This is a genomic window from Rhodoferax sp., assembly GCF_018780565.1.
Lineage (GTDB): Bacteria > Pseudomonadota > Gammaproteobacteria > Burkholderiales > Burkholderiaceae_C > Rhodoferax.
This window is the reverse complement of the sequence record NZ_JADMJN010000015.1, coordinates 56,021-140,930: the sequence shown is the minus strand read 5'-3', so window position 1 is coordinate 140,930 and position 84,910 is coordinate 56,021. Positions and strand designations below refer to the sequence as shown.

Sequence of the window (84,910 nt, the reverse complement as noted above, 5' to 3'; positions counted from 1 at the left end):
CCGCCTTCTTCTGCTCCTGGTACTTGAACTTGCCGTAGTCCATCAAGCGACACACCGGCGGAACCGCCGTGGCCGAAATCTCGACAAGATCCACGTCCAAATCACCGGCCATGCGCAGGGCCTCCATCAGGCTCACGACACCCAAGGGCTCGTTTTCAACTCCGGAGAGTCGGACTTCCGGAGCCATGATTTCCCGGTTTAGACGATGTTTGCGTTCTTCGCGGTGACGGCGGTCACGAAATTCAGTAGCGATGGCTCAATCCTTCATAAATCTCGCTACGAAAATCGTAGCTAAAACCGCCCTGCACACGCAGACAAACTGCAATCTGGCTTGATATCAGCTTAGACAACAGACTTGTGCGTAAGGTCGCTTGCAATTTTTTGCACGAATGCATCAAGGGACATTACACCGAGGTCTTGACCACCCCGGGCGCGCACTGCAACGGTACCAGCAGCTTTCTCCTTATCGCCTACGACAAGGATATAAGGCAGCTTCTGCATTGAATGCTCCCGTATTTTATACGTTATTTTCTCATTGCGCAGATCCGTGATCACCCTAAGCTCTTGATTTGGCACAGATTTCTTCAATTTTTCGACTATTTCACGACAATAATCGGCCTGCGCATCGGTGATATTGAGCACCGCCACCTGCACCGGCGCGAGCCATGCGGGCAAGGCGCCGGCGCTTTCCTCGATCAAAATACCAATGAAACGCTCCAGACTGCCTACGATCGCCCGGTGCAGCATCACCGGACGATGACGGGCGCCATCCTCACCCACATACTCGGCATCCAGTCGTTCAGGCATTGAGAAGTCGACCTGAATGGTGCCGCACTGCCATTGCCGGCCAATGGCGTCCTTCAGCGTGTATTCGATCTTGGGGCCATAAAACGCGCCTTCGCCCGGGGAAATTTCGAACTCGCAGCCAGAAGCTTTCAGGCTTTCCACCAGCGCAGCCTCGGCCTTGTCCCAGATTTCATCCGAGCCAATGCGCTGCGCCGGGCGGGTCGCGATCTTGTAGATGATGTTCTTGAAACCAAAGTCGGTATAGACCTTCTGCAGCAGGGCCGTGTAATCGACACATTCCTGCAAAATCTGATCTTCGGTGCAGAAAATGTGCCCATCGTCCTGCGTGAAGCCGCGCACGCGCATGATGCCGTGCAAGCCACCCGAAGGCTCGTTGCGGTGGCATTGACCAAACTCACCGTAGCGCAAGGGCAAATCACGGTAACTCTTGATACCCTGCTTGAAAATCAGGATATGGCCCGGACAGTTCATCGGTTTCAAGGCATATTCGCGCTTCTCCGACTCGGTCGTGAACATGTTCTCGCGGTACTTGTCCCAGTGACCGGTTTTCTCCCACAAGGTTTTGTCGATGACCTGAGGGCCTTTGACCTCTTGATAACCGTTGTCACGGTAGACCTGGCGCATGTATTGCTCAACGCCCTGCCAAAGAGTCCAACCCTTGGGATGCCAGAACACCAGACCAGGCGCATGGTCGTCAATGTGGAACAGGTCGAGTTCGCGGCCGAGCTTGCGGTGGTCGCGCTTCTCGGCTTCTTCAAGCATCGTCAGGTGCTGCTGCAATTCGTCCTTGGTGGCCCAAGCCGTGCCGTAGATACGCTGCAGCATTTCATTCTTGTGATCGCCGCGCCAGTAGGCCCCGGCCAGTTTCATCAGCTTGAAGTGTTTAAGCTTGCCGGTGCTCGGCACGTGGGGGCCGCGGCACAAATCTTCGAACTTGCCTTCGCGGTACAACGAAACGTCTTCGTTGGCCGGAATACTGGCTATGATCTCCGCCTTGTAGTGCTCGCCCAGGCTTTTGAAATACGTTACAGCTTCGTCACGAGGCAATACCCGGCGCACGACAGGCTCGTCAAGCGCAGCGAGCGCACTCATCTTCTTCTCGATGGCGATCAAATCTTCCAGCGTGAAGGGGCGCTTGTACGAGAAGTCGTAAAAGAACCCGTGCTCAATCACCGGCCCGATGGTGACCTGGGCATCAGGGAACAACTCTTTCACCGCATACGCCAACAAATGAGCCGTAGAGTGACGAATGACTTCCAGGCCATCGGCATCCTTGGCGGTGATGATGGACAACGCGCTGTCGGCTGTCATCTGAAAGCTGGTGTCCACGACTTTGCCGTCCACTTTGCCCGCCAATGCCGCCTTGGCCAGACCCGCGCCTATCGAAGCAGCCACATCGGCCACGGTGACCGGGCCAGGAAATTCGCGTTGAGAACCATCGGGAAGCGTAATGTGGATCATGGTGTGTACCGGAAAAGAGAAATGTGGAAAAGCAAAAAGCGCGGAGAAGTCCGCGCTTTACTATTAATTTGGTAGCTGACTGCGCACAAGGCGCGCGGACTTGCGGCCTATTCGCCTGTAAATGTCGCCCGTGTAGTTCGCGGTGTCATAACCAGATTGCCTTTCTCGCTCTTGTTGCAGGGTTGAGCCCTGAGTTTAACAAAAAAAGGGCCTGTGCCACCCATTGCTGGATGTCACAGGCCCTTTTGAATCAGCAGCGCTGATTAGTGGAACTGCTCTTCTTCAGTGGAGCCGGTCAGCGCGGTCACGCTGGACTTGCCGCCTTGAATCACAGTGGTCACTTCGTCGAAGTAACCGGTGCCGACTTCCTGCTGGTGCGACACGAAGGTGTAGCCACGGTCGCGGGCCGCGAATTCAGGTTCTTGCACCTTCTCAACGTAGGCAGACATGCCGCGCTTGACGTAGTCTTGCGCCAAGTCGAACATGTGGTACCACATGTTGTGGATACCAGCCAGCGTGATGAACTGGTACTTGTAACCCATGGCGCCGAGTTCTTTCTGGAACTTGGCAATGGTGGCATCGTCCAGGTTCTTCTTCCAGTTGAAGGAAGGCGAGCAGTTGTAGGCCAACATCTTGCCGGGGTGCTTGGCGTGAACTGCGTCAGCAAACTTCTTGGCAAATTCCAGATCAGGCGTACCGGTTTCGCACCACACCAGGTCAGCATACTCAGCGTAGGCCACGGCGCGGGAGATGGCTTGGTCCATGCCCTTCTTGGTTTTGTAGAAACCTTCAGCGGTGCGCTCACCGGTCAGGAATGGCTTGTCGTTTTCGTCGTAGTCGCTGGTCAACAGGTCAGCGGCTTCCGCATCAGTGCGGGCGATCACCAGGGTAGGCACGCCGTACACGTCGGCAGCCATACGGGCAGCGATCAGCTTCTGGCAAGCTTCGGTGGTGGGAACCAGCACCTTGCCACCCATGTGGCCGCATTTCTTCACGGAAGCCAACTGGTCTTCAAAGTGAACACCACCAGCACCCGCGCGGATCATGGCCTTCATCAGTTCGTAGGCGTTCAAAACACCACCGAAACCGGCTTCAGCATCGGCCACGATAGGCGCGTGGTAGTCCACATAGCCCTTGTCGCCAGGGCCAACGCCTTTGGACCACTGGATTTCGTCTGCACGTGTGAAGGCATTGTTGATGCGCTCAACGACCTTTGGCACCGAGTCCACTGGGTACAGGGACTGGTCAGGGTACATGGCGGAATATTCGTTGTTGTCGGCAGCGACTTGCCAGCCGGACAGGTAGATGGCCTTGATGCCAGCCTTGACTTGCTGCATGGCCTGACCACCGGTCAATGCGCCCAGGCAGTTGACGTAGGGCTCGTTGTTCACCAGTTCCCACAGCTTCTCGGCACCGCGGCGGGCCAGAGTGTGCTCGACCTGGAAAGAACCACGCAAACGAACGACGTCAGCGGCGGTGTAACCGCGCTTGATGCCCTTCCAGCGAGGGTTGGTCGCCCAGTCTTTTTCGAGAGCGGCGATTTGTTGCTCGCGGCTCAGTTGTTCGGTGATGGTTTTCGGCATGAGATCACTCCTTGGGTTGAATAGAAAGTCTGCACAGGTCACACATAAAGTCCGGTGCCTGGGGTTAATTCTAAGTCTTCTATAAGAGTTATTTTCAATCTTATGTCTTATAGAAGACTTAATTTAATTTCATATAAATCAAGGAGTTACATCCAATAATTCACAATATAAAATTAAATTCCCCACAATGAGAAAAAATGATGCGATGCGGCAAATCAATTTTTCATATTGTGAATAAATAATTTCGCAATATGACAGCACAACAGTGGCTAGGCGTCATGCTCGCGGAACGCGCGCGCCATCTCTTGCGTGCGCCTGCGTTGCGCCCGCGCCATCCAGACGCTGGCAACGATCACCCCCAGGCTGACAACGGCTACCGTCAATGTCGCAACGGTGTTGACACTGGGGCTCAAGCCCAGGCGCGCACGACTGAAAATCACAATCGGCATGGTGGTGGAGCCTGGTCCCGAGAGAAATGCTGAGAGCACCACATCGTCCAGCGACAGGGTGAAGGTCAAGAGGAACGCCGATCCGATGGCCTGCGCGATCAAGGGCAGGGTCACCAGAAAGAACACCTGCCAGGGACGACAGCCCAAATCCTGCGCCGCCTCTTCAAGCTGTGGATTCATCTCCTGAAGACGCGATTGCACCACCACCGTGGCATAAGCCATGCCGAGCAAGGCATGGCCAAACAGAATCGTCATCAGCCCCCGGTCCGGGAAACCCAGCGTTCGCTGCACAGACACCAGCATCAGCAACAAAGACAGGCCAATGATGACCTCTGGCATGACCAGCGGCGAACTGAGCATGCCAACGAAGAAGGTACGACCGTGGAAACGTTTGAAGCGCGTCAGCGCCAGCGCAGCCAGCGTACCGAGAATCACCGAGGCACATGCCGTCAAAAACGCAATCTGCAGGGACAACTTGAAGCCATTGATGATCTCGACGTCTTCGGCCAGTCCTTCATACCAGCGCAGGGACCACCCTCCCCAGCTTGTAACCATGGCACTGTCGTTGAAACTCAGCACGATCAGGGTCAGGATGGGCAGGTAGAGAAACGCAAACACAGCACCCAACCACACGCGCGAAGTCATTCGACCGGCGTTGAATTTCATGCGCGTGCTCCCGCCGCGCTGTCGGCATGGTGCTTGTTGAAAAGCGCCAGTGGAACAATGATCAGCAGCACCATCACCACCGCGACCGTGGCCGCCATGGGCCAGTCGTTGTTGCTGAAAAACTCGTCCCACAGAACGCGGCCAATCATCAGGGTCTGAGGGCCGCCCAGCAATTCAGGAATGACAAACTCGCCAACGCAGGGAATAAACACCAGCATCGATCCGGCGATGATGCCGCGCCTGGACAGTGGCACCGTGATGCGCCAGAACGCCTGCCACGGTGTGGCGCCAAGATCTTGCGCGGCCTCCAGCAAGCGCAAATCCATCTTTTCGAGATTGGCGTAAAGGGGAAGAATCATGAACGGCAGGTAGGTGTACACCATGCCCAACACCAGGGAGAAAGGTGTGTTCATCATCTTGATCGGCTCTGAAATCATCCCCGCCCAGATGGCCAGGTTGTTGAACACGCCGTTGTCGGCCAACAGCATCTTCCATGCATACACCCGCAGCAAAAACGATGTCCAGAACGGCAGCATGACCAGCATCAGCAAGGCGGGTCGTCTATCTGCCGCACTGCGAGCCATGAAGTAAGCAAAGGGGTACGCGATGAGCAGGCAGATCACCGTCGTCAGCCCCGCGAACTTCAGTGAACTGAGGTAGGTCTCAAGGTAGAGATCATCTTTCGCAATCAAAAGATAGTTGCCGAGATTGATGTTGAGGTGGAAAACACCATCAATCCAGACAAAGAGGTCCTTGAAAACCACGTTGTCCATTTCAGACACGCTGATTTTGAAAACGACCAGAAATGGCACCAGAAAGAAGACCAGCAAAAACGCCATGGGCAAGCCAATCAAAGCCCAACGCCCCCAGAATGCGGCGAACCGGTGGTTCTGCGCAGGAGCGGACGAAGCAGACACAGTCATGGGGCGCCTCTACCTTGTCAGAACAACGACATCACTGCCATACCACCACACGTGGACGTGATCGCCCCATGTCAGCTGAACATCATCGTGGCGGGCGTCATTGGTGTGCGTCACCTTGACGATGGTGTTCCCACCATCCACCTGTACGTGGTACATGGTCAGACTGCCCAGATAGGCAAGATCCTTGATGACGCCACGCACGAAGTTGAATCCGACTTGCTGCTGCGACTCCAGCTGCTCAGCGCGTGGTGCCTCGTGCTGGATGCACATCTTCTCCGGACGCACCGCAACGTGCACCGCCATGCCCCGGGTCCCGGTGATGCCGTGGCTGACGTAATGCCGGCATTCGGACGACACAATCACAACATGATCGGGTTCATCGACAGAAACCGTGCCAGCGAAGAGGTTGACGTTTCCAATGAAGTCCGCCACGAACAGACAGTTCGGGGTCTCATAAATTTCGGGCGGCTTTCCAACCTGCAAAATCTTTCCGTCGTTCATCACGCCGATGCGCGTGGCCATGGTCATGGCCTCTTCCTGATCGTGGGTGACCATGACGCAGGTCACGCCGACCTGTTCGATGATGTCCACCAACTCCAGCTGGGTCCGCTTGCGCAGCTTGGCATCCAACGCAGCCAGCGGTTCATCCAGCAAAAGCAGTTGAGGGCGTTTGGCAAGACTGCGCGCCAGCGCGACCCGTTGTTGTTGCCCGCCCGACAGCTGGTGCGGCTTGCGTTTGGCATACGGTTTGAGCTGAACCAGTTCAAGCATCTGATCCACGCGCGCCTCAATCTCGACTTTGGGCAGATGATCCCGGCGCAGACCAAACGCAATGTTGTCCCAGACGCTCAGGTGGGGAAACAGCGCATAGCTCTGGAACATCATGTTGATGGGCCGCGCATAGGGCGCAAGCCCCGCAATATCACGCCCGCCAAGCATGATTTGCCCGGAGGTTGGCACCTCAAACCCGGCCAGCATGCGCAGCAGCGTGGACTTGCCACACCCCGAGGAACCGAGCAGTGCAAAGATCTCGCCCTGCTCAATGTCCAGGGAAAGATCGTTCACGGCCATCACGCCATCGAACTGCTTCACCACATGCCGGATCTGCAAAAACGGTTCGACACGCAGATGCCCCCCCTCTTCCTGCGGCTTGTCCCCGACCCGTTCTTCTAACGCATTGCCCAATTCACTCTCCTGAAATTCGATCGCGTTCAGTTCAGGCCTTGCGCGCTCAGCACAATGCCGTCCTCGTCCGCATACAGCCAATCGCCGGGGCGAACCCAGACACCCTGTATCTGGACTGGAACATCTTTTTGACCTTCGTTGCGCTTTTCCGTGGGCAGCGGCATGCTGGCCAGTGCACGGATGCCGACGTCCAGCAGCGCCAGTTCGGCGACATCGCGCACGCAGCCATCAATGACGAGGCCAGCCCAGCCGTTGCGGGCGGCTGCTGCGCCCAGATTGCCCCCCAGCAGGGCTCGACGCAACGAGGCGCCGCCATCGACCACCAGCACTTTGCCCACACGACCCGATGGCGTCTCTTCAAAGCCTACGGAATCCACCGCAGCTTTGACCAGTGAATTGTCTTCAAAACATTTGACAGTCACGACTGGACCGGCAAATTTGCGTGCGGCACCATAGTCACGAAATACAGGTGGTAAAACTCTGAAGTTGCCTGAGGAATCGTTTTTGTGGGCATCGCACAAGTCACAGGTGGCAAATGATGGGTTCATGGTCCAGTATTCCTTTTGAATCCAAAATTGTAGAGCCTTGCGCGTGGGGCACCCGAGGGAAAACTCACGAAATAGCGTGTGCTGGCGCGGTGTTAATACCCGCACCTGCTGCACTGCGTGAACACTTTGGGAGCACTCGAACCGGCCAGGTTCGGTTTTCAGAGGAGAAAGCCAGCAATTTTCCCAATGAAAAAACAACACGCCCCAATGAAAAAAACACTTTTTCCCTTGGAAACACACAAATTCTCCAGTAGCATCCGCTTTGCCAGTGAAGAAGCAGTTTTTTGCTGGTGATTAATCAACTTCTAGAAGGACAATAAATCATGGCAACTGCAAAGAAAGCACCGGCAAAGAAAGCTGCACCCGCAAAAAAAGCAGCACCGGCAAAGAAGGCGGCTCCTGCAAAGAAGGCAGCGCCAGCCAAGAAAGTAGCAGCAAAAGCACCGGCCAAGAAGGCAGCACCAGCTAAAAAAGCTGCGCCCGCCAAGAAAGCCGCTCCAGCGAAAAAAGTAGCTGCAAAGAAAGCGCCCGCCAAAAAGCGGACCGCCAACGCTGCGTTCATGAAGGCCTTGACGCCTAGCGCCGCTCTGGCCGCGGTTGTGGGTGCAACCCCCCTGCCACGCACTGAAGTGGTGAGCAAGCTGTGGGCTTACATCAAGAAGAACAAGCTGCAAGACGCAGTCAACAAGCGCATGATCAACGCCGACGCCAAGCTGAAGGAAATCTTCGGCAAGATGCAGGTGTCCATGTTCGAGATGGCTGGCCTGATCGGCAAGCACCTCAAGTAATCAGCACCTGCTGAATACTAAAAAGGCCGACTGACGTCGGCCTTTTTTTGGTTTATCGGTGCTTATCGTGATCGCGGCGATTGCCCTCGTCACGACGATCATCCCGTTCACGCCCATGTCCGCGTTCCTCATGGCGTCCCCCCCGGCCACCGCGCCAGCCTGGATGCTCATGCGCATAGCGCTCTTTCACCCATTGTTCCTGCACAAAATAGACCGGCTGTCCGCACGCGTTGTAACGCGCACAATGCTTGCTCCACTTCTTCTGATGGCCCGGTGGCACATAGAGGTAAATGGGCTGGCGATATACGGCAACGGGCGCCGGTGCAATGATCACCGGTTGCGGATACACGAGTACGGGTTGCGGATAGTTACCAATGTCGATGCGCCCATAGACTCCGGGCTGATTGATGCCAATCGAGACACCCACATTGGTTTGCGCATAGACAGAACCCGTTGAGCAAACAACAGCGAGCAGAGCCAGGCTGGCAAGTTTCTTCATCAATATCTTTCAAAGTAGATCAGTCTTCACAACGCTCAAAGCGCGCCTGCGATGACTTCTAAAAAGTAAAGATTTGTGAGGACAGGTCAAGCAGGCGCGTCCAACGGCATTTTTTCATGCCTTGTTGAGCGCGGTCTGTGTGATGGCAGACAGAGTGCCGCGTGTAGAAATCACCTCGGGGTCCAGAATGACTTCTATCAGCGTTCCCTCGGGTCGAGCCAGTGCAGCCAGCAACTCCGCTTCAAACTGCGCGGTTGCCGTGATGCGCACACCGGCAAAGCCGTAGGCACGCGCCAGCGCTGCAAAGTCGGGGTTTTTCAGCTGCGTGCCGGTGACATGTTGTGGATACTCGCGCTCCTGGTGCATGCGGATGGTGCCGTACATGCCGTTATTCAACAGCAGAACAATGGTCTTGGCGCCATATTGCACGGCGGTGGCAAGCTCTTGTCCATTCATCAAAAAGTCGCCGTCACCAGCAATCGTGAACACCGTGCGCCCGGTGGCGATGGCAGCTGCAATGCCTGCAGGCACACCATAGCCCATGGCGCCATTGGTGGGCGCAAGTTGCGTCTTGAAGCCCTTGACCAGGCCATGGTGCTTGTAGAACCGGTGCATCCAGCTGGCGAAGTTGCCCGCTCCATTGGTGAGCACTGCATCATCGGGCAAATACTTTTGCAGCGTCGCCACAATTGCGGGCATGTCAATGTCACCGGGTAGCTTCTGCGGCTCCAGGTTGGACAGGTAGTCCGCGTGGCATTCCTGCGCCCAGGCTTCCCAGGCAACCGACACCGGCGCCGACAACACCTCCAGCGAACGGGCCGCCGCGTTCATCGTGGCGTTGATGGCCAGGTCCGCCTGGTAAACCCGATTGAGTTCCTCCGCGCTGGCGTGGATGTGCACCAGCTTTTGCTTCGGCTTGGGCGCATCGAGCAACGTGTAGCCCCCGGTGGTCATCTCGCCCAGCCGCGGGCCAATGGCAAGAATCAGATCGCTACGCCTGATGCGAGCTGCCAGCCTGGGGTTGATGCCAATGCCCACGTCGCCGGCATACAGCGGGTGATGATTGTCAAAGATGTCCTGAAAGCGAAACGCGTTGCCCACCGGCAACTTCCAGTTTTCGGCAAAACGCTGCAGGGCCTGAGCCGCCTGCACGGTCCATCCGCCGCCGCCTGCAATGACCAGCGGACGCTCTGATTTCAATAGCATCTCGCGCAGATCGCGCAAAGACCCGGGATCACTCCAGGCCTCAACCGCAGCAACGCGTGCGAGTGCTTGCGGCACCACGCCCGTCGCGTCCGCCACCACCGCCTGGGTCAACATGTCTTCGGGCAAAACCAGCACGACGGGACCTGGTCGGCCATTCATGGCTGTGGCAAAAGCACGTGCCACATACTCGGGAATACGGCGCGCATCGTCAATGCGCTCCACTCGTTTCGCAAAGCCTTTGGTGCTGGGTCCGAAAAAGCTCTGGAAGTCCACTTCCTGGAAAGCTTCGCGGTCGCGCGTGTCGCTGGCCACATCACCCACGAACAGCACCATGGGAGTAGAGTCCTGAAACGCCGTGTGCACCCCAATGGAAGCATTGGTGGCACCGGGCCCACGGGTCACAAAACATACACCCGGGCGCCCGGTGAGCTTGCCGTGCGCTTCGGCCATGAAGGCCGCACCGCCCTCCTGGCGGTTGATGATGAACTGAATCTGGTCCTGATGCAGGTGAAAGCCGTCCAGCACTGCCAGATAGCTCTCTCCTGGCACACCAAACGCGTGGGTTACGCCTTGGGCCACAAGGCATTCAACGAGAAGATGTCCTGCAATTTTTGTAGTCATGATGTCTTTGTTTGTACTTCCAGTGTCATACCCGCGTTGCGCAATCGTTGAACCAACACCTCGCCCAAGCCACTGGCCGGGGTCAGCACGCCGCCCCAACCTTTGCCACCTGGCAATTCATTTTGATTCAAGGCCAGGCAGAGCGCCGATTCACAAACCATCTTGGTCGTTGCGCGGTTGCCGGGATCGCCCTTATCGGCGATCCGGGCAAACACCTTATGCCCCTGGGCACTTTTCCCGATCAACTCGCAACGAAACGAGCCATTGTCCATGCTGCGCTCGGAGGGCCCTTCGCCGGGGCTGGGCGCCATTCGCTTGGCCATGGCACGAACAGGTCCCAGTGTCAGCGCCCACTGAGAGCTGGCCATGCCCATGCTCAAACTGGTCGCGGCCGCACCCGCCAGCAGGCCGGAGCCAATGCGCAGGTATTCCTGGTACTCAAAATCGTCGCCATACGCCAGCAAGGCAGCACTGCGGCGCACCACCCGCGTATTGATCGGCCCCATGAAGAACGGCGCCAGCCAGGCGCGGAAATCCCGGTCGTTGTGGGGGACTATCGGGTCCTTGTGCCTGGACGGATTCGCTGGACGCACACCCTGCGGGTTCAATAGAAATGGATCGGCAAAGGCCTTCGCCTGTCCTGTGCCCAGGATGTTGAGCACCGACGCCAGGGTGCCGCCATTCAATCCACCGCGCACGGAGAAACTGGCTTTCACGCTCTGGCAGGGCTCACCAAACTGCTGCTGCATGGCCTGTGTCAGCAACCAGGTTCCGATATCGGAGGGGATCGAGTCAAAGCCGCAGAAGGGAATGATGCGTGTGCCATCCCGGGCGGCTTGCGCGTGATGGCGTTGAATCATCTCGTGCACCCAGGGCGTCTCGCCGGTGATGTCCACGTAGTGGGTGCCATGCCTGACGCATGCCGCCACCAACTCGCTACCGTACAGGGCAAAGGGGCCGGCGGTGCTCAGCACCACGGCCGCGTCACGCGCCAGTGCATCCAGCGCCGAGATGTCCTGGGCATCGGCCACCACAATGCCGGCATTGCTGGCACCACCACCGCATGACGCCTTGATCGCAGCAAGCTTGTCGGCGCTGCGCCCGGCCAGCGCCCAACGCACGGGGCGGCCCTGTGTCAATGCGTGCTGGGCAAAATAGGCCGCTGTCTGGCGCCCGACAAAACCGGTGGCGCCGTACAACACCACATCGTACTTTTTTTGAACTTTTCTGGAAGACATGCGGGTATCCGTCTCTGATTGTTTGGCGAGGGCCATGGTCCAAAATTTTTCTTAAAGTGCCCTGCGCGCAAACAAACCACCAATGCGGCGCACCAGCCACTTCGGTGTACTGCGCGAGGCAATCATCGCGGCCTGGTTGAAGACACCGGGAACGCAAATTGCATCACCTTTCATGCAGGCCTCAAAGCCCTGACGGGCCACATCGGCAACCTCTGCAATCAGAAACCCGGGGATTTGCGACAACTGGGCATTGGCATCCTTCGCAGCGGACAGCATGTGCGTGGCGGTGATGCCGGGGCATAGCGCCGTCACCGTCACGCCGCTGTCCTTGGTTTCTTCTGCCAGCGATTCGCTCAAGGAGAGCACATAGGCCTTGCTGGCGGCATAGGTGGCCAGCAAGGGAATGGGTTGGAAGGCGGCGATCGACGCCACATTGAGAATGCGCCCGGCCCCCCGCGTCAGCATGGGAGGTAAAAAATGCGCCAGCATCGCGGTCAGGCCAGAGATATTGAGGTCAATGATTTGCTGATGCTGCGCCGGCGTCATGCGGCTGAATGCATTTTGCTCCAGCACCCCCGCGCAGTTGACCAGTACATCAACCTGGCATTGCTTGCGCTTGAGCGATGCAAACAGCTTGGCCGCAGCATGGCTGGCCGCCAGGTCAGTCGGTTCGACCCAGACATGAATATCATGCGATTGCTTGAGCGTGGAGGCCAGCGCCTTCAGCTTGTCGGCGCTGCGCGCCACCAGGACCAGATCATGGCCTGCATCGGCAAAGCAATGGGCCAAAGCTTCACCAATGCCTGACGAGGCACCGGTGATCAAGGCAACAGGGCGGGCATACGACTGTTTCGCGGGCATACGGGGCTCCTCGGGATAGCCCTTATTCAAGCATAGAAGCGGTGCTTTGGGTAGCGCCTGGGCGCCAGCTCGGGTCAGGCGTGAGACAAGCGCCCCGCAGTACGGTGTCCCACGCCCAATGCAGCAACCACACTGAGCAAGAGCACCGCCGCCGCGCCCAGCAATGTGGCACCGTACCAGCCCCGGTCCATGAAGGCCCCAAACAAAATAGGCGATATGGCAAAGCCCACATCCAGCCCCGAATAGACCATGCCGTACACCCGACCCGTCGCGCCCTTGGGTGTGGCCTTCTTGATCATCATGTCGCGCGAGGGTCCGCCAATGCCTACCGCGAAGCCCGTACCCGCCAGCACAACCATGGTGCCCAGCGCGCCAAAAATCCCCGTGCCGCACAAAGCCAGCAACACCGCCGCCACCCCCATCGAAATGGCCACCACACGGTCACTGCTGCCTGTACGGGCTGCAATGAAGCCACCCACGAACATGCCCACCGCGCCACACAGCATATAAGCGGTCAGTGTCAGCGTAGCGGCTTCAAAGCTCACGCCATGCATGGCCTTGAGAATCGAGACAGAAAAACTTTGCACCACGGCCAGGGTCATGGTGGAGAGCAGAAAAAAGCCAAAACACCACCACACCACCGGCTTCTTCATGAACGCCATATCGTGCTCCGCATGGACATCGGCATCACGCACCACCACCTGGGTGCTGAGGTGAGCGCGCTGCACAATCATCAGCAACAAGATGCCCAGGTACATCGCCGCTGCTGCCAGATACGCGGTGCGCCAGTTGTACAGGCTGCTGATCGACGCGAAAAAAACCGGTGCCACGGCCCAGCCCAGGTTGCCGGTCAAACCATGGGCGCTGAAGGCGTAGCCCAGGCGCGGTGACGACACACGCTGATTCAAAATGGTGAAGTCCACCGGGTGAAACGTGGCATTGCCCAAACCCGCCAGCGCGGCCACCAGCAACAAACCGGTGTACCCCGTCACCGTGGACGCCGCCGCACAAGCCACGACAAAAATTCCCAGGGCCACAAACAACAAAGGCCGAGCACCCAGGCGGTCCACCACAAAACCGGCCGATGCCTGCCCGATGCCCGACACGACAAAGAAGACTGTCATCAGCAAGCCCAACTGCGAGTAGCTCAGGCCAAACTCCTTCATGAACACCGGGAACATCAAGGGCAGCAACAGGTGTGCGAAGTGCGAACTGGCGTGGGCTAGGCCCACCAGGCCAATGATGGTGGCATCCTGTTTGAGGGGGGCCGATAAAGGCGGATGGTATGTGGTGGCGGTCATGGCCAGATGGTACGGGCATCCGTCTCTGCTGAAATGCGACGAATAGACAATAATCATCGAATATCTGCCAACCCTTCCTGCCCAACGTGAAACGTCAAAACACGCTCAAACCGGTTCGTTTCGATGACACCGCTGATCGCGCGCCCAGCGTCGCCCGGCCGGTGCGCAGCCGGGCCCGCTCGCTGGGGATGGACGCGCAGGTGGAGCCCCACCGGCATCCCTGGACCCAGTTGACCTACTGCGCCCGCGGACTCATGCAGGTCACGGTCGCACAAAGCAGTCTGCAAACCACCTTCATCATTCCCCCCTCGCGTGCCGTATGGATACCACCCGGCGTGCAGCACACGGTGACGGTGCTGGAGGCCGCCGAACTGCGCACGGTAGACGTGCATGCCAGCATGACGCCACTGGGTTGGGACGCCTGCCGGGTACTCGTGGTGTCGCGGCTGATGCGCGAATTGATTCACGCGCTGGAGGTGTCGCAGCCCGGCGCACGGGACGATGCGCTCATGGCACTGACCATGGACGAAATCCGTCATGCCGACATTCAGGCGCTGGGTGTACCGCTGCCCCGCGACAAACGGCTGCGCGCCCTCTGCGAGGCCGTGCTGCGCGCGCCCGGCGAGCGCGCCACGCTGTCCGAATGGGCGGTGGACATCGGCGCCAGCGAACGCACCGTGGCACGGCTGTTTCGCACCGAACTGGCCACCAGCTACCAGCAGTGGCGCCAGCAAGCGATCCTGGCCCACGCCCTGCCGATGCTGGCACGGGGCACCCCCATCAGCGAGGTGGCCGCTGCCAGCGGCTACAACAGCGACAGCGCTTTCTCTGCCATGTTCAAATCGGCCATGGGCCAGTCACCCAGCCATTTTCAATACAAAATGGGCTCTAGCCCCTGAAAATAAAGAGCAATATGCTACTTTTTCAGTAGCATAAAACAAGCAGCAGCGTTTATTTCAATCCCAGGGGATCGGAGCCGGTGCCGTCGCCAATGAGTTGGCCCATCTTGAAAATGCCGCTCACCCGCATGACCGGCTGACCGTCCGACGTCACCACGCCCTGACCAAACAGCATGTTGCGCGTGGTGCGCAACACATCGGCCTCGCCCTGTACCCAGGAGCCCAGGGGCGAGGCGCCCATGTAGTCCACCTGCAGGCTGATCGTGGGCAGGAAGCGACGCTCGATCTCGGCCTGGTACATCGACGCGCACGGAATCAGCATGTCAGCGAAGGTGGCCAACATGCCGCCATGGCAAATCTTGAGCGGGTTGGTGTGCCGGTCTTCCACACGAAAGCCCAGCAGCAAACGTTCGCCGGTCCATTTGCCATAGAGCGGTCCATTGTGTCCGATGAAGGCGCCGCCGACCTTGACCGGACGAAAGCCTTCGGGAATGTTGTCAACCGCCGCAGGGGAAATGTCATCGAAACTGGCGTTGAGGAGATGTTGTGTCATAGGCTTGGAGGACTCGGCGTCGAAGGAGCCGATTAAAACCACCCACTATAGAGACTTTGCGTGATGCCGAGGTGCCGCATGTCCACACCGCGACACGCCGGGGTACCCCCCGGGTCTCATCGCCCCAGCAGCGCGCCATAAGCCTGGCGGGTAGCCGGTGCCACAGATTGCAGCACCTGCTCATACGATGTCTGGTGACGCGCCAGCAGCCGTGCCGAGGCGACGGCTTTGGATCGACAAAACCAGTGGCAGGTGTGTTGCATCAGGAACAGTTCGGCGCACACCGTGTAGGCCTTGTCTTTCGCACTGCGATGCTCCGCATTTTGAACAGCATGGTTGATGCCCTGCGCGTGAATACTCAGAACTTTGCGCAGGTCAAACGTAGCGCCTGGGAACAATCTATCGGCATAGGGAACGGCCATGGCGAGTTTGCTCACGCGCGTATCGGCCTCATTGGCGCCGGAGAACTCGGCAACAAAGCGCTTGAACTGCTCACACAAAGCCGCTTCCGCCGTGACCAGGAGATTCCAGATTTGGGCCTGTCGTTGTGGATCAGCCTCGCCCAAAGCGCGCAGGTAGCCCTCGGTCAGATTTTCCATCAGCTTTTCAATCTGATGTTTTCCCAGATGCCTGCCCAACAAGGCGATGCGCCGGTTCTGGTATCTGGATTTGAGCGTGTAAAAGCCAACGGAGATCAACATTGACAGGACAAAAATTTCCATGGCTGGCGACTAAATTTCGATAGCGAAGATACTAGTGTAGTGGCCCCATCAACGGCGCCGGAACAACTTGATCGGCAGGTTCTGACGCCATGGGTCGCAGGCCATTGGCCAGCGCATGCGCCCACTGAATGATGACGAGGTCGCCCGGCACACGCTGCACCGGCAGCAGCCAGCTGGCTGCAACCGTCCAGTCCAGCCCATAGCGGACGTAGTGCACCTCGTAACTTGCTGCAGGCAGCTTGGCGCTGGCGGCTTGCGCAGCCAGCAGCGCAGGCCGCAAGTGCGTCGAAGTCAGGGCGGCAGCCGGGTCCACGATGCGCACCGTCAGGCACTCGGGCCGGTCCAGCGGGCTGCGAAAGCGCTCTATGTACAAAGCACCGTCCTCGTCACAAGGCTTGTCCACCACCCACCAGGACGCACCAAAGGATTGCTTCGGATTGGCTGAAAAGACCACTGCCGCAGCAAGCCGCCCTTCCTTGTCCATCGAGAAAGCCGGCGCCGTGATGATCGTTGTATCGGTCACCATGGATGTCGCCCAACGGATCTGGCTGCCCCGCACCGTATGCTGCGAGCTTGGTACCTGAAACCAGTTCCCGGGAGGCAAAACAAGAATGCGGTTGCCAATAACCAGCCGCGTATCGCCCATCGGACGAAGTGTTGAATCCGCGGGCGGCGTCACCGTGGCCACATCAGTTTGCAGTGTCCGAATCACGCCCAGGTTGTAGTCAGGCTCCCAGCGCTCTGGCGCAAGCACTTTCAGCCGGGACATCGTCATCGTTGCCGAAGGAAAGTCCCATAAGGCCATCTCACACAGGCCCAATACCAGGCCAAGATCGAAGGAGGACTGTTTAGGGACCTCGGGCTGTGCCAGCAGGGTATCGAAGACCAGGCGCAGATCGGGGATCGCATCCGCGCAACGACCCTGCCTTTGCAAAGCCCGTCCACGGATTTCATGCCACCGCAACGATCCCGGGTGTTCGGACAGGCGCCGGGAGGCCAGCGCCACGACCCCGCCCCAATCGCCGCGCGCTTCAAAGTCACGAATCCGTGTCACATCAGTTTTGGATAACTCCAGGCCAAGCGGGATCAGGAGCAGCAGCAAGGGAACCGTCAAGATAGAGGGCGGCACCGGGATGGGAAACCCGCTTGCCTGCGCTTTCGCAGGCATGGGCACCACCAAGGCAAAAACCAGACTCGCGAGGACACACTGACGGATGAAAAAAAGGCGTGGCATCGCGTCCTCCGCAAGAGCCCGATCACTCGGCCTTCATGAAGTTAACGCTAAGCCCGGCCTCAGCGCCAAACGATCAGTGCACCACCCGCTCGAAGCTGAACTGCCCGGGCGAGCGGATCGGGTCCACATCGACCGGAATGATGTCCTTCGGCAGAAACTTGCCCTCCAACAGCAGCTTGGACAGCGGATTTTCAATGCGCTGCTGAATGGCACGCTTGAGCGGCCGCGCGCCGAACACCGGGTCGAAACCCACCTTGGCCAATTCGGCCAAAGCTGCCGGCGACACTTCGAGCGTCAATTCCATCTTGGCCAACCGCTCCTGCAGCACCTGGATCTGGATGCCGGCAATCTCGGCGATGTGGGTCGCGTCCAGCGCATGGAACACCACAGTCTCGTCAATGCGGTTCAAAAACTCGGGGCGGAAGTGGTTCTTCAGCTCACCGGTCACCGCGTCCTTGATGTCTTCGCTGTCCTGGCCCACCATGCTCTGGATCAGGTGCGAGCCAATGTTGCTGGTCATCACAATCACGGTGTTCTTGAAGTCCACGGTGCGGCCCTGGCCGTCGGTCAGACGGCCATCGTCCAGCACCTGCAGCAGCACGTTAAAGACATCCGGGTGGGCTTTTTCCACCTCGTCCAGCAGCAGCACGCTGTAGGGTTTGCGGCGCACGGCTTCGGTCAGATAACCGCCTTCCTCGTAACCCACATAACCCGGAGGCGCGCCAATCAGGCGGGCCACGGAATGTTTCTCCATAAACTCGCTCATGTCGATGCGGATCAGGTGATCCTCGCTGTCAAACAGGAAACCGGCCAGAGCCTTGCACAACTCGGTTTTGCCCACGCCCGTGGGGCCAAGGAACAGAAAGGAGCCGGTGGGGCGGTTCGGGTCACTCAGGCCCGAACGCGAGCGGCGAATGGCGTTGGACACCGCAGCAATGGCTTCGTTTTGCCCCACCACACGCTGGTGCAATTTCACTTCCATCTGCAGCAGCTTGTCGCGCTCGCCCTGCATCATTTTGCTGACCGGAATACCGGTGGCACGGCTCACCACTTCGGCGATTTCTTCGGCGCCCACTTGCGTGCGCAGCAGACGCGGTGCAGCGCCCTCGCCGCGCGTGGCCTCTTTGGCCTGCGCCTCTTTCATGCGTTTTTCCAACTCGGGCAGCTTGCCGTATTGCAACTCGGCCACTTTGTTGAAATCGCCCTTGCGGGTCAGCTCTTCAATTCGGAATTTGAGCTGGTCGATCTCTTCACGCACCTGGCCGCTGCCCAAGGCGCTGGCTTTTTCGGCCTTCCAGATTTCGTCCAGATCGGCAATCTCTTTTTGCAGCGCGGTGATTTCGTCGTTGATCAGTTCCAGGCGCTTTTGCGAGGCCTCGTCCTTCTCTTTTTTCACCGCTTCACGCTCAATCTGCAGCTGGATCAGGCGCCGGTCCTTCTTGTCCATGACCTCGGGCTTGGAATCCATCTCGATCTTGACCTTGGACGCCGCTTCGTCGATCAGGTCAATCGCCTTGTCGGGCAAAAAGCGGTCTGTGATGTAACGGTGGCTCAGCTCGGCCGCGGCCACGATGGCGGGGTCGGTGATGTCCACGTTGTGGTGTTTCTCGTAGCGCTCTTTCAGGCCACGCAAAATCGCAATGGTGGCCTCTACCGTGGGCTCGCCCACCAGAATTTTCTGGAAACGGCGCTCCAGTGCGGCGTCTTTTTCAATGTACTTGCGGTATTCGTCCAGCGTGGTGGCGCCCACGCAATGCAGCTCGCCGCGGGCCAAGGCGGGCTTGAGCATATTGCCGGCATCCATCGCGCCTTCGGCCTTGCCGGCACCCACCATGGTGTGCAACTCGTCGATGAACACAATGGTCTGGCCTTCGTCCTTGGCCAAATCTTTGAGCACGTTTTTCAGGCGCTCTTCAAACTCACCGCGGAACTTGGCGCCGGCCAACAGCGAGGCCATGTCCAGCGACAAGACGCGTTTGCCCTTGAGCGAATCCGGCACTTCACCGGCGACGATGCGCTGGGCCAAGCCTTCCACAATGGCGGTCTTGCCGACGCCAGGCTCGCCAATCAGCACCGGGTTGTTTTTGGTGCGGCGTTGCAGCACCTGGATGGCACGGCGGATTTCGTCGTCGCGGCCAATCACCGGGTCGAGCTTGCCCATGCGGGCGCGCTCGGTCAGGTCAATGCAGTATTTCTTGAGTGACTCGCGCTGATCTTCAGCATCGGCGCTGTCCACGTTCTGACCACCGCGCACGGCGTCAATGGCGGCTTCCAGGCTCTTGCGGGTCAGGCCGTTTTCCTTGACGATACGCCCGATGTCCTGTTTGCTGTCAGTCAGCGCCAGCAAAAACAGCTCGCCAGCCACAAACTGGTCACCACGCTTGATCGATTCTTTTTCGGCCGCCTGCAGCAAGGTCACCATGTCGCGCCCCACCTGCACCTGCTCATGGCCCTGCACTTGCGGCAGCTTCTTCATGGCGGCCTCGGCTGCCGCCAGCAAGCCGGGCACATTCACACCGGCGCGTTGCAGCAAGGCCTTCGGGCCGTCATCCTGGCGCAGCATGGCCACCAGCACGTGGGTCGGTTCGATGTACTGGTTGTCGTTGCCCAAGGCCAGAGTTTGAGCTTCGCCAAGGGCTTCTTGAAATTTGGTCGTGAGTTTTTCGATTCGCATGACAGTCCTTTAAATTCCCTCGCAGCTTGATGCTGATTCAGGATTTTCAAGGGCTTACCCCTGCTGGCGAGTTGACATTCGTCAAGATAAGCGCAGTATGAGCTCCCAGCTCGGGGATGTTCATGGGCACCAAGGTCGTAAACAACTTCAATTTGTGCGCCGGCAATTGGATGTCAATACCCATTCCACCAGCCGCTTCAAACCTTGGATCCAACCAGTCGATACCCAAGCGGACGCCCCCTCAATTCAAAGGACGTCCGGTTTGCCGAAACATGGTGCGGCTGTCACACCCGCATCACCTCGCGCCGCATCGACCACAGCACGGCCAGCACCTCGTTGCGCGTGGCTTCGTCGATGCCGTTCTTCTGCAGCGCGTCCATCGCATCGTCAATGACGGTCATGAACTCCTGCTCGTTGATGTTCATGCCCTTGTGCGTGGCCACCATGTCCTTGCCGGTGTAGACCTCGGGCCCGCCGGTGCCGGCGCAGAAGAACTCGACCGCGCGGCGTTCAACACGTGCCAGGTCTTCGCTGTTCATGTAACGGGCATTCACCAGCGGGTTGGCCAGGTGGTTCTTCATTAGGTCCGCAGTGATACGGGTGATGCCCTCGCGGCGACCCAGGCGCTCGTACAGGGTGGTGGTGGTTTGGTTCATATCGACTCTCTCCTTGGGGTAGGCAGATCCACCATTGGACCTGCTGGGTTGAAGGCTATGCAGCCCGCGTTCTTGACAGAGGCCCGCATGTGGGCGGCCCACGAAGCAACCTCGATGGCACCGGGATCGGGCATCCAAGAGGTGTATTCGATTTCTCCGGCGTCAGGCCGGCTCACGGCGTACTCGGCGGCCGTCTCAACGCCAGCGCCGAACAGGTCGCGACGCAACATTGCCAGCGTGCCGGTGACCGCGTGCTCGAGTTCGAGCAAAGTCTGCGCTGTCAGAGGTTGCGCAAGCGTCAGCACGGCCGGTACTGTGCCCGACGCGGGAAGGATGAGATTTAGACAGGTCATGGGTGCTCCTCGTGGTTCACGCCGGCGGGTAGTCGCTCAGCGTGGCCGTAGATTGCCGGGCCGGCGTTCCTGAATCGTTCCTGATGCCTGCAGGGCTTGTGGAGGTCACATCGCTGTATTATTCTTGTTGGCATGGACATCAACCCGCCCAACGTGCCTCCAGGGGCCTTTACCCGCCTTGACGCCTTTCTGCTTGGCCGCTTTGCAGTCGCCATCGACGGTGTCCAACTTGCCGGCGACCGCTGGCCCAGCCTGCGCGCCGCGCAGCTGGTGCAACTACTGTGCTTGCAGCCGCGCCAGCGTTTGACGCGCGACGAAGTGATCGATGCACTATGGCCGCAACTCGAACCCGAGGCCGGCGCCGCCAACCTGAGAAAGGCCGCTCACCACGCGCGCCAGGCACTGGGGCGTCACGACGGTATCGTGCTGCAGGCCGGCGAGGTGCTGCTATGGCCCGAGCGCCCGGTGGGGGTGGATGCGCTGCGCTTCGAGCAGCGTGCCGATGCCGCCCTGGCGCAGCGCGACCCCGCGGACTGTGCCGATACTGCCGCCACCTACGCGGGCGACCTGCTGCCCGGTGCACGTTTTGAGCCCTGGGCCGAAGCGACCCGCGAACGTCTGCGCGAGCGCCAGCTGCAACTGTTGCGCGCCAGCGGCCAGTGGGAGCGGCTGGCGCAGATGGACCCTGAAGACGAAGCGGCGCACCGCGCGCTGATGCAACGCGAACTGGCTGCTGGCAACCGAGCCGCCGCATTACGCTGGTATGCCCATCTGCGCGAGGCGCTGCAGCGGGGCCTGGGCGTATCACCGGACGCGCAGACGCAGGCGTTGTACGAGCGCTGCATCGCCGGCCTGCAGGCGGCCGCGCCCGCCTTCGTCGGCCGCGCCCAGGCAAGTGCCCAGGCCGACGCCTGGCTGGGCATGGCGGCCATCCAGCGGCCCGGTGGGATCGTGTTGCGGGGGCCACCCGGTATCGGCAAGAGTGCACTCGGCCGCGAGATCGCCGCGCAGGCTCAGACCCGCGGCTGGGCGGTGTATCGCGTCGAGGCCCCGCAGACCGGCCGCACCTATGCGGTGATGTGCGACATCACCGAACGGCTGATCGTCGAGAACCGCAGCGTGCTCGACCGTATCAGTGCGCAGGCGCGCGCGGTGCTGTCCCTGCTAAGCCCGCATGCGGCGCCGGCCGACACCCTGCCCGGCCCGCTGGGCAGGCATCAGGTGGTGGGTGCCATCCGCCACTTGCTGGTGGCCGCCGCACCGGGCAAAGAAGTTCTCCTGCAGGTCGACGATGCGCACCTTGCTGACGATGCCGATGTCGACGTGATTACGCAGCTTGCGGCCACCGGCGCCGGCTTGTGCGTGCTGCTCGCAGCACGCCCGCCTGTAGCAGGCACCGCACTGGCGCGCGCCCTGGGCCGGCTGCAACGCTCGGGCGTGCTTCAAGTGCTCGATTTAGAGCCGCTGCCCGACGACGAGAGCCGCAGGTTGGTGGCACGTGCTGCGCCAGTCGGCGTGTCAGACGACGTGGTGGCGAGCATCGTGCGCGCTGCAGGAGGCAACCCTTTTGCGGCCATCGAGCTGGCGCGCTGTGCCGGAGCCAACCCCGATGGGCGCTTGCCTGGCGGCGTAGCCGAAGCCATTACCGAGCGGCTTTGCGACGTGCCCGACAGCGCACTGAGTCTGCTCAAGTGGATGGCCCTGAGCGGCGACGAATTGGATGTCGCCACAGTCGAGGCGCTGGCGGCCGAAGCACAGGTCCCCAGCCTGGAGTCATTGGACGCCGCTTTGGCGGCTGGCGTGCTGCTGCCGCTTGCCAACCGCTACCGCTTCCGCCACCACTTGGTGCAACAGGCGCTGATCGATCAGGTGCCGTCCCACCGCCGCCTGAAGATGCACCGCCGGATCGCCGCCCGCCTGGCCGAGCTCGACAGCCCGCCGGCCGGCATTGCCCGCCACTGGCTGGAAGCTGGCCACCGGCGCGAAGCGATGCCCTGGCTGCTGGCCGCCACCCGGGAGGCCGTGCGCCTTGCTGCCTTCAGCGATGCGCTGCGCCACCTCGAGCCGCTGCTTGCGTTTCAACCCGATCATGCCGAGGGCCTGCGACTGCGCGCCGAGTCGTTGGACGCCATGGGAGAACCCGCCGCGCTGGCCGCGTACCATGCAGCCGCCGACGTCGCGGGTGAACCCGAGAGCCACAACCTGCGTGCCAAGGCCGCGCTGGCCCAGGTGAAGCTGGGCGACCCGAAAGGTGCGCTCGTCGTGCTGGCCGGCCTGACGCCCACCAGCGTCGAGGGCCGACTGTGCGAAGCACTGGCATACAGCGGCGCGGCCGCGCTCGGCGCGGGCGACCCCGCCGTTGGCACGGCCAAAGCGGCGGTGGCCCGGCAGCTGGCTCTGCAGTCCGGTGACACCACCTCGCTGGTCATCGCCTCATGGGCGCAGGCCGCTGCAGCGCATGCGCGGGGCGACCTGCACCGCAGCGTCTGGGCCGATCTGCACGAGACCAGCCAAGTGCCGCACCTGGCGCTGCGCGTGTTCGACGGCCACCTGTGCATCACCCAGCGCTTCCTGTACGGCGCGCGGCCCTACGCGGACGTCATCAACTTCGCCCAGACCCTTTCAACCGAGGCACAGCGGCTGGGCGCCGCTCGCGGCCATGCTTTCGGTGTGACGCTGCGCGGCGAGGCCGAGTGGCTGGCCGGCAACTTGACCGAAGCACGCGAGCACCTGCGCGAAGGCGCCCGACTGCACCGCGCCATTGGCGGGCCAGTGGGCGAGGCGCTGTCGCTGCAGCGCCTGGCCGAATTGGCGTTGCATGAGGGCAAGCGAGACGAGGCCCGCGCCCTCGTCGACGAGGCCTTGGACGTGGCGCGCCAGACCGACATCGGCTTTCACCTGCTCGATCGCATCTACGGCACGCGTATCAACCTGCATGCCGACGACCCGGGCGCCGCACTGCACGTGATGGAGGATGCCAGTGTCTCGGTGCGCGGGCCACTGGAAACCTGCCCGGGCTGCCGCATCACTTTCGCCGTGCCTGCGGCCATTGCCGCCGCGCGCGCCGGTGAACTGGAACTGGCCGAAAGACACGAGGAGCAGTGTGCTTACCTGGCAAACGTGGTGATGCGCCTGCCGGCGTGGTATGCCGCGCACGACGAGGTGCGCGGGCACATCGCTGCAACTCGCGGCGGCGCCGAAGAGGCTCTGGCACGCTTTGCCGCCGCCGCGGCACGCTTTAGGCAGGCGGGACACCCGATCGACGCCGAGCGCTGCGACGGGTGGGCTAGGCGGTCAAAATAGCAGACGGTCGCCGGAGCAGGACATCACCACGCACCTGGTAATGTCGCCGCTTGGGTTCATGCAGCGGCCGGCAGCCTTCCGATGCCTTCTGGTGCATCCACAAAGGACTGCTTCGCGACCGTTCCATTGCTGCAGCCGGATACACGGTTTGAGCCTGAAGGAGCCGGTGACCTTGGAAATTTGCATTTTTCCTCAGCACCCGCATCAGGTCCAGACCCGGCGCCCGCAGCGCCTAGTAGCCTATCAGCCTTGCCATCTCGTAGCCTGCAGGGTTGGAACAGATCTTTACAACTTTGATAGCTAGAAATAGGAGATCAGCCGTTGCGAGCCTCAATGCCCCATTTGGCCAAGGCCGCATCATCCGCCACTCGCGCATCGACCCAGCGCGCGCCATCGGGCGTCTGCTCTTTTTTCCAGAACGGGGCCTGGGTCTTGAGGTAATCCATCAAAAATTCGCAGGCCTGAAAACTCTCGCCACGGTGGGCCGAGGTCACGGCCACCATCACGATCTGATCGAGCGGCTGCAACAGACCGATGCGGTGAATGACGCGGGCACCGAAGATGTCAAAGCGCCGGTGCGCCTCGTCGATCATGGCTTCAATCGACTTCTCGGTCATGCCGGGGTAGTGCTCCAGCTCCATGCTGCTGATGCTGCCCGGTGTGCCTGCCGTGCGGTCGCGCACCGTGCCGACAAAGCTGCACACGGCACCGACGCGGGCATCCTGTGCACGCAAGGCACTGATCTCGGCACCCAGATCGAAATCATGGGTCTGAATCACAACGCGGGGGGATGGAATCTGCATCTCAGTCATGCCCGCCTCAACCACCCGTTACCGGGGGAAAGAACGCCACTTCAGCGCCTTGCACGAGTGCGACGGATTCGTCGCTCATCACCTGGTTCTGCGCCATGCGCACAGCCCGGCCACGCGCCAGGCTCTCGGCATGGGCGCCGCCGCGGGCAATCAGTTCGTCGCGCAGGGCTGCCAGTGTGGCGGCAGAGGTGTCAAGCGATTCACTCGACGCGCCAATGGCCTCGCGGATGGAGGCAAAATATTTGACAGTAACTTTCATCCCAGAACCTCAGCGAAGGGAATAAACCGGACTGTATCGCCATGCGCGATGGTGCGACCCGGCGGATTGTCCACCAGGCCATCACCCCAGACTGCCGATGTCAAGACACCGGAGCTTTGATTGGCAAACAACTCCAGCCCACCTGCCGCGTTGCGCCTGACGCGCAAAAACTCACGGCGTTTGTCGGCCCTGGCCCAGGTGAAATGAGCGGGAACTGCTATTGAATGAGTAGCAAGCTGGGTCACCCCCTGCAATTTCAGCAAAAACGGTCGCACCAGTACCAGGAAGGTGACGAAGCTGGAAACGGGATTGCCGGGCAGCCCAATGAAGTGGGCGTTCTGCACCCGTCCGTGGGCAAACGGCTTGCCGGGCTTGATGGCGATCTGCCACAGGTCCAGGGAACCCAGCGATTGCACGGCTGGCTTGATATGGTCTTCTTCACCCACCGAAACACCGCCGCTGGTCAAAATCAGATCATGATTTTCGGCCGCGCTACGCAAGGCCTGCACCGTGGCGTCCAGGCGATCGGGCACGATACCCAGGTCACTCACCTCGCAGCCCAAGCGCAGCAGCAAGGCGCGCAGAAAGAAACGGTTGGAGTTGTAGATGGAGCCGGGCTTCATTTGCTCGGGAGCCACGTCACCAGGCATTACCAGTTCGTCGCCGGTTGAAAACAGGGCCACACGGGGCCGGCGCACCACGGGCAGCAGGTTCATGCCGATACTGGCTGCAAGCCCCAGGGATGCAGGCGTTAGCCGCTCCCCTCTGGAGAGCACCACAGCACCCAGCGCCACATCCTCTCCGGCGCGGCGAATCCACTGGCCGGGCACGGGCACCGCCTTGATGCGCACTGCGCCGTCCGCCAGCACTTCACAGTCTTCCTGCATCACCACCGCATCGGCGCCTGGCGGAATCGGTGCGCCGGTAAAAATGCGCGCAAGGCTCATCGGCGCCAGCGGCGCGCCCGACGACCCGGCGGCAATACGCTGACTGACCGGCAAACCCGTATGAGAACGACCCTGTACCAAATCAGCACAGCGCACGGCATAGCCATCCATGGAACTGTTGTCCTGCGGCGGCACGTGCAGGGCCGACACCAGTTCTTGCGCCAGCACCCGACCGTCGGCATCAAAAGTCGAGACCGACTCCACACCGGCCAAGGCTTCGGCATGTCCCAGCAATTCGGCCAGCGCGTCATCGAGCGGCTTCAGGCCAGGGCGAGGTGCATTCATACAAAATTCTCCAGCTGGTATTCAAACCGGGCTTGATTGGTGGTCAACCAGCTCACCACGGCATCTGGGTCATTGAGATCCAGCACCGGTCGCTGGGTACCTTGAGGCAAGGCATCCGCGGAATCCGTGGCGATAGCGACAATGAAATCATCATCCATATAGCGCACCGGTTGGTTGGACGTGCTCCGCCACACCTCGATCTTGAGCAAATCCGAATCCTTGAAGCCCTCCACCAGAACCCAGTCAACGCCCTCGTACAGCTCTGCGATCAGCTGATGCACCGAGAGGTTCGCAGGTTGCTCAAATTCGCGCATCAGGGCCAGACGCCGGTCGGAGGCCACCACGACTTCGAACGCGCCAGCCTCGCGGTGCCGGTAAGTGTCTTTGCCCACATGGTCAATGTCAAAGCGGTGATGCGCATGCTTGACGACCGATACCCGCAAACCCTGCAGGCGAAAAACCGGTATCAAACGCTCCACCAAAGTGGTCTTGCCCGAGCCGGAATAGCCCGCAAAGCCGATCACCTTCATGCGCAGTGCTGCGCGATGTACGCTTTGATGGCATCCGCATCCGCTGCCATGCGGGTGACGCGCTTGGGCAGATCCTCGATACCCAGGAATTTGGCAGGCCGATCCGGCTCGCGCCCCAGCGCCTCCACAATGGTGGCAGCAAACTTGATGGGCAAGGCCGTTTCCAGGACGATCATGGTCATGCCGGGTTTCAGATACTCGCGTGCCACCTTGACTGCATCGGCAGTGTGCGTGTCAATCATCACACCAAACTTCTCAAAGGTGTTTTTGATGGTGCCCAATCGATCAGTGTGCGTGCTTTTCCCGCTGACGAAACCGTAACGCGTGGCGGCCTGCATGAATGCAGGGTCCGCGCTCAGGTCAAAGCGACCCTCCTTGCCCAGCGCGTCGCCGAAAAGAGCCTTCACGCGCGCACCGTCACGACCCAGCAGGTCGAACACGAAACGCTCAAAATTGGATGCCTTCGAAATGTCCATGGACGGGCTCGATGTCTCGTGCGTATCGGCACTGCCGCGCACCCGGTACACGCCGGTGCGGAAGAACTCGTCGAGCACATCGTTTTCGTTGGTAGCCACCACCAGCCGGTCAATCGGCAAGCCCATCATGCGGGCCACATGGCCTGCGCACACGTTGCCAAAATTACCGCTTGGCACGGTGAAGCTGACCTTCTCGGTGTTGGCCTGCGTCGCCTGAAAATAGCCGGCAAAGTAGTAAACCACCTGGGCCATCAAACGCGCCCAGTTGATGGAATTGACGGTGCCAATTTTGTACTTGCGTTTGAAGTCAAGATCGTTGGACACGGCCTTGACCATGTCCTGGCAATCGTCAAACACACCGTCCACAGCGATGTTGTGAATGTTCTCGTCCATCAGGCTGAACATCTGCGCCTGCTGAAACGGGCTCATGCGGCCATAAGGACTGGTCATGAAGACGCGCACGCCTTTTTTGCCGCGCATGGCGTACTCGGCCGCACTGCCGGTGTCGCCACTGGTGGCGCCCAGGATGTTGAGCTCTTCGCCACGACGTGCCAGTTCGTATTCAAACAGGTTGCCCAGCAACTGCATCGCCATGTCCTTGAAGGCCAGGGTTGGGCCATTGGACAGAGCTTCAAGCAGCAGACCGTCTTGCAGCTTCTTCAGCGGAACGATTTCCCTGGTACCAAAAACTGCTTCGGTGTAGGTCTTGGCACAAATAGCCTTCAGGTCGACGGCTGGAATGTCGTCGATGTAGAGCGACAGCACCTCGAACGCGAGCGCTGCATAGCCCTGCTTGTTGTAAACATCGCGCCATTTCGCCAGCATCGCGTCATCCACCCGGGGGTAGCTTTCCGGCAGGTAGAGTCCGCCATCGGGCGCCAGGCCTTCGAGCAGAATTTCGCAAAAGCTTTTGCGCTCGGCAGAAGCACCAGAGGCCGCGCGGGTGGAGATGTACTTCATCACGCCAGTTCCTCTTTGCGAATGCGGGTGATGGGCTCCAGCACCGTCGGCAAGGCCTGCATTTGTGCAATCGCTGCGTTCATCGTGGCCTCGACACAGTCGTGGGTCAGAATGATCAGGTCGGTTTGCGTAGATCCTTCGCCACCCACCTCGTCGGCCTCGCGCTGCAGCACGGCATCAATGCTGATGCCGGCATTGGCCACGATGCCCGTCACCTTGGCCAGCACACCGGCCTCATCGGCCACGCGCAGACGCAGGTAATAGCTGGTCACCACCTCACCCATGGGCAACACCGGCAGGTCGCTCATGGCCTGGTCCAGCGTGTTGGCCTGGAAGGCCAGGTGGGGCACGCGGTTCAGCGGGTCCACCGTGTGCAGACGGGTAATGTCCACCAGATCCGCAATCACCGCGCTGGCGGTCGGCTCGGAACCGGCACCCTTGCCGTAGTACAACGTGGTGCCCACGGCATCGCCCTGCACCATCACCGCATTCATCGCACCTTCCACATTGGCGATCAGGCGTTTGGTGGGCACCAGACTGGGGTGCACACGCAGCTCCACCCCGTTGGCAGTGCGCTTGGTGATGCCCAGCAGCTTGATGCGGTAACCCAGTTGCTCGGCGTATTTGATGTCAGCCGCGCCGAGCTTGGTGATGCCTTCCACATAGGCTTTGTCGAACTGCACCGGAATGCCGAATGCGATCGCCGACATGATGGTGACCTTGTGCGCCGCGTCCACGCCTTCGATGTCGAAGGTCGGGTCGGCTTCGGCGTAGCCCAGGCGCTGGGCTTCCTTGAGCACCACGCCAAAGTCCAGGCCCTTGTCGCGCATCTCGGACAGGATGAAGTTGGTGGTGCCATTGATGATGCCGGCAATCCACTGAATGCTGTTGGCGGTGAGGCCTTCACGCAGCGCCTTGATGATCGGAATGCCGCCCGCAACCGCAGCCTCGAAGGCCACCATCACGCCTTTGGCGGACGCAGCGGCAAAAATCTCGGTGCCATGCACAGCCAGCAGGGCTTTGTTGGCGGTAACCACATGCTTGCCCGCCGCAATGGCTTCCATCACCAGTTGTTTGGCAATGCCGTAGCCGCCAATGAGTTCAATGACGATGTCAATGTCCGGGTTGGCGATGATCGCCCGCGCATCGCTCACGACCTGGACACCGGGGCCTACCAGGCTTTGGGCGCGCGCCACATCCAGATCGGCCACCATGGTGATTTCGATGCCACGACCGGCGCGGCGTTTGATTTCCGCCTGGTTGCGCTGCAAAACGTTGAACGTGCCGCTGCCGACGGTGCCGATGCCCAGAAGGCCTACTTGAATGGGTTTCATGAATATTTAAAGTAAATCAGGGCTCTAGCCCACGTAAATTATGCGCAGTTAGCTATGTATTGAATAGCAATCAGGTGCCAACTGCGATGTGGCTTTTGCGGTAACTCTCAAGAAATTTGGCGATGCGCCCAATGGCCTCGCGCAAATCATCTTCATGCGGCAAAAACACGATGCGGAAATGGTCCGGCTCTGGCCAGTTGAAGCCTGTGCCCTGCACCAGCATCACGCGTGTTTCCTTCAACAGCTCCAGGAAAAACTGGCGGTCATCCTTGATCGGGTAGATCTTCGGATCAAGACGAGGAAACATGTACAGCGCTGCCGTAGGCTTGACACAGGTAACGCCCGGAATGGCCGTGATCAGCTCATAAGCCAGGTCACGCTGACGGCGCAAGCGCCCGCCTTCACCGACCAGATCATTGATGCTCTGGTAGCCTCCCAGCGCAGTCTGGATCGCCCACTGGCCCGGAACATTGGCACACAGTTTCATGTTCGAGAGCATGTTGAGGCCCTCGATGTAATCACTGGCCGACCGCTTGTCACCGGAGACCACCAGCCAGCCAGCGCGGTAGCCGCACGACCGGTAACTTTTGCTCAGGGAGTTGAAAGTGAGCGTCAGAATGTCGGTTGACAAGCTGGCCAGCGCCGTGTGCTTCACGCCGTCGTACAGGACCTTGTCGTACACCTCGTCAGCCAGAATCACCAGGCCATGCTCGCGTGCAATCTCAATGATGCCCAGCAGCAACTCATTCGAATACAACACACCCGTCGGATTGTTGGGGTTGATGACGACGATGCCCTTGGTGCGCGGGGTGATCTTGGCTCGGATGTCATCCAGATTGGGCATCCAGCCATTGGCCTCGTCACACAGGTAGTGCACCGGCTTGCCGCCCGAGAGGCTGGTCGCGGCCGTCCACAGAGGGTAGTCCGGCATGGGCAGCAGCAACTCGTCGCCGTTGTCCAGCAAGGCATTGGTGGCCATTGCGATCAGTTCACTGGCACCGTTGCCCAGGTAGATGTCATCCAGAGTGACGCCGACCACGCCCTGCTTCTGGGTCTCGTGCATCACCGCCTTGCGCGCGCCGAAGATGCCTTTGCTGTCGGAGTAACCTGCCGAATTGGGCAGGTTGCGAATCATGTCCTGCTGTATCTCTTCTGGCGCATCGAAGCCGAACACGGCAAGATTGCCGAGGTTGAGCTTGATGATCTTCTGGCCTTCGTCCTCCATCTGCCGGGCGGCGTCCATGATGGGGCCACGGATGTCGTAGAGCACATTGGCCAGTTTGGCAGATTTCAGAATGGTTCTCAAAGTCCCTCCAGAAGGTGATAGCACTGGGCGAAACCTATAATTTGACCACAATTCCCCGTCGATCACCGGCCTATTGACGCACTGCAGCATCCAGTCTGCCTCTTTTCCGACATGAAATTTCAACCTGACACCATCAGCGTGCCATCCATCAGCGGCTACGGCCCTGGCTGGATCGGCATCGGAAACGAAAAAATCACCCGCAGCGTGGTCATCGGATCAGGCGGAGAGCGCTTCGACTGGCTGTGCAGCCATTTTTCCGACCTGAATGTCTCCCATTTCGCCCAACTGGCAGACCTGAACGCCGAACTGATCATCTTTGGCAGCGGCGAACGCATTCGCTTTCCCCGGCCAGCCTGGATCAAACCGCTGATCGACAAACAGACCGGCATTGAGACCATGGATACCCAGGCAGCCTGCCGTACTTACAACATCCTTGCGGGCGAAGGGCGCCGCGTTGTCGTTGCGCTGCTACTTGAAGACTCCCCGGGATAACACGGGGGGCAAGTCACCAGCTTTGACGGTGGTTTTCAGGGTAAAATCAGCGGTTGCGATCGGGGGCCTCGAATGCTGTCACAAGAGAGAGCCTACGATTTGAGCGAATGACGCATCCTGTCACACGAGATTAAAGAACTATGGCGATTGTTGTCAATAAACCTATCCCTGAATTTGAAGCAAATGCCACCGGCGGCATCAAGGTCTCCAACACATCACACCTCGGAAAAGTCGTCATTCTGTATTTTTATCCGAAGGACAACACCCCCGGCTGCACTACAGAAGCCATGCAGTTTCGCGACAAATACAAGGACTTTGTCAAGGCTGGCGCCACGGTGTTCGGCGTTTCGCGCGACAACATGAAATCCCACGATGAGTTCAAAACAAAACTGGAACTGCCTTTTGAACTGATCGCCGACACCGAAGAAAAAATGTGCCACATGTTCGGCGTTGTCAAAAACAAGATCATGTATGGGAAAAAAGTCAAAGGCATCGAACGCAGCACCTTTCTGATTGGCGCCGACGGCACTTTGAAAGAAGAATGGCGCGGCCTGAAAGTGCCAGGGCATGTTGACGATGTACTCGTCGCTGTCAAAGCACTGAAAAAAACCGCCGCCCTCGTCTGAAGGCTGTTACAGAGTTTTTTGCACGCGTCGCTTGACGCACACTTTGCTCATGCATAATGGGCCGCATGCCGTTGAAATTTGCAACCGTGCTCCCACTAAAAGCCGCCTTGGTCTCATGGCGGCTTTTTCGTTTTTGAAGCCCTTATTCGATCCACTCTTTGCGAGCAAACACTCTTATGCCATTGCCTACTGCCCCCGCCAAACGCGCCGCGCTGTTGTCAGAACAAGACTACGATGTGCCAGCCCGGCTGCAGCCCAAAGCCCGCAAGACGGATGCGCCCGCTGCCGATCACCCCATTTTGGAAAAACCCCTGGCACGCGTCACGACCGAGCACACACAGACACGCGGGCAATTGGCCGAAGTTGTGGAAAAAACGACTTCGGAGAAAGTGTCCCGGACCCCGCGCATGGACACGTCGGCCCGAAAGAGCCTTGCCAAACCCGCAACCCCCACTGAAATCAAGCCGAAAAAGATCAAACACACCGGCCCAACCAAACTGTTTGTTCTGGACACCAACGTGCTGCTGCACGATCCCATGTGCCTGTTCCGCTTTGAGGAGCATGACATTTTTCTTCCCATGATCGTCCTGGAAGAACTGGATGCCCACAAGAAAGGGATGACCGAAGTTGCCCGCAATGCACGGCAAACCAGCCGCACCCTGGACGCGCTGGCGGGCCACCAAGGCGCGGACATCACCACCGGATTGCCCCTGAATACCACCGGCCACCGGGAAGCGGGTGGCCATTTGTTCTTTCAGACCCAACTCCTGAACTACACGCTGCCCACCAGCCTGCCCCAGGGCAAGGCCGACAACCAGATTCTGGGTGTCGTCGAGGCCTTGCGCCAGCAACACGCTCCGCGTGAAGTGGTACTGGTGTCCAAAGACATCAACATGCGCGTCAAGTCGCGGGCGCTGGGCCTGGCAACCGACGATTACCAGAACGACAAGACATTGGAAGACGGTGACTTGCTCTATGCCGGCTCCCTGGCACTGCCTGCCAATTTTTGGGCCACGCACGGCCAGGCGGTCGAGAGCTGGCAACAAGGCGCGCACACTTTTTACCGCATCACCGGCCCCATCGTTCCCAGCTTGTTGATCAATCAGTTTGTTTATTTCGAAGCGCCCGGCGAACCCAGCCTCTATGCCCGCGTCACCGAAATTCGTGGCAAAACCGCAGTATTCAAAACACTCAAAGATTTCAACCACCTGAAGAACGCGGTGTGGGGCATTACCACGCGCAACCGTGAACAGAACTTTGCCATGAACCTGCTGATGGATCCCGAGATCGACTTTGTCACCCTGACCGGCACCGCAGGAACCGGCAAGACCTTGATGGCACTGGCCTCCGGTCTGACCCAGGTGCTGGATGATCGCCGCTACACCGAGATCATCGTGACCCGGGCCACCGTCAGTGTGGGCGAAGACATCGGTTTTCTGCCCGGTACCGAAGAGGAAAAAATGGGGCCCTGGATGGGCGCATTGGATGACAACCTGGAAGTTCTTGGCAAAACAGACACCAGCGCGGGTGAATGGGGCCGCGCCGCCACCAGTGAACTCATCCGCAGCCGGATCAAGATCAAGAGCATGAACTTCATGCGCGGACGCACCTTCCTGAACAAGTACGTCATCATTGATGAAGCCCAGAATCTGACACCCAAACAGATGAAGACCCTGATCACCCGCGCGGGCCCAGGAACCAAAATCATTTGCATGGGCAATCTGGCGCAGATCGACACACCTTACCTCACTGAGGGTTCCTCTGGCCTGACCTTTGCCGTTGACAAGTTCAAAGGCTGGCAGCATGGCGGGCACATTACACTGGCCCGCGGTGAACGTTCCAGGTTGGCCGACTTCGCAAGCGAGGTTCTATAGCCCTGATGGCTTAAAAATCTCCGTTACTTCCCGAGGCCAGGCTTTCAAACTTGGTGATATTACGCAAGAACGCCAGCTTCACAACCCCAGTGGGGCCATTACGCTGCTTGGCGATGATGACCTCCGCCACACCGGGTTCCTTGCAAGCGTCCTTGGTGTAGTACTCGTCACGGTAAATGAACATGATGATGTCCGCGTCCTGCTCAATGGCGCCAGACTCACGTAAATCGCTCATCATGGGACGTTTGTCGGGGCGCTGCTCCACACTTCGGTTGAGCTGCGACAGGGCAATCAGGGGACAACCCAACTCTTTGGCCAGCATCTTCAAACCGCGTGAAATCTCGCCCAGCTCGGTGGCACGGTTTTCACCATCGTTGCTGGATCCGCTCATCAGCTGCAAGTAATCCACCACGATCAGACCCAGCTTGCCACACTGGCGTGACAGGCGCCTGGCGTTGGCCCGCAACTCGCTAGAAGTCAAGCCCGCTGTTTCATCAATGTGCAGGGAGATGGTGCGCAGCTTTTCAATTGCTTCCGTCAAACGCGGCCACTCCTCGTCCGTCAGCTTGCCTGTTCGCAGGTGGCCCTGGTCGATACGACCAATCGAACCCACGATACGCACCGCCAGTTGGGCCGCACCCATTTCCATGGAGAACACAGCGACCGGCAACCCCTCATTTAACGCCACATGCTCGGCAATGTTGATGGCCAGTGCCGTTTTACCCATGGAAGGACGGGCAGCCAGCACGATCAGATCACCCGCCTGAAAACCGGACGTCATCCGGTCCAGGTCATAAAACCCGGTGGGCACGCCTGTCACATCATTCGGGTTGTCGGCCATCTCCTGCACCCGGTCCAACAGATCAACCACCAGCGTATCCATGGCCTGAAAACCCTGCTTGGTGCGGGCGCCCTCTTCCCCGATGTTGAAGATCTTTTGCTCCGCCTCGTCCAGAATGGCCGCCACAGGGCGCCCCTTGGGATTGAATGCGTTGGTGGATATTTCGTCACTGGCACTGACCAGCTTGCGCAGGATCGAGCGCTCACGCACGATCTCCGCATAGCGCCGGATATTGCCGGCGCTGGGCACATACTGCGCCAGGGAATTCAGGTAGCCCAGGCCACCGATTTCCTCGGCCTTGCCCAGGCTTTGGAGTTGCTCAAACACCGTGATCACGTCAGCGGGTTTGGACGCATTGATCAGGGTGCCAATGGCGGCGTAAACCATACGGTGTTCGTAGCGGTAGAAATCGCCCTCCAGCAGCAAATCACCTACGCGGTCCCATGCGGCGTTATCCAATAACAGGCCGCCCAGCACACTGGACTCCGCCTCTATGGAGTGCGGTGGTATGCGCAATTGCGCCACCTGACGGTCTTGACCGAAGTCATCACCCACAGCAGAAAGTACGGCAGACATGGAGGTTTCCTTTGAGTCTTGAATGCTACGCCACCGCTGGTTGGGCGTCGAGTGAAATGCTGGGAACAAGCTCTTGACAAGCTGTGCACAGACTGTGGGAATCGCGGGACAAGTTAGGCCACCAATACAAAAGCCGCCAGAGCTTGCGCTCCGGCGGCTTTATAACAGAGAACCAGTTGTTTAAGCTGTTTCGCCGTAAACGGACACTGTGATATCCACAACCACATCAGTGTGCAACGCAACGCTAACCGTGCTGTCGCCAACAATCTTGATGGGGCCGTTAGGCATGCGAATCTGTGCCTTGACTACTTTGTAGCCATTCTTGTTCAGTTCTTCAGCGATATCCGCATTGGTTACCGATCCAAACAAACGGCCATCAACGCCAGCCTTTTGAGTCAGCTTGCAGGTCGTACCAGCCAGCTTTGCTCCGACGGCCTGTTGTTCAGCCAACTTGGCTGCAGCGGCCTTTTCGAGTTCAGCGCGCTTGGCTTCAAACTCTTGCTTGGCCGATGCCGTGGCGCGACGAGCGCGGCCAGAAGGAATCAGAAAGTTGCGGGCATAACCGTCTTTAACGCGAACGATTTCACCGAGATTGCCAAGGTTCACGACCTTGTCGAGCAGAATAATTTGCATGGTCGTATTCCTTAGATCTTGTGCTGATCGCTGTACGGCAGCATCGCGAGGAAACGCGCGCGCTTGATAGCGGTGTTGAGCTGGCGCTGGAAAATGGCACGGGTGCCAGTCAGGCGAGCAGGAATGATTTTGCCGTTCTCGGCGATGAAATCACGAAGGGTGTCGATGTCTTTGTAATCGATCTCTTCAACGCCAGTCACTGTAAAGCGGCAAAAACGCTTGCGCTTGAACAGCAGATTCTGGGCTGGGCGCTTGGGGCGCTTGTCTTTGTTATTGAAACGTTTTGGTCCGGCCATGATGGACTCCTTAAATTTTTACGAATTCGTTAATCTTGCTGAAACTCTTGAATGTGAAACACGACGTGCTTGCCGTTGCGAGGTGTTGCCAAAAAGCCAATGAACTTCCAGTTACTGCCCAAGGCCTGTTTACCAAGCCGTTCAGCCATTGCACCAAAAGCCACTGCCTTGATCGTTGCCTTGACCTGCCTTGTTTGCCCTGCTTCCTGGACATCTGACTCATGCTCAAGTCTGATATTCAATGCCGGCAATCCGGCTGGTGTGTAGCGCAGAGCATCACGCTCAGCGATACAGGCAGTTAGAACAAGCTGGTTGACAACGTCGCTCACATTCCTAGCTGGCAACCGTGCCGTTAAGCCTGGTATTCAGCCTGTTGGGCTTTGCGGGCATCTTCACGTTCGACAGTTTTCATCATCGAAGATGGGCCGGTATCGGCTTTTTTCTTCAACACTGTCAAATGACGCAATACTGCATCATTGAACTTGAAAGCATGCTCCAGTTCAGCCATCACGGCCTGATCGGCCTCAATGTTGACGCACAGGTAATGAGCTTTGGCAAGCTTGTTGATCATATAGACCAGCTGACGACGACCCCAGTCTTCGACGCGATGCACTTTACCGCCACCTGCGGTGATCATGCCTTTGTAACGTTCCAGCATGGCGGGAACTTGTTCGCTCTGATCCGGATGGATCATGAGGATGATTTCGTAATGACGCATTGATACTCCTTGTGGATGGCCCGGATTGGGCAGAAAAAGCCACCCTCAGCGTCTAATTGAGGTATGGCAAGGCGAAGCCCAGCATTATATGCCATCCTTCACACAAGGGTTTCGCATCAGTCTTTTGGCAAGTCAGCAGAACGGGTAAAAAGGCTGACCACCACAATGACCAGGACGCCGGCCGCAACGCCAAACACCCCGGAAGAAATTGGCTGAATGCCAAACCACAGCCCGCTGCCAGGCAGGTTCAGCGCCGATCTGATGGGGACCGCGTTCACAGCCATGTAGTAGATGGTCAAACCCAATCCAGCGAGCATGCCGGCAACTGCCGCTTGCCGCGTTGTCCTTACCCAGAAGATACCCAAAACCATCGCAGGCACAAAGGCGGCACCTGCCAGGGAAAAGGATGCTGATACCAGATAAAGGATATCGGCCGGACGCTGAGCGGCCACATAGGCGGCGGCAAGCGCCACGACCAGCAACGCAAACTTCGACAACATCACCCGTCGCACAGCGCCCACCCTGTCGCTCTCGCCTTTGAAGAAAAAATCGTGCGCCAACGCATTGCCAATGGTCAGCAACAACCCATCCGCAGTCGAAAGTGCAGCAGCCAAGCCGCCCGCCGCGACAAGGCCGGACACCACATAGGGCATGCCACCAAGCTCCGGTGTAGCCAGCATCACAATATCCGCCCCCAGCTTGAGTTCCGCAAACTGAAGAATCCGGTCGCCATTGACGTCGCTGACCGAGATCAGGGTCGGATCGACCTTCGCCCATTGTCCAATCCAGGCCGGCAGGGCATCAATGTTCTGCCCCACCAGTTGACTCATCACTTCAAACTTCACCAGAACGGCCAAAGCCGGCGCCGCCAGATACAGCAGTGCAATAAAGAAAAGCGACCAGGCCACAGAAGTTCGTGCCTCCGCAACCGTACGGGTCGTGTAAAAACGGGTCAGCAAGTGGGGCAAACCAGCGGTACCCACCATCAGGCAAAACATCAAGGCCAGAAAATTGCGACGGGAAATGTCGAACGCCTGCTGCTCCGCCACGCTGCCTTGGGGGTCCCCGGCAAATGGCTTGACATGCACGGGCATGCCGCCCAGCGGTTTGGCCCGATCCAGGTTGTCCTGCTTGGCGCGCGTCCAGCGTTCCTGGGCAGATGCCACATCTTTGGGCAGCGCCGCCAATTCGCGTCGCGCAGCAACCACGATGGCTTCGTCGGCACGCTTCTCATTGAGCACACGAATTTTCTCCCGCGCTGTCTTGCGATCACTCTCCAGCGACGCCTCGATGTTTCGCAGCTTCAATTCATAGACCTGTGCAAGCCGGGCGTATTCGTCCGTCACCTGCAACTCCGCCGACGAACTGGACAGTTGTCGCTCCAGCTCTGCAATTTTGGGCAGCTGCTGGCCGTAGACGAACGGCGCCATTGGATTTCCAAGCTGCTTGTAGGCCAGCCAGGACACCGGAATCAAAAAGGCCAGAATCAAAACGACATACTGCGTCACCTGGGTCCAGGTCACGGCCCGCATCCCCCCCAGAAATGAACACACCAGCACCCCGCCCAGGCCCAGCAATATGCCGATTTCAAATTGCACCCCTGTCAGTCGCGATGTGATAAGTCCTACGCCATAAATTTGCGCAACAACATACGTAAAAGAACACAGAACGGCGGCAGACGCAGCAATCACACGGGGCCAGCGTCCACCAAAGCGAACCCCGAAATAGTCCGGAATGGTGTACAGGCCCAGCCTGCGCAGATAAGGCGCGACCAACAAGGCAACCAGACAGAACCCGCCCGTCCAGCCCAGGACGTAAACCAAACCGCCCGGCTGCGATTCAGTGCCGGAAAAGCCCTGCAAATAAAGCCCGCCAGCCATGCTGATGAAAGAGGCGGCACTCATCCAGTCGGCGGCGGTTGCCATACCGTTGTACACGGCAGGGATGCTGCGGCCCGCCACGTAGTACTCTGAAGCATCCGAGGTGCGGCCGTAGATACCAATCACCGCATACAAGCCCACCGTGGCAAAAAGGAAAATGGCGCCCACCCACGCCTTCTTCAGACCAAGCCGTTCGGCAAAAGCCAGGGCCAGCAGAAAAACCAGCAGGCAAACGACATAGATGGCAAATTTCCGGTGCAAGCGATGCCGGTAATTGGCATAGGCCACATCGCCGACCGAGACCGCGCCATCACGCCTGTTGGCAACCCAGGCAAACACCGCAACGATGGCGATAAAAATGAAGACACTGCCTTGCGCTGCAAACCAGTAGCCCACCGGCCAATTGCCCACAATCATTTGCAGGTCACGCGCAAAAAAGACGATGCCGAACGATGCCGCGAACCAAGTCGCGAGAAGCCAGCCATGCAAGCGAAATCCGCCTGAAACCGGTTCTCGCTCACTCGTCCCCAAGGCTGGATTCAACATCGCCACATCATGACATCGCGAGATGCCATCGCCCATAGGGGTTTGCTATTGCCCAGCCAGCCTTTGCCAGGTTGCGACCACTGAGTCGGGATTCAGGGAGATTGAGGAAATCCCCTCCTTGGCCAGCCACTCGGCAAAATCAGGGTGGTCGCTGGGACCCTGACCGCAAATGCCGATGTATTTGCCTTGAGCCTTGCAAGCGTTGATGGCTTGGCTGATAAGAGCCGTCACCGCAGGGTCGCGTTCATCAAAGTCAGCGGCCAGCAGCTCCAGACCGGAATCACGGTCAAGCCCCAAAGTGAGCTGAGTCAAATCGTTGGAGCCGATCGAGAAACCATCGAAGTACTGCAAAAACTCCGTCGCCAAAATAGCGTTGCTCGGAATTTCGCACATCATGATGATCTTGAGCCCGTTTTCACCCCTCTTGAGTCCGTGGGTGGCCAAAAGCTCGGTCACTTTCCTGGCCTGTCCCAGTGTTCGCACAAAAGGAACCATCACCTGGACATTGCTCAGGCCCATATCCTGTCGTACGCGTTTGAGCGCTTCGCACTCCATCGCAAACGCCTCGCCAAAATCGGCACTGACATAGCGCGCCGCGCCACGGAAACCGAGCATGGGATTCTCTTCCTCAGGCTCGTAACGGCTGCCACCAATCAGTTTTCGGTACTCATTGCTCTTGAAATCCGACAGACGCACAATGACCGGCTTGGGCCAGAACGCGGCAGCAATCGTGGCTACGCCTTCGGCCACCCGGTCCACATAAAAAGCCCGGGGAGAAGCATGGCCGCGCGCGACGGACTCGACCGCCTTCTTCAAATCTGCATCAATATTGGGGTAGTCCAGAATCGCCTTGGGATGCACGCCAATGTTGTTATTGATGATGAACTCCAGACGCGCCAGGCCAACACCCTCATTGGGGAGCTGGCAAAAGTCAAAAGCCAGCTGAGGATTGCCAACATTCATCATGATCTTGACGGCAATTTGAGGCATGGTCCCACGCTGCACCTCGGTGACTTCGGTTTCAAGCAAACCGTCATAAATCAAGCCAGTGTCACCCTCGGCGCAGCTCACGGTCACCAACATGCCGTCTTTGAGAACCTCGCTCGCATGGCCACAACCCACCACAGCGGGAATACCCAGTTCGCGCGCAATGATGGCAGCATGGCAGGTACGCCCGCCGCGGTTGGTCACAATCGCGGAGGCCCGCTTCATCACCGGCTCCCAATTGGGATCGGTCATGTCGGTCACGAGCACGTCACCGGGCTGGACCTTATCCATCTCGCTGATGTTGTGCACGATGCGGACCGGACCGGTACCAATTTTCTGGCCGATCGCGCGCCCTTCGACGATCACCGCACTCTTGCCCTTGAGTTTGTAGCGGTATTCAACCTTGCCCGCAGCCTGACTCTTCACCGTCTCCGGGCGAGCCTGCAGAATATAAAGTTCACCGTCCAGGCCATCTTTACCCCATTCAATGTCCATGGCTCGACCATAGTGCTGCTCAATCACCAAGGCATAAGAAGCCAGCTTCTCGACATCGGCATCGGTCAGTGAATACCGATTACGCAACTCAGTCGGGACATCGGTTGTCTTCACCAACTTGCCGCTGGCGGCCTTTTCTTCGGCTGTCGTGAACTGCATCTGGATCAACTTGGAGCCCAGACTGCGACGAATCACCGCCCGTTTGCCTGCCTTGAGCATTGGCTTGTGCACATAAAACTCATCCGGATTCACCGCGCCCTGCACAACGGTCTCACCCAGGCCGTAACTGGAGGTGATGAACACGACGTCTTCAAAACCCGACTCGGTGTCAATGGTGAACATGACGCCCGCAGCACCCAAATCGGAGCGCACCATGCGCTGAATGCCAGCACTCAAGGCAACATGTTCATGGGCAAAGCCTTTGTGCACACGGTAACTGATGGCTCGGTCGTTGTACAGGGAAGCGAACACCTCCCTGATTTTGTGAAGAATTTCCTCGATGCCAACCACATTCAGGAAGGTCTCCTGCTGCCCGGCAAATGAAGCATCCGGCAAATCTTCCGCAGTGGCGGACGAACGAACGGCAAACGAAGCCTGCGGGTTGCCGGCACTCAAGGTGGCAAAAGCACCGCGAATCGCCTGTTCAAGATCAGCGGGAAAAGGCTGTACCTCAACCAGCGCGCGAATCTCGGCCCCAACCTGCGCCAGAACCCTCACGTCTTCGGTATCCAGCGCACTGAGCTTGGCATTGATCCTGCCACCGAGGTCCTCGAAGGCGAGGAAATCACGGAAGGCGTGGGCCGTCGTCGCAAAACCGGTGGGTACTTTGACGCCCGAAGGCAAATGTGAAATCATTTCGCCGAGGCTGGCGTTTTTACCGCCAACCGCCTCAACATCAGTCATTCTCAGATTTTCAAACGGTACGACCAGATCGGTCGGATTGAAAAGTGCAGACATGGGACATAGCTCCAGAAGTTAAAAGCGGTTCAATACATGAAGCCAAGCAGTCTGGTGCCGCACAGCTTCAGCCGTGAAAGCAATCTGGCGAATCGTTGTTGTTCTTGTCGGCCAGTGCAATGCACGAAAAAATTCGGTTAGATTGTTGCCATTGTAGGCCGCGAACCGGCCCACAATTCAGGTCGTCCTTGCAGAATGCTGAAAGCCAACCGAGCCATTACCTACCATGCCCAACAGAACTGTATTCTTTATTTCCGACGGTACCGGCATCACCGCGGAAACCTTTGGCAACGCCATCCTGGCCCAGTTTGAGGTTAAATCCCGCCATGTCCGCCTGCCCTTCATTGACTCTGTCGACAAGGCCCACCAGGCCGTGCGACAAATCAACCACGCGGGTACGGTGGACGGCAAGCGCCCCATTGTGTTCACGACCCTGGTCAACATGGAGGTGCTCAAGGTCATCACCGACGGCTGTCAGGGACTGCTGCTGGACATGTTCGGCACCTTCGTGCACCCGCTTGAAACCGAGCTCAAGCTCAAATCCCATCACCGCGTGGGTCGTTTCAGCGATGCCAGCAAGAGCAAGGAATACCAGTCGCGCATCGAAGCCATCAACTTCTCCCTGGCACATGATGACGGGCAATCGCACCGCGACCTTGAACATTCGGATGTCATTCTGGTTGGCGTCAGCCGGAGCGGGAAAACACCGACGTCGCTGTATCTGGCGATGCAATATGGACTCAAGGCGTCCAACTACCCCCTGATTCCAGAGGACTTTGAACGGCGTCATTTGCCGCCAGCCCTCAAGCCCCATCAGAACAAGATCTTCGGACTGACGATTCAACCCGAACGCTTGAGCGAGATCCGGAACGAACGCCGGCCCAACTCGGTTTATGCGTCCCTGGAAAATTGCCGCATGGAGGTCAGTGAAGCCGAATCGATGATGCGCCGGGCCGGCATCCGATGGCTGTCGACCACAACCAAGTCTATCGAAGAGATCGCCACCACGATTCTTCAGGAAATCAGACCTGAACGGCTTACTTATTGATTTGCATCAAGTCGACCCCCGACACACCACCAATCTTATTGAGAATCATTGCTATTAAGCCGAGTTTTGCCTATACTGTGAGCGGCTGGTCGGCGCTCATTCGGGTGTCGTAACGTCATTCCTTTCTCATTGCTCATGCCTCACACCTCATTGAAGGCCGCCGCTCGGCCTGTAGCCCGCCGCACACTTGACCAAATGGCCGCCAACAGCAGCACCGCCGTTGTCAGTTTGAGCGAGCCCTTGGGCACTGGCGATGATGCGGCTGTCACCCGGCGACTTGGTGAATTGGGCTTTTTGCCCGGCGAGATCGTGACGGTTTTGCGGCGTGGCCCTGGCGGACGCGACCCCATTGCGGTTCAAATCGGTGAAACCGTTTTTGCACTGCGAAGCCTTGAGGCCTCGTGCATCGAGGTCAGTGATCGCGTCCCGACGACTCATTCATGAGCAAAATACCAGACACAGTGCTCCAGCAACCCGCATGCGTCGCACTGGTCGGCAATCCTAATTGCGGCAAAACTGCCCTGTTCAACCTGCTGACGGGGGCCCATCAGAAGGTGGCCAATTACGCAGGCGTCACGATCGAGCGAAAGCAAGGGAGCGTCCAGCTGCCAGACGGCACCCCTCTGGCGATCGTGGATTTGCCGGGCACCTACAGCCTGAACCCCACCACCGCCGACGAAATGGTGACCTGCGATGTGCTGATGGGGCGACGTCCGGGTGAAGTAATGCCCGATGCGATCATTGCCGTGGTGGATGCCACCAACTTGCGCATGAACCTGCGGCTGGTGCTGCAGCTCCTGACACTCGGTCGCCCTATCGTGGTGGCCTTGAACATGATGGATGTGGCACGCAGGAACGGACTCAAGATTGATGTATCCAGGCTCTCGGCCGAACTCAATTTGCCGGTCGTGGAGACCGTTGCCGTCGACAACAGCCTGTTGGGCAACTGGCTGTTGCGCCGGGCCGGCCATGTCGTGGAAAACGGACGGGATGCCCTCCTGGAAGCTACCCAGAATGCACTGCAAAGCGATGCTTTGACAAAAGCAGGGCGGCAAGTTTCACACCAGGCGCTGCCTGATCAACTGAATCTTCAACGGCAAGTCAATCAGATCCTGGCCGTTTCGGTCCCCCTGGCACCCAAAATTCAACGCTTCAACCACCGTATCGATACCGTGGTGATGCACCCTGTCTGGGGCCTGGTACTTCTGGCGGCCCTGTTGCTGCTGGTTTTCCAGGCTGTTTTCTCCTGGGCCAATCTGCCCATGGACATGATCAAGGCAATGGTTGCGGCTGTTGGCGATTTCGTCCGGGTCCATATGCCGCCAGGCATGTTGCAAAGCCTGCTGGTCGATGGCGTGGTGGCGGGACTGGGGGGCGTGGTGGTATTTCTGCCACAAATCCTGATCCTGTTCTTCTTCATCCTCATCCTGGAAGATTCCGGCTACCTGCCACGTGCTGCATTTTTGCTGGACAACGTCATGGGCAAGGTCGGCTTGTCGGGGCGGGCCTTCATTCCCCTTCTGTCCAGCTTTGCCTGCGCCATTCCCGGCATCATGGCCACCCGCACCATCCCCAACTGGCGGGATCGTCTGGCCACGATCATGGTCGCCCCGCTGATGACCTGTTCGGCGCGATTACCCTTGTATGCCTTGCTGATCGGCGCCTTTGTGCCGCGGCGCGATGTGGGCCCCTTCAACCTGCAAGGGCTGACCCTGTTTGGCCTGTACGCCGCCGGCATCCTATCGGCCATGGCAGTCGCCTGGGTCTTCAAGCGCACCTGGATGAAAAGCAGTTACCAGCCGCTGATGCTGGAGTTGCCCCCCTACCGGATGCCCAACCTGCGCAACCTCCTGCTCGGGCTTTGGCAGCGCGCAGGCATATTCCTGCAGCGCGTGGGCACGATCATTTTTGCGGTGATGGTGCTTTTGTGGTTTCTGGCGACTTTTCCAGGTCCGCCCGACGGAGCCACGGGGGCCGCCATCCAGTACAGCTTTGCCGGCATGCTGGGGCACGCGCTGGAGGTGGTGTTTGCACCCATTGGATTCAACTGGCAGATCTCCATCGCACTGGTGCCCGGCATGGCGGCACGCGAAGTTGCCGTGGGGGCGCTGGGTACGGTCTACGCCCTGTCGGCCACGGGTGAAGAAACCGCAAACGCCCTGAGCCCCATCATTGCGCAGGGTTGGTCGCTTGCAACCGCCTACGCCCTGCTGGCGTGGTACGTCTTTGCGCCGCAATGTATTTCGACCCTGGTCATTGTGAAACGTGAAACCAATTCCTGGCGCTACCCGGCCTTGATGGCCGCCTATCTATTTGCCCTGGCCTATGTGGCGTCGTTCATCACCTTTCGCGTTGTGACTGCGATCACCCTGAATTGAACACCATGAACACTCATTTCTTGTATGAGGTTTTCCAACTCCTGACGGTGTCGGCGCTGGTTGCGGGCTGTGCGGTGTATTGTCTGCTTACGCTGGCACCTCAAAAGCTCCAACAGGCGTTGAAGCAGGTCTTGCTGCGTTTTCCAGTGCCTGCTTTTGTCGCCACAAAGTTGCGGCAAACCGCCAGCGCCTGTGGTTCACACTGCAGCGGCTGCTCGTCGGGCGCTGCCACGCCACAAACTGTGAAGTGGCATCCGCGCAAGCGTTGAGCTCCAGCAGCTACAGCACCACCCAATGGTTGTCCAGCACCATCGCACCGGGCCATTTCAGGAAACCAGGCGCCATCGTCGGATGCCAGCGCCCCACACCACGGGCCGCACCCAGCAAAACCCCCTGCGACTGTGGTCCGGTCTGCGTGGGCGACAGGGCGCATACGTCCTGTAACTGAGCCACCGCGATCAGATCGGCGGGCGCTGCGGGGCGCCACTGCACAGCCATGTTGGCGCGCTGGCAACTGATCACGAAACCGCCTTCCGGTCCTGCCGCAATGTCGCCGGCATAGCCACTGCCCGCCGCCACGGCGGTGGGGGTCAGCAACTTCTCGCCATCCCACACCGCCAGCACGGTGGCTGCCCGGCGTTGCATCAGATCATCATGTTCGGCCTGCAAGGCAATGCCCAGCAAGGGTTTGCCTTGCCCCTGCGCAGCGCCAGTGGCATCCGGATGGCTCCAGGCCAGATGGCGCAGGCTTAAACGCGAGTCCTTTAAGCGCCATTGCCCCAGGCGCTCACCGGTCGTTGGATTCAGACGGACCAAGGACGAATCCATCAAATGCAGATCGCGCTTTTTGTCCCCTTCCGCCCGGAGAATGCCGCCGTTGGCCACCACCAGCGCGCCTGATGCATCAAGCAGGAGTTGGTGTGGTTCCGCACCGTGCGTGCGCCATTCAGCCACTTTGCGCAGACTGCGCCGTTCGCGCACACCGATCCAGCCCTGGCCGGATTGCGGGTTGGTCTCGGCGGTGTACAGCCATTCACCATCCGCGCTGGCACACACATGACCATCCAGACTGCGCCCTTCAGCTTCGCTGTCCATTCGGTGCCATTGCACTACCTGCCCCCTCGGATCGCAGCGCAACAGCCATTTGCCCGGCCGACTGGCCACCGCCACAAAGCCGCCACCGGGCTCCGCCAACAGACCGTGGGCTCGGGTAGGCACAGACACAGCCGCTTTCACTTCGACCAAACCAGCAGCCCAATCGGCTCGCAGCAAACCTACGAAATCACCTGGAACGCCAACACTGCTGCGCCAGGCTGCCGCCAGTACAAAGACGGGAGGTGAGTCCGTTGATTCAGCCAGACCCGACATCTGCGCCGCAGCAAGACCGGGCATCAGTGATGCAGCCAGCGCAACCGAGGCCTGCTCCAGGAAACAACGTTTATTCATCATGGCAATCAAAGTTTATTTGTAATGCTATTGTAAATGGTAACGATTCGCATTTATACTTGAACCATCTTAATTATTCAGGCAGCCACACCGCGCACTCTTTGGACGTTTGCGGATTCAGCCAGCCTTTACTGAACCCGATTTTCACCATGTCCAAACGCTCCAAAATTCAGAGAAAACAGGCCATAGCCCTCACATCCAATGCACAGCCTGTTATGAAAACGATAGCTAAGTCATCATCCCTTCTGCCCCTGGGCGCCATTCTTCTGGCAAGCTCCATGAACGCTCTGGCGCAGCAACCTGCCACCGAATCCGAGAAAGCCTTGAAGCCCGTTGTTGTGAAAGAAAAGGCCGAGGAACCCGAGGGCAAAGACGCTCTGCGGGCCACAACAAGCACCATCGGCAAGGGCAAACAGGCGCTGCGTGACATTCCCCAGTCGGTCACCGTGGTCACGGAAAAACTGATTGACGACCGCAACCTGGACACCGTCAAGGAGGCGCTGAAAAACACCAGCGGCATCTCTTTCCTGGCGGCAGAAGGCGGCGAAGAAGACATTCGCCTGCGGGGCTTCTCGCTTCAAGCCACGGGCGATGTGTTCATCGACGGCATGCGCGACCCCGCGTTTTACGAACGCGACACCTTCAACCTGGACCGCCTTGAGGTGTTGCGCGGTTCGGCCTCCATGCTGTTTGGTCGCGGCTCCACGGGCGGTGCGGTCAATCAGGTCAGCAAACAACCCCGCGCGATTGATGAGAGCGAGATTTCCACCACCATTGGCTCGCACAACTACCGCCGAGTCACCGGGGACTTCAACATCCGGACGGGTGAGAACGCGGCACTGCGCATCAACGCCATGGTTACCAAGGCCGACAACAACGGCGCAGGCAGCAGCCTGGACAAGAAAGGCATTGCCGCCACCTACCGCTTTGGCATCGGCACGGCGGACGAGTTCTCGGTGGGCATATATGACCTGCAAAACAACAACGGCATGAACTACGGCATGCCTTGGATCCGGCCCACCTCCGGCTCCCCGGTGTCAGACACGACACTGATCAATAAACTCGATCCCAGTGCCTACTACGGCATGGCCAGTGACTACAACAAAGGCAGCGCGCAGCACGTGAGCGCCAGCCACACACATCGCTTTCAGGACGACAGCGAACTGAAAACATCCATTCGCAAAGGCTCCTATGTGCGTGACCAGCGGGCAGGCACGGTTCGTCTGGCCGCCGGCACCAGCCTGGCCAACTTCTCTGACGCCACGGCGCTGACCCGCGGCACGCAACTGAAAATCCAGGACATGGACACGCTGTACCTACAAACCGATTACAGCGCCAAATTCAAGGCACTGGGGGTACAGCATGAGTTGCTGGCCGGCGCAGACTTCGCCGAGGAAAAGCGCAAGGTGTACGGCGCTCGCACCGCAGCACAAGGCGGCGTCAACCTGACCAAGCCCAATACCACCGCCGGCACCCCGGATGACGGCGCATTCATCAATGAGGCGTCCCGCGTACTGCGCCAGACCAACCAGTTCGACTCCACCGGCTACGGCCTGTACGCGCAAGACCTGGTCCAGGTAGCGCCTCACTGGAAATTGCTTGCAGGCCTTCGCTATGACAACCTGACAGGCGACTACAGCACTTTCGCCATTCCCAACAACGCGGCGGGCCCCGTTACCACCACCAGTTATTCGATGAAGGTGTCGGAAGTCAGCAAACGGGTGGGCGTTCTGTACCAGCCCAACGCGCTGCACTCGTACCACTTCTCGGCGGCGACCTCGTTCAACACCTCGGGTGAAGCGTACTCACTCAGCGCCAATAACCAGGACATCCCGCCGGAACAAAGCATCAACCTGGAGCTGGGCGCCAAGCTCGACTCCAGCGACAAACGCTTCACCACCCGTCTGGCACTGTTTCGCTCGACCAAGCTGCATGAGCGCAACACCGACCCCCTGGTCAATCTGGTCACACTTTCGGGCAAGCGCCATGTGGCCGGTTTTGAAATCGATGTGGCGGGCAAACTCACTGCACAGTGGGAGATCTACGGCTCCTACATGTGGATACCAGAGGCCAACATCGACATCGGCGTAGCCGGCTCCGAGGGCCAGGGCACACGCCCTTCGCTCACCCCCGAGCACAGCGGCACCGTCTGGAACACCTACCAGATTACATCGCAATGGCGCGTGGGCCTGGGTGTGAACTTTCGCGGGGAGCAAACTCCGATTCGCAACCCTGGCTGGACGGTAGACAGCTATGTGACTGCAGACTTGATGGCCGAATACAAGATCAACGAAACTTTCACACTCAAAGGCAATGTGAGCAACATCACCAACAAGCTCTATGCGGATGCGCTGTACACAGGCCACTACATTCCCGGTGCTGGCCGCACAGTGCAAATGACCCTCAACGCCAGGTTTTAAATTTTCAAGCCACAGCCATGCTGCTCCATATTCCCGACATTCTGACGACCGATCAAGTGCGCCACGCCCAAAACCTGCTGGCCCAGGCGCCCTGGGGTGATGGGCGACCGGGTGCGGGCGTGCAGGCGGCACAGGTCAAGAACAACGAGCAGTTGCCGCACGATTGCGACGCTGCCTGTGAAATCCGCAGCATGGTCCTGCGCGGGCTGGACCAATGCCCCTTGTTCTTCTCTGCCGCTTTGCCCAAGCGCGTGTTCCCGCCACGCCTCAACCGCTACGGAGGGAGCAGCAATTACTATGGCAACCATATCGATGGTGCTGTACGGTATTTGCCAGACAGCGGCCAGCGAGTGCGCACGGATGTGTCATGCACGGTGTTTCTGTCAGACCCTGCCGACTACGAGGGTGGCGAGCTGTGTATTGCAGACACTTACGGCGAACAGGCCGTCAAACTGCCGGCAGGGCATATGGTCTTGTATCCTGGAACCAGCCTGCACCAGGTCAAGCCTGTGACGCGCGGCTATCGACTGGCGTGTTTTTTCTGGGTGGAAAGCATGGTTCGCAGCGACGAACAACGGCGTTTGCTGTATGAGCTGGACATGAACCTGCTTGGCCTGCGCGAACGCCACGGTGAAACGACCGAGACCACCGGCCTGACCGGGAGCTACCACAACCTGCTGCGCATGTGGGCCGACACATGAGTGCCGCCATGAAACCCGAAGCCGCAAGCCTCTAAACTATGAGCTTACTTGAGCCCCCTCCACTCCTCTCCGGCATGAACCGCAACGCCATCATCGCCCTCAGCGTCGTGGTTTTCCACATCCTCGCTTTATGGGCCCTTCAAACCGGACTGCTGCGTCGGGCCGTCGAGCTGGTGGTACCGGCTGAAATCCTGAGCGAATTCATCGAGCCACCTGCACCCAAGGTCCTGCCAGCTCCCCCGGCACCGCCTGCGCCCGTGAAACAAGCCGTGACCAAAACACCGGTTCCCGTTCAGGCCGTAGCGCCCCAGCCCCTGGCCATTGCAGACACCACGCCAGCGCCCAACGCCCCGACCGGGGTCACCGCCCCGCAACCCGCGGCCCCTGCTCTTGCAGCCCCCGTAGCGCTGGCTCCACCCGCGCCAGCACGGGTGGAACTGCCTTCCAGCGATGCCGATTACCTGCAAAACCCCAAGCCACCCTACCCGCCACTGAGCAAGCGCCTGGGCGAGCAGGGCAAGGTGGTGGTGCGTGTACTCATTGGCATCGATGGTGTAGCGCAGAAAGCAGAAATCAAGCAATCCAGCGGGTTTGACCGGCTGGATCAGGCCGCCTTGAGCACCGTACTGCGCTGGCGCTACCTCCCTGGCAAGCGGGCCGGCATCCCTGAAGCCATGTGGTTCAGCGTGCCCATCAACTTCGTACTCGAATAGTTTTCATTTTTTATCCGGAGAATTCATGAACTCACAACTTGGTTTGATCAATGTGTGGACCCAGGGCGACTGGGTTACCAAAACCGTGGCACTGGTACTGATCACCATGTCACTGGCTTCCTGGATGGTCATCATCATCAAGGCGCTGGACATCCTGAAATACAAGAAGCTTGCGGGCAGCGCCGAAGACTTCTGGCACAGCGAAGACTTCGCGATGGGCCTGGCAAAACTCGGCGGGGACGAGAGCAACCCGTTCCGTCAATTGGCACTGGCTGGGCGTGAAGCCACAGCCCACCACCGCAACACCAAAGTGCAGTTGCACGACACGCTGGACGCCAGCGACTGGATCACGCGCAGCCTGCGAAATTCGATCGACGACAGCACCGCGCGCCTGCAGGCCGGTCTGGCTGTGCTGGCCTCAGTAGGTTCGACAGCGCCTTTTGTGGGGCTGTTCGGCACTGTCTGGGGCATCTACCACGCCCTGCTTGGCATTGGCGCCGCAGGACAGGCGACCATCGACAAGGTGGCGGGCCCCATCGGTGAAGCGCTCATCATGACGGCACTGGGCCTGGCCGTGGCCATCCCGGCCGTGCTGGGCTACAACGCGCTGGTGCGGGGCAACAAGTCGATCCTGACCAAGCTCAACCGCTTCGCGCACGATCTGCATGCGTACTTTGTCACCGGTGCCCGCGTGGGCAACGGCGATGGCAAAGTCGTTCCGATGAAAAAAGCCTGAGGAGAAGATCATGGCTTTTGGAACACAGGACGAACCCGATGAGGTGATGAACGAGATCAACATGACACCGCTGGTGGATGTCATGCTGGTGCTGCTCATCATTTTCATCATCACCGTGCCGGTGATGAAGCACGCCGTCAACGTGGACTTGCCACGTGCCACCAACCAGGTGCAGGACGTCAAGCCGCAAACCATCCGCCTGAGTGTGGATGCAACAGGCAGCTACTACTGGAATGAATCGCGCGTGGAAGACGCCAGCCTGCCTGAAATGCTGCAGGCCGAGGCTGCGAAAAATCCGCAACCCGATTTGCACATCCGGGGCGACAAGGATGTGCGCTACGAGCGTGTGGCGCAAGCCATGGCCGCAGCGCAGCGGGCGGGGATCAAAAAAATCGGGTTTATCACCGAGCCCAAGAACTGAGTTCCTGGGTAGCGCTCTGGTCTGTCCGGCAGGACATCGCATGTTTTGCTGCACCATAGCTTTTCTCAATGAATAGCTTTGAAATATTAATTAAAATTTTTAATAGTCAAAGGCTATAATTTGTGCAGCGCAACAGAAAACATTGCCTAATTTTATTAACCTGACGGAGATCCACATGTCCCTTATCAACACCCAAGTCGTGCCTTTCAAGAACGAAGCGTTCCACAATGGCAAGTTCGTCACCGTGACCAACGAAACCCTCAAGGGCAAATGGAACGTGTTCATTTTCATGCCAGCGGCCTTCACTTTCAACTGCCCAACCGAAGTGGAAGATGCAGCGGACAACTATGCCGAGTTCCAAAAAGCGGGGGCCGAAGTCTATATCGTGACGACCGACACCCACTTCGCGCACAAGGTGTGGCATGAGACATCTCCTGCCGTGGGCAAGGCCAAGTTTCCGCTGATCGGTGACCCCACCCACGCGCTGACCCGCGGTTTTGGCGTGCACATTGACGAAGAAGGCCTGGCGCTGCGCGGCACCTTCATCATCAATCCCGAAGGCTCGATCAAAACACTAGAAATTCATGACAACGCGATTGCCCGTGACGTCAAGGAAACCCTGCGCAAGCTGAAGGCGGCTCAATACGTTGCCAACAACCCAGGTCAAGTGTGCCCCGCCAAGTGGAACGAAGGCGCCAAGACGATCACGCCTTCCCTGGATCTGGTTGGCAAGATCTAAGCTTTCTCCGCGAGACAGCCGAGCGCCTGGCGCTCGATAGCCGGACAGCATCAGGGTGCATAGCGCCCCGTGGTCCGGCTTTTTTATTCGCAAAATCAGGCTCTGGCCCCCATATTGACTGCCAGGATAGCTATCAAATTTGAAGCAAAAGGACTCCATCATGCTCGACGAAACACTCAAAACCCAGCTTGCGGCTTACCTGGAACGCGTGACGCTGCCGATCGACATGGTGGCGACTTTGGACGACAGCAACACCGCCGCCGAGATGCGCGATTTGCTGCAGACCATACAGAACTTGCGCAGCGACAAAATCACCTTGCAGACCCATGGTACCGACGCCCGCAAGCCATCTTTCACCCTGCAGCGTGCGGGCACGACCACCAGTCTGCGCTTTGCAGGCTTGCCGCTGGGCCATGAATTCACCTCCCTGGTGCTGGCCCTGCTATGGAGCGGCGGCCACCCGCCCAAGGTGGAGCCTGAAGTCATCGAGGCCATCAAGGCACTGGACGGCGACTTCAATTTTGAGGTTTACATGTCCCTGAGCTGCCACAACTGTCCGGACGTGGTGCAGGCCCTGAGCCTGATGGCCATCCTGAACCCGAAGGTCAAGACCACAGTCATTGAAGGCGGCGCCTTCCAGGACGAGGTCACTGCCCGCGAAATCATGGCCGTGCCCATGGTGTTTCTCAATGGTCAGGTATTTGGCTCCGGCCGGATGCTGGTGGAAGAAATTGTGGCCAAGCTCGATACCGGCGCTGCAAGTCGCGATGCAGCCAAGCTCAGCGCCAAAGATCCCTATGAAGTGTTGATCGTCGGTGGCGGTCCTGCCGGCGCTGCAGCCGCAGTGTATGCAGCCCGCAAGGGCATTCGCACCGGCGTGGTGGCCGAGCGCTTTGGCGGTCAGACCAACGACACCATGGCCATCGAGAACTACATTTCGGTGCTGGAAACCGATGGCCCCAAGTTCGCTGCCGCACTGGAAGCCCAGGTGCGGCACTATGCCGTCGAGATCATGAACCTGCAACGGGCTGACAAGCTCATACCTGCCACAGAGCCGGGCGGTCTGGTTCAAATTCAACTGGCCAATGGCGGTGTGCTGAAAAGCCGCAGCGTCATCCTGTCCACCGGCGCACGCTGGCGCAATGTGAATGTGCCTGGTGAAGACCAGTACCGCAACAAAGGCGTGGCCTACTGCCCGCACTGCGACGGCCCTTTGTTCAAGGGCAAACGCGTCTCGGTCATTGGCGGTGGCAACTCGGGCGTCGAAGCCGCCATTGACCTGGCTGGCATCGTGGCCCACGTCACGCTGGTGGAGTTTGCCGACCAACTCAAGGCCGACGCCGTACTGGTCACCAAGCTCAAGAGCCTGAACAATGTAAGCATCCACACCCATGCGCAGACCACCGAGATCACCGGCGACGGCCAGAAGGTGAATGGCCTGAGCTACAGGGACCGCGCTACCGGCGAGATGCACCATGTGGCGCTCGAAGGGGTGTTTGTGCAGATTGGCCTCGTACCCAACACGGAGTGGCTCAAGGGTACGCTGGAGTTGAGCAAATACGGCGAAATCGTGGTGGATGCCAAAGGGCACACCAACCTGCCCGGCGTCTTTGCCGCAGGTGACGTGACCACCGTGCCTTACAAGCAGATCGTGATTGCCGCCGGTGACGGAGCCAAGGCGGCCCTGAGTGCGTTTGACTACCTCATTCGCACGCCAGCGCCGGTGGTGATGCCTCGCTGAGATGTCTCAAAGGCCGATGGCAGCCATGCCGGCCCTGGCAATCTGGGCGTCTTCGCTGGACTTCACGCCACTGACGCCCACAGCGCCCAGGCACTGCCCGTCCTTCAGGATGGGAACACCCCCTTCAAGCATGCCCCGGATTTCCGGTGCGCTCAAAAAAGAGGTGCGTCCGCCATTGATGACGTCTTCATACACCTTGGTTTCGCGGCGGCCGAGCGCAGCGGTATGGGCTTTGGCGGGTGCAATGTGGGCCGAAACCGGTGGCGCACCGTCCAGACGCTGCAGCCACAGCAAATGACCGCCGTCGTCGACGATGGCAATGGTGACTGCCCAGTTGTTTTTCAGGGCTTCGGCTTCTGCCGCCGCCGCCATGGCCTTCACATCAGACAGCTCAAGATTGAATTTGCTTTTCATGGGGTTCGCCTTTGTTTGGAGGAAGAATCGAGCATAACGGCTGCCGGCGGCGGCTTTGCCCTCATTGCGGGTGAAAGTATCCTTACAAAAAATAGGAACCCGCCTGGAAGGTTTTTGCCGCCCGCCCTTGATTCACCCTAGAATCCACCCCATCTGCACCATGCAGACATTGAAGGAGTTTGACCATGACTGACAGCGTTCAATCCATTGACCATGGCTATGGCTATGCGGCCTCGGCCGAACAGCGCAACAAAGTGCTGCGCAATACCTATTGGCTGCTGGCCCTGAGCCTGATCCCCACCGTGTTGGGTGCATGGCTGGGTGTGGCCACCGGCATTACCCGCTCCATGGGTGGCGGCTTGGGCCTGATTGTGTTCCTGGGCGGCGCCTTCGGTTTCATGTACGCCATCCAGAAGACCAAGAATTCCGCAGCCGGCGTACCCGTCCTGCTGGGCTTTACCTTCTTCATGGGCTTGATGCTTTCGCGCATGATCGCCATGGTGCTGGGTTTCAAGAACGGTCCGGACCTGATCATGACGGCCTTTGGCGGCACAGCCGGTGTGTTTTTCGTGATGGCCAGCCTCTCCAGTGTCATCAAGCGCGACCTCTCCGGCATGGGCAAGTGGCTGTTCGTAGGCGCTATCGCCATCATGATCGGCGGCATCATCAATGTGTTTGTCGGCTCCACAGCGGGCATGATGGCCATTTCGGTGGCAGCCATTGGCGTGTTCAGCGCCTACATGCTGTATGACCTGAAGCAGATCGTGGATGGCGGCGAAACCAACTACATCAGTGCCACGCTGGCCTTGTACCTGGACATCATCAATGTATTCCAGAGCCTGCTGGCCTTGCTGGGCATCATGGGCGGCGAACGCGACTGACATTGCGTCATCATCCCTGGAAAAAGGACCTCTTCAGGTCCTTTTTCTTTGCTTAAGCCGGACCCACCCACACTCAATGCGGCGCACAATTGGCCGATAAAGACACTATTCCCCCTCTTACACCATGACCCTTCGCCTGTTGATCCCTGCTTTCGCCCTGTTGCTGGCTGGCTGCGATATCCCTGGCATGGGACCTGACCCCAAGATTGCGCAGCGCGAAGCGGAAGCCAAAGCGATCGGCGGTGCCTGCAGGCACGGTCTGCGCAGCATTGAAGATTGCTACACCCTGAATGAAGGCGCCTCCAAGGCCGACATGTTCATCGGCTGGAAGGAAATGGACCAGTACATGCGCGAAAACAAAATCGAAGGCGTTCGCGCCACGGTCGCACCTGTCGAGGAAATTATTGAAGACAAGAAGTCCAAAGCAAGCGTCAAGGACAAGGCATTGACCGAAACCAAGGAAAAGTCTTCCGAAGCCGAAGCCGAACCGGACTCCAAACTCAAACCCAAATCAAAAGTCACGGAGAAGCCAGCGGCCAAATCTGCCGAAAAACCGGCCGAAAAAGCCGCCACGCGCTGATTCAGGCCACCAGGTCAAACACCGCCATACTCTCCACATGCGCCGTGTGGGGGAACATGTTCACCACACCCGCAGACGCGCAACGATAGCCCGCCTGATGCACCAGCAGTTCCGCGTCACGCGCCAGCGTAGACGGATTGCAGCTTACATAAACAATCCGCTGGGGAGGACACCATTTCTCGGCGCCTGGCGTCGGCGGGTGTGCCACGGGATCCAGTTTCTGCTGATGCAGGTCTGCCAGTGCCTGAAACAGGGCAAACGCGCCTTCACGCGGCGGATCCACCAGCCATTTATCCGCCACACCATCCTGAATCAGCACCCCAGGGGTCATCTCAAAAAGGTTTCTAGCTACAAAACTCGTAGCACACAGTGCTTGATTGGCGTTGTCTTTAACCCGATTTTTTGTATAGTTTTCACGTGAACGTGCCACGAGGGCTTCACTGCCCTCGATACCCAAAACCTCGCGCGCCTGGGTCGCGATGGGCAGCGTGAAATTGCCCAGACCGCAGAACCAGTCAATCACACGCTCGGTCTTTTTGGCATCTAACAGTCGCAAGGATCGCGACACCAGAACGCGGTTGATATGCGGATTGACCTGCGTGAAATCCGTGGGTTTGAAGGGCATGTGGATGCCAAACTCCGGCAAGTCGTAACTCAACTCCTCACCCCCCTCATCCAGCAGGTGCACCGTCTCCAGTCCTTTGGGCTGCAACCACCATTGAACGCCCGTATGACGATGGGCAAATTCCCGCAGCAAGGCCAGATCCCCGGTGCTGAGCGGCTCCATATGGCGCAAAACCAGCGCAATGACCGTATCGCCGCAGGCCAGCTCGATCTGGGGACAGGTTTCAATCGCATCCATGGAGGTGATCAGCGCACGCAGAGGCATCAGCAAGTCGCTGACATGCGGCGGCAACACATGGCACTCCTTCATGTCAGCCACATAGCCGCTCTTGCGCTCATGAAAGCCCACCAACACCGCACCCTTCTTGCGCACATGGCGCACCGAAATCCGGGCGCGGTAGCGATAGCCCCATGCGGGACCTTCGATGGGACGCAGGATGTTGTCGGCCTTCACCTTGCCCAAGTGCCACAGATTGTCTTCCAGCACCCGCTGCTTGACGGCCACTTGCGCCCCGGTATGCAAATGCTGCATCTTGCAGCCGCCGCAAGCGCCTTCGTGCAGTCCAAAATGGGGGCAACCCGGCGTGACACGTTGCGACGACTCGCGGTGAATGGCGGTGACCACGCCCTGCTCCCAGTTGTTTTTCTTGCGGTGCACATTGGCACTCACCAACTCGAAAGGCAAAGCCCCCTTGATAAAAACCACCTTGCCGTCTGTCCGATGCGCCACGCCCTGGGCTTCCAGGTCCAGGGACTCCACCAACAGCCAGTCGGGCGGGAAATTTTCAGATTTTTTGATTTCGTCAGTCATGCCCCAATTGTCTTCGATCGGCCGGGAACTGTTCAGGGGTTCCTTATACTTGCGCGAGGGACAAAGCAGACCGCGCCAACGCGGCAATTCCTGAAACCCGGCGAAACTTCGCACCTTCGCAAACAGCATGCCCTTGAATGTGAACCCACAGCATTCCGTACAAGCCAGGATCACCTTTGGCGTACTCGCCATTTTCCTGGCCAGCCTCTGGTCCCTGTCCTACTATGCCAGCCAGGTGCTGCGCAGGGATATGCAGAGCGTACTGGGCGAGCAGCAGTTTTCAACCGTTTCCTTCATCGCCGCGAATATCAACGAACAACTCGGCGATCGCCTCAAGGCACTGCAAACCGTGTCCCAGACCATTGAGCCGGCGACACTGGCGAATGACGCCCGCATGCAAAAGACCCTGGAACAACTGCCGCTCCTTCAGAACCTGTTCAACGGTGGCGTGATCGCCTACCGCCTGGACGGCACGGCAATTGCAGAAGTTCCATTGGCTGCCAAACGGATTGGCGTCAACTACATGGACATTGACACCATTGCAGCCGCCCTGAAGGAGGGCCAATCAACATTCGGTCGCCCGGTGATCGGCAAAAAGTTGCTGGCGCCGGTATTCGGCATAACGGCCCCCATTCGCGATGCCCAGGGGAAGGTCATCGGCGCCCTGTCCGGGGTAACCAATCTGGGCAAGCCCAATTTTCTGGACCAACTCTCCAGCCAACGCTTTGGCACCAGTGGCGGCTACGTACTCCTCGCACCCCAATACCGTCTGGTGGTGACGGCCACAGACAAAAATCGCGTCATGCAACCGCTTCCAGCCCCGGGGATCAACCCGGCGGTAGACCGTTTCGTGAATGGTTACGAGGGGTATGCTGTCTACACCAACCCGCTTGGCGTCGAGGTTCTGGGGTCTGCCAAGAGCATGCCGATTTCGGACTGGAGCGTGGGCGCCACTCTGCCCACACAGGAGGCCTTTGCCCCGATTCGCGTCGTGCAGCAAAGTCTGATGCTGGCAACAGCCCTGCTGACCCTGCTGGCGGGCTTGCTGGCGTGGTGGCTGATCGGTCGGCAGCTCAAGCCCATGCTCGTCGCGTCCAAAATGTTGGCCAGCATGTCGGACTCGAATCAGCCCCTGCAGCCCTTGCCCATTAGCCGCAGAGATGAAATCGGGCAACTGATTGCGGCCTTCAATTCGCTTGCGGCCAAGCTTGTACAAAGGGAAGACGCACTGCGCGAAAGCGAGGAACGTTATCGCACGCTGGTTGAAAACTCCCCGGAGTCAATTGCCGTCCACGCAAACGGCACCATCATCTATGTCAACCCTGCCGCCATGGCCATGTTCGGTGCGGAGTCGCTACAGGTCTTGATCGGCACCCCCATCATCGACCGGATCCAGCCCGACTTTCGCGAATTCCAGCTGGCCCGAGTGGAGATCATTGCCAGCCACGGCATCACACTGCCGATGGCAGAGGTGCAACTTCTCAAAATGGATGGAACGGCGATTGATGCGGCCGTTCAAGGCAACCGAATCACCTACGATGGGTCGCCGGCGGTTCAAGTCACCATGCGCGACGTGACCGAACGCAAGCAAGCCGAAAGGGAACTGCGTATTGCAGCGATCGCTTTCGAGTGCCAGGAAGGCATCATCGTGATGGATGCCGACATGAAGATCCTGCGGGTGAACCAGGCATTCACAAAGATCACCGGTTACACCCAGGAGGACGCGCAAGGCATGACATCGGCGATCCTCAGATCAGACAAGCATCCAGGCGACTTCTATGAGGACATCTGGAATCAGACCAGGAACGCGGGATGCTGGCAAGGTGAAATGTGGCACCGTCGCAAAAATGGCGACGATTACCCGGAGCGGGTCACCATCACGGCCGTCAAGGACGAGGCTGGACGGGTTACGCATTTCGTCGGCAATCTCACCGATGCCACCAACACCCACCTGCAGGAACAGCAACGCCTGATCCACGAAAGTGCCCAACGCGATACGCTGGTGCGTGAAGTGCACCACCGCATCAAAAACAACCTCCAGGGCATTTTGGGCCTGTTGCGCCAGTTCGCAAGAAAATCACCCGAAATGACGGACACCATCAATCAGGCCATCGGTCAGATTCAAAGTATTTCCGTTATTCACGGTCTGCAAGGTCGCGCCGTGAAATCCTCGGTGCGACTCTGCGAACTGACCGGTGAAATTGCCAATGAGGTCCAGAACCTGTGGCAAACACCCGTCCATGTGGACATTCCATTGCAGTGGCTCCCTTGTGTGATCGACGAACGGGAGGCGGTACCCATCGCCCTGGTCCTCAATGAACTGATTCTGAACGCCGTCAAGCACGGCGGAAAGGCGCATGGTCAAGTCGGCATTACCATTCGAAAGGGCGAGCAGCCCGACATGGTTCAGATCAAAATTCACAACAAGGGGCAACTGGCAGCTGATGTACGACATTCCAATACACCGCACAGTGGTCTGCAGCTGGTTGCAGCGCTCATGCCACGCAGTGGGGCCAAGCTGTGCAGGCAACAGCAAGGCGAACGCGTTGTGACAGTGCTCGACCTGGAGCCACCCGTGCTTTCCCTTGATCAGGATCATTCTGTATGACGTCAGGCAACGCGCCTTTGGAAAGCCGGCAACTGCTGATCGTGGACGATGACCGCCTGGTGCTTTCTGTGATTGCCAGTGGCCTCACCGCTGCCGGTTACCGTGTCATAAGCGCAGAATCCTCGGAAGAAGCCGAAGCCTGGCTGGCCAGCGGCGAGCGTCCCGATCTGGCCATCATTGATGTGCGTATGCCTGGTCGGGCGGGCCTGCACCTTGCACAGCGCCTGCGCGAACTCGATCACATTCCGTACATCATGCTGAGTGCCTACAGTGACGCAAAGACCGTTGAAGCTGCGATTCACAATGGGGCCTTGGGATACGCCGTCAAACCATTGGATGTACCGCAGCTGGTGCCCGCCATCGAAGCCGCACTGGCACGCTCCAACGAAATGAAGGACTTGCGCACCACCCGGCAACAGTTGCAGGCCGCATTGGACAGTGAACGCAATATCAACCTTGCCGTGGGTATCACCATGATGCAACACCGCCTTAAACGCAGCGCGGCATTTGAGTTGCTGCGCACTTCGGCGCGCTCGCGCCGATGCAAGCTGACGGACTTGGCCTCCGAGGTTATCGAGGCTGCCGACAAATTGAATTTATGAGAGTTTTCGACAATTTTTTGATTTTCCGCAATAAAAGCGGTATAAATTGACTTGCGATAATTTACTTGGCAGCCCCTGACCCCGGCACCAGGTTTTTGAGGCCCTGAACACGCCTTTTTGTCCTGACCGTATGCGCCATGCGCACCACGGAAAAGTAACGATAAGTCCGTCCTGCGGACTGAGGCAAACGTGTTCAAACTGGTCGCCAATTTTCATTTCAACGTTACCCGGCTGTTGCTGCACGTCAGTATTGGTGTGCGCCTGCTTTCCCTGATGGGCCTGGCGGCACTGGTCGCCCTGTTGCTGGCCATCGTTGGCATACAAGGCTTGGCCGCGTCAAAAGAAAGCCTGCGGTCCGTCTACGAGGACCGCATGCTGCCCGTGCAAAAGCTGGCGGAAATCTCGCAGCTCATGTTGGCCAACCGGCTCCTGCTTCAGACCTCGCTCAGCGAAGTCAGCATCGTTGCAAACCCGGACCAGCAGGCAACATTGTTGATGAACCGGGCACTTGCGCTAAAGACGGCCGATGAGATTGAAAAAAATATAGAAACCATCGGCTCACTGTGGCAAGTCTTTACATCTTCGCCGCTCGCCTCCCGGGAAAATGAGCTGGCAAACAGTTTCACCAGCAGCCGAGAGGCATATGTCAGCGGGGCTCTGCTGCCTGCGGTCGCAGCGCTGCGGACTGACCAGTACCACGAAGCAAAACTGATGTCCGCCAGAGCACAATTGCTTTTCGACCAAGCCAGACCAGACCTCAAGGCGCTGAACCAATTGCAGTTTGACGCGGCACACGCGTCCTATAGCAACGCGGTCAATCGCTACGAAAGCACCCGCTTCATGGCGCTGGGCGCGCTGGGCATGGCCATTGTGGTCATGAGCTGGCTGGGGATGATGCTGACCTGGTCCATCGTCAACCCGCTCAAGCAGGTCATTGCAATCTTCAGGAAGATCTCGCAGGGGCGGTACGACACCACCATCACCACCGAGGGCAAAGATGAAATCAGCATGGTGATGCGTGCACTGGGGGACATGCAATCCAAGCTGGGCGTCCATGAAGCGGCGATTCACCAACTGGCGTTCTTCGACCCTCTCACCAGGCTGCCCAACCGGAGATTGTTGCGGGACCGATTGCAGCGAGCCCTGTCCATGAGCACACGCACCCATCTCTACGGTGCAGTGCTGATGATTGATCTGGACAATTTCAAAAGTATCAACGACAGCCGCGGCCATGACGTGGGAGACCTCCTGCTGGTGGAGGTTGCATCACGCATCCGCTCATGCATTCGGCAAAGCGACACGGTCGCCCGCCTGGGAGGCGACGAATTCATCATCCTGCTGCTTGATTTGAACCTGGACGAAGCGCAAGCGGCCTTGCTGGCAGAAAGCGTCGGGGAGAAGATTCTGCAAGCCATCCATCAGCATCTCGTGCTGGACAAGCAACTGCATCATCCCTCGGCCAGCATGGGGCTGTGCCTGTTCACGGGCCAAAATGCCAGCATCGATGACCTGCTCAAGCGCGCTGACATCTCCATGTACCAAGCCAAAAGCAGCGGGCGCAATGCCCTGCGCTTCTACGACCCACAGGTGCAGGCATCGCTGGAAACACACATTGCACTGGAGGCAGAGTTGCGCGATGCCCTGCCCGGCAATCAGCTCCAGCTCTACTACCAGATCCAGATGGACAACGTGCACGGTGTGCTTGGTGCCGAAGTACTGCTGCGCTGGATGCACCCCACACACGGGCTGGTGCTGCCAGATCAATTCATTTCCATCGCCGAAGAATCAGGCCTTATTGTTCCGATCGGTGAATGGGTGCTGCAAACAGCATGCGAACAACTCAAAGCCTGGGAGCGCGATCCCCGCGCAGAAAAGCTCCTGCTCTCAGTCAATGTCAGCGCGCGGCAATTTCGTCAGGCCGACTTCGTTGCGATGGTGAGCGGGGTCTTGAAACAGACCGGCGTGAACCCGCAAAGGCTCAAGCTGGAACTGACCGAAAGCCTGGTGCTGCACAACATCGTTGACACCGTGGACAAGATGAAGGCATTGAATTGCCACGGGATCCACTTTTCGATGGATGACTTTGGCACCGGATATTCCTCGCTGGCCCACTTGACCACACTGCCGATCCAGCAACTCAAAATCGATCGGAGCTTTGTGCGCAACATCGCAAGCAACCGCAACGACGCCATCATTGTGCAGACCATCATTGGCATGGCCAATAACCTGGGCGTTGCCGTGATCGCCGAGGGCGTGGAGGACGAAGAACAACGGGCCTGCCTGGAGCGCTTTGGATGCCCAAGCTACCAGGGCTATCTGTGCGGCAAGCCCATGCCACTGCTGGAGTTCGAAGAACTTGCCATGCGAGTCATCACCGTCTGAAACAACTAAAAGGAGGCTATTTTGAACAATTTAAAAATTTCTACGCGCTTGACGATACTCATTGGCATTTTGTCAGTGCTGTTGATTGGCATCGGCTTCATCGGCTTGTTTGGCATTGTCAAATCCAACGATGCGCTGCAATCCGTGTACGAGGACCGCACCGTGCCCATGGGCCAGATTGCAGAGATCCAGCGCCAGCTGTTGCGCAACCGGCTGGCCATCGCAACCGCACTTGTCACCCCCACCCCGGAAATCATCGGCGCAAACACGGCCGAAATCGAAGCCAATATCGGCGTGATCAACAAGGTCTGGGCGGACTACATGAGTACCAGGCTGACCACCGAAGAAGCCGAAATCTCCCGCAAATTTGCTCAGGATCGCAGCCGCTTTGTACAGGAAGGCTTGCTGGCCGCCGTGGCCGCGCTTCGCGCCAACGACCTGGACACGGCCAGACGCCTGGTGGTGGAGAAAATCCGCCCACTCAACGTACCTGTGAACGAGGGCGCCCAGGCCTTGCTCAAGCTGCAACTCGACGTATCCAAGGAGGAGTATGACGTCGCAGCGGCCCGCTATGTCAACATCCGTTTGGCATCGATAGGCGCCATCGTCGCTGGCGTGTTGTTTGCCTGCGTCTTCGGCATGACATTGATTCGCGGCATTTCCCGCTCACTGGGTCATGCCGTAGAGATCTCCGACGCCATCGCGCAAGGGGATCTGAACCAGACCATTCAGGTGCAAGGCCGGGACGAAGTCGCCCAGCTGCTCAAGGCTCTATCGACCATGCAGACCAACCTGGCCACTGTCGTCGCAGATGTCCGCCAGGGGTCCGAGAGCGTCGCCACTGCCAGCGCACAGATTGCATCGGGCAACAACGACCTCTCCACACGCACGGAGCAACAGGCCAGCGCACTCGAACAAACGGCGGCTTCGATGGAGGAGCTGGACTCCACTGTCAAACAGAACGCCGATAGCGCCCGCCAGGCCAATCAGCTGGCCTTGAGCGCCAGCACCACGGCGGTCCAAGGCGGTACGGTCGTGGCCCAAGTCGTTGAGACCATGAAGGGCATCAACGACAGCTCTAAAAAGATCGCCGACATCATTCAGGTCATTGATGGCATCGCCTTCCAAACCAACATTCTGGCCTTGAATGCGGCTGTCGAAGCGGCCCGGGCCGGTGAACAGGGTCGCGGCTTTGCGGTGGTGGCCAGTGAGGTTCGCAGTCTGGCCGGGCGATCAGCCGAAGCGGCCAAAGAAATCAAAATCCTGATCAACGCCAGTGTGACGCAGGTCGAACACGGCAGTGTGCTGGTGGACCAAGCGGGTGCCACCATGAACGAGGTGGTCAGCGGCATCCGGCGAGTGACCGACCTGATGGGCGAAATCAGCGCCGCGAGCAACGAGCAGAGCCAGGGAGTCTCCCAGGTGGGCGAGGCGATCTCCCACATGGACCAGGTCACCCAGCAAAACGCATCCCTGGTCGAGGAGATGGCCGCCGCCGCCAGCAGCTTGAAGACGCAGGCTCAGGACCTGGTAGGGACCGTTTCCGTATTCAAGCTGTCGTCGCACAACGCCCCCCGCATCGCAGCTTCCAACTTTCGACCGCTGTTGATTGAAGAGGCCGCCCGGTGACAACCCTTGCACACAGGCCAAGGATTCTCGTCGTGGAAAACGAGGCCATCATCGCCCTTGACATTCGGCTGCAACTCGTCGAGCTCGGCTTTGAGCCGGTAGGTCATGAAACACAGGGGGAACATGCCATCGTTCGCGCCGGGCAATTGCGTCCCGATCTGGTACTGATGGACATCGAGCTGCCGGGTGGGATGGATGGCATTGCCGCAGCCCATGCGATTCAAACGCAATTTTTCGTGCCGGTGGTGCTAATCTCGGCTTTTTCTGAACACGACATCATGGCCCGCGCCAGGCTCGTCAAGCCCTACGGCTACATCCTGAAACCCTTTACGCAATGGGAGATGCGTACTGTCATGGAAATTGCACTCTACAAGCATCAAGAGGAACTGAACACCTGCTGTTGCGGTCTTCATGCCCCAAACCATCGCCCCGCAGCGGACTGCTTCCACACTGACCCAGGCAAGACCGAATGAGAACCAACCTGCCGGTGACCCAGCACGAGTATCAGTTTCCTGACAATGAAACGCTGCTCTCGACGACCGACACGTCAAGTCACATCGCCTATGCCAATTCGGCGTTCATTCGCACCTGTGGTTTCACCATCGAAGAAGTACTCGGACAGCCGCACAACCTGGTGCGCCATCCCGACATGCCGGAAGAAGCCTTCGCCGACATGTGGCGCAGCCTGAAGGAAGGCCAGTCCTGGACAGCGCTGGTCAAGAATCGCCGCAAGGACGGCGATCACTATTGGGTCCGTGCCAATGCCGCGCCGATGCGCCGCAACGGTGCAATCACAGGTTATCTCTCGGTCCGAACCAAGCCATCGCGTGCTGAAATTGACACCACCGAATCCCTCTACCGGCGCTTCAAGGACGGGCGCGCCAGAGGCATCGCGTTTCACCGGGGTCTGATTGTGCACACCGGCCTGCTGCGCTGGATCAGTACGCTACAGCTACTACCGGCTGCCTGGCGGGTTCGCCTGCCACTGCTGGCGGTGGGTGTGGTGATGGGTATCGGTCTGGCCCTATCCGGCCTGGGCGAAAGCGCTCTGTTAACCATGGGGGCGGCCATGGCGTGCAGCCTGCTGCTGGCGGGCTGGTTCATGGAGGCACAACTTACCTCGCCTCTGAAAAAAATTCTGGAGGTGGCACAACACGTTGCCAGTGGTGAGGCGGCAGAAGACCTGAAGCTCAACCGCTGCGACGAAATCGGCTTGATTGCGCGCGCCATCAACCAGTCCGGACTCAATCTGCAATCACTGGTTGCCGATGTTTACGAACAGGCATCCGGGGTTCAGGTCACCAGCATGGAGATTGCATCGGCGACCAATGACCTGTCAAGCCGGACCGAACAGACCGCCTCCAATCTGGAGCAGACCGCTGCTGCCATGGAGCAGCAAACGGCGACGGTACGCCAGAATTCGGATACCGCGCAGCAGGCCAGCCAGGTGGCCAATACGGCTGCACAAGTGGCTGTTGCAGGCGGTGAGGCCATGGTTCATGTGGTGGCCACGATGGCCCAGATCGCGGCGTCAAGCCGCAAGATTGCCGACATCATCAGCGTGATCGATGGCATCGCGTTTCAAACCAACATCCTGGCCCTGAACGCCGCTGTAGAGGCCGCCCGCGCGGGGGAGCAAGGTCGCGGCTTTGCCGTGGTAGCCGCTGAGGTGCGTAGCCTGGCGGGACGCTCTGCGGCGGCCGCCAGGGAAATCAAGGGACTGATTGATGACTCGGTCAACAAGGTGGACAGCGGCTCCCGGCTGGTGGCCGATGCCGGGCAGACCATGACCGAAGTCGTCACTCAGGTCAAACACGTCAATGATTTGCTCACTGAAATTACTGCCGCATCCAGGGAGCAAGCCCTGGGCATTTCGCAGGTCAGCCAGGCGGTTGCACTGCTCGACGAGATGACGCAGCAAAATGCCGCCATGGTCGAGGAAAGCGGCGCCTCAGCCATCAGCATGGGCGATCAGGCCCAGCGACTGGTGGACGCGGTCAAGGTCTTCTCACAGTAAGTCCGATGCGCCAAGAACATACGCATCCCTATCAAACCCTTGCGGGCTGGGTCCTGCTGATATTGGCTGTGCCGCTGCTGTGGTGGGTCTCGCATCCGACTCGGCAAGTCGTGATTGAGCCTTCGAGCTTTCTTTTCTGGCACACCGTCGTAGAGCTGTTTGCGGTGGTGGTGGCCATGCTGGTATTTATCACCGGCTACCGCGCGATACTCTCTGCCCGCCAAGGGGCGGTCGTGCTGCTGGGGGTGGCTTTTTTGGGTGTTGGTTTGCTGGATTTTCTGCACACCATGGCTTATGCAGGCATGCCTGACGCCGTGACTGCCAACTCACCCCAAAAATCTATTTTCTTCTGGCTGGCTGCGCGCATACTCGCAGCCATTTCCTTGCTGGTGTACGCGTTGCTGCCTGCCATGCCGGATATCACGACGCTGAAAAAACGCATGGCCCTCGCCATGACGCTGGCGCTCGTGGGCGTACTGGGCTATATCGGATTGCGTTGGCCAGACCGCGTGCCTGCACTCTTTGTCCCGGGCCAAGGTTTGACCAGCCTGAAGATCACGCTGGAATGGCTGATCATCGCGGTGAATGTGGCAACGCTGGCAGTGCTGTGGCGGCGGCGCAAGGAGTTGATCCATGAATGCGTCATGGCACTGGGCTTTGCGGCAGCACTGTCGGCCGTATCGGAACTCTTTTTTACGATGTTGGGCGTGATCGACAAAGATGCCGCCAACGCCTTGGGGCATGCGTACAAGGTTGCAGCCTATTTGTACCTGTTTCATGCCACGTTCAATGAGTCCCTGCGCCGTCCACTGGAACGCATCCAGGCGCAGCACCTGCGCGAAAAGGTGACCCTCAGCGCGGCGCCCGACGGTGTGCTGTGGGTTGACCATACCGGGCGCATTCTGATGGCCAATCCATCCATGGAAAAGCTGACCGGCTACGCCACTGCCGAGTTGCTCGGTCAGAACGTGGATATTTTTTTGCCACCCCATTTGCGGGCACGCCACAGCGAGTCGATGCAGGGCTATTTCACCTCGCCGCACCCCCGTGCGATGGGCTTGATGGATTTGAAACTGATGCGTCGCGATGGGCATTTGCTGCCCGTGGACATCTCGCTGGGGCACTGGGACGACGAGGGCTCTTGCCACGCCATCGCTTACATCCGCGACCTGAGCGAGCGCAAGAAGTTTGAAGAATCGCTGCGCCACCAGGCAACGCACGATGAACTCACCGGTCTTCCCAACCGCTGGCTCTTTCGACTGCAATTGAGCCAAGCCTTGGTGCGTGCTGGCCGCTCCGGCCTGCGCGTGGCAGTGTTGTTTCTCGACCTGGACTACTTCAAGACCGTCAACGACAGTTTTGGCCATGCCACGGGCGATGCACTGCTGGTGCAAGTGGGCACCCGAATACGTGGTGTCCTGCGGGAAAACGACACACTGGCGCGCCTGGGTGGTGACGAGTTCGCCATTTTGCTCACCGACCTCGCTGACGTGGACGAGGCGGCGAGCGTCGCCGCCAAACTTCTCCTGTCGCTGCAAGCCTCGTACCGTCTGCAAAATGAAGATGTGTATTCCGGCGGAAGTCTGGGTGTTGCCTTTTACCCTGACGATGCGCGTGATAGTGATTCGCTGCTGCGCTATGCCGACATGGCCATGTACCAGGCCAAACAGGCCGGGCGCGGCGCCTATGCCTTCTACTCCCAGGAAATGGACCGGCGAGTGCATGAGGACATGCAGCTGCATACGCGGCTCAAAGAAGCCCTTGCGCATGGAAGTCTGAAGCTTCATTACCAGCCGCAAGTGGACGTGAGAACTGGCGCTTTGGTCGGCGTCGAAGCCCTGTTGCGCTGGAATGATCCGCTGCTGGGCAATGTCTCCCCTGCCCGATTCATTCCGGTTGCCGAGGCCACCGGCCTGATTCTCCCCCTGTCGGACTGGGTGCTGGACACGGCCTGCGAGCAGATCGCCGCATGGGCCCAGGCAGGCATGCCCTTGCATGTGGCGGTCAATTTCTCGGCCCAGCAATTTCGTCAACGCAATCTGCCCGACAAGGTTCATGAGGCATTGACCCGCTCGGGCGCACAGGCTCAATGGCTGGATATTGAAATCACCGAGTCTGTCGCCATGGAGCAGCCAGCACAGGCACGCGAGCAGCTCAACGCCCTTGTAGCGCTGGGCTGCAGTGTTGCGTTAGATGATTTTGGTACCGGCTATTCGTCGCTGGCCTACCTCAAGGCCTTGCCGGTGAGCAAGCTAAAAATCGACCAGAGCTTCATGAAAGGCATTCCGGATGATGCAGGTGATGCCACCATCTCTCGCGCCATCATCGCCCTGGCCCATAGCCTTGGGCTCACCCTGGTGGCCGAGGGAGTGGAAACACAGGCACAACTGGACTTTTTGCGCGAGTACGGTTGCGAGGTTTACCAGGGCTGGCTTTTTGCCAAAGCCATGGAGGCCAGCGACCTGACTGCGCTGATGCTCAGCCGCAAAGTTTCAGGTATTGATACATCAAAACCAGCGCAGGCCTGCTGATCGAAAAATTCTGCGCGTTCTTTAAAGCAGGGACTCTCTGGTGATACCGCGGCGTACCAGATAGCGTTTGAGCTTGACCAGCGCTTCGTTCTGCACCTGACGAACACGCTCTCGCGTCAACCCCAGGCGCTCACTGAGCACGTCCAACGTCTCAGGATCACGGTCATGCAGGCCGAAACGGCCTTCCAGGACTTCCCTTTCGCGTACAGACAAAGTGGCAATCCAGTCTTCCAGCAAGCGCTCAACCTCATGGGCCTGTGTCACGCCAGACGGGTCCACTGTGACCTCATCCACCAGCGAATCGCCCAGCGTCTGGCTTTCTCCGGAGCGGTCCATGGAGGCATCCAGCGATCTGGGCATTTCGGCCATGGCAAGCAAATCGGCAACGCTGGCCGCATCGCGCCCCAGAAAGACTGCAATATCCTCGACACGGATGCCGTCCGGCCGGGTCGCGGCAAAGGCGCCGTCATTCTCCAGCGCACGACGCGCACGCAGCACTTGCTGCAACTCCCTGACCACATTCACAGGCAGGCGCACAGCACGTCCCTGGTACATCAGGGCACGGTCCACGGATTGGCGAATCCACCAGGTGGCGTAAGTCGAGAAACGAAATCCACGCTCCGGCTCAAACTTGTCGATGGCATGCATCAAACCCAGGTTGCCTTCCTCGATCAGGTCGGACAGGGGAACGCCACGACCCAAGTAGCCTTTGGCAATGCTCACCACCAGTCTCAGGTTGTGTTCGATCATGCTTTGACGGGCAGAGAAATCGCCCGCCCGCGCTTTGGTGGCGAACTCGAATTCTTCCTGGGCCGTGAACAACTCGGTACGCCGTATATTGCGCAGGTAGACGGTCAGCGCATCGCCTGATTCTCCCGCCGTCTCCAGAACCTCGGCAGAGGACGCAACCTGCAAAAGGTCCTGATCCGCTACAAAATCAATAGCTTCAGAGGTACTATCGACGTTGGATAACTGCCTATTTGGTAAATATTTCGGTAGATCCCGCACCTGGTCTGTGGCAGATATGCCATGGCCATTCGCAGGAGATTTTTTCACGGCATGGTCCCATCACCTGGCGGGCAGGTATTTGGCCGGATCAACCGGTTTGCCCTGACGGCGAACTTCAAAATGCAGCTTCACCCGGTCTGCATCGCTGTTGCCCATCTCCGCAATCTTCTGACCTTTGCGCACGGACTGGTCTTCCTTGATCAGGAGCGTCTGATTGTGCGCATACGCTGTCAGGTAGGTGTTGTTGTGCTTCAGGATGATCAGGTTGCCATAGCCACGCAGGCCCGCGCCGACATAAACCACGCGGCCATCCGCCGCAGCCACCACGGGGTCCCCCGCAGCACCGCCGATGTCCAGACCCTTGTTCTTGACCTCATCAAATCCAGCCAGAACGGCACCGTTCGTGGGCCAGATCCACGCAATCTCGTCTTCACCTGATCCAGTCGCGGCAGGAGCGGGAGCCGGTGCTGAGGAGGCAGCCTTGTCCGCAACCGGGGCCGACGCCGGCGTGGCAGGCGTCGTGGTCACCGCGGCCACGGGTCTTGCCGTACCTGCCGCCGGGGGCACCACGCGCAGCACTTGTCCCACCTCGATCTTGTTTGGATTTTCCAGACTGCTCCAGCGTGCAATGTCCTTGGAGGATTGGCCGGTTTCCAGCCCAATGCGAATCAGCGTATCGCCGGGCTTGACTGTGTAATAGCCGGGCTTGCCCGCATTCTCAAATCCAGGAGGCTGCTTGACGGCCTGCGTGGTCGGGTCCATTGCCACAGGAGCCGCTTTGCCCCCCGCCGTGCCACGATCTTCCACTGGTGCGTGGTTGAGCATTTTGGAACTGCACCCACCCAACAACGCGGCGACAAGCGCCAAGGCAACAGCAACACTCTTGCGACCACTCAAACCTGACATATGACATCCCTTCATGCGACTCCCGATTTTAGGGGGACAAAGTGCACCGCCTCAAGCACCGTCTGACGCAAGCCCTGGGCGGTCTTGTCAATCACCATAAGGGCTTGTTTGCCGGAACTGCCAGTGCCAGCCGACACAGGCGCCACCAGACGCCCACCGACAGCCAATTGATCCACCCAAGCCTGAGGCACGGCCTCCCCACCTGCCGCGGCGATGATGGCGGCATAGGGCGCACCTTTGGCGTACCCGGCCATCCCATCCCCAAACAGGAGATGCAGGTTCGCCAGGCGCAGATGACGCAAATTCTCGCGGGCCTTGTCATGCAGGCCACGCAGTCGCTCAATGCTGTAGACCTCATCCGCCAGCAAGCTCAATACCGCCGCCTGGTAGCCGCAGCCGGTGCCGATCTCCAGCACCCGACCCAATCGTCCCGACGCACCATTGCGCAGAAGTTCCGCCATCCGGGAAACCACTCCGGGCTTGGAGATGGTTTGCCCCAAGCCAATAGGCAGACTCGTATCTTCATAGGCCTGGTTGACGAGGGCACTGTCCACAAAGCGGTGCCGCTCGATCGCGCCCATGGCCGACAAGACCAGCGCATCCGTAATACCCTGGCCGGCAAGCTTCTGCACCATGTTCATGCGCACCGCGCTGGAATCCATGCCATGCCCCTGAGACGGCGCGCCTGCCGGCTGCCTGACTGCTTGCCTGGCGGCTCCGGCACCATGCGCCACGCCGCCAGACACAGGTCGACTGGCCTTGGGTTTGCCCACAGAAAAATCCAGGCGGGCGGGAAATGACGGACGCTCTTTCATGCTCATGCGGGCATCATATCGGGCTGGAAGATGCAACGCTTGGGTAAATGGGTTCCGACAGTCTGGCAGCGGTCTGAGCCCAATAGCCCAGATGATCATGGTCGGTCAAATCTACCTTCAAGGGCGTCATCGAGATGTGACCGTTCGTGGTGGCGTGGAAATCCGTGCCATCAGCCTCGTCCTTTACCGGCCCGGCCGCCCCAATCCAGTACATGGTCTCGCCACGCGGACTTTCCTGGGTAATGACAGCCTCTGCGGCATGACGCCTGCCGAGACGGCACAGCTTGACATGACCGATCTCATCAAAAGGCAAATTGGGAATATTCACATTGAGCAGCCATGGGCTGTGGCCAAACAGATGCTGCCGCGACATTTGGACAACCAGGTCACGGGCCTTGCGCGCGGCAGACTCCAGATGCACCCAGTTTCTATCGACCTGGGAAAACGCGATGGCCGGTATGCCAAAAAGGTACCCTTCCATAGCCGCACCCACCGTGCCCGAGTAAATGGTGTCATCGCCCATGTTGGCGCCATTGTTGATGCCAGAGACGACGAGGTCGGGCCGATATCCCAACAATCCGGTCAATGCAATATGCACGCAATCAGCGGGTGTGCCATTGATATAGCGAAATCCGTTGCTGGCGCGGTTGACGTACAAGGGCGAATGCAGCGTCAAGGCGTTCGATTTGGCACTGTTATTCTGCTCGGGCGCGATTACATCTACATCCGCCACCTCTTTCAAGGCTTCAAACAATGCCACGATGCCGGGCGCCTGATAACCATCGTCATTGGAAATAAGAATCTTCATATTCGCTCGGGGTTGGGATTGATTGTAGGTGGCGGACCAGACCCGCCAGCACGGTCCCGCGAGAGACATTTTTCAAACCGACTAAGCTCTATGATTCGCGCAACTTTTTTGGAGATTTCCCCATGCATGCTTGGCTTTGTGAAAACCCCGTGGGCGTTGACGCCCTGACCTGGAAAGAGCTTCCCACACCACAACCCAAGGCGGGTGAGGTGCTGATCGAAATCAAGGCAGCCAGCCTGAATTTTCCGGACCTGCTGATCGTCCAGAACAAGTACCAGATGAAGCCACCCCTACCCTTTGTGCCGGGCTCGGAATACGCCGGCATTGTTCAGGCCGTGGGCGAAGGCGTTACCCACCTGAAAGTGGGCCAGCACGTGGCTTGTTTGTCGGGCACCGGCGGTTTTGGCACGCACACCTTGGCGCCTGCGGCGCTGTGCATGCCATTGCCCGCTGACTTTCCCTTTGTCGATGCCGCTGCCTTCATCATGATTTATGCCACCTCGCATCACGCATTGGTTGACCGGGCGCAGCTCAAGGCGGGTGAAACGGTTCTGGTACTGGGCGCAGCGGGTGGTGTGGGCACTTCTGCCATCCAGATTGCCAAAGCGTGCGGAGCCAAAGTGATTGCAGCAGCATCGACCGATGAAAAATGCGAGCTGTGCAAATCCATCGGTGCTGACGCCACCATCAACTACACCACCGAAAACCTGCGCGAAGCCATCAAGACCCTCACTGGCGGCAAAGGTCCAGACGTGATTTATGACCCCGTCGGCGGCGACTTTGCAGAGCCGGCGTTTCGCTCCATCGCTTGGCGCGGTCGCTATCTGGTGGTTGGCTTTGCTTCCGGCCCCATACCCGCATTGCCCTTCAATCTGGCACTGCTGAAAGGCGCATCGATCGTCGGTGTGTTCTGGGGTGATTTTTCAAAACGCGAACCCAAAGCCAACGCCGCCATGATGGCTGAACTGGCCCAGTGGTACGGTCAAGGCAAAGTCAAGCCGGTGATTGACCGCGCCATGCCCATGGCCGATCTGAAGGCGGCCTATGCCCACATGGGCTCGCGCGGCGTCAAAGGAAAACTGGTGATGGTGAACTGATCCAGTCCACGGATCGAAGACAAAAAAATGCCCACATGATGTGAGCATTTTTTATGGTTTGGGGTGGCTGATGGGGCTCGAACCCACGACAACAGGAATCACAATCCTGGACTCTACCAACTGAGCTACAGCCACCGTAGTTTTCTATTATAGCTGCTGTCGTTTACTTCGGCGCAGTCAAAGCTAAATTTGATTGCCCAATTACTGGCCGAGGCGCCAGAATCTCAACCTTGAAACGCTCTTTAAGAAGGCCATAGTAAGCCTGATTCTCGGCGCCAGTCCACCACTGGGCATATTGCGCACGTTCCTGTTTCAGATTGGCTTCTGACGGCGCGGGGCGGGGAACAACCTTATTGACCCGAACCACAGCGTAGCCTTGAGGACCCAAATCAACGCCTGCAAATACAGGCAGGGCAGAAGTATCCGCGCGCAAGGCCGCACCCAAAACCTGGGGAGCCAGATTTTGAGACTGATCGCGTGAAACCAGCACCGGCACAGGCATCACAGCCGCGGCGGGCGCAGCCTTCCATGCTGCCAGCTTCTCCATGCCCTCTTTCCTGGCCAACTCGGCAGCACGTGCCGCAACGACACGATCGCGCACAATGGTGCGGACGTCTTCAAACGGCATGGTACGAGCAGCCGTGTATTGTGAAATGCGTCCTGCGGCCAACTGATTAGGGCCAATTTCAATAGCTTCGGTATTGCGTTTCTTCTCTACCGCATCGGGGCCAAAAATGGCAATCAGGAATTTGGCATTGGCCAGCACGCCGGTCGCACCTGGCGCTGGTTTGCGCAGCACATTGGCGGCGGTCTTAATTTCCAGCTTGAGCTTTTCAGCAACAGGTTTGAGGCTATCGGATTGTTCATACACACCGTTGGTGAATGCCTCGGCAGTTTCGGCGAATTTGGCTTGAGCCTGTTGCTTTTTCAGATCAGCTTCGATGCCAGCGCGCAACTCTTCAAAGCTTCGCAGCGTGGGCGTTTTTACATCGGTGAGTTTGATGATGTGAAAGCCAAAGTCAGACTCAACCACCTCGCTGATGTCTCCCTTCTTCATGGCGAAAGCAGCGTCCTCAAACGGCTTCAGCATGGCCCCACGGGTGAAGAAGTCAAGATCGCCGCCTTTGGCCGCTGATCCTGGGTCCTGCGAGTTCTTCTTGGCAACTTCCGCAAAACTCTCAGGCGCCTTGCGCACCGCTTGCAGCAATTCTTCGGCACGGGCACGTGCCTTCTGGCGATCTGCTGCAGGGGCATCCTTGGCAGCGTTGATCAGAATGTGGCTTGCTCGCCGCTCCTCATTGCCGCTCAGGCGGGCCGCGTTCTGCTCGTAATAGGACTTGAGGTCAGCCTCGTTGAGAGAAATGCTTTTCTTGACCGTCTCCAGGTCCAACACGAGGTATTCAATGCTGGCCAGCTCGGGCGCCTGGAACATAGCTTGGTTGGCTTTGTAAAAAGCATCCAGTTCGGCATCGGTGGGAGCGACCTTGGTGGCGAAGTCAGCAGCAGTGAAATTGGTCACCTGCACTTCACGTTTTTCGAAAAATGCATTCAGTGAAACATCGGCAGCGCCCGCCGAAGAAAAGCCTGTACTGGTCACACCACCCTCAACCTGGCGTACCGACAGATCGCGTCGTACGCGGGCCTCAAAACCCTCGGGCGTCAGGCCCTGGCTGGCAGCCAACTGACGGTAGCGATCCATGTCCAGTTTGCCGTCGGGCAGGCGCAGGGAAGCGATGGTTGGGTCATCCTGCAATTCGCGAGCGAGTCGCGTATCACTGGTGGTCAGTTTGGACTTGTCAGCGGCTTCGGCCAAAACACGCTCGCGAACCAGACGCTCCAGGGTGGCATAGCGCGCCTCGGGTGAATCTAGCAGCTTGGCATCCAGATTCGGATTGGAAGCACGAATGCGATCCGAGTCCGACTTGTGCGCGGCATCCCACTCGCCCTGGGTGATATCGTGGCCAGCCACGCGGGCAACTGCCGCACCTTTGTCGCGATAGCTGTTGTAGCCGTCAATACCGAACAACACAAACGAAGGGATGATCAGCAAGAACATGACGAACATCATGACCTTCGTGTGCTTGCGGACAAAATCAAACATGCGCTAACTCTCCCTGAAAAAAACAAAAAAGGCGAACAACAGTGTTCGCCTTTGATTGGGTGGTGAGTGATGACGGGCTCGAACCGCCGACCTACGCCGTGTAAAGGCGCCGCTCTACCAACTGAGCTAATCACCCAACCTTAACATGTCATCAGTTCAAAGCGTCTTTCAATGCTTTGCCCGGACGGAATTTTGGCACCTTGGCAGCCTTGATTTTAATCGCAGCGCCGGTACGGGGGTTACGACCAACGCGTGCCGCGCGTTTACCAACAGCAAATGTACCGAAACCAACCAGCGACACCGAGCCACCTTTTTTCAATGTGGTCTTGACGGCACCAATGGTCGACTCCAGCGCACGCGTAGCTGCCGCCTTGGAAATGTCTGCATGCTTAGCGATGTGCTCAATCAGTTCGGTTTTATTCACAAAGAACCCCTAGTCTGGAAACAGAGTTAATTAAATTGTCTCTTGAAAATCTTGCAGATTGCCTGCTGCATCTCATTAAAGCCACGGACTCCTACCGTGTCAACACAACATGCAGCTTTACAACAGTGCGGTGGGGGATTCTAGCGGTTTTAAAGGATGCGCCAGCGCCCCAATGCCCAATGTTTAGGCAAAGTCGTCAAAAAAAGTGTCTGACGTAAAACTGCGTTCGATCAAAGCGCCCCGGCAATGGCCAATCCGATGTCGCTGGTGCTCGCAGTGCCACCAATATCTGGCGTGCGCGGCGCACCACTTTGGGGGTCGAGCACTTTTTCAATCGCCGTCAGCACCGCATCATGTGCATGGCGGTAACCCAGAAAGTCCAGCATCAAGGCCCCACACCAGATTTGACCAATAGGATTGGCAAGCCCTTTACCGGCAATATCCGGAGCCGAACCATGAACCGGTTCAAACAGGGAGGGGAACTTGCGCTCCGGATTGAGATTGGCACTTGGCGCAATACCAATGGTGCCCGTACAGGCGGGCCCCAAGTCACTCAAAATGTCACCAAAAAGGTTACTGGCCACCACGACGTCAAAAAAATCAGGGCGCTGTACGAAATGTGCGGTCAGGATGTCGATGTGAAATTTATCCACCGTGACATCGGGATAGGCTTTAGACATTTCGACCACCCGCTCATCCCAATACGGCATGGTGATGGCAATGCCATTGGATTTGGTGGCGCTGGTCAAATGCTTTCGGGGCCGCGACCGGGCCAAATCAAATGCAAATTTCAGGACCCGGTCCACACCAATGCGGGACATCACGGTTTCCTGCATCACGATCTCGCGTTCGGTACCGGGAAACATGCGCCCGCCAATGCTGGAGTACTCGCCTTCCGTGTTTTCACGCACGATGTACATGTCGATTTCGCCCGGCTCTCGCCGGCTGCCATCGCGCCGCACCACGGGCGCAATGATGCCGGGCATGAGCCGAGCAGGTCGCAGATTCACATACTGGTCAAACTCGCGCCGAAACAACAGCAGTGAACCCCAGAGGGAAACATGATCCGGGATTTTTTCAGGCCAGCCTACGGCACCGAAGTAAATGGCATCGTGACCACCGATCAGGTCCTTCCAGTTGTCGGGCAACATCTTGCCGTGCTTCTCGAAATAGTCCCAGCTGGAAAAGTCAAAGTGATCGAATTGCAAATCTATGCCGAACTTGCCCGCCGCGGCCTCCATGACGCGAATACCCTCGGGCATGACCTCCTTGCCAATGCCATCACCAGCGATGACGGCAATTCTTTTCTTGCTCATGACAAACTCCTTTGAAATCGGCGACCGAAACGAACAGCGCCTTGCAGGCCAACGTCAACTCACCGCGCCGGAAGTGTGGTCGACACCTGGCGAACGACCAACGCCACTCCGGCGGCGGTCAATACGGTACCTATGACGGTGACGGCGGTGATGGGTTCAGAAAAAAGCATCCATGCCATGAAGGCAGTCGTCGGGGGCACCAGGTACATGAGACTGGTGACGGACGCCGCTGCACCCCGCTGGATCAGGAGATACAACAAGGAACTGCCGCCCAGCGTCAACGCCAGCACTGACCAAGCCATGGCACCCAGGAATTCAGCATTCCACTTCACGGCCTCCACTTCCAGCAAGGCCAGCGGCAATGTCACGAGAAGAGCGGCCCCCAGTTGCACCACATTGGCGGTGCGCACGTCACAAGGGGTGACGAAGCGCTTTTGGTACAGGGTGCCGATGGTGATGCTGAAGAGCGCGCCCACGGCAAACGACAGGTTCAGCCAGTCGGCTTCCGCGCCCTGCCCAAACTTGCGCGAGACCACCAGTACCAAGCCCACGAATCCCAAGCTCAGTCCGGTCCACTGCCGAGCTGATATTTTGCCGCCGTTGGCTGACAGCCACAGGGCCGTCAGCACCGGTTGCAGGCCCACGATCAAGGCCGACAGCCCCGAACCCATGCCCGCCTTGACCGCAGCCCAAACGCCGCCAAGGTAACCCGCATGCATGAAGATCCCGGTCACCGCCAGATGCGTCCACTGCGTCCGATTGGCCGGCCATTTCACTCCTGCGAGCAAGATCCACGGAAGGAAACAGGCCATAGACAAAGCGTAGCGCAAGGCCAAAAACTTCATCGGTGGCGCATTGGGCATGCCGTACCGCGCCACGATAAAGCCGGTACTCCAGATCAGGACGAAAACCGCTGGCATGGCCCTGATAAGGGCACGGTCGTCGCGCGCAGTCACTTTGCCCGTGCCCGAATTTCAGGCAGGGCCTTCTGCAGGTAATACGCCATGGACCAGACCGTCATGACGGCCGCAACCCAGATCAACCAGACGCCCCACTGATGGGTGTCGATCACACCCAACAACATACCGTCAAACAACAGGAACGGGATAGCCACCATTTGCACGACCGTTTTCAGCTTGCCGATCATGTGCACTGCCACACTCTTGGATGCGCCGATCTGGGCCATCCATTCACGCAAGGCTGAAATGGCAATTTCGCGGCCAATGATGATGAGCGCCACGAACACATCGGCGCGGCCCAGATGCACCAGAACCAGCACGCAGGCGCACACCAGGAACTTGTCGGCCACCGGGTCCAGGAAGGCGCCGAAGGACGAGACCTGGTTGAGCTTGCGTGCCAGATAGCCATCGAGCCAGTCTGTGGCCGCTGACACCACAAACATGACGGTGGCAATCAGGTTGCGTGTGGCCGGCTCCACCGGCAAGTAAAACACGCCGACGATCAATGGAATCGCAGCAATGCGAGCCCAGGTCATGATGGTGGGAATGGTGAAAAACATGGTCTGATTGTGGCACGGGTTGATGAGGTTTCAGCGATCCCCGATCAATGCAGGGCGCGGTATATCTCTTCCGCCAACTCGCGGGAAATGCCTTCCACCGTGGCAATGTCCTCCACGCCGGCCAGCGCTACACCCCGCACACCACCAAAACGCTGCAGCAATCGGGCGCGGCGTTTTGGCCCGATGCCGGGAATCTCTTCGAGCTTGCCGCCATCTACCCGAACCTTGGCGCGCTTGGCGCGCATGCCCGTGATTGCAAAGCGGTGCGCCTCGTCGCGAATCTGGGCCACCAGCATCAGGGCTGCGGAATCCTTGCCCAGGTAAACCTTGTCGCGTCCGTCGGCAAACACCAGCTCCTCCAGGCCCACCTTACGGCCCTCGCCCTTTTCCACGCCGACGATCAGGGACACATCCAGCTCCAGTTGCTCGAACACCTCGCGCGCCATGCTCACCTGCCCCTTTCCGCCATCTACCAGCACCAGGTCAGGCAAGCGGCCGGTGCCAGCGGGTGTCTGTCCGGTCTGCTTCGCCTCACGCAGAGTCTCAGCAAGTTTTCCATAGCGGCGCAAAAGCACTTGGCGCATCGCCGCGTAGTCGTCTCCGGGCGTGATGCCTTCGATGCCATAGCGGCGGTACTCGGCGTTTTGCATCTTGTGATGATGAAACACCACACACGAAGCCTGGGTGGCTTCCCCCGCGGTGTGTGAGATATCAAAACATTCAATCCGAAGCTCATCCAGGTTATCCAGGGCCAGGTCCAGCGCATCGGCCAGCGCCCGGGTGCGGGCTTGCTGCGACCCTTCTTCGGACAGCAGACGCGCCAATTGCAGACCAGCATTGGTTTGCGCCATCTCCAGCCACAGACGCCGCTGCTCGCGCGGCTGATGCACGGCCGTTACCTTGACGCCACTTTGCAGCGAGAGGGCCTTCAGCAAGCTCTTGTTCACCGGCTCACTCACTACCAGCGAAGGGGGCACCGGCACATGCAGGTAGTGTTGCGCCACGAAGGCCTCCAGAACCTGTGCCTCCACGGACAGGGTATGGGCGGCGGTCTCACCGTCGTCCTCCTGATCGCTATAGATGGCAGCAGCGTCTTCCACGTGCACCGGAAAGTAGGCGCGATCGCCCAGATGGCGCCCGCCACGCACCATGGCCAGGTTCACACAGGCCCGCCCCCCCTGCACTTTGGCAGCCAGAATATCCACATCACGATCCGAGACGTTGTCAACCGATTGCTGGTGCAGCACATTGGAAAGGGCCGCCAGCTGGTTGCGCAGTTCCGCCGCCTGCTCGAATTCCAGTCGATCGGCGTGCGCCATCATGCGCGCCTCCAACGCCTCCATGACCTGGCGCGAATCGCCTTGCAAAAACCGCTCGGCGTTGGCCACATCCTGCGCATAGTCCTGCGCCGAGATATGCCCCACGCAGGGCGCCGAACATCGTTTGATCTGGTATAGCAAACAAGGACGCGTGCGGTTGTTGAACACAGGGTCTTCGCAAGTGCGCAGGCGAAACACTTTTTGCATCAGCAAAATGGCCTCCTTCACCGCCCAGGCGCTGGGATATGGACCGAAGTAGCGGTGCTTTTTTTCCACCGCCCCCCGGTAGTAGGAAACCCGTGGAAAGCTCGTGCCGGGGTTGGATGAGGAGCTGGCGGCCGTCATCTTCAAATACGGATAACTCTTGTCATCCCGAAACAAAATGTTGTACTTGGGATTGAGCGTCTTGATCAGGTTGTTTTCCAGCAGCAGCGCTTCCGCCTCGGAACGCACCACCGTGGTTTCCATGCGCACGATTTTGCTGACCATGTGCCCGATGCGGGTTCCTCCATGGTTTTTCTGGAAGTAGCTGGACACCCGTTTTTTAAGGTTGATGGCCTTGCCCACGTAGAGAACACCATCGTCCGCATCAAAGTAGCGGTAGACACCTGGCAGCGGGGGCAGACCCGCAACATCGCTCAGCAACTGCTCTGGATGTACCGGCACAGCAGGTCGCTGTTCGGGCGTGGTGGATTCAGGCGGCGTGGAATCGGGCAAATCTGGCATAGGGGCATATTGTGGACAATCCCGGGGGTGAAAACCGGAAACCTTTGGGACATCTTCTGCAAAGTCATCGACAACTTTGGTGACATCGGCGTTTGCTGGCGCTTGAGCGCAAGCCTGGCCGCGCGCGGTGAGCGGGTGCGCTTGTGGGTAGACGATGCCAGCGCCTTGGCCTGGATGGCGCCCGAGGGCGCCAACGGGGTGGAGGTCAGGCTCTGGACACGGCCCATTGCAACCCAGGGATTGCCCATGGGCGACATTCTCATTGAAGCCTTTGGCTGCGAAATTGCTCCTGAATTCATAGCATTTTACATAAGCAAGACAAAGACTTCAGGCAAAAAACCTGTATGGATCAATCTGGAATACCTGAGCGCCGAGGGGTATGCAGAACGATCCCACGGACTGCCCTCCCCCGTGATGACTGGACCTGGCGCGGGACTGACCAAGCGCTTTTTTTACCCGGGCTTCAGCGCCAAAACCGGCGGACTGTTGCGCGAGCCCGATCTGGAGGCGCGCCAGGCGGCGTTTGATCGCCCCGCCTGGCTCCAGCGCCAGCTGGGCCTGACGTGCCAGGGCGAACGCCTCGTCTCGCTGTTTTGCTACGAGCCTGCTGCCCTGGGTGAATTGCTGGATCAACTGGCGGCCGCCGGACAGACCGGTCAACGCACGCGGCTGCTGGTCACTGCAGGGCGGGCAACGGCTGCAGTCAAAGCCTACATTTTGAATAAAAATAGCCTCAACCCCTCATGGAATAAGGATAGTTCGCTATTATTTTCATACCTCCCCACACTCACTCAGTATGAGTTCGACCATCTGCTGTGGGCCTGCGAGCTGAACTTTGTTCGCGGGGAAGATTCTCTGGTGCGTGCCTTGTGGGCCGGCAAGCCCTTCGTCTGGCAAATTTATCCCCAGCACGACGATGCACATCACCACAAGCTCGAAGCCTTTTTGGACATGCTGGCAGCCCCTGCATCGCTCAGGGCTTTCCACCGGGCATGGAACAAGCTCGACACCCCCCCCGAGGCCGCTCCTGGATCCGGCCTGCCGCCATTGGCCCTGCCCGAATGGCAGGCAGCGATAAGCACAGCACGAAGTCGGCTATTGCAACAAGACGATCTTGTGACCCAGATCATGCGTTTCTCATAAAAAACCGTTAAAATTCAAGGCTTTGCGAAATTCGACCGGATTTGCTTCCAGTCCATGACGCCTTTGCCGTGTAATCGGCGCTTATTTAGCCGCAGTATTTGCGGCCTACCTTCACACAATCGCTATGAAAATCGCTCAAGACATTCGCGCTGGCAACGTCATCATGCACGGTAAAGATCCCATGGTCGTGCTCAAAACCGAATACAGCCGTGGCGGCCGCAACTCGGCCACCGTGCGCATGAAGCTCAAAAGCCTGATCGCCAACTTCGGCACCGAAGTGGTGTTCAAGGCCGACGACAAGATGGACCAGGTCATTCTGGACAAGAAAGACTGCACCTATTCCTACTTTGCCGACCCCATGTACGTGTGCATGGACGAAGAGTACAACCAGTACGAAGTCGAGTCCGAAAACATGGGCGACTCGCTGAACTACCTCGAAGACGGCATGGCTGTCGAAGTGGTGTTTTACGACGGCAAGGCCATCTCGGTGGAACTGCCTACCAGCGTGGTGCGCGAAATCACCTGGACCGAACCCGCCGTCAAGGGCGACACATCCGGCAAGGTTCTCAAGCCTGCCAAAATTTCCACTGGGTTCGAAATTGGTGTGCCAATTTTCGTGGCGCAAGGCGACAAGGTCGAAATCGACACCCGTACCGGCGAATACCGCAAGCGCGTCTAAGCGCTTTCGTCCTCCGGCGCACAAAAAAAGGCTTCCAAGGAAGCCTTTTTTATTGTTTTCAGGAATGAAGTCGTGGGATCAGCACGCCACTTGCATTTCCTGACCCAAGTCAATGCTGCAGGATTTTATTGAGAAAATCCTTGGTACGAGGCTGGCGATTCTCGGGGTGATTGAAGAACTCTTCCTTGGAGCAGTCTTCAAGAATGCGGCCACCTACATCGATGAAGATGACCCGATTGGCCACTTTGCGAGCGAAGCCCATTTCATGGGTCACCACCATCATGGTCATACCTTCTTTGGCCAGGTTCACCATCACATCAAGCACCTCGCCAACCATCTCGGGGTCCAGCGCCGAGGTGGGTTCGTCGAACAGCATCACGATCGGGTCCATCGACAAGGCGCGCGCAATCGCCACGCGCTGCTGCTGGCCACCCGACAGCTGGCCGGGAAACTTGTCCTTGTGTGCCATCAGGCCCACACGATCGAGCATCTTGAGGCCCCTGACCTTGGCTTCCTCGGCACTGCGGCCCAACACCTTGATCTGGGCAATCGTCAGGTTCTCGGTCACGGACAGGTGCGGAAACAGCTCAAAACTCTGGAACACCATGCCCACACGCGAGCGCAGTTTGGGCAGATCGGTTTTAGCGTCATAAAGGCTCACGCCGTCCACCAGTATCTCGCCTTTCTGGATGGGCTCCAGGCCGTTGACGGTCTTGATCAGTGTGGACTTGCCAGAGCCGGACGGCCCGCAGACCACCACCACATCGCCTTTGCTGATGCTGACCGAGCAGTCATTGAGCACCTGCACGGGACCATACCATTTGGACACGTTTTTAATTTGAATCAATTTGTTCTCCGATGCTTAGCGAACGATGGCAATCTTTGCCTGCAACCGCTTGACGGTCCAGGACAAGCCAAAGCAGATGACGAAATACACCACGGCGGCCAGCAGATAGGCCTCCTCGGGGCGGCCATAAATCTTGCCGGCGTTGGTGAAGCCCTTGAGCAGGTCGTAGGCACCAATGGCATATACCAGCGAAGTATCCTGAAACAGGATGATGGTTTGCGTCAGCAACACCGGCAACATGTTGCGAAAGGCTTGCGGCAACACCACCAGACGCATGTTCTGGCCGTAGGTCATCCCCAGCGCCTGGCCCGCAAAAACCTGCCCGCGTGGAATTGACTGAATGCCGGCCCGCATGATTTCGCTGAAATAGGCCGCTTCGAACGCGATGAAGGTGATGACTGCAGAGTACTCGGCACGATT

General features: G+C 58.7%; 75 protein-coding genes, 2 tRNA genes and 1 pseudogene (1 of these 78 only partly in view). 29 read left to right on the top strand and 49 right to left on the bottom strand.

What is annotated here, in order from left to right:
* The 7 genes from infC to rraA all read right to left on the bottom strand — a co-directional run.
* Positions 1–187, bottom strand: a 187-nt coding sequence (infC, locus tag IV109_RS18490) for a translation initiation factor IF-3 (RefSeq protein WP_296700375.1), incomplete at its 3' end; no start/stop codon positions are given.
* Between the two features lie 155 nt (positions 188–342).
* Entirely contained in the window at positions 343–2,268 is a 1,926-nt protein-coding gene (gene thrS / locus IV109_RS18485; RefSeq protein ID WP_296700372.1) for a threonine--tRNA ligase, read from the bottom strand.
* 263 nt (positions 2,269–2,531) lie between these two features.
* Positions 2,532–3,851, bottom strand: coding sequence for an isocitrate lyase (gene aceA, locus IV109_RS18480; protein WP_296700369.1), 1,320 nt, complete (start codon positions 3,849–3,851; stop codon positions 2,532–2,534).
* Between the two features lie 269 nt (positions 3,852–4,120).
* Positions 4,121–4,966, bottom strand: coding sequence for an ABC transporter permease subunit (locus IV109_RS18475; RefSeq protein WP_296700365.1), 846 nt, complete (start codon positions 4,964–4,966; stop codon positions 4,121–4,123).
* Positions 4,963–5,889, bottom strand: coding sequence for an ABC transporter permease subunit (locus tag IV109_RS18470; RefSeq protein WP_296700362.1), 927 nt, complete (start codon positions 5,887–5,889; stop codon positions 4,963–4,965). Before IV109_RS18470 ends, IV109_RS18475 begins: the two co-directional genes overlap by 4 nt.
* Before the next feature lie 9 nt (positions 5,890–5,898).
* The gene (potA, locus tag IV109_RS18465; protein WP_296700389.1) at positions 5,899–7,017 is read right to left on the bottom strand and encodes a polyamine ABC transporter ATP-binding protein; all 1,119 of its coding nucleotides are present in this window, start codon (positions 7,015–7,017) and stop codon (positions 5,899–5,901) included.
* An 83-nt stretch (positions 7,018–7,100) separates the two neighbouring features.
* Entirely contained in the window at positions 7,101–7,622 is a 522-nt protein-coding gene (gene rraA, locus IV109_RS18460; protein WP_296700359.1) for a ribonuclease E activity regulator RraA, read from the bottom strand.
* Between the two features lie 323 nt (positions 7,623–7,945).
* On the opposite strand from rraA, the gene IV109_RS18455 reads away from it, so the two are divergent.
* Entirely contained in the window at positions 7,946–8,410 is a 465-nt protein-coding gene (locus IV109_RS18455) for an SWIB/MDM2 domain-containing protein (RefSeq protein WP_296700356.1), read from the top strand.
* 52 nt (positions 8,411–8,462) lie between these two features.
* On the opposite strand, the gene IV109_RS18450 is transcribed toward IV109_RS18455, so the two are convergent.
* The 5 genes from IV109_RS18450 to IV109_RS18430 form a co-directional block, all read right to left on the bottom strand.
* Positions 8,463–8,909 carry a hypothetical protein gene (locus IV109_RS18450; protein WP_296700353.1) on the bottom strand — a complete coding sequence of 149 codons (447 nt, stop codon included), beginning with the start codon at positions 8,907–8,909 and terminating at the stop codon, positions 8,463–8,465.
* Between the two features lie 114 nt (positions 8,910–9,023).
* Positions 9,024–10,736 carry a thiamine pyrophosphate-binding protein gene (locus IV109_RS18445; RefSeq protein WP_296700349.1) on the bottom strand — a complete coding sequence of 571 codons (1,713 nt, stop codon included), beginning with the start codon at positions 10,734–10,736 and terminating at the stop codon, positions 9,024–9,026.
* Positions 10,733–11,974: a saccharopine dehydrogenase NADP-binding domain-containing protein gene (locus tag IV109_RS18440; protein ID WP_296700347.1), complete on the bottom strand. Its 1,242-nt coding sequence runs from the start codon at positions 11,972–11,974 to the stop codon at positions 10,733–10,735. Before IV109_RS18440 ends, IV109_RS18445 begins: the two co-directional genes overlap by 4 nt.
* Positions 11,975–12,025: 51 nt before the next feature.
* The gene (locus tag IV109_RS18435) at positions 12,026–12,835 is read right to left on the bottom strand and encodes an SDR family oxidoreductase (protein ID WP_296700344.1); all 810 of its coding nucleotides are present in this window, start codon (positions 12,833–12,835) and stop codon (positions 12,026–12,028) included.
* 74 nt (positions 12,836–12,909) lie between these two features.
* Complete coding sequence (locus tag IV109_RS18430; protein ID WP_296700341.1) at positions 12,910–14,136, bottom strand: MFS transporter; 1,227 nt, start codon at positions 14,134–14,136, stop codon at positions 12,910–12,912.
* Positions 14,137–14,222: 86 nt separating this feature from the next.
* On the opposite strand from IV109_RS18430, the gene IV109_RS18425 reads away from it, so the two are divergent.
* Positions 14,223–15,035 (top strand): helix-turn-helix transcriptional regulator, encoded by an 813-nt coding sequence (locus IV109_RS18425; RefSeq protein ID WP_296700336.1) that lies wholly within the window; start codon positions 14,223–14,225, stop codon positions 15,033–15,035.
* 52 nt (positions 15,036–15,087) lie between these two features.
* Here IV109_RS18425 and IV109_RS18420 read toward each other — a convergent pair whose 3' ends face one another.
* The 6 genes from IV109_RS18420 to IV109_RS18395 all read right to left on the bottom strand — a co-directional run bounded on the left by IV109_RS18420 (position 15,088) and on the right by IV109_RS18395 (position 21,227).
* Positions 15,088–15,588 (bottom strand): PaaI family thioesterase, encoded by a 501-nt coding sequence (locus tag IV109_RS18420; protein ID WP_296700332.1) that lies wholly within the window; start codon positions 15,586–15,588, stop codon positions 15,088–15,090.
* Between the two features lie 116 nt (positions 15,589–15,704).
* A complete protein-coding gene (locus tag IV109_RS18415; protein ID WP_366834255.1) occupies positions 15,705–16,289 on the bottom strand; it encodes a hypothetical protein in 585 nt (194 codons plus the stop codon).
* 52 nt (positions 16,290–16,341) lie between these two features.
* Positions 16,342–17,544 (bottom strand): bacterial transcriptional activator domain-containing protein, encoded by a 1,203-nt coding sequence (locus IV109_RS18410; protein WP_296700323.1) that lies wholly within the window; start codon positions 17,542–17,544, stop codon positions 16,342–16,344.
* A 73-nt stretch (positions 17,545–17,617) separates the two neighbouring features.
* On the bottom strand, positions 17,618–20,218 hold the full coding sequence (clpB, locus tag IV109_RS18405) for an ATP-dependent chaperone ClpB (RefSeq protein ID WP_296700319.1): 2,601 nt from the start codon (positions 20,216–20,218) through the stop codon (positions 17,618–17,620).
* Between the two features lie 284 nt (positions 20,219–20,502).
* Positions 20,503–20,874 carry a group 1 truncated hemoglobin gene (locus tag IV109_RS18400; RefSeq protein WP_296700316.1) on the bottom strand — a complete coding sequence of 124 codons (372 nt, stop codon included), beginning with the start codon at positions 20,872–20,874 and terminating at the stop codon, positions 20,503–20,505.
* Entirely contained in the window at positions 20,871–21,227 is a 357-nt protein-coding gene (locus IV109_RS18395; RefSeq protein WP_296700312.1) for a hypothetical protein, read from the bottom strand. Before IV109_RS18395 ends, IV109_RS18400 begins: the two co-directional genes overlap by 4 nt.
* A 132-nt stretch (positions 21,228–21,359) precedes the next feature.
* Between IV109_RS18395 and IV109_RS18390 the strand changes: the two genes are divergently transcribed.
* Positions 21,360–24,530, top strand: a complete 3,171-nt coding sequence (locus IV109_RS18390) for an AAA family ATPase (RefSeq protein WP_296700308.1) — start codon at positions 21,360–21,362, stop codon at positions 24,528–24,530.
* Between the two features lie 314 nt (positions 24,531–24,844).
* On the opposite strand, the gene IV109_RS18385 is transcribed toward IV109_RS18390, so the two are convergent.
* From IV109_RS18385 to IV109_RS18355, 7 genes are all read right to left on the bottom strand, one after another.
* Positions 24,845–25,327, bottom strand: a complete 483-nt coding sequence (locus IV109_RS18385) for a molybdenum cofactor biosynthesis protein MoaE (protein WP_296700386.1) — start codon at positions 25,325–25,327, stop codon at positions 24,845–24,847.
* 22 nt (positions 25,328–25,349) lie between these two features.
* On the bottom strand, positions 25,350–25,601 hold the full coding sequence (locus tag IV109_RS18380) for a MoaD/ThiS family protein (protein ID WP_296700305.1): 252 nt from the start codon (positions 25,599–25,601) through the stop codon (positions 25,350–25,352).
* Positions 25,598–26,833, bottom strand: coding sequence for a gephyrin-like molybdotransferase Glp (gene glp / locus IV109_RS18375; RefSeq protein ID WP_296700302.1), 1,236 nt, complete (start codon positions 26,831–26,833; stop codon positions 25,598–25,600). Before glp ends, IV109_RS18380 begins: the two co-directional genes overlap by 4 nt.
* Positions 26,830–27,363 carry a molybdopterin-guanine dinucleotide biosynthesis protein B gene (gene mobB, locus IV109_RS18370; protein WP_296700298.1) on the bottom strand — a complete coding sequence of 178 codons (534 nt, stop codon included), beginning with the start codon at positions 27,361–27,363 and terminating at the stop codon, positions 26,830–26,832. Before mobB ends, glp begins: the two co-directional genes overlap by 4 nt.
* Positions 27,360–28,799 (bottom strand): threonine synthase, encoded by a 1,440-nt coding sequence (gene thrC / locus IV109_RS18365; protein WP_296700295.1) that lies wholly within the window; start codon positions 28,797–28,799, stop codon positions 27,360–27,362. The genes mobB and thrC overlap by 4 nt, the downstream gene beginning before the upstream one ends.
* The gene (locus IV109_RS18360) at positions 28,799–30,133 is read right to left on the bottom strand and encodes a homoserine dehydrogenase (protein ID WP_296700293.1); all 1,335 of its coding nucleotides are present in this window, start codon (positions 30,131–30,133) and stop codon (positions 28,799–28,801) included. Before IV109_RS18360 ends, thrC begins: the two co-directional genes overlap by 1 nt.
* Positions 30,134–30,203: 70 nt before the next feature.
* Positions 30,204–31,439 (bottom strand): pyridoxal phosphate-dependent aminotransferase, encoded by a 1,236-nt coding sequence (locus tag IV109_RS18355; RefSeq protein WP_296700290.1) that lies wholly within the window; start codon positions 31,437–31,439, stop codon positions 30,204–30,206.
* Positions 31,440–31,550: 111 nt separating this feature from the next.
* On the opposite strand from IV109_RS18355, the gene IV109_RS18350 reads away from it, so the two are divergent.
* The 3 genes from IV109_RS18350 to IV109_RS18340 all read left to right on the top strand — a co-directional run bounded on the left by IV109_RS18350 (position 31,551) and on the right by IV109_RS18340 (position 34,431).
* Positions 31,551–31,931, top strand: a complete 381-nt coding sequence (locus IV109_RS18350) for an Mth938-like domain-containing protein (RefSeq protein WP_296700287.1) — start codon at positions 31,551–31,553, stop codon at positions 31,929–31,931.
* A gap of 140 nt (positions 31,932–32,071) precedes the next feature.
* Positions 32,072–32,557 carry a peroxiredoxin gene (locus tag IV109_RS18345; protein ID WP_296700284.1) on the top strand — a complete coding sequence of 162 codons (486 nt, stop codon included), beginning with the start codon at positions 32,072–32,074 and terminating at the stop codon, positions 32,555–32,557.
* A gap of 176 nt (positions 32,558–32,733) precedes the next feature.
* Complete coding sequence (locus tag IV109_RS18340) at positions 32,734–34,431, top strand: PhoH family protein (protein ID WP_296700282.1); 1,698 nt, start codon at positions 32,734–32,736, stop codon at positions 34,429–34,431.
* A gap of 10 nt (positions 34,432–34,441) precedes the next feature.
* On the opposite strand, the gene dnaB is transcribed toward IV109_RS18340, so the two are convergent.
* The 7 genes from dnaB to ppsA form a co-directional block, all read right to left on the bottom strand.
* On the bottom strand, positions 34,442–35,848 hold the full coding sequence (dnaB, locus tag IV109_RS18335; protein ID WP_296700280.1) for a replicative DNA helicase: 1,407 nt from the start codon (positions 35,846–35,848) through the stop codon (positions 34,442–34,444).
* Positions 35,849–36,028: 180 nt separating this feature from the next.
* Entirely contained in the window at positions 36,029–36,481 is a 453-nt protein-coding gene (rplI, locus tag IV109_RS18330) for a 50S ribosomal protein L9 (protein WP_296700277.1), read from the bottom strand.
* An 11-nt stretch (positions 36,482–36,492) separates the two neighbouring features.
* Entirely contained in the window at positions 36,493–36,777 is a 285-nt protein-coding gene (gene rpsR / locus IV109_RS18325; RefSeq protein WP_011464487.1) for a 30S ribosomal protein S18, read from the bottom strand.
* A gap of 29 nt (positions 36,778–36,806) precedes the next feature.
* Positions 36,807–37,106 (bottom strand): primosomal replication protein N, encoded by a 300-nt coding sequence (priB, locus tag IV109_RS18320; protein WP_296700275.1) that lies wholly within the window; start codon positions 37,104–37,106, stop codon positions 36,807–36,809.
* A gap of 23 nt (positions 37,107–37,129) precedes the next feature.
* On the bottom strand, positions 37,130–37,495 hold the full coding sequence (gene rpsF / locus IV109_RS18315) for a 30S ribosomal protein S6 (protein WP_296700272.1): 366 nt from the start codon (positions 37,493–37,495) through the stop codon (positions 37,130–37,132).
* A gap of 116 nt (positions 37,496–37,611) precedes the next feature.
* Entirely contained in the window at positions 37,612–39,921 is a 2,310-nt protein-coding gene (locus IV109_RS18310) for a VC_2705 family sodium/solute symporter (RefSeq protein WP_296700269.1), read from the bottom strand.
* A gap of 45 nt (positions 39,922–39,966) precedes the next feature.
* Complete coding sequence (gene ppsA, locus IV109_RS18305) at positions 39,967–42,360, bottom strand: phosphoenolpyruvate synthase (RefSeq protein WP_296700266.1); 2,394 nt, start codon at positions 42,358–42,360, stop codon at positions 39,967–39,969.
* Positions 42,361–42,586: 226 nt separating this feature from the next.
* Here ppsA and IV109_RS18300 point away from each other — a divergent pair, with 226 nt between their 5' ends.
* From IV109_RS18300 to IV109_RS18285, 4 genes are all read left to right on the top strand, one after another.
* Complete coding sequence (locus IV109_RS18300; protein WP_296700264.1) at positions 42,587–43,408, top strand: pyruvate, water dikinase regulatory protein; 822 nt, start codon at positions 42,587–42,589, stop codon at positions 43,406–43,408.
* 135 nt (positions 43,409–43,543) lie between these two features.
* A complete protein-coding gene (locus IV109_RS18295) occupies positions 43,544–43,852 on the top strand; it encodes a FeoA family protein (RefSeq protein WP_296700261.1) in 309 nt (102 codons plus the stop codon).
* Entirely contained in the window at positions 43,849–45,786 is a 1,938-nt protein-coding gene (gene feoB, locus IV109_RS18290; protein WP_296700258.1) for a ferrous iron transport protein B, read from the top strand. Before IV109_RS18295 ends, feoB begins: the two co-directional genes overlap by 4 nt.
* Positions 45,787–45,791: 5 nt before the next feature.
* Positions 45,792–46,055: a hypothetical protein gene (locus IV109_RS18285; RefSeq protein WP_296700254.1), complete on the top strand. Its 264-nt coding sequence runs from the start codon at positions 45,792–45,794 to the stop codon at positions 46,053–46,055.
* A gap of 10 nt (positions 46,056–46,065) precedes the next feature.
* Here IV109_RS18285 and IV109_RS18280 read toward each other — a convergent pair whose 3' ends face one another.
* Positions 46,066–47,232: a DUF1513 domain-containing protein gene (locus IV109_RS18280; protein WP_296700250.1), complete on the bottom strand. Its 1,167-nt coding sequence runs from the start codon at positions 47,230–47,232 to the stop codon at positions 46,066–46,068.
* Positions 47,233–47,447: 215 nt separating this feature from the next.
* Between IV109_RS18280 and IV109_RS18275 the strand changes: the two genes are divergently transcribed.
* The 7 genes from IV109_RS18275 to ahpF all read left to right on the top strand — a co-directional run bounded on the left by IV109_RS18275 (position 47,448) and on the right by ahpF (position 54,703).
* Positions 47,448–49,652 carry a TonB-dependent siderophore receptor gene (locus IV109_RS18275; protein ID WP_296700247.1) on the top strand — a complete coding sequence of 735 codons (2,205 nt, stop codon included), beginning with the start codon at positions 47,448–47,450 and terminating at the stop codon, positions 49,650–49,652.
* A 17-nt stretch (positions 49,653–49,669) separates the two neighbouring features.
* A complete protein-coding gene (locus IV109_RS18270) occupies positions 49,670–50,353 on the top strand; it encodes a Fe2+-dependent dioxygenase (RefSeq protein WP_296700241.1) in 684 nt (227 codons plus the stop codon).
* 38 nt (positions 50,354–50,391) lie between these two features.
* Entirely contained in the window at positions 50,392–51,066 is a 675-nt protein-coding gene (locus IV109_RS18265; RefSeq protein ID WP_296700238.1) for an energy transducer TonB, read from the top strand.
* A 25-nt stretch (positions 51,067–51,091) separates the two neighbouring features.
* On the top strand, positions 51,092–51,802 hold the full coding sequence (locus IV109_RS18260) for a MotA/TolQ/ExbB proton channel family protein (protein ID WP_296700231.1): 711 nt from the start codon (positions 51,092–51,094) through the stop codon (positions 51,800–51,802).
* A 10-nt stretch (positions 51,803–51,812) separates the two neighbouring features.
* A complete protein-coding gene (locus IV109_RS18255; RefSeq protein ID WP_296700229.1) occupies positions 51,813–52,223 on the top strand; it encodes a biopolymer transporter ExbD in 411 nt (136 codons plus the stop codon).
* 175 nt (positions 52,224–52,398) lie between these two features.
* Positions 52,399–52,962 carry an alkyl hydroperoxide reductase subunit C gene (gene ahpC / locus IV109_RS18250; RefSeq protein ID WP_296700226.1) on the top strand — a complete coding sequence of 188 codons (564 nt, stop codon included), beginning with the start codon at positions 52,399–52,401 and terminating at the stop codon, positions 52,960–52,962.
* Between the two features lie 160 nt (positions 52,963–53,122).
* Entirely contained in the window at positions 53,123–54,703 is a 1,581-nt protein-coding gene (gene ahpF, locus IV109_RS18245) for an alkyl hydroperoxide reductase subunit F (RefSeq protein WP_296700223.1), read from the top strand.
* Between the two features lie 6 nt (positions 54,704–54,709).
* Here the strand turns inward: ahpF and IV109_RS18240 are convergent, their stop codons facing one another.
* Positions 54,710–55,117, bottom strand: a complete 408-nt coding sequence (locus IV109_RS18240) for a heme-binding protein (protein WP_296700220.1) — start codon at positions 55,115–55,117, stop codon at positions 54,710–54,712.
* A gap of 185 nt (positions 55,118–55,302) precedes the next feature.
* Here IV109_RS18240 and IV109_RS18235 point away from each other — a divergent pair, with 185 nt between their 5' ends.
* Both IV109_RS18235 and IV109_RS18230 read left to right on the top strand, forming a co-directional pair.
* On the top strand, positions 55,303–55,998 hold the full coding sequence (locus IV109_RS18235; RefSeq protein ID WP_296700215.1) for a Bax inhibitor-1/YccA family protein: 696 nt from the start codon (positions 55,303–55,305) through the stop codon (positions 55,996–55,998).
* 124 nt (positions 55,999–56,122) lie between these two features.
* Positions 56,123–56,368: pseudogene (locus tag IV109_RS18230) on the top strand (hypothetical protein); the annotation flags it as partial.
* Positions 56,369–56,579: 211 nt separating this feature from the next.
* Here IV109_RS18230 and rlmD read toward each other — a convergent pair.
* Positions 56,580–58,013: a 23S rRNA (uracil(1939)-C(5))-methyltransferase RlmD gene (gene rlmD / locus IV109_RS18225; RefSeq protein WP_296700212.1), complete on the bottom strand. Its 1,434-nt coding sequence runs from the start codon at positions 58,011–58,013 to the stop codon at positions 56,580–56,582.
* Between the two features lie 139 nt (positions 58,014–58,152).
* On the opposite strand from rlmD, the gene IV109_RS18220 reads away from it, so the two are divergent.
* From IV109_RS18220 to IV109_RS18190, 7 genes are all read left to right on the top strand, one after another.
* Positions 58,153–60,621 carry a PAS domain S-box protein gene (locus tag IV109_RS18220; protein WP_296700209.1) on the top strand — a complete coding sequence of 823 codons (2,469 nt, stop codon included), beginning with the start codon at positions 58,153–58,155 and terminating at the stop codon, positions 60,619–60,621.
* Positions 60,618–61,223 carry a response regulator gene (locus tag IV109_RS18215; RefSeq protein WP_296700205.1) on the top strand — a complete coding sequence of 202 codons (606 nt, stop codon included), beginning with the start codon at positions 60,618–60,620 and terminating at the stop codon, positions 61,221–61,223. Before IV109_RS18220 ends, IV109_RS18215 begins: the two co-directional genes overlap by 4 nt.
* A gap of 189 nt (positions 61,224–61,412) precedes the next feature.
* A complete protein-coding gene (locus tag IV109_RS18210) occupies positions 61,413–63,605 on the top strand; it encodes an EAL domain-containing protein (protein ID WP_296700201.1) in 2,193 nt (730 codons plus the stop codon).
* Positions 63,606–63,653: 48 nt separating this feature from the next.
* The gene (locus IV109_RS18205) at positions 63,654–65,234 is read left to right on the top strand and encodes a methyl-accepting chemotaxis protein (protein ID WP_296700197.1); all 1,581 of its coding nucleotides are present in this window, start codon (positions 63,654–63,656) and stop codon (positions 65,232–65,234) included.
* Positions 65,231–65,707 (top strand): response regulator, encoded by a 477-nt coding sequence (locus IV109_RS18200; protein WP_296700192.1) that lies wholly within the window; start codon positions 65,231–65,233, stop codon positions 65,705–65,707. The genes IV109_RS18205 and IV109_RS18200 overlap by 4 nt, the downstream gene beginning before the upstream one ends.
* Complete coding sequence (locus IV109_RS18195) at positions 65,704–67,251, top strand: PAS domain-containing methyl-accepting chemotaxis protein (protein WP_296700189.1); 1,548 nt, start codon at positions 65,704–65,706, stop codon at positions 67,249–67,251. Before IV109_RS18200 ends, IV109_RS18195 begins: the two co-directional genes overlap by 4 nt.
* A gap of 5 nt (positions 67,252–67,256) precedes the next feature.
* Positions 67,257–69,782, top strand: coding sequence for an EAL domain-containing protein (locus tag IV109_RS18190; protein WP_296700186.1), 2,526 nt, complete (start codon positions 67,257–67,259; stop codon positions 69,780–69,782).
* A gap of 21 nt (positions 69,783–69,803) precedes the next feature.
* On the opposite strand, the gene IV109_RS18185 is transcribed toward IV109_RS18190, so the two are convergent.
* From IV109_RS18185 to surE, 4 genes are all read right to left on the bottom strand, one after another.
* Positions 69,804–70,697 carry a sigma-70 family RNA polymerase sigma factor gene (locus IV109_RS18185; protein ID WP_296700181.1) on the bottom strand — a complete coding sequence of 298 codons (894 nt, stop codon included), beginning with the start codon at positions 70,695–70,697 and terminating at the stop codon, positions 69,804–69,806.
* 153 nt (positions 70,698–70,850) lie between these two features.
* The gene (locus IV109_RS18180) at positions 70,851–71,696 is read right to left on the bottom strand and encodes a peptidoglycan DD-metalloendopeptidase family protein (RefSeq protein ID WP_296700177.1); all 846 of its coding nucleotides are present in this window, start codon (positions 71,694–71,696) and stop codon (positions 70,851–70,853) included.
* A gap of 11 nt (positions 71,697–71,707) precedes the next feature.
* Complete coding sequence (locus IV109_RS18175; protein ID WP_296700383.1) at positions 71,708–72,511, bottom strand: protein-L-isoaspartate(D-aspartate) O-methyltransferase; 804 nt, start codon at positions 72,509–72,511, stop codon at positions 71,708–71,710.
* A gap of 13 nt (positions 72,512–72,524) precedes the next feature.
* The gene (surE, locus tag IV109_RS18170; RefSeq protein ID WP_296700174.1) at positions 72,525–73,319 is read right to left on the bottom strand and encodes a 5'/3'-nucleotidase SurE; all 795 of its coding nucleotides are present in this window, start codon (positions 73,317–73,319) and stop codon (positions 72,525–72,527) included.
* A gap of 122 nt (positions 73,320–73,441) precedes the next feature.
* On the opposite strand from surE, the gene IV109_RS18165 reads away from it, so the two are divergent.
* Positions 73,442–74,416 (top strand): NADPH:quinone oxidoreductase family protein, encoded by a 975-nt coding sequence (locus IV109_RS18165; RefSeq protein WP_296700171.1) that lies wholly within the window; start codon positions 73,442–73,444, stop codon positions 74,414–74,416.
* 59 nt (positions 74,417–74,475) lie between these two features.
* Here IV109_RS18165 and IV109_RS18160 read toward each other — a convergent pair.
* The 8 genes from IV109_RS18160 to uvrC form a co-directional block, all read right to left on the bottom strand.
* A tRNA-His gene (locus tag IV109_RS18160) sits at positions 74,476–74,551 on the bottom strand.
* Between the two features lie 28 nt (positions 74,552–74,579).
* Positions 74,580–76,517 carry a SurA N-terminal domain-containing protein gene (locus tag IV109_RS18155; RefSeq protein ID WP_296700168.1) on the bottom strand — a complete coding sequence of 646 codons (1,938 nt, stop codon included), beginning with the start codon at positions 76,515–76,517 and terminating at the stop codon, positions 74,580–74,582.
* A gap of 60 nt (positions 76,518–76,577) precedes the next feature.
* Positions 76,578–76,653: transfer RNA gene (locus IV109_RS18150), tRNA-Val, on the bottom strand.
* Between the two features lie 15 nt (positions 76,654–76,668).
* On the bottom strand, positions 76,669–76,941 hold the full coding sequence (locus IV109_RS18145; protein ID WP_296700165.1) for an HU family DNA-binding protein: 273 nt from the start codon (positions 76,939–76,941) through the stop codon (positions 76,669–76,671).
* 230 nt (positions 76,942–77,171) lie between these two features.
* Positions 77,172–78,257: a tartrate dehydrogenase gene (locus tag IV109_RS18140; protein ID WP_296700162.1), complete on the bottom strand. Its 1,086-nt coding sequence runs from the start codon at positions 78,255–78,257 to the stop codon at positions 77,172–77,174.
* Between the two features lie 59 nt (positions 78,258–78,316).
* Positions 78,317–79,177, bottom strand: coding sequence for a DMT family transporter (locus IV109_RS18135; protein ID WP_296700158.1), 861 nt, complete (start codon positions 79,175–79,177; stop codon positions 78,317–78,319).
* Positions 79,178–79,209: 32 nt separating this feature from the next.
* Positions 79,210–79,776 carry a CDP-diacylglycerol--glycerol-3-phosphate 3-phosphatidyltransferase gene (pgsA, locus tag IV109_RS18130; RefSeq protein WP_296700155.1) on the bottom strand — a complete coding sequence of 189 codons (567 nt, stop codon included), beginning with the start codon at positions 79,774–79,776 and terminating at the stop codon, positions 79,210–79,212.
* Between the two features lie 44 nt (positions 79,777–79,820).
* On the bottom strand, positions 79,821–81,821 hold the full coding sequence (gene uvrC, locus IV109_RS18125) for an excinuclease ABC subunit UvrC (protein ID WP_296700153.1): 2,001 nt from the start codon (positions 81,819–81,821) through the stop codon (positions 79,821–79,823).
* A 27-nt stretch (positions 81,822–81,848) separates the two neighbouring features.
* Between uvrC and earP the strand changes: the two genes are divergently transcribed.
* Both earP and efp read left to right on the top strand, forming a co-directional pair.
* Complete coding sequence (gene earP / locus IV109_RS18120; protein ID WP_296700150.1) at positions 81,849–82,964, top strand: elongation factor P maturation arginine rhamnosyltransferase EarP; 1,116 nt, start codon at positions 81,849–81,851, stop codon at positions 82,962–82,964.
* Positions 82,965–83,088: 124 nt separating this feature from the next.
* The gene (efp, locus tag IV109_RS18115) at positions 83,089–83,643 is read left to right on the top strand and encodes an elongation factor P (RefSeq protein WP_296700148.1); all 555 of its coding nucleotides are present in this window, start codon (positions 83,089–83,091) and stop codon (positions 83,641–83,643) included.
* Between the two features lie 109 nt (positions 83,644–83,752).
* Here efp and IV109_RS18110 read toward each other — a convergent pair whose 3' ends face one another.
* Positions 83,753–84,490: an amino acid ABC transporter ATP-binding protein gene (locus tag IV109_RS18110; RefSeq protein ID WP_296700146.1), complete on the bottom strand. Its 738-nt coding sequence runs from the start codon at positions 84,488–84,490 to the stop codon at positions 83,753–83,755.
* 15 nt (positions 84,491–84,505) lie between these two features.
* Positions 84,506–84,910 carry the 3' portion of an amino acid ABC transporter permease gene (locus IV109_RS18105; protein WP_296700143.1) on the bottom strand. The gene runs 282 nt beyond the window's last position, so 405 of the gene's 687 nt are visible here — the last part of the coding sequence; its start codon lies beyond the right edge, outside the window; its stop codon occupies positions 84,506–84,508.

Coding starts and splice junctions, on each gene's coding strand:
- thrS (WP_296700372.1), bottom strand. CDS start 2,268: ATGATCCACATTACGCTTCCCGATGGTTCTCAACGCGAATTTCCTGGC.
- aceA (WP_296700369.1), bottom strand. CDS start 3,851: ATGCCGAAAACCATCACCGAACAACTGAGCCGCGAGCAACAAATCGCC.
- IV109_RS18475 (WP_296700365.1), bottom strand. CDS start 4,966: ATGAAATTCAACGCCGGTCGAATGACTTCGCGCGTGTGGTTGGGTGCT.
- IV109_RS18470 (WP_296700362.1), bottom strand. CDS start 5,889: ATGACTGTGTCTGCTTCGTCCGCTCCTGCGCAGAACCACCGGTTCGCC.
- rraA (WP_296700359.1), bottom strand. CDS start 7,622: ATGAACCCATCATTTGCCACCTGTGACTTGTGCGATGCCCACAAAAAC.
- IV109_RS18455 (WP_296700356.1), top strand. CDS start 7,946: ATGGCAACTGCAAAGAAAGCACCGGCAAAGAAAGCTGCACCCGCAAAA.
- IV109_RS18450 (WP_296700353.1), bottom strand. CDS start 8,909: ATGAAGAAACTTGCCAGCCTGGCTCTGCTCGCTGTTGTTTGCTCAACG.
- IV109_RS18445 (WP_296700349.1), bottom strand. CDS start 10,736: ATGACTACAAAAATTGCAGGACATCTTCTCGTTGAATGCCTTGTGGCC.
- IV109_RS18440 (WP_296700347.1), bottom strand. CDS start 11,974: ATGTCTTCCAGAAAAGTTCAAAAAAAGTACGATGTGGTGTTGTACGGC.
- IV109_RS18435 (WP_296700344.1), bottom strand. CDS start 12,835: ATGCCCGCGAAACAGTCGTATGCCCGCCCTGTTGCCTTGATCACCGGT.
- IV109_RS18430 (WP_296700341.1), bottom strand. CDS start 14,136: ATGACCGCCACCACATACCATCCGCCTTTATCGGCCCCCCTCAAACAG.
- IV109_RS18420 (WP_296700332.1), bottom strand. CDS start 15,588: ATGACACAACATCTCCTCAACGCCAGTTTCGATGACATTTCCCCTGCG.
- IV109_RS18415 (WP_366834255.1), bottom strand. CDS start 16,289: ATGTTGATCTCCGTTGGCTTTTACACGCTCAAATCCAGATACCAGAAC.
- IV109_RS18410 (WP_296700323.1), bottom strand. CDS start 17,544: ATGCCACGCCTTTTTTTCATCCGTCAGTGTGTCCTCGCGAGTCTGGTT.
- clpB (WP_296700319.1), bottom strand. CDS start 20,218: ATGCGAATCGAAAAACTCACGACCAAATTTCAAGAAGCCCTTGGCGAA.
- IV109_RS18400 (WP_296700316.1), bottom strand. CDS start 20,874: ATGAACCAAACCACCACCACCCTGTACGAGCGCCTGGGTCGCCGCGAG.
- IV109_RS18395 (WP_296700312.1), bottom strand. CDS start 21,227: ATGACCTGTCTAAATCTCATCCTTCCCGCGTCGGGCACAGTACCGGCC.
- IV109_RS18390 (WP_296700308.1), top strand. CDS start 21,360: ATGGACATCAACCCGCCCAACGTGCCTCCAGGGGCCTTTACCCGCCTT.
- IV109_RS18380 (WP_296700305.1), bottom strand. CDS start 25,601: ATGAAAGTTACTGTCAAATATTTTGCCTCCATCCGCGAGGCCATTGGC.
- glp (WP_296700302.1), bottom strand. CDS start 26,833: ATGAATGCACCTCGCCCTGGCCTGAAGCCGCTCGATGACGCGCTGGCC.
- mobB (WP_296700298.1), bottom strand. CDS start 27,363: ATGAAGGTGATCGGCTTTGCGGGCTATTCCGGCTCGGGCAAGACCACT.
- thrC (WP_296700295.1), bottom strand. CDS start 28,799: ATGAAGTACATCTCCACCCGCGCGGCCTCTGGTGCTTCTGCCGAGCGC.
- IV109_RS18360 (WP_296700293.1), bottom strand. CDS start 30,133: ATGAAACCCATTCAAGTAGGCCTTCTGGGCATCGGCACCGTCGGCAGC.
- IV109_RS18350 (WP_296700287.1), top strand. CDS start 31,551: ATGAAATTTCAACCTGACACCATCAGCGTGCCATCCATCAGCGGCTAC.
- IV109_RS18345 (WP_296700284.1), top strand. CDS start 32,072: ATGGCGATTGTTGTCAATAAACCTATCCCTGAATTTGAAGCAAATGCC.
- IV109_RS18340 (WP_296700282.1), top strand. CDS start 32,734: ATGCCATTGCCTACTGCCCCCGCCAAACGCGCCGCGCTGTTGTCAGAA.
- dnaB (WP_296700280.1), bottom strand. CDS start 35,848: ATGTCTGCCGTACTTTCTGCTGTGGGTGATGACTTCGGTCAAGACCGT.
- rplI (WP_296700277.1), bottom strand. CDS start 36,481: ATGCAAATTATTCTGCTCGACAAGGTCGTGAACCTTGGCAATCTCGGT.
- rpsR (WP_011464487.1), bottom strand. CDS start 36,777: ATGGCCGGACCAAAACGTTTCAATAACAAAGACAAGCGCCCCAAGCGC.
- rpsF (WP_296700272.1), bottom strand. CDS start 37,495: ATGCGTCATTACGAAATCATCCTCATGATCCATCCGGATCAGAGCGAA.
- IV109_RS18310 (WP_296700269.1), bottom strand. CDS start 39,921: ATGTTGAATCCAGCCTTGGGGACGAGTGAGCGAGAACCGGTTTCAGGC.
- ppsA (WP_296700266.1), bottom strand. CDS start 42,360: ATGTCTGCACTTTTCAATCCGACCGATCTGGTCGTACCGTTTGAAAAT.
- IV109_RS18300 (WP_296700264.1), top strand. CDS start 42,587: ATGCCCAACAGAACTGTATTCTTTATTTCCGACGGTACCGGCATCACC.
- IV109_RS18295 (WP_296700261.1), top strand. CDS start 43,544: ATGCCTCACACCTCATTGAAGGCCGCCGCTCGGCCTGTAGCCCGCCGC.
- feoB (WP_296700258.1), top strand. CDS start 43,849: ATGAGCAAAATACCAGACACAGTGCTCCAGCAACCCGCATGCGTCGCA.
- IV109_RS18285 (WP_296700254.1), top strand. CDS start 45,792: ATGAACACTCATTTCTTGTATGAGGTTTTCCAACTCCTGACGGTGTCG.
- IV109_RS18280 (WP_296700250.1), bottom strand. CDS start 47,232: ATGAATAAACGTTGTTTCCTGGAGCAGGCCTCGGTTGCGCTGGCTGCA.
- IV109_RS18275 (WP_296700247.1), top strand. CDS start 47,448: ATGAAAACGATAGCTAAGTCATCATCCCTTCTGCCCCTGGGCGCCATT.
- IV109_RS18270 (WP_296700241.1), top strand. CDS start 49,670: ATGCTGCTCCATATTCCCGACATTCTGACGACCGATCAAGTGCGCCAC.
- IV109_RS18265 (WP_296700238.1), top strand. CDS start 50,392: ATGAGCTTACTTGAGCCCCCTCCACTCCTCTCCGGCATGAACCGCAAC.
- IV109_RS18260 (WP_296700231.1), top strand. CDS start 51,092: ATGAACTCACAACTTGGTTTGATCAATGTGTGGACCCAGGGCGACTGG.
- IV109_RS18255 (WP_296700229.1), top strand. CDS start 51,813: ATGGCTTTTGGAACACAGGACGAACCCGATGAGGTGATGAACGAGATC.
- ahpC (WP_296700226.1), top strand. CDS start 52,399: ATGTCCCTTATCAACACCCAAGTCGTGCCTTTCAAGAACGAAGCGTTC.
- ahpF (WP_296700223.1), top strand. CDS start 53,123: ATGCTCGACGAAACACTCAAAACCCAGCTTGCGGCTTACCTGGAACGC.
- IV109_RS18240 (WP_296700220.1), bottom strand. CDS start 55,117: ATGAAAAGCAAATTCAATCTTGAGCTGTCTGATGTGAAGGCCATGGCG.
- IV109_RS18235 (WP_296700215.1), top strand. CDS start 55,303: ATGACTGACAGCGTTCAATCCATTGACCATGGCTATGGCTATGCGGCC.
- rlmD (WP_296700212.1), bottom strand. CDS start 58,013: ATGACTGACGAAATCAAAAAATCTGAAAATTTCCCGCCCGACTGGCTG.
- IV109_RS18215 (WP_296700205.1), top strand. CDS start 60,618: ATGACGTCAGGCAACGCGCCTTTGGAAAGCCGGCAACTGCTGATCGTG.
- IV109_RS18195 (WP_296700189.1), top strand. CDS start 65,704: ATGAGAACCAACCTGCCGGTGACCCAGCACGAGTATCAGTTTCCTGAC.
- IV109_RS18190 (WP_296700186.1), top strand. CDS start 67,257: ATGCGCCAAGAACATACGCATCCCTATCAAACCCTTGCGGGCTGGGTC.
- IV109_RS18180 (WP_296700177.1), bottom strand. CDS start 71,696: ATGTCAGGTTTGAGTGGTCGCAAGAGTGTTGCTGTTGCCTTGGCGCTT.
- IV109_RS18175 (WP_296700383.1), bottom strand. CDS start 72,511: ATGAAAGAGCGTCCGTCATTTCCCGCCCGCCTGGATTTTTCTGTGGGC.
- surE (WP_296700174.1), bottom strand. CDS start 73,319: ATGAAGATTCTTATTTCCAATGACGATGGTTATCAGGCGCCCGGCATC.
- IV109_RS18165 (WP_296700171.1), top strand. CDS start 73,442: ATGCATGCTTGGCTTTGTGAAAACCCCGTGGGCGTTGACGCCCTGACC.
- IV109_RS18155 (WP_296700168.1), bottom strand. CDS start 76,517: ATGTTTGATTTTGTCCGCAAGCACACGAAGGTCATGATGTTCGTCATG.
- IV109_RS18140 (WP_296700162.1), bottom strand. CDS start 78,257: ATGAGCAAGAAAAGAATTGCCGTCATCGCTGGTGATGGCATTGGCAAG.
- IV109_RS18135 (WP_296700158.1), bottom strand. CDS start 79,177: ATGCCAGCGGTTTTCGTCCTGATCTGGAGTACCGGCTTTATCGTGGCG.
- pgsA (WP_296700155.1), bottom strand. CDS start 79,776: ATGTTTTTCACCATTCCCACCATCATGACCTGGGCTCGCATTGCTGCG.
- uvrC (WP_296700153.1), bottom strand. CDS start 81,821: ATGCCAGATTTGCCCGATTCCACGCCGCCTGAATCCACCACGCCCGAA.
- efp (WP_296700148.1), top strand. CDS start 83,089: ATGAAAATCGCTCAAGACATTCGCGCTGGCAACGTCATCATGCACGGT.